This is a genomic window from Acidicapsa borealis (assembly GCF_059115245.1).
This window is the reverse complement of record NZ_JCACNY010000001.1, coordinates 3,224,172-3,339,514: the sequence shown is the minus strand read 5'-3', so window position 1 is coordinate 3,339,514 and position 115,343 is coordinate 3,224,172. Positions and strand designations below refer to the sequence as shown.

86 protein-coding genes and 1 tRNA gene (2 of these 87 cut by a window edge) are annotated in these 115,343 nt (G+C 58.0%); 46 read left to right on the top strand and 41 right to left on the bottom strand.

Annotated features, from left to right (window positions below; translation table 11 throughout):
• Positions 1 to 344, top strand: partial view of a hypothetical protein gene (locus AC5S27_RS13680; protein ID WP_493935117.1) — the 3' portion only. Its footprint begins 1,381 nt before the window's first position; 344 of the gene's 1,725 nt are visible here — the last part of the coding sequence; the start codon falls outside the window, past its left edge; it ends in the stop codon at positions 342 to 344.
• 117 nt (positions 345 to 461) lie between these two features.
• Here AC5S27_RS13680 and AC5S27_RS13675 read toward each other — a convergent pair whose 3' ends face one another.
• Positions 462 to 1,439, bottom strand: coding sequence for an ABC transporter substrate-binding protein (locus tag AC5S27_RS13675; RefSeq protein ID WP_493935116.1), 978 nt, complete (start codon positions 1,437 to 1,439; stop codon positions 462 to 464).
• 62 nt (positions 1,440 to 1,501) lie between these two features.
• The gene (locus AC5S27_RS13670; RefSeq protein ID WP_493935115.1) at positions 1,502 to 2,815 is read right to left on the bottom strand and encodes an amidase; all 1,314 of its coding nucleotides are present in this window, start codon (positions 2,813 to 2,815) and stop codon (positions 1,502 to 1,504) included.
• Positions 2,816 to 3,056: 241 nt separating this feature from the next.
• Between AC5S27_RS13670 and AC5S27_RS13665 the strand changes: the two genes are divergently transcribed.
• The 7 genes from AC5S27_RS13665 to AC5S27_RS13635 all read left to right on the top strand — a co-directional run bounded on the left by AC5S27_RS13665 (position 3,057) and on the right by AC5S27_RS13635 (position 10,096).
• Positions 3,057 to 3,635, top strand: a complete 579-nt coding sequence (locus AC5S27_RS13665; RefSeq protein WP_493935114.1) for a nucleoside deaminase — start codon at positions 3,057 to 3,059, stop codon at positions 3,633 to 3,635.
• Positions 3,636 to 3,692: 57 nt separating this feature from the next.
• Positions 3,693 to 5,054: an FAD-binding oxidoreductase gene (locus AC5S27_RS13660; protein WP_493935113.1), complete on the top strand. Its 1,362-nt coding sequence runs from the start codon at positions 3,693 to 3,695 to the stop codon at positions 5,052 to 5,054.
• Positions 5,051 to 5,845, top strand: coding sequence for a creatininase family protein (locus AC5S27_RS13655; protein ID WP_493935112.1), 795 nt, complete (start codon positions 5,051 to 5,053; stop codon positions 5,843 to 5,845). Before AC5S27_RS13660 ends, AC5S27_RS13655 begins: the two co-directional genes overlap by 4 nt.
• Complete coding sequence (locus AC5S27_RS13650) at positions 5,823 to 7,598, top strand: CocE/NonD family hydrolase (RefSeq protein ID WP_493935111.1); 1,776 nt, start codon at positions 5,823 to 5,825, stop codon at positions 7,596 to 7,598. Before AC5S27_RS13655 ends, AC5S27_RS13650 begins: the two co-directional genes overlap by 23 nt.
• Positions 7,592 to 8,389: an ABC transporter ATP-binding protein gene (locus AC5S27_RS13645; RefSeq protein WP_493935110.1), complete on the top strand. Its 798-nt coding sequence runs from the start codon at positions 7,592 to 7,594 to the stop codon at positions 8,387 to 8,389. The genes AC5S27_RS13650 and AC5S27_RS13645 overlap by 7 nt, the downstream gene beginning before the upstream one ends.
• Positions 8,386 to 9,177, top strand: coding sequence for an ABC transporter permease (locus AC5S27_RS13640; RefSeq protein WP_493935109.1), 792 nt, complete (start codon positions 8,386 to 8,388; stop codon positions 9,175 to 9,177). The genes AC5S27_RS13645 and AC5S27_RS13640 overlap by 4 nt, the downstream gene beginning before the upstream one ends.
• A gap of 106 nt (positions 9,178 to 9,283) precedes the next feature.
• Positions 9,284 to 10,096, top strand: a complete 813-nt coding sequence (locus tag AC5S27_RS13635) for a DUF3891 family protein (protein WP_493935108.1) — start codon at positions 9,284 to 9,286, stop codon at positions 10,094 to 10,096.
• Positions 10,097 to 10,210: 114 nt separating this feature from the next.
• On the opposite strand, the gene AC5S27_RS13630 is transcribed toward AC5S27_RS13635, so the two are convergent.
• The 4 genes from AC5S27_RS13630 to AC5S27_RS13615 form a co-directional block, all read right to left on the bottom strand.
• Positions 10,211 to 14,200 carry a carboxypeptidase-like regulatory domain-containing protein gene (locus AC5S27_RS13630; protein WP_493935107.1) on the bottom strand — a complete coding sequence of 1,330 codons (3,990 nt, stop codon included), beginning with the start codon at positions 14,198 to 14,200 and terminating at the stop codon, positions 10,211 to 10,213.
• A gap of 287 nt (positions 14,201 to 14,487) precedes the next feature.
• Positions 14,488 to 14,889, bottom strand: coding sequence for an oxalurate catabolism protein HpxZ (gene hpxZ / locus AC5S27_RS13625; RefSeq protein ID WP_493935106.1), 402 nt, complete (start codon positions 14,887 to 14,889; stop codon positions 14,488 to 14,490).
• 25 nt (positions 14,890 to 14,914) lie between these two features.
• Positions 14,915 to 15,862, bottom strand: a complete 948-nt coding sequence (locus AC5S27_RS13620) for an acetamidase/formamidase family protein (RefSeq protein WP_493935105.1) — start codon at positions 15,860 to 15,862, stop codon at positions 14,915 to 14,917.
• On the bottom strand, positions 15,859 to 16,338 hold the full coding sequence (locus AC5S27_RS13615) for a RidA family protein (protein WP_493935104.1): 480 nt from the start codon (positions 16,336 to 16,338) through the stop codon (positions 15,859 to 15,861). Before AC5S27_RS13615 ends, AC5S27_RS13620 begins: the two co-directional genes overlap by 4 nt.
• A gap of 115 nt (positions 16,339 to 16,453) precedes the next feature.
• Between AC5S27_RS13615 and AC5S27_RS13610 the strand changes: the two genes are divergently transcribed.
• Entirely contained in the window at positions 16,454 to 16,951 is a 498-nt protein-coding gene (locus AC5S27_RS13610; protein ID WP_493935103.1) for a DUF2165 family protein, read from the top strand.
• A 5-nt stretch (positions 16,952 to 16,956) separates the two neighbouring features.
• On the opposite strand, the gene AC5S27_RS13605 is transcribed toward AC5S27_RS13610, so the two are convergent.
• Positions 16,957 to 18,372, bottom strand: coding sequence for an APC family permease (locus AC5S27_RS13605; RefSeq protein WP_493935102.1), 1,416 nt, complete (start codon positions 18,370 to 18,372; stop codon positions 16,957 to 16,959).
• 187 nt (positions 18,373 to 18,559) lie between these two features.
• Between AC5S27_RS13605 and AC5S27_RS13600 the strand changes: the two genes are divergently transcribed.
• A complete protein-coding gene (locus tag AC5S27_RS13600) occupies positions 18,560 to 19,147 on the top strand; it encodes a nucleotidyltransferase family protein (protein ID WP_493935101.1) in 588 nt (195 codons plus the stop codon).
• Here the strand turns inward: AC5S27_RS13600 and AC5S27_RS13595 are convergent.
• The 4 genes from AC5S27_RS13595 to AC5S27_RS13580 form a co-directional block, all read right to left on the bottom strand.
• Complete coding sequence (locus tag AC5S27_RS13595; protein WP_493935100.1) at positions 19,142 to 22,300, bottom strand: DUF2339 domain-containing protein; 3,159 nt, start codon at positions 22,298 to 22,300, stop codon at positions 19,142 to 19,144. The two genes, AC5S27_RS13600 and AC5S27_RS13595, sit on opposite strands and share 6 nt — an antisense overlap.
• Positions 22,301 to 22,367: 67 nt before the next feature.
• Positions 22,368 to 25,112: a protein kinase domain-containing protein gene (locus AC5S27_RS13590; RefSeq protein ID WP_493935099.1), complete on the bottom strand. Its 2,745-nt coding sequence runs from the start codon at positions 25,110 to 25,112 to the stop codon at positions 22,368 to 22,370.
• A gap of 69 nt (positions 25,113 to 25,181) precedes the next feature.
• Positions 25,182 to 25,784, bottom strand: coding sequence for a sigma-70 family RNA polymerase sigma factor (locus AC5S27_RS13585; protein ID WP_493935098.1), 603 nt, complete (start codon positions 25,782 to 25,784; stop codon positions 25,182 to 25,184).
• 120 nt (positions 25,785 to 25,904) lie between these two features.
• Positions 25,905 to 27,776, bottom strand: coding sequence for an alpha-amylase family glycosyl hydrolase (locus tag AC5S27_RS13580; protein ID WP_493935097.1), 1,872 nt, complete (start codon positions 27,774 to 27,776; stop codon positions 25,905 to 25,907).
• A gap of 154 nt (positions 27,777 to 27,930) precedes the next feature.
• Here AC5S27_RS13580 and AC5S27_RS13575 point away from each other — a divergent pair, with 154 nt between their 5' ends.
• From AC5S27_RS13575 to AC5S27_RS13555, 5 genes are all read left to right on the top strand, one after another.
• Positions 27,931 to 28,956, top strand: a complete 1,026-nt coding sequence (locus AC5S27_RS13575) for an LLM class flavin-dependent oxidoreductase (RefSeq protein ID WP_493935096.1) — start codon at positions 27,931 to 27,933, stop codon at positions 28,954 to 28,956.
• Positions 28,957 to 29,261: 305 nt separating this feature from the next.
• On the top strand, positions 29,262 to 30,614 hold the full coding sequence (locus AC5S27_RS13570; RefSeq protein ID WP_493935095.1) for an APC family permease: 1,353 nt from the start codon (positions 29,262 to 29,264) through the stop codon (positions 30,612 to 30,614).
• Positions 30,611 to 31,723 (top strand): aminotransferase class I/II-fold pyridoxal phosphate-dependent enzyme, encoded by a 1,113-nt coding sequence (locus AC5S27_RS13565; protein ID WP_493935094.1) that lies wholly within the window; start codon positions 30,611 to 30,613, stop codon positions 31,721 to 31,723. Before AC5S27_RS13570 ends, AC5S27_RS13565 begins: the two co-directional genes overlap by 4 nt.
• Positions 31,724 to 31,783: 60 nt before the next feature.
• Positions 31,784 to 33,175, top strand: coding sequence for a multicopper oxidase family protein (locus AC5S27_RS13560; RefSeq protein ID WP_493935093.1), 1,392 nt, complete (start codon positions 31,784 to 31,786; stop codon positions 33,173 to 33,175).
• 25 nt (positions 33,176 to 33,200) lie between these two features.
• Positions 33,201 to 35,666 (top strand): c-type cytochrome, encoded by a 2,466-nt coding sequence (locus AC5S27_RS13555; RefSeq protein WP_493935092.1) that lies wholly within the window; start codon positions 33,201 to 33,203, stop codon positions 35,664 to 35,666.
• Between the two features lie 77 nt (positions 35,667 to 35,743).
• Here AC5S27_RS13555 and ligD read toward each other — a convergent pair whose 3' ends face one another.
• Together ligD and ku (AC5S27_RS13545) are read right to left on the bottom strand one after the other, a co-directional pair.
• Positions 35,744 to 38,461 carry a DNA ligase D gene (gene ligD / locus AC5S27_RS13550; protein WP_493935091.1) on the bottom strand — a complete coding sequence of 906 codons (2,718 nt, stop codon included), beginning with the start codon at positions 38,459 to 38,461 and terminating at the stop codon, positions 35,744 to 35,746.
• Positions 38,462 to 38,464: 3 nt separating this feature from the next.
• Positions 38,465 to 39,406 (bottom strand): non-homologous end joining protein Ku, encoded by a 942-nt coding sequence (gene ku, locus AC5S27_RS13545; RefSeq protein WP_493935090.1) that lies wholly within the window; start codon positions 39,404 to 39,406, stop codon positions 38,465 to 38,467.
• A gap of 198 nt (positions 39,407 to 39,604) precedes the next feature.
• Between ku (AC5S27_RS13545) and treY the strand changes: the two genes are divergently transcribed.
• Positions 39,605 to 42,256: a malto-oligosyltrehalose synthase gene (gene treY, locus AC5S27_RS13540; RefSeq protein ID WP_493935089.1), complete on the top strand. Its 2,652-nt coding sequence runs from the start codon at positions 39,605 to 39,607 to the stop codon at positions 42,254 to 42,256.
• Positions 42,256 to 44,004: a malto-oligosyltrehalose trehalohydrolase gene (gene treZ / locus AC5S27_RS13535; protein WP_493935088.1), complete on the top strand. Its 1,749-nt coding sequence runs from the start codon at positions 42,256 to 42,258 to the stop codon at positions 44,002 to 44,004. The genes treY and treZ overlap by 1 nt, the downstream gene beginning before the upstream one ends.
• Positions 44,005 to 44,139: 135 nt before the next feature.
• On the opposite strand, the gene AC5S27_RS13530 is transcribed toward treZ, so the two are convergent.
• The gene (locus AC5S27_RS13530; RefSeq protein WP_493935087.1) at positions 44,140 to 44,802 is read right to left on the bottom strand and encodes a TetR family transcriptional regulator; all 663 of its coding nucleotides are present in this window, start codon (positions 44,800 to 44,802) and stop codon (positions 44,140 to 44,142) included.
• Positions 44,803 to 44,867: 65 nt separating this feature from the next.
• Here AC5S27_RS13530 and AC5S27_RS13525 point away from each other — a divergent pair, with 65 nt between their 5' ends.
• The 4 genes from AC5S27_RS13525 to AC5S27_RS13510 all read left to right on the top strand — a co-directional run bounded on the left by AC5S27_RS13525 (position 44,868) and on the right by AC5S27_RS13510 (position 51,040).
• Complete coding sequence (locus tag AC5S27_RS13525; RefSeq protein ID WP_493935086.1) at positions 44,868 to 46,112, top strand: efflux RND transporter periplasmic adaptor subunit; 1,245 nt, start codon at positions 44,868 to 44,870, stop codon at positions 46,110 to 46,112.
• A gap of 2 nt (positions 46,113 to 46,114) precedes the next feature.
• Positions 46,115 to 49,336: an efflux RND transporter permease subunit gene (locus tag AC5S27_RS13520; RefSeq protein ID WP_493935085.1), complete on the top strand. Its 3,222-nt coding sequence runs from the start codon at positions 46,115 to 46,117 to the stop codon at positions 49,334 to 49,336.
• An 8-nt stretch (positions 49,337 to 49,344) separates the two neighbouring features.
• Positions 49,345 to 50,751: an efflux transporter outer membrane subunit gene (locus AC5S27_RS13515; RefSeq protein WP_493935084.1), complete on the top strand. Its 1,407-nt coding sequence runs from the start codon at positions 49,345 to 49,347 to the stop codon at positions 50,749 to 50,751.
• Positions 50,752 to 50,948: 197 nt separating this feature from the next.
• Positions 50,949 to 51,040: transfer RNA gene (locus AC5S27_RS13510), tRNA-Ser, on the top strand.
• 207 nt (positions 51,041 to 51,247) lie between these two features.
• Here AC5S27_RS13510 and AC5S27_RS13505 read toward each other — a convergent pair.
• Complete coding sequence (locus tag AC5S27_RS13505) at positions 51,248 to 51,427, bottom strand: hypothetical protein (RefSeq protein WP_493935083.1); 180 nt, start codon at positions 51,425 to 51,427, stop codon at positions 51,248 to 51,250.
• A 221-nt stretch (positions 51,428 to 51,648) separates the two neighbouring features.
• On the opposite strand from AC5S27_RS13505, the gene ku (AC5S27_RS13500) reads away from it, so the two are divergent.
• The gene (gene ku, locus AC5S27_RS13500; RefSeq protein ID WP_493935082.1) at positions 51,649 to 52,569 is read left to right on the top strand and encodes a non-homologous end joining protein Ku; all 921 of its coding nucleotides are present in this window, start codon (positions 51,649 to 51,651) and stop codon (positions 52,567 to 52,569) included.
• Positions 52,570 to 52,637: 68 nt separating this feature from the next.
• On the opposite strand, the gene glf is transcribed toward ku (AC5S27_RS13500), so the two are convergent.
• Positions 52,638 to 53,750, bottom strand: coding sequence for a UDP-galactopyranose mutase (glf, locus tag AC5S27_RS13495; RefSeq protein ID WP_493935081.1), 1,113 nt, complete (start codon positions 53,748 to 53,750; stop codon positions 52,638 to 52,640).
• A 116-nt stretch (positions 53,751 to 53,866) separates the two neighbouring features.
• A complete protein-coding gene (locus tag AC5S27_RS13490) occupies positions 53,867 to 55,165 on the bottom strand; it encodes a glycosyltransferase (protein ID WP_493935080.1) in 1,299 nt (432 codons plus the stop codon).
• A 35-nt stretch (positions 55,166 to 55,200) separates the two neighbouring features.
• Here AC5S27_RS13490 and AC5S27_RS13485 point away from each other — a divergent pair, with 35 nt between their 5' ends.
• Positions 55,201 to 56,202 carry a PIG-L family deacetylase gene (locus tag AC5S27_RS13485; RefSeq protein WP_493935079.1) on the top strand — a complete coding sequence of 334 codons (1,002 nt, stop codon included), beginning with the start codon at positions 55,201 to 55,203 and terminating at the stop codon, positions 56,200 to 56,202.
• Positions 56,199 to 57,413: a glycosyltransferase family 2 protein gene (locus AC5S27_RS13480; protein WP_493935078.1), complete on the top strand. Its 1,215-nt coding sequence runs from the start codon at positions 56,199 to 56,201 to the stop codon at positions 57,411 to 57,413. Before AC5S27_RS13485 ends, AC5S27_RS13480 begins: the two co-directional genes overlap by 4 nt.
• On the opposite strand, the gene AC5S27_RS13475 is transcribed toward AC5S27_RS13480, so the two are convergent.
• The 3 genes from AC5S27_RS13475 to AC5S27_RS13465 form a co-directional block, all read right to left on the bottom strand.
• On the bottom strand, positions 57,383 to 59,251 hold the full coding sequence (locus tag AC5S27_RS13475; protein ID WP_493935077.1) for an SAM-dependent methyltransferase: 1,869 nt from the start codon (positions 59,249 to 59,251) through the stop codon (positions 57,383 to 57,385). The genes AC5S27_RS13480 and AC5S27_RS13475 overlap by 31 nt on opposite strands.
• A gap of 83 nt (positions 59,252 to 59,334) precedes the next feature.
• On the bottom strand, positions 59,335 to 60,543 hold the full coding sequence (locus AC5S27_RS13470) for a glycoside hydrolase family 1 protein (RefSeq protein ID WP_493935076.1): 1,209 nt from the start codon (positions 60,541 to 60,543) through the stop codon (positions 59,335 to 59,337).
• A gap of 492 nt (positions 60,544 to 61,035) precedes the next feature.
• The gene (locus tag AC5S27_RS13465) at positions 61,036 to 61,758 is read right to left on the bottom strand and encodes a Crp/Fnr family transcriptional regulator (protein ID WP_493935075.1); all 723 of its coding nucleotides are present in this window, start codon (positions 61,756 to 61,758) and stop codon (positions 61,036 to 61,038) included.
• A 402-nt stretch (positions 61,759 to 62,160) separates the two neighbouring features.
• On the opposite strand from AC5S27_RS13465, the gene AC5S27_RS13460 reads away from it, so the two are divergent.
• The gene (locus AC5S27_RS13460; protein WP_493935074.1) at positions 62,161 to 62,613 is read left to right on the top strand and encodes a hypothetical protein; all 453 of its coding nucleotides are present in this window, start codon (positions 62,161 to 62,163) and stop codon (positions 62,611 to 62,613) included.
• A gap of 150 nt (positions 62,614 to 62,763) precedes the next feature.
• Positions 62,764 to 62,934, top strand: coding sequence for a hypothetical protein (locus tag AC5S27_RS13455; RefSeq protein WP_493935073.1), 171 nt, complete (start codon positions 62,764 to 62,766; stop codon positions 62,932 to 62,934).
• Between the two features lie 98 nt (positions 62,935 to 63,032).
• Here AC5S27_RS13455 and AC5S27_RS13450 read toward each other — a convergent pair whose 3' ends face one another.
• Positions 63,033 to 64,523, bottom strand: a complete 1,491-nt coding sequence (locus AC5S27_RS13450; protein ID WP_493935072.1) for a sialate O-acetylesterase — start codon at positions 64,521 to 64,523, stop codon at positions 63,033 to 63,035.
• A 286-nt stretch (positions 64,524 to 64,809) separates the two neighbouring features.
• Here AC5S27_RS13450 and AC5S27_RS13445 point away from each other — a divergent pair, with 286 nt between their 5' ends.
• Complete coding sequence (locus AC5S27_RS13445; protein ID WP_493935071.1) at positions 64,810 to 65,883, top strand: hypothetical protein; 1,074 nt, start codon at positions 64,810 to 64,812, stop codon at positions 65,881 to 65,883.
• Between the two features lie 56 nt (positions 65,884 to 65,939).
• Entirely contained in the window at positions 65,940 to 66,386 is a 447-nt protein-coding gene (locus tag AC5S27_RS13440) for a DUF6526 family protein (protein WP_493935070.1), read from the top strand.
• Positions 66,387 to 66,458: 72 nt separating this feature from the next.
• Here AC5S27_RS13440 and AC5S27_RS13435 read toward each other — a convergent pair whose 3' ends face one another.
• Positions 66,459 to 68,051: an ABC-F family ATP-binding cassette domain-containing protein gene (locus AC5S27_RS13435; RefSeq protein ID WP_493935069.1), complete on the bottom strand. Its 1,593-nt coding sequence runs from the start codon at positions 68,049 to 68,051 to the stop codon at positions 66,459 to 66,461.
• Positions 68,052 to 68,286: 235 nt separating this feature from the next.
• On the opposite strand from AC5S27_RS13435, the gene AC5S27_RS13430 reads away from it, so the two are divergent.
• From AC5S27_RS13430 to AC5S27_RS13420, 3 genes are all read left to right on the top strand, one after another.
• Entirely contained in the window at positions 68,287 to 69,642 is a 1,356-nt protein-coding gene (locus AC5S27_RS13430; RefSeq protein WP_493935068.1) for a multicopper oxidase family protein, read from the top strand.
• Positions 69,635 to 70,444: a hypothetical protein gene (locus AC5S27_RS13425; RefSeq protein WP_493935067.1), complete on the top strand. Its 810-nt coding sequence runs from the start codon at positions 69,635 to 69,637 to the stop codon at positions 70,442 to 70,444. The genes AC5S27_RS13430 and AC5S27_RS13425 overlap by 8 nt, the downstream gene beginning before the upstream one ends.
• Positions 70,445 to 70,909: 465 nt before the next feature.
• A complete protein-coding gene (locus AC5S27_RS13420) occupies positions 70,910 to 72,253 on the top strand; it encodes a hypothetical protein (protein WP_493935066.1) in 1,344 nt (447 codons plus the stop codon).
• A gap of 62 nt (positions 72,254 to 72,315) precedes the next feature.
• Here AC5S27_RS13420 and AC5S27_RS13415 read toward each other — a convergent pair whose 3' ends face one another.
• The 3 genes from AC5S27_RS13415 to AC5S27_RS13405 form a co-directional block, all read right to left on the bottom strand.
• Entirely contained in the window at positions 72,316 to 73,206 is an 891-nt protein-coding gene (locus AC5S27_RS13415; RefSeq protein ID WP_493935065.1) for an SGNH/GDSL hydrolase family protein, read from the bottom strand.
• A gap of 185 nt (positions 73,207 to 73,391) precedes the next feature.
• Positions 73,392 to 75,290, bottom strand: a complete 1,899-nt coding sequence (gene feoB, locus AC5S27_RS13410) for a ferrous iron transport protein B (RefSeq protein ID WP_493935064.1) — start codon at positions 75,288 to 75,290, stop codon at positions 73,392 to 73,394.
• Positions 75,287 to 75,613: a FeoA family protein gene (locus AC5S27_RS13405; protein WP_493935063.1), complete on the bottom strand. Its 327-nt coding sequence runs from the start codon at positions 75,611 to 75,613 to the stop codon at positions 75,287 to 75,289. The genes feoB and AC5S27_RS13405 overlap by 4 nt, the downstream gene beginning before the upstream one ends.
• 363 nt (positions 75,614 to 75,976) lie before the next feature.
• On the opposite strand from AC5S27_RS13405, the gene AC5S27_RS13400 reads away from it, so the two are divergent.
• Positions 75,977 to 76,270: a hypothetical protein gene (locus AC5S27_RS13400; protein ID WP_493935062.1), complete on the top strand. Its 294-nt coding sequence runs from the start codon at positions 75,977 to 75,979 to the stop codon at positions 76,268 to 76,270.
• Here AC5S27_RS13400 and AC5S27_RS13395 read toward each other — a convergent pair.
• The 7 genes from AC5S27_RS13395 to AC5S27_RS13365 all read right to left on the bottom strand — a co-directional run bounded on the left by AC5S27_RS13395 (position 76,267) and on the right by AC5S27_RS13365 (position 82,896).
• Positions 76,267 to 76,785 carry a GNAT family N-acetyltransferase gene (locus AC5S27_RS13395; protein ID WP_493935061.1) on the bottom strand — a complete coding sequence of 173 codons (519 nt, stop codon included), beginning with the start codon at positions 76,783 to 76,785 and terminating at the stop codon, positions 76,267 to 76,269. The two genes, AC5S27_RS13400 and AC5S27_RS13395, sit on opposite strands and share 4 nt — an antisense overlap.
• Positions 76,772 to 78,187, bottom strand: coding sequence for an argininosuccinate lyase (gene argH, locus AC5S27_RS13390; protein WP_493935060.1), 1,416 nt, complete (start codon positions 78,185 to 78,187; stop codon positions 76,772 to 76,774). Before argH ends, AC5S27_RS13395 begins: the two co-directional genes overlap by 14 nt.
• A gap of 96 nt (positions 78,188 to 78,283) precedes the next feature.
• Complete coding sequence (gene argF, locus AC5S27_RS13385) at positions 78,284 to 79,321, bottom strand: ornithine carbamoyltransferase (RefSeq protein ID WP_493935059.1); 1,038 nt, start codon at positions 79,319 to 79,321, stop codon at positions 78,284 to 78,286.
• Positions 79,314 to 80,567, bottom strand: coding sequence for an aspartate aminotransferase family protein (locus AC5S27_RS13380; RefSeq protein ID WP_493935058.1), 1,254 nt, complete (start codon positions 80,565 to 80,567; stop codon positions 79,314 to 79,316). The genes argF and AC5S27_RS13380 overlap by 8 nt, the downstream gene beginning before the upstream one ends.
• Before the next feature lie 27 nt (positions 80,568 to 80,594).
• Positions 80,595 to 81,377, bottom strand: coding sequence for an acetylglutamate kinase (gene argB / locus AC5S27_RS13375; RefSeq protein WP_493935057.1), 783 nt, complete (start codon positions 81,375 to 81,377; stop codon positions 80,595 to 80,597).
• Positions 81,374 to 82,441: an N-acetyl-gamma-glutamyl-phosphate reductase gene (gene argC, locus AC5S27_RS13370; RefSeq protein WP_493935056.1), complete on the bottom strand. Its 1,068-nt coding sequence runs from the start codon at positions 82,439 to 82,441 to the stop codon at positions 81,374 to 81,376. The genes argB and argC overlap by 4 nt, the downstream gene beginning before the upstream one ends.
• On the bottom strand, positions 82,438 to 82,896 hold the full coding sequence (locus tag AC5S27_RS13365; protein ID WP_493935055.1) for an arginine repressor: 459 nt from the start codon (positions 82,894 to 82,896) through the stop codon (positions 82,438 to 82,440). Before AC5S27_RS13365 ends, argC begins: the two co-directional genes overlap by 4 nt.
• A 260-nt stretch (positions 82,897 to 83,156) precedes the next feature.
• Between AC5S27_RS13365 and gltB the strand changes: the two genes are divergently transcribed.
• Together gltB and AC5S27_RS13355 are read left to right on the top strand one after the other, a co-directional pair.
• Positions 83,157 to 87,653, top strand: a complete 4,497-nt coding sequence (gene gltB, locus AC5S27_RS13360) for a glutamate synthase large subunit (protein WP_493935054.1) — start codon at positions 83,157 to 83,159, stop codon at positions 87,651 to 87,653.
• A 72-nt stretch (positions 87,654 to 87,725) separates the two neighbouring features.
• Positions 87,726 to 88,145 (top strand): DUF302 domain-containing protein, encoded by a 420-nt coding sequence (locus tag AC5S27_RS13355; protein ID WP_493935053.1) that lies wholly within the window; start codon positions 87,726 to 87,728, stop codon positions 88,143 to 88,145.
• A gap of 194 nt (positions 88,146 to 88,339) precedes the next feature.
• Here the strand turns inward: AC5S27_RS13355 and AC5S27_RS13350 are convergent, their stop codons facing one another.
• Both AC5S27_RS13350 and AC5S27_RS13345 read right to left on the bottom strand, forming a co-directional pair.
• The gene (locus tag AC5S27_RS13350; protein WP_493935052.1) at positions 88,340 to 90,805 is read right to left on the bottom strand and encodes a TonB-dependent receptor; all 2,466 of its coding nucleotides are present in this window, start codon (positions 90,803 to 90,805) and stop codon (positions 88,340 to 88,342) included.
• Between the two features lie 370 nt (positions 90,806 to 91,175).
• Positions 91,176 to 92,450, bottom strand: coding sequence for an MFS transporter (locus AC5S27_RS13345; protein ID WP_493935051.1), 1,275 nt, complete (start codon positions 92,448 to 92,450; stop codon positions 91,176 to 91,178).
• 309 nt (positions 92,451 to 92,759) lie between these two features.
• Between AC5S27_RS13345 and AC5S27_RS13340 the strand changes: the two genes are divergently transcribed.
• Together AC5S27_RS13340 and AC5S27_RS13335 are read left to right on the top strand one after the other, a co-directional pair.
• A complete protein-coding gene (locus AC5S27_RS13340) occupies positions 92,760 to 93,761 on the top strand; it encodes an MBL fold metallo-hydrolase (protein WP_493935050.1) in 1,002 nt (333 codons plus the stop codon).
• Positions 93,762 to 93,826: 65 nt separating this feature from the next.
• A complete protein-coding gene (locus AC5S27_RS13335; protein ID WP_493935049.1) occupies positions 93,827 to 95,668 on the top strand; it encodes an AMP-dependent synthetase/ligase in 1,842 nt (613 codons plus the stop codon).
• On the opposite strand, the gene AC5S27_RS13330 is transcribed toward AC5S27_RS13335, so the two are convergent.
• Both AC5S27_RS13330 and AC5S27_RS13325 read right to left on the bottom strand, forming a co-directional pair.
• Entirely contained in the window at positions 95,595 to 96,245 is a 651-nt protein-coding gene (locus tag AC5S27_RS13330) for a hypothetical protein (protein ID WP_493935048.1), read from the bottom strand. The genes AC5S27_RS13335 and AC5S27_RS13330 overlap by 74 nt on opposite strands.
• Positions 96,246 to 96,349: 104 nt before the next feature.
• Positions 96,350 to 96,778, bottom strand: a complete 429-nt coding sequence (locus AC5S27_RS13325) for a recombinase family protein (RefSeq protein WP_493935047.1) — start codon at positions 96,776 to 96,778, stop codon at positions 96,350 to 96,352.
• A gap of 283 nt (positions 96,779 to 97,061) precedes the next feature.
• Here AC5S27_RS13325 and AC5S27_RS13320 point away from each other — a divergent pair, with 283 nt between their 5' ends.
• The gene (locus tag AC5S27_RS13320) at positions 97,062 to 97,460 is read left to right on the top strand and encodes a hypothetical protein (RefSeq protein WP_493935046.1); all 399 of its coding nucleotides are present in this window, start codon (positions 97,062 to 97,064) and stop codon (positions 97,458 to 97,460) included.
• 199 nt (positions 97,461 to 97,659) lie between these two features.
• On the top strand, positions 97,660 to 98,694 hold the full coding sequence (locus AC5S27_RS13315; RefSeq protein ID WP_493935045.1) for an ATP-dependent 6-phosphofructokinase: 1,035 nt from the start codon (positions 97,660 to 97,662) through the stop codon (positions 98,692 to 98,694).
• Positions 98,695 to 98,810: 116 nt separating this feature from the next.
• Here the strand turns inward: AC5S27_RS13315 and cydB are convergent, their stop codons facing one another.
• Together cydB and AC5S27_RS13305 are read right to left on the bottom strand one after the other, a co-directional pair.
• Positions 98,811 to 99,857: a cytochrome d ubiquinol oxidase subunit II gene (gene cydB / locus AC5S27_RS13310; RefSeq protein ID WP_493935044.1), complete on the bottom strand. Its 1,047-nt coding sequence runs from the start codon at positions 99,855 to 99,857 to the stop codon at positions 98,811 to 98,813.
• A 9-nt stretch (positions 99,858 to 99,866) separates the two neighbouring features.
• Complete coding sequence (locus AC5S27_RS13305; RefSeq protein WP_493935043.1) at positions 99,867 to 101,222, bottom strand: cytochrome ubiquinol oxidase subunit I; 1,356 nt, start codon at positions 101,220 to 101,222, stop codon at positions 99,867 to 99,869.
• 312 nt (positions 101,223 to 101,534) lie between these two features.
• On the opposite strand from AC5S27_RS13305, the gene AC5S27_RS13300 reads away from it, so the two are divergent.
• Together AC5S27_RS13300 and AC5S27_RS13295 are read left to right on the top strand one after the other, a co-directional pair.
• Positions 101,535 to 102,185: a Crp/Fnr family transcriptional regulator gene (locus AC5S27_RS13300; RefSeq protein WP_493935042.1), complete on the top strand. Its 651-nt coding sequence runs from the start codon at positions 101,535 to 101,537 to the stop codon at positions 102,183 to 102,185.
• Between the two features lie 475 nt (positions 102,186 to 102,660).
• The gene (locus tag AC5S27_RS13295; RefSeq protein ID WP_493935041.1) at positions 102,661 to 103,137 is read left to right on the top strand and encodes a GNAT family N-acetyltransferase; all 477 of its coding nucleotides are present in this window, start codon (positions 102,661 to 102,663) and stop codon (positions 103,135 to 103,137) included.
• A 190-nt stretch (positions 103,138 to 103,327) separates the two neighbouring features.
• On the opposite strand, the gene AC5S27_RS13290 is transcribed toward AC5S27_RS13295, so the two are convergent.
• The 3 genes from AC5S27_RS13290 to AC5S27_RS13280 form a co-directional block, all read right to left on the bottom strand.
• Complete coding sequence (locus AC5S27_RS13290; RefSeq protein WP_493935040.1) at positions 103,328 to 105,025, bottom strand: amidohydrolase; 1,698 nt, start codon at positions 105,023 to 105,025, stop codon at positions 103,328 to 103,330.
• A 136-nt stretch (positions 105,026 to 105,161) separates the two neighbouring features.
• The gene (locus tag AC5S27_RS13285; RefSeq protein WP_493935039.1) at positions 105,162 to 106,454 is read right to left on the bottom strand and encodes a DUF1501 domain-containing protein; all 1,293 of its coding nucleotides are present in this window, start codon (positions 106,452 to 106,454) and stop codon (positions 105,162 to 105,164) included.
• A 28-nt stretch (positions 106,455 to 106,482) separates the two neighbouring features.
• Positions 106,483 to 108,588 (bottom strand): DUF1800 domain-containing protein, encoded by a 2,106-nt coding sequence (locus AC5S27_RS13280; RefSeq protein WP_493935038.1) that lies wholly within the window; start codon positions 108,586 to 108,588, stop codon positions 106,483 to 106,485.
• A gap of 456 nt (positions 108,589 to 109,044) precedes the next feature.
• Between AC5S27_RS13280 and AC5S27_RS13275 the strand changes: the two genes are divergently transcribed.
• The 6 genes from AC5S27_RS13275 to AC5S27_RS13250 all read left to right on the top strand — a co-directional run.
• On the top strand, positions 109,045 to 109,317 hold the full coding sequence (locus AC5S27_RS13275) for a helix-turn-helix domain-containing protein (protein WP_493935037.1): 273 nt from the start codon (positions 109,045 to 109,047) through the stop codon (positions 109,315 to 109,317).
• A gap of 662 nt (positions 109,318 to 109,979) precedes the next feature.
• Positions 109,980 to 111,092 carry a M24 family metallopeptidase gene (locus AC5S27_RS13270; RefSeq protein WP_493935036.1) on the top strand — a complete coding sequence of 371 codons (1,113 nt, stop codon included), beginning with the start codon at positions 109,980 to 109,982 and terminating at the stop codon, positions 111,090 to 111,092.
• Positions 111,093 to 111,242: 150 nt separating this feature from the next.
• Entirely contained in the window at positions 111,243 to 111,764 is a 522-nt protein-coding gene (gene accB, locus AC5S27_RS13265) for an acetyl-CoA carboxylase biotin carboxyl carrier protein (protein ID WP_493935035.1), read from the top strand.
• A 7-nt stretch (positions 111,765 to 111,771) separates the two neighbouring features.
• A complete protein-coding gene (gene accC, locus AC5S27_RS13260) occupies positions 111,772 to 113,121 on the top strand; it encodes an acetyl-CoA carboxylase biotin carboxylase subunit (RefSeq protein WP_493935034.1) in 1,350 nt (449 codons plus the stop codon).
• A 94-nt stretch (positions 113,122 to 113,215) separates the two neighbouring features.
• A complete protein-coding gene (gene thiE, locus AC5S27_RS13255; RefSeq protein ID WP_493935033.1) occupies positions 113,216 to 113,869 on the top strand; it encodes a thiamine phosphate synthase in 654 nt (217 codons plus the stop codon).
• Between the two features lie 131 nt (positions 113,870 to 114,000).
• Positions 114,001 to 115,343: the 5' portion of an APC family permease gene (locus AC5S27_RS13250; RefSeq protein WP_493937314.1), read on the top strand. It continues 163 nt past the right edge of the window; only the first 1,343 of its 1,506 coding nucleotides appear in the window; its start codon is at positions 114,001 to 114,003; the stop codon falls past the right edge of the window.

Genomic DNA, 115,343 nt, shown 5'->3' with positions numbered 1-115,343 from the left:
ACTGGAAGGAGCATTACGACATTGACGCCATCCTGCAGCGGGACTGGGCGAAGCTTGGGCCGGATCTAAGAGGGAAGCTGCATATCTATGTGGGCTCTGACGATAACTACATGCTCAATGATGCTGTGTATCTGCTGGAGGATTATTTGAAGACGACGAAGAATCCTCCGTATGAGGGCGAGGTGGCTTACGGGCCTCGGGCGGAGCATTGCTGGAATGGGGATCCTACGCTGGCGAATGCTTATTCACGGCTGCATTACGAGACGATGTATTTGCCGAAGATATTGGAGCGGATTGAGAAGACTGCGCCGGCTGGGGCGGATGTCAGTAGCTGGCGCTACTGAAGGGAACAGGGCTTAGGGAATAGGGAATAGAAGCAGATTCCCTTCGGGAATGACAAACAAGAAAGGCAACGGCAACAACAAGTACAACTACCAGAGCGACAACAACTACGCCATTGATTACGAAATGAACTTGAGTGAGTAGGCCTGGGTGGGGTCGATGGGGTTGGTGATTACGCCGAGGCTGGTTAGCTGCTGGTTTAGGGCTGTCCAGCGCTCGGCGTTCATTTTGCCGATGTCTGCGCCGGACTTGTCTGCGCCCGTGATGAAGTTGCCGTCTTTCATGGCCTGGATGGTGAACTTCATCTGGTCTGGGTTCTGGGCGGGGTTGAGCTTAAGGATAAAGGCGTTGGCGGGGGCTGGGTCTTGCAGGTATTCCTGCCAGCCCTTGATGCTGGCGCGGACGAATCTGGCTACGACTTCGGGGTTTTGTTCGATGAGGTCGCGACGGGTGAAGAAGACGCGGTAGGGGTCGTAGCCGGTCTGGCTGATGAGCAGAGTGCGGTAGGTGCCGCCGGCTCGGGTGACGAAGAATGGCTCGCTAGTGGCGAAGATCTGCTGGATGTAAGTGGGGTCGGCGAGGAAGTTGGCGACGGAGTGGGTGGCCGGGGTTTCGTGGACGTTTTTCAGCTTATATTTGCCTACGAGGTAGCGGAGCCAGGTGGCGCCGGGTTGTGCGGCCACGGAGCGATTTTCCAGGTCGGTAAAGTTGTGGACTGGTGACTCCGGGTGGACCATCAGAGCCTGGGGGTCGTGCTGCATGGTGGCTCCGACGGCGACGAGTGGGAGACCGTTGGAGACATACTGGAGCACAGCATCGGAGGAGCCAAGACCGAATTCGGCGTGACCGCTGGCGAGCAGTTGGACGGCGCTTCCGTAGGGGTTGAGGGGTATGATGCTGACGTCCAGGCCCTCTGCCTCATAGATACCTTTGACTATCCCTGTGTAGAAGCCGCCTTGCTCGGGCTGGGGGTACCAGTCGGCCTGAAGGCGGACGGGGATGAGGCCGTTGCGGCCGCGGGTGGGGTTGCTGCGGCAGCCGGTCAGGGTGGCCCCGGCAAAGGCGCATGCGGTCGTGAGGAAGGTCCGGCGGTTCAAGCTCTGCTCCTTGCCCTGGGCTGCTTTTCTTTCACGCTAACATGGGCGGTTCTTAGGAACGCTTACTGCTTGTTGGCTGCTCTGCGGTGCTGGCCGATTTTTGCGGCTAGTGCGAGGAGGCGAGCATCGTCTTCGTGGGCGGCGACCAGTTGCATGCCGCCTGCGGGCTTGCCGCCGTTTGTATAGGGCAGCGTGACGGCGGGCATCCCGGCGAGGCTTACGGGGGTGGTGTAGCGGAGCAGGCGGGTGCGGGTCTGGCTGTGATCAGCGCCGGCTGGAAGACGCGTTACCGGGGCGCAGGGCATGAGGAGAAGCTGATGGTTGGTGAGCAGCAGGTCCATGCGGTGGTTGAATTCGCTGTGGCGCTGGCGCAGGGCGGTAATTTCTCCGGTTGATAAGCTCTTGCCCCATTCGAGGCGCTCGCGGATAGATGGTTCGATACGGGCGAAGTGGCCGGCGTGGATTTTCGCGGCTTCGGATGCCTGTATGGGGGCGAAGATCTCGCGGGACTCTGACCACCATGAGACGTCGACGGTATTTGCGGTCAAGCCTAGGGCCTCGAGTTCTTCGATGGATTGGCGGTAGCTCTCGATAACGGCTGGTTCGCAGTCGTGGAGGAAGTCATCTTGAACGACGGCGAACGCGGTGGGAAGGCGCATGTTGCCGAAGACCTGAATGCCAAAGGTGGATGCGAGCAGCGGCGCGTCTTCGAGATGGCGGAAGAGCCAGCCCATGGTGTCGAAAGATTGGGCGAGGTGCGCGCCGCCCTGCCAGTCTCCGATACCGAGGGAGGAGCGGTAGCCGGCGATGCCGCAGAGTGCTGCTGGGACGCGGATGGAGCCGCCTGTGTCTGTGCCGATGGCGGCGAGAGCTGAGCCTTCGAGGATGCTGGCGGCTGCGCCCGAGGAGGAGCCTCCAGTGAGCGAGGTGGGGTCGCCGGGTTGGAGGCAGTCGCCGAAGTCGGGGTTTTCGCCGGTGATGCCGTAGGCGAGGGGGTGGAGGTGGGTCTTGCCGGTAATGATGGCGCCCTGTTGGCGGAGGCGGTGGACGAGCCATGAGTCGTGGCTGGAAATGCCGTTGAGTTCGCGGTAGTAATGCGTGCCGCAGCTTGTGGGTGAACCGGCGAGGTCGAAGCAGTCTTTAACGGAGATTGGGATGCCGTAGAGCAGGGCGTCGTGCGAGGGGTTAGCGAGAACTCGGGACTGTTCCCCGAGGGTCCACTCGGGGCTTTGCCAGAGGTAGGTGTTGCGGGACTGGTTCTGATTGCTGTTGGCGAGGGCTTCGCTGACAGCTTCTTCAATAATGGAGGCGCGCTCGCCTGCGTCTGCGGCGGTGCTGATGGACAGGCGGAGCTGAGTGATGGAGCTGGGGCTCATGTTGGCATTGTAGACAAAGGCAGGGAATAGGGATCAGGGATTAGGGAATAGCGGATTCCCTTCGGGAATTACAACTAGAAAGGCTAAAGCAGGAACAAGTGAAGATTTGCTGCTCACACTCTAGCCACAAGAACAAAGGGGTCGCCTGCGTGGGGTACTCGCATTGCTTCAACTCATTTGAAGGACAATGGATACGGTGAATGTTGCTGGCATTTTTGCGTAGCGGAGGGCTGGGGGCGTCGTGCTACGTTCGAGTATGAGTTCGAGTGCTGCTGCGGATCGGAAGTTGAAGAAGCGCGATGACGCGGATGCGGCGTGGATGGCGGATGTTGTGGCTTTTACTGCGCGTACGCTGGGGACGGACCGGCCAGTGCCCTTTGGGGCTTCGATTGTGCATACGAAGACCGGCGAACTGCTGCTGCGGGCTATCAACAAAGTGGCTCCCGAGTTTGATCCCAGTTCTCATGCTGAGGTGCGGGCTATACGGCTGGCTACGAAGCGGCTCAAGAATCTTTCACTTTCTGGATACACGCTGTATACGACTTGCGAGCCTTGTCCGATGTGCATGAGCGCGGCGCTTTGGGCGCGGGTGGATCGCGTCGTATTTGGCGCAACGATCGACGATGCGAGCAGGCACTGTAACCAGATTCATATTGCTGCTACGGAAGTGATGCAGCGGAGTGATATGCGCTGCGTAGTGGATGGTCCGGTACTGCGCGATGAGTGCTATGCTCTGTTTACTCACCCGAACATGCTGCGGGCTTTCGAGGCGTGGTCTACGAAGAAAACCTCGAAGAGAACAGAGAACAGCGGACAGTAAAAGTGTTTGCGATCGCTAAGATTTGCGACAGTGCAGTGCAGGGTTTGAGGGAGTTCCATGGTTGAAGAGTTATCTGCCGGGTTGATGAGTTTGATTGGGGATGCAGCGCGGGTGATTACTACGCCTGCTGTGGTTGAACGGCTTTCGAAGGATTTTTATTGGTATTCGCCGGTGCTGAAGCGGCAGTTGCAGGATAAGCATGGCGATGTTGTGGTGCAGCCGGTGAACGTCGATGAGGTGCTGGCCGTGGCGCGGTATGCGCGGGCGCATGATGTGCCGGTGACGGTGCGCGGCGCGGGAACAGGGAACTATGGACAGTGTATTCCGCTGCAGGGTGGGATTGTGCTGGATCTGCAGTTGATGGACAAGCTGGAAGAGATCACCGCGGACGGTGTCGCTGTTTGTCAGCCTGGGTTGCGGCTGGGTGCACTGGAGACGGAGGCGCGCAAGGAGGGGTGGGAGTTACGGATGTATCCATCGACCTTGGCGAAGGCATCTGTGGGCGGGTTTCTTTGCGGTGGGTCTGGTGGGATCGGTTCGATTTCGCACGGTGGATTGCGGGACTTCGATACGGTGCGGGCTTTTGAAGTGGTGACGTTGGAAGAGGAGCCGCGCGTGGTGCTGCATGAGGGCGCGGCGATCCACGAGATTCTGCATTGTTGGGGTACCAACGGGATCCTGACGCGGATATGGTTTGCGCTCACGCCTGCTGTGGAGTGGACGCAGTGTACGGTGGCCTTCGGTACGTTCGAGGATGGTGCGTTGTTCGCGAAGAAGTTCGCCGAAGATGCCGCGTTTCGCAAGCGGCTGGTGACTGTATTCGAGTGGCCTATTCCTTCGTTCTTTTCGCCGGTGAAGCAGGTGGTGAAAGCGGACTGCACTCTGCTGATGCTGATGGTGGCTTCGGATCAGTTGGACGCGCTGAAAGAGGCAGCTTTGGCTGCTGGCGGCGAGGTGACCTTCAGCGGCGCATATACCGGGCCGCGTACGCAACCTTTGTTGAGTGATTACACGTGGAACCATACGACGCTTTGGGCGATGAAGGCTGATCCTAAGTGGACGTATATTCAGGCTGGGTTTTCGGCGTCGAAGTGTATGGAGCAGTTTGCGCTGTTGCGGGAGAAGTTTGGCAAGGAGATTCTCTTTCATCTCGAGTTCATCAAGAATGGTGCGGGAGAGATCTTTCCGGCGGCGATTCCGCTGGTGTATTTCACGACGGAAGAGCGTTTGAATGAGCTGATTGCTTATTGCCGCGAGATCGGTGTAGGCATTGCGAATCCGCATGTGAATTATCTTGAGGACGGCGGGCGGTTTCGCACAGATAACATTCAGCTGGAGGCGAAGCGGAAGTATGATCCGCGGGGGCTGCTGAATCCTGGAAAGATGATGAGTTTCAAGCCGGAGGCGCAAGCGAAGTGAAGACGTGGATACCTGACAGCCGTAATTTTGCTTATAAGACGTGGAAAGAGATTGATGCATTGCCGCGCGAGTCTACGCTGCTAGTGTTGCCGACGGCGGCGATCGAGCAGCATGGGCATCATCTGCCTTTGGCTACCGACACGCTGATCAACAATCTGCTGCTGGGCAAGGCGTTGGAGTTGATTGCGGAGGACGTGCACATCTATGCTTTGCCGCCAGTTTGCTATGGGAAGAGCAATGAACACATCGGGTTTCCGGGGACGCTCTCGGTTTCGGCTTCTACGTTTATGGCGGTGGTGAGAGATCTTGGCGCTAGTGTGGCTGCTGGAGGATTTCAGAAGCTGACGCTGTTTAACACGCATGGCGGAAACACTTCGCTGGTGGATGTGATGGCGAGGGATCTGCGCGCTGAATTCGGGTTGCGGACGTTTACGTTGTTTGGGTCGGTGGGTGTGAAGTTTGAGTCTGTAAGTCTGCAGGAGCGGACGTATGGATTTCATGCGGGCGAGATCGAGACTGCGTTTCTGCTGCATGGTACGCCGGAGCTGGTGAAGACGGATCAGTACACTTCGAACTACATTGCGCGCGTCGATGCTCCGGGGCTGTTGAGGCCGGAGGGCTCTTCGGCGAATTTTGCATGGCTGACGCGGGATATTGCGCCGAGCGGGGTGATGGGTGATCCGGCGCTGGCGTCTGCTGAGAATGGCGAGAAGTGGGTGAATGAGGCTGCGGGGAAGATTGCCGCGGTGCTGATGGAGATGTATCACTTTGTGCCTCGGCACGACGCCTGACACGATGCCGGAAGGAGAGCCTGCATTGCCGGATGCCTACGTCGACTGCGGGAATGGGGTGCGGCTGGAGCGCGGCGTGCGCTGTTTGCTTTCGGATGGGGTGGGGCTGGTTTCGGATCACTACTATCCTTCGGCTACTGTGCATGGAGATGGGCCTTGGCCGACGTTGCTGATGCGGCAGCCTTACGGGCGGGATATTGCTTCGACGGTGGTGTATGCGCACCCGGTGTGGTTTGCGCGGTATGGGTACCATGTCGTGATTCAGGATGTGCGCGGACGTGGGGACTCTGGCGGCGAGTTCTATGCGTTCCGGCATGAGGCTAAGGATGGTGCCGAGACCATTGCGTGGCTTCTGAAGCACTGGGCCTGCAACGGGCGCGTTGGGATGTATGGGTTCTCGTACCAGGGGTCGACGCAGTTGCTTGCGGCTGTAGAGAAACCTGAAGGACTTGTGTGCATAGCTCCTCATATGACGGCGGCTGACTTATACCACGGCTGGTTTTATCACCAGGGTGCGCTGCGGCTTGCTTCTTCGCTGGGGTGGGGTGTGCAGATGCTGCGCGAGGATGCGCGGCGGCTAGGTTTGCGTGAGGCCAATGCAAAGCTTGAGGCGGCGTGGGCGAATATTCGTGCTCAGGCGGGCTTTGTGCCGTATGGGGCGCATCCGGCGATTGCTGATCCTGGGCTGCCTGGCTATGCGCGAGACTGGATGGTGCATCGACACTATGGCGAGTTCTGGAGTGAGCTGGACATTAGTGCTCGGTATGACCAGATCGAGGTTCCGGCACTGCATATTTCGGGTTGGTATGACACGTATCTGGCTGGATCGGTGGCGGGGTATGTGGCGCTGCGCGAAGGCGCTGGAACGGAGTTTGCGCGGGAGAATCAGTATCTGCTGGCGGGGCCGTGGGTGCATATTCCATGGGGTGATCGCGCGGGGGATGCGAACCTGGGTGAGGCTGCGAACTTCAATACGGATGAGCTTCTGCTGCGGTGGTTTAACCACTGGTTGAAGGATTCCGGGGAGTTTGCCGAAGAGCCTCGAGTGCGGCATTTTGCGCTGGGGGAAAATGCGTGGCATGCGGCGCAGGAGTGGCCTTCGGATTCTCCGTTGAGCTTGTATCTGCACAGCAAGGGCAATGCAAATTCGCGTAAGGGTGATGGGTGGTTGAGCGAGGATAAGCCTGCTAAGGATGAGCCGAGGGATGTCTTCAACTACGACCCTGAAGTGCCGGTGATGGCGCCGGGTGGGCCGCTGGCGATGAGCGGCCCTGCGGATCAGGCTGTGCTCGAGATGGGGAATAACCTGCTGGTGTATACGACTCGGCCTGTTAGCGAGCGGGTGCATATCTTTGGGCAGCCTCGCGTGACGTTGTATGCGGCTACTTCTGCTGCGTATGCGGACTTCACGGCGAAGCTGGTGCGGGTGACTGCGACGGGGCGGGCTGAGTTTATTTCGATTGGAGTCGCGAGATCTTCCTGGCTATTTCGGGATGAGCCGCATACCGCCGACGCTGTCCAGAAGTGGGAGTTAACTTTGGAACCTACTTCGGTGGTGCTAGCTGCTGGTGAGCGTGTCCGGCTGGAGATTGCGAGTTCGGCGTTTCCGCTGTATGACAGGAATCCTTCGACTACAGTGCTACCGCAGGAGGCGGATAACTGGAGTTGGGGACGTTCGACGCAGCAGGTGCTGCATACGGCTGCGTATCCTTCGGCGTTTCATCTCCCGGTGCGAGGAGCGTGTGCATGGTGAGTGCTGGTGTTGCTGAGGTGATGCTGAATGGTGTCAGCAAGCAGTTTCGCTCCGGTGCGCTGGCCTTGCGCAATGTTTCGCTGCGGGTGGATAAGGGTGAGTTCGTTTCGCTCCTGGGGCCTTCTGGTTGCGGGAAGTCTACGCTGCTCCGGCTGGTTTCTGGGCTTACTTCAGCCACATCGGGCTCGGTCGCAGTGAATGGGATGACTCCTGCGAATGCTCGTGAGTTGATGAGTTTTATCTTTCAGGATGCGACGCTGCTGCCCTGGCGGACAGTGGAGCAGAACGTGGGGCTGGGGCCGGAGCTTGAGCACGCGGCGCGGGCGGGGCGGCGCGAGAAGGTTGAGAAAATGCTGGAGCTGGTGGGGCTGACGCATGTGGCCGACAGGTATCCACGGCAGCTTTCGGGTGGGATGAAGATGCGGGTTTCGATTGCGCGGGCACTGGTGAGCAGACCGCGGATACTGCTGATGGATGAGCCTTTTGCGGCGCTCGATGAAATGAGCCGGGACAGGTTGAACGAGGAGTTGCTGCGACTCTATCTTGAGCATCAGTGGACAGTCTTGTTTGTGACGCATTCGGTGGCGGAAGCAGTGTTTCTATCGACGCGGATTGTGGTGCTGGCTCCGCACCCGGGGCGGGTAGCGCATGTTGTGCCGGTGGATTTGCCGTGGCCGCGGACGGCGGAGACGCGGCTGACGGTGGCGTATGAAGAAGAGGTGGCTCGGATTTCGCGGCTGCTGCGTGGGGTACAGGCTGAGACTGTGGTTACGCAGGGAGGTGCGGTTTGAAGCGGCATCTTGTCTTTGCGATGAATAGCTTGATTGTGCTGGTTTGCCTGCTCGCGGTCTGGCACTTTGCAGTGCTGCTGCTGAAGATTCCGTTTTACATTCTGCCGGGGCCGCTGGTGGTGGCTAAGGCAGTTGGTGCGAAGTTTCCGGCGTTGTCGCATTCGCTGCTGTTGACGAGCGAGGCAGCGGCGCTGGGGTTGAGTGCAAGCATTGTGGTTGGCGTGGCGGTTGCGCTGGTGTTTGCGCAGTGGCGTTGGCTGCGGCAACTGCTGTTTCCGTATACGATTCTGCTGCAGACGGTGCCGATCGTTGCTGTGGCTCCGCTGATCATCATGTGGGCGGGTACGGGGATTTATCCGGTCGCGATTATTGCGTTCATCGTTTGTCTGGCGCCGATCATCGCGAATACAACGCAAGGGTTGATCAGTGTGGATGCGAACATGATTGATCTCTTCCTGATGAACAAGGCTACCGCGGCGCAGGTATTGTTCAAGCTGCGGCTGCCGAACGCGATGCCCAGCTTGTTTGTGGGGATCCGGATTTCGGCGGGGATTGCTGTCATTGGCGCAATTATTGGGGAGTTGTTTGCCGGGTCGAGCCGGGTCGGTGAGGGTGGGCTGGGGTATTCGATTACTTATGCTATCTCTCAACTTGAGACGGACTATCTGTTTGCGCTGGTGTTTGCGGCTACTGTGCTGGGGTTTCTGTTCTTCTTTATCGGGATGTTTTTGGAGTGGTACTTTCTGCATAACTGGCATGAGTCGAGTAGGTCGGGTGCGAGGGAATAGAGGATAGGGAACAGGGAATAGGGAATAGGGAATTCGCGCTCGTACTTGGAATATGGTTGTATAGCGATAATGAGCCGTTTGTATGCGGGAGATTTGAATGCTTCGGATGGAATCTGACAATGGGTGGTGGTTGATTACGCATCCGGATCATGCGCGGCTGGCTGGGGCCTTTGCTGCTGCTTGGGGGAATGAACTATTTCGCAGGCCGGAGCCGCGGGATAGGGTGTTGTTCGGGATTGCTTCGCATGATGATGGATGGGCGGCTCGGGATGCGCATCCTAGCATTACTAAGGCGGGGAAACCTTCGGCTTTTTCTACGGAGCTGGTGGGGAAGTATTCAGCGTTTGAGGAGATTGATCTGGCAGACTATCTCGCCGTGCGGGAGCGGGCGGTGCGGATCATCGCTGAGAAGGATCCGTATGCCGGGTTGTTGATTGCTTTGCATACCTACAATTTGCTGACGGCGCATGCGGATCGTTCGACGATTGCTTCGGAGCAACTACCCCTGTTGGATGAGTTTCTGGAGAAGCAGAGGTCGAAGCAGGGGGAGATGCTGGATGCGATCCGGGCCGATGGGTTGTTAAGTGATTCGGAAAAGGATCGCGAGACGATTGAGGAGCATTTCCGGCTGTTGCAAGCGTGTGACAATCTTTCGCTTTTGACTTGTGTGGATTTTGGATTGCCTGCGGATCTATTGCATCCGTTGCCGTTGCATGATGGAGGGACTGCGGAGATTCAGGTGGAGTCGATTGGGTCGAGGCATTTCCGGCTGGAGCCGTGGCCTTTCGCCGAGCCCGAGGTTAGCTTTGATTTTCCCGCGCGGCATGTCGAAGGGAAGACATTTGCCTTATCCTCGCAGCTGGATGAGGCTTTTCATGTAGCACCGGTTGAGACGCTAACGGTAAGGTTTTCTCAGTGAGGCGCGGGTAAAGCAACGGCAAATTCTTTTCGGAATGACAGCAGACATGCCAAGGCAAGAATTGAAGGGCGTCCCAGATGGGACGCCCTTCAATTTTTGGAGTTGGAGACAGCCTCAGAAGGTCAGGTGCAAAGACATCTGGACCTGACGCGGGCTGCCAATGGTGTGGGTTACGATGCCCAGACCAGCGGGGCAATTGTAGAAGCTCCCTGAGACGGTTCCGTTGCCCTGGGCGTCGCAGGTGCCGGGCAGGACGGGGGTACCGGCGGTGGGAAATGCGTTGTAGTCCTGGTTCTGTGAGACTTCGTTGCCAGGCACATCGAAGCTGGTGGTGTTGGTTAGGTTGAAGACGTCAAAGGTGAACTTGAGGTCGTAGCGATCCTTGAAGTTGAGCGATTTGACGAGCGAAGCATCGGCGCGCTTTTGGAACGACTGACGGAAGATATTGCGCTGACCGGTAGTGAATCCGCTCTCGAAGGTATCGGAGCTGGGAATGGCGCCACCCAATCCGCCTGCGGGAAGCAGGGGCAGGGTGAAGCAGGCGGGGTCGAGTGCCGGTTTGCCTGTGCCGAGCGTGAACGCTCCGGAAGCGCCTGTCTTAGCGGATTTGGCGGTGCAGCCGGAGGCGAGCGGGACGATCGGGTTGGTGATGCCGTTGGCGGTGGAGTAGTAGATAGAACCTACTGCGCCGGTGAAGTCGATGACGCTGTAGGGCTGACCGCTCTGCAGGACGGTGAGGCCGATGAGCGACCAGCCGTCAACGACTTTGCCCGCCAGGGTGTGCTTGTTGGCCAGATCCGGCACCTGGAAGACGTAGTTGAAGTTGATGACGTGGGTGCGGTCGAAGTCAGCAGAACCGTAGCCGCTGCGGAGATTGAGGGCGTTGTTGCCGTTGTAGAAGAGGCCCAGACCGCTCTGTTCGTCAAGGGTGTGCGAGTAGGTGTAGGAGGCAGCGATGCGGAAGTTCTTGCTCATGCGCTTTTCAATGTGTGCCTGAAGAGCGTTGTAGGCATCGACGCCAGCGGCCTTGTAGCCGATGGACTCAGCCGCGTAGCCGATGTATGGAACGCGCAGGTCGACGTTGCCGCCTTCGTAGTTATAGAGGTACGGAGAGCCGTCGTCCAGGGTGGCCCCGCCAACGGTGTAGCCGTAGCTGTACTTCTGCGCGTAGGGTCCTTTGGCCAGGGCCGGGTTCGTCGGTGAGACGATGTTGGCCTGGTTGAGGGGCACGGGGATGACCTGATGACGGCCGAGATTACCGACATAGCCGAGCTCGATTGCAATGTCGTTTCGAGGCTGCCACTGCAGGTCGAGCGTGTAGTTGAAGGTGTAGGGAAGTGTGTTCTTGCGATCGTAGACACCGAGCGAGATGGGCTGGCCGTTGTTGATGACGTTAGACGCGCCCGAGCCCTGGTTGATGATGCTGTAGGCGTTGGGAAGATACTTGGCCAGATCAGAAGCCTTGGGGCTGGTCGGAGGAGGAAGAAGCGTAGTGCCGTAAGGATTTTCCAGGTTGCCGGTTTCTGCGGTCGGGGCGGCTCCGCCCTGTCCGCCGCAGGTGACGATGTAGCCCTCATAGAAAGACTGAGTTGCCGAAGGGCAGCTTGAAGCGTTCACGAACGGCAGCTGCTGGTTCACGCCGAAAGGACCGCCTGTGACGGTACCGATCGCGTATCCAGGCGAGAAATAGCTGAAGAGTTCGCCGCGGTCGTAGTAGATGCCGAAGCCAGAGCGGACGACCAACTTGTCATGGAAGATGGCCGGCTGCCAGGCGGCGCCAATGCGGGGAGCGATTCCCCATTGACGGCCTGTCAGGGTGGTGTTGCTCACTCCCTTGGTGCCGTTGGCGTTGTTGCCTGCGATGATGAGGCCGGGGTTTACGATCGTGTCGGTGCCCTGGTCGTAGCAATAGGCGTTGGGGTCAGTGGTGCTGCAGGTGCTGGGATCGGAATTCCCTTCAAAGTTGAAGAGCCGGCCATACTTCTCCGTAAGGCCGCCGTTCCAGTCATAACGGACGCCTGCGGTGAGCGAAAGCCGGGGACTGATCTGGTACTTGTCCTGAACGTACATGCCGACCTGGTTGGATCGGTAGTAGCGGCTTGCGTTGCCCTGGAGGAAGGAGCTGACATAGAAGCCGGTGGAGGAGCTGCCGGGGGTGACATAGCCCTGAATCATCTGGCTGAAGTCATCGGTGGCCACTGTGCCGGTGCCGGTCCGCTTGTCTATGGTGTTGAGCTGGGTGTAGCTGTAGGCGCCACCGAAGCTGACGGTGTGGCGGCCCAGGGTCCAGATTGCGTTTGCTGAGGGTGCAATGCGGTTCTGGAATACGCCCGTGTTGGGAGCCTGGCCTTCGGCGTTGGGGCCGATGTTCAGGATGCCGGTCGGAGTGTAGTTGCCATTGGGGTTATAGCCGTAAACGTTGTAGACCGAAACTCCGGGGAAGTAGTTGGACCCGAAGACGTTGATGGATCCGTTACCGGCGGCGCCACCCGGGATGGAAGAAGGACCGAAAGGCTGCTGGTTATCGCCCCAGATTTTCTCGCGCATGATGCCAATCGTCTCGGTGGTGCTGAGATTGGACTTGATCAGGTAGCTATTGATGATGGAAGCGACCTGAGCGCCGGCATCAAGGTGCTCGGTAAAGCCGGGCACGCTGGAGTAGGCGAAGGGCGAGACCGTTGGGTCGTGCTGATAGTAGTACTTGAGGGCGAGTGAGTCCTTGGCGTTGACGTTGTAGTCGAGGTTCGCGACGGCCTGATCAGCGGTGAAGCGTCCCGTGCCGGGGATGAAGGCATTGGTGGTGTGGGATGCGGTTGGCCAGCCAAACTGATCGTTCGGAATGAGCCACTTGCCGGGTTCGCCGGCAACGGACGGAGCGTTGAAGAGAGCCAGTGCTGTTCGGTCGATGTTGGCATTGTTGAGGCCGGTGCCGAAGTTGGTATTGGTGAGCGAGGCCAGCGTCGAGGCAGACCGGTCATCGCTGAGTCCTACGGGAACATCGAGGAAGGAGGAGCCTATTTCCTGGTCCGAGACGTGCAAATGCTGGTAGGCGAGGTAGATGAAGAGCTTGTCCTTGATGAGGGGAGCGCCCGCAGCTCCGCCGAGCGTGTAGCGATGAAGCTGCGGCACCTTCTGGACAACGTCGGGATCCTGATTGAAGAAGAATGGCGCGGCGTTGATCCAGTCGGTTCCGCGCAGGTAGTAGGCGGTGCCGTGGAGATTATTCGTGCCGCTTGAGGTGGCGAGGTCAATGTGCGCACCGGACGTAGAACCCTGGCTGGCGTCATACATGGAGGTGTTGACGCGGACCTCTTGAATGGTCTCAGGAGCCGGGGTTGGGATAGCGTTGCCGATGGAGAGGTAAATCGAAGCTTCGGAGTGGATCACGCCACCGGCTCCGGAGCTGGTGGAGGCGCCGGTCGAGTTGATGACGCGAGCCGAGCCTACCTGGCTGGTTGACTTGCCATTGAAGAGGTTGGTGGCATCGACGCCGTTCAAGGAAAAGCTGTTTGAGGTGTCGCGCTGACCGTTGGCCCAGATGGGCTGGTTGCCCAGGCCTGAAAGTGCGCCGGTTCCGCCGGGGAGTTCTGCATTGACGCCGGTCGACAGGATGGCGACGCCGGTAAAGCTGCCGGTGGGCAGGGGAATCGTTTCGATCTGCGCCTTGTCCAGGATGTAACCGTTGGTGGTGTCGACGGCGTTCAGCAGCGGAGATCCGGTGACTTCGACCGTGGTGGTGGTGGCGCCGGCTTTCAGGGAGGCGTTGAGGGTGGCGGTGCGGTCACCTTGAACGTTGATGTGCGGTGTGGTCTGGGTCTCGAACCCCTCCGCTTCGTACTTGATGGTGTAGGTGCCGATGGGAAGGTTGGTGAAGAGGTATTGGCCGGTACCGTTGGACTTTACGACGCGCGTGAGGCCTGTCTGCTCGCTGAGGATAGTGACGGTGGCGTTTGGAATGACTCCGCCGGTGCTGTCTGCGACCTCGCCGGTGACTCCGCCGAGAGTTTGCTGTGCCAGCAGGGGAGAAACACACAGCGCTGCGACTGCAACCAACATCAGCAGCCGGGACAACGACAGAACGTACTTACAGACAGATGATTTCAAGTGTGAAGCCTCGCAAAGTAGAGATATCCCAGGGCCTTGAATGCAGCTCAAGTCCTTAGGGTGGTGCAACGGCCTACCTGTTCCGGCAGGGCCAAAAAGTGAATGGATAAACGTAAACGGGTAATTTCGGGCGGTTGAACCGCTTGTCGGAAATCTCGGGGTTACCACTACAATACCCCACGCGTGGATGAAATCAACGAAAATTTACGGTGGGCGGAAGCGCGGTATGATCAGCAATTACAAAGGTTTATCCGCCAAATAAGTTAAACCAATCCGGTTGCCTGGTCCTAGTTCATGGGTAGCAGCGACACATGGGCGGAAACGATGCGCCAGCCCTGTGGAAAGCGGACCCAGACCTGACTTTGGCGGCCGCGGACTGTGCCTTTTGGAGTGTCCCGTTCGAATTCCAGGGTGATGCTGCCGAAGTCGTGACCGAAGCTGACGATTTCGAGGCGCTTGACGGTGCGGGCTAGGCCGGCGGAGGGGCGGGACTTGCGGAAGGCCTCCAGCTCGTCGTGGCCGTATAGATTTTCTGTGACGCCGAAACGCATGACTTCGGGCGAAGCCCAGAACATCGCGACCAGGGTGTCGACGTCGTTCTCGACGAGGGCTTTTTCGTAGCTCGGGTAAAGGGCAGCCAGCTCTGAGACGACTTCGGGGATGTTCACTTGCTCGGAGGCGATTGGCATGCGGACAGTCCTGGTTTCTTGCTGGCTATGACGTGGGAAAGAGTTCCCGGTCAGGGAGGATCTGTTTGCTGATGGCGCCGCTGACGGTGAAGACGGGCTCGTTGACGACCTGGCTTAAACGCAATTTGAGGGCAACGCTGCAGAGGATGTAGGCATGGACTTCGGTGAAGGCCCAGCGGCTTACGAGCAGGTCCACCATGCGGCTGGTGGCGGCGCGGGCGGCGGAGGCGATGTCTTCGCCGGACTCGACGACGACCCAGGCATTGGCGCTGGAGTCGGTGGTGACGGCCTCGCTGGCTTCGACGATGGGGCCGGAGAGCGGCTGGTTCTTATGCAGATGGAACCGGAGGGTGACGTCGAGAGGGCACTCGATGCCGTTGATGCAGACTTCGCCATCGCCTTGGGCGGCGTGGCCGTCTCCGCAACTGAAGAGCGCGCCGTGGTTGTAAACGGGAAGGTAGAGCTTGGAGCCGGCGCAGAGTTCGCGGACGTCGAGGTTACCGCCGAAGCTGCCGGGCGCGCGGGTGCGGAAGGAACCATCCTCGGCTCGCGCCACGCCCATGACGCCCAGAAACGGTCGAACGGGTACGACGGCGGGTCCGAGGGAGCGGGTTTCATTTCCGTCGAGGTGCCAATGGAAGAGGTAGGGATCGCGGAAGCGGTCTTTCAGGAAGCCGAGTCCTTCGATGACGCTGGACCATCCCCAGCCGCGGTGCTGGGTGGATAGGACGTCGACCTGGAGGACGTCGCCGGGCTCGGCGCCGTCGATGAAGACGGGTCCGGTGAGGGCGTGGATGCGGGTGCGGTCGACGGACTGAAATTCTTCGGCGGTCATGCCCGGGACGACCTGGCCGCCGCTGGCGTCCACGCATTCGAAGAGGACTTCATCGCCGGAGTTGATGATGAGGCGCGGCTTGAGCTCGCGGTTCCAGATGGAGTGGGTGGGTTCGGCGCTCAGGGTGTGCTGGGTCATGCTTCGATACTCGGCGGGGTAGCTCTGGCGGTCATCTGTATTTCTACGATGGCGTTTCTGGGCAGGGCGCTTACGCCCACGGCTGCTCGGACATGCTGGCCGGCGTCACCGAGGATTTGGACGAGCAGGTCAGAGGCGCCGTTGATGACTGCTGGGGAGTCTTCAAAGCCGGCGATGGCGTTGACATAACCGTTGACGGAGACGATTTCGGCGATGGATTCCAAGTCGCCTAGTTCGCGCTTGAGGACAGCAAGTTGGGTGAGGGCGCAGGCGCGGGCTGCGGCGTAGCCGTCCTGCACGGAGCGGTCGAGGCCGACGGTGCCGGTCATCACTCCGGCGGTGTTGGTGGAGATGACGCCGGAGAGGTAGACAAGGTTGCCGATGCGCTTGGCGGACACGTAGTTGCCGCCGGGCGCGGGCAGGTTGGGCAGCGCGAGGCCGAGTTCGTTGAGTTGTTCTTCCCGTGTCATTGACATGAATGTAGCACGGGGCAGGGTGTAGCCGGGAAGGGCTGACGGTTGGGATTTCGCTTGGGGATTTGGATGCTTCGGGCTAGGATGAGCCATACTTTGCAACGTTAAGGGATACTTCATGATGATTCGTTCGGCGAAGATTGCGCTGCTGGCTGCCGTGGCCTTGTTTTACACGCTGGTGGTGTTCAACAACACGACAGACTTCGATTCGAATTACCAGTTTGTGCGGCATGTGCTGATGATGGATTCTACGTTTCCGGGGAATCAGGGAATGTGGCGGGCAATCCCGGCGGTTTGGGTGCACAAGGCTTTTTACTTTTCGATCATCGGGTGGGAGATTGTGACCATGGTGCTTTGCTGGTGGGGCGCTGTGGGATTGCTGCGTAAGCTGCGTTCGCCTGCCGCGGAGTTTGAGGCAGCGAAGCGGGTGCCGGTAATCGCGCTGACGCTGAGCATGCTGATGTGGCTGGTGGCGTTTCTGGCCGTGGGTGCGGAGTGGTTTTTGATGTGGCAGTCGAAGACGTGGAACGGGCAGGAGGCTGCGTTCCGTATGTTTGTGACGGTTGGCGTGGTAATGCTGCTGATGGTGCAGCCCGAGCGCGAGGGGCAGGCTTAGTTCGTTCAGGCTGGATTTCTGCGCTCATGGATAGTTTTGCGGCGGACGACGAACCATGCCATGCCTAGCGCCATATAGATCAGATAGACGTATGGAAACCAGCGCGCCGGTGCGGGAGGGATTGGGTAGACGCTGCCGATCCCGACGCCCAGCAGCACCAACACCGTGAACCAACTGACGGCTGTCACCAGATGCGAATGCTGGCCGACGACCTTACGGGCGAAGGGCAGGGAGACGGCGACGAGCGCGTAGGCGGTCAGGAATCCGAAGACGGAGATGGAGCCCAGCCAGAGATACATGTCGAAGCCTTCGATACCGTTGAGGGCAAGAGCCGCGGTGGCTGCGAAGACGGCGGCACTGGAGAGGATGACGCCGGCGGTAGGTGTGCCGAATTTCTTGTGGGTGCGGCCGAAGGTGTCGGGGAGCAGGCCGCTGTGGCCCATGCGCAGCATGACGCGGGCTGCGGCGGTGGTGCAGGCGAGGGTGCAGGCGATCATGCTGACGAGCGCGCCGATGTCGATGGCAGTGCCGAGGACCGAGAGGCCAACTTTCCCGGCCAAAACGTGGAGCGGGCTGGTCGAGTCGCTGAGCTTTCCGTTTTCACCCTGAAAGCCGAGAACTTCAGAGTAGGCGCAGAGCATGAAGAAGATTCCGGCGAGAATGGCGACCTGGATGACGGCGCGTGGGATGGTCTTCAGTGGTTCGCGGGCTTCTTCGCCAAGGGTGGTGGCGCTTTCGAAGCCGACGAAGCTGAAGAGTGCGAAGACGAGTGCCGGACCGAGGCTTGAGAAATGTACGCCTTTGAGCTTCACCTGAGCGATGTCGATGTGGAAGCCCTGATGCGCCAGGAGCAGGACGAGGACGATAGCGATGAGCCCGACGGAGACGACTTCGATCCAAAGCATGAGCTCGGCGGAGAGCTTGACGTCACGGTAGGCGACCGCTCCGGTGAGGATGGCGACGGCGAGTAGGGTGACGAGTGTGGGCGGAGTGAAATGGAAGAACTGGGCGACGAGGAGGTTGGCGTAGTAGAGGGCGCCGCCCGCGACGGAGGCTCCGGTGGCGACGTAGGCGAGAAGCAAGGCCCATGCGGCGACGGCGCCGAGCGAGGGGCGGAGGGTGTCTGCAGTGTAGGAGTAGAGCGAGCCGGGCGAGGCGGACATTTTGGCGAATCGGCTGACGCAAAAGCCGATGAGCAGGACGGCGAGCGTGGCAAGAAGGTAGACGAACCAGGTGCCGTTGCCAGCAAGGCCGACGACGAGCGGAATGGTCAGCGACGGCGACGAGGATGGCGCCATGGCGGAGACGGACTGGGCGAGTGTCTCCATGGGGGAGAGAACGCCTTTGTGGAGGCCGTAGCCCTTGTCCAATAAGGATTCGCTGTCTGAATACACCTCTGCTGTCGCGCTGGTCTTGGTCACGCACACTCCTGGGCTAATAACTGTCTGGAATTTTTAGTCTGTGGCTTTGGCGGGGGTGAGTCAAGGGGAAAGGCGAAGTACAGGGAGCAGGGATAAGGGATAAGGGAATAGGGAATAGGGAATAGGGAATAGCCGACGTTCTGCTGGAACGCGGAATATGTTTTGTTACTGGGGATAGACTGGTTCGATGTTAGTACCTGCGATTGTGCTGGCTGCTGGGGCTAGCCGGCGGTTGGGTGAGTCGAAGCAACTGGTGATGGTGGATGGGGAGACGCTGCTGGGGCGGACGGTGCGTGTTGTGCGTGAGGCGGGTGTTGACGAAGTGCTTGTGGTGCTGGGGGCGAATGCTGAGCGAATTGAAGCGGCAGTTGATCTATCGAGCGTTTCCGTTGTCGTGAATCCGGATTGGGAGTCGGGGCTTGCGACGTCCATTCATGCCGGGGTTCAGGCGGCAGGTCCGGGAGCGGATGCGGTGATGCTGCTGGTTTGTGATCAGCCTCGGCTTTCGGCGGGATATCTGCGCCGGATGATCGAGGAGTTTGAACGGCAGAATGGCGCGGTGATTGTGGCTTCCGAGTATGCGGGGATGGTGGGGATTCCGGCGGTATTTCCTGCCGGATGGTTTCCGGCCTTGCTGTCGCTCGAGGGGGATTCGGGTGCCCGGAAGATTCTGCGTGAAGCTTCGGACTCTCTACTGACGGTAGAGTTCGACGGCGGCGAGGTGGATGTGGATACGCCTGCGGATGTCGAAGCTCTTAGGCTAGGGAAGTTATAGATATTTCTGGAAGATGCTGCGGAAGCGGGTGTAGAGGAACGAGACCAGCAGCAGGACACATCCCATGACGATCAGAGTGATGTAGCGGTCCGTGGGTGGAAGCGTCCAGACGTCCATGAGCAGGATCTTGGCTACGCTGAGCAGCAGCAGGGCGAGGCCGGCGAGACGGAAGCTGCGTTCGCCTACGATGAGGGCGAAGATGAAGCTGCCAAGGCCGAGGAGGCTCCAGCCGAGGGTGATGTTGCCGGAGCGGAGTTCGGAGGCCAGCGTGACGATCATGATGGCGAAGGGAACGAAGAAGAACCATTGCTCTGGGTGAAGCAGGAAGACGCTGCTGGCGGACCAGGGGTTATCGGTTGCGGGGTGATCCTTGGAGTTGAGGCGGCGCAGCGGGTATGCGAAGGCTAAGCCGCTTAACAGGATGGCAGAGGTGATTGCCATACGGGCCAGGTTGGTTTGCCACCATGGGAGAGCGCCTGATTGCGAGACGCCGCCCGTTGCGATGTACAGGCTGTAGAGGGACGGGAACAGTGTGACGAGTGTGCCGTGAATCTGGAAGACGCCGCGTTTGGTCAGTAGCGCGACGGCCAACAAAAAAGTGGCGAGGGTCGCCCATAGGATGGGCTCGGCTTCCGTTGCACCCCAGGAAGGAAGGATGAGGGGGAGCCAGAGTACAAGCGAGAGCGTTCCGGCTGCCCCTAGTATGTAACCTATGAAACGTTCGAATTGGCCGGATGTTGTAGCGCGGGCCGTTGTGCGTTCCTGTAGCCAGTAAGCCATTACCACTACACAGAGGAATGACAGCGGTTGCGGCCATGGGACCTGTAACCAGCCGTGAACGATCTGGTTCTTGGAGAGTTGCCCGATGCAAAGCAACTGCAGTGCGCCGACGGCTGCGATGGCAGAGGCGATGCCTTGCCAGCGCAGATAGCGCTTGCCCAAGCTGCGGCCCAGCTCAAAGAGAGCTAGCGAGATGCCAGTCCAGCAGAGAATGTGCCAAGGGTCGGGGACGACTTCTTCGATCCAGTAGAGGAGCAAAAGCGTGGCGATCCATGAATACGCTGGCGCGATGTACGCAGGGAAATCGGCGGGCTTGGTGCGGCGGCGCATGGCTGCATAGAAGAGGGCGATGGCTATTGCGGATGGAATTCTTTCGATTGTGGTTGTTGAGGAATCCCATACGGCGAAGTCCCAGACGATGAGGGCGGGGACGGCGATTGCTGCCAGAAGGTCGGCCTGCAGGGCGAGGGACACGATGGAGCGCCAATCGGCGACGAGGCCTAGCAGGAAGACGAGCGCGAGATAGCCGACGGGTATCCATGGGGTGGGCAGGACTACCCAGAGTGCTGCAGTGGCAGAGGCGAGGCCTAGCCAGCTGATCAGTTTGAAGCCGATGGCTTCGATTTCGAGAGCTTCCGTTTCTTTCAGCGTGGTGGCTATCGTGGGCCAGCGGCGGGGGTAGAGTTCGCCGTGGATCCAGAAGAGAGCTGCGGCAAGCGCCAGAGCAACAGACAGTGAGAGATGGTGACTGGTGTCGGGGTAGGAAAGGCGGAACTCTGCCAGCGGGAGGATGTCGTGGAAGAGCAGGACTAAGGCAGAGCCGATACCGGCGATCAGGCCGAGGCGGCGGAAGACGGGTTCGCCGAGGCGGATGCCGCAGAGGGCGAGGACGTGGGCTTCGACGAGCCAGAGGATGGGCCAGCTTACTCCGTGGAACTGGAAGGGGACGGCGGCCACCAGCAGGACGGTGCCGATGGTGGTGAGGACGATGAATGCTGATCGGCGGCGCGGGCGGGACCAGAAGGCGAGCAGGACTTCGATGCTGCCGAGGACGAGCAGGGCGCGGAAGGCCCATTCAGGGCGGGTGGATTGATATTTGAGCAGGCCGAGCAGACCGCCGGCGTTGAGGATGGCGGAGAGGCTGGAGATGCGATCTTCTTCGGCGTCGAGTGGCTGGCGGAGCAGGTAGGCAGCGCGGAAGAGAACCCAGTAGAAGATGATGAGTGCGGCGGAGGGCAGGAAGAGCGGGAAGGAATTGCCGTTGCGCGTGGCAGGGAGGATGAGTGAAAGCCACAGGAAGTGGTTCACGTAGACGGCGATCAGGCCGGTGAGTTCGAGCCAGGCCCAATGGCGGCGGGTGGTGACGATGACGAGGCCGATGGCGAGCACGGCAGAGGCGAGAAGGCTAAAAGCGATGGTGCCGCTGGCGGATTCGAAATGGCTGGTGGCGAGAGTTGCGTAGCCGAGGAGGAATGCCAGACCGGTCACGGTTTGGGATTTGTAGCGGAGTGAATGCAGGACCATGCCCGCAGCTACGACCAGCATCAGGATCAAATCCGTGATGAGGGAGTCGAGGATGTGGGCGGCATCGACATGATGCATGGCGTAGGTGGTAAAGAAGAGCAGAGCCCATCCGCCGCCGATGCCCAGGCGGGCGAAGATGCGATAGGGCTGCTTGCGTTCGAGCCACAAGCCGCCGCCGAGCAGGCCGAGGCTAATGGTGATGCCAGTCAGGACTTTGCCGCCGGGGCCCATGCTGCCGAGGTGGGTTGCGAGAAGGAAAGCAAGGCCGATGACGAGGCTGGCGATGCCGAGTTTACCGATCCAGTTGGTGCCTAGGCGCTCTTCGAGGGATGGGGTCGGCTTGGGTGTGGCCGGGCGCGGAGGTGGTACGTGCGCCGACGGTCCTGGCGCATGGACGACTGCTTTGGCTGCAGGCGGAGGCGTATGGGTCGTAGCCTGAATCGGGTCAGAGACGGCGGCAGGGACCACGGCAGGGACCACGGCAGGGACCACGGCCGGCTCAGCTACGGCGACGGTTGCGACCATTGGAATCGGCGGCGCAGATTGCAAGACTGGTGCTGGCTCGGTGACGGGTTCGGGGACGGGTTCATGGACAGGCTGGGGGATGGGTGCCTGTATTGGCTCGGGCTGCGCTACCGATGGGGCTGCAGGTGGCTGGGTGGCTGGCGCTTCGCGGAGTTGGGCTATCGCTTGATTCTGTAGGGCGGCGTTGGCTTCCAGCCTTTGAATTCGTTCGAGGAATATCCTCTGAAGCTCGGTGATCGACGACTTTAGCTCTCGGATGCGACTGAAGAGATGCCCGATGAGCAGAGCCGCGACGATGAACAGAACGACGGTTAAGAATCCCATGGCCGGAGTGCAATCAGTATGTCACGGTCGCCGGCCCGATCTACATGGGAAGTTCCCGTTACGGAAGTCAGCGAGTGGCTGCGAGCTCTTCTTCGAGCTGCTTGCGGATGCGGGGCTTGACTGTGCCGGGTTGCCATGGAGGCAGCAGTGCGAGTGCCTCGGCGGTAGTCGCATGGGCTTTAGCTCTCTGCCCGGCGGCGGCGTAGGTTTGGGCGAGAGTGAAGAGGCGAGATGGGGTCTTCGGTTGACTTTGCGCCACTTCCCGCTCGGCGAATTGCACGGCCAGCTGCGGATCGCGCAGGCTGGCGGGTTCCACCGTGATGAGGGCGATGGCGGCCTGATCGAGGATCTGTGGCGGAGCCTGGTCGACTTTCGCCACTTTCTTGAGCATTGCAATGCCCTTTTGGCCGATTGCAAGTGCATCTCCCGGTGAGTGCAGTGCTTGCTGCAGAGTGGACATCCGCCATTGTGCGTTAGCCAGATTCGCCTGCCAGTTCTCATTCGAGGGGTCGTGTTTGAGCAGCTCTTCCATATCGGCGATCATCTGGGCGAGGAGCGTACGTGCGGTTTCGAGGTTCTTGCGACGATCGGCTGCGGAGAGAGTTCCTGAGGTGTGGAGTTCGGGGTCGGCGGCGTTTTCGTAGCTCTGTTCGGCGTCGTCGAGGATGGTGGCGACGTCGAACAGAGCGCGGAGGTCGTCGTGATCCTGGTCGGCGAATTTCTGGTAGATCTTCGTGTCTTCGGTGTAGATGGGATTGGCCTCGCTGTAGCGTCCTAATTCGCTGAGAGCGTTGGCTTCCTTGCGGAGGAGGACGGCGCGGAGGCGCATGGTGGGGAAACTGCTCTGCTGAGCTGCCGGTAGAGCATCGGTGCGTTGGAGACCGATCTTGAATTCCTTCAGGGCCTGCTCGGGGTCTACATCCATGACGGCGCTGCCGATCTTGATCTGCATGATGGCGAGGCCGCGCTGCGGGCGGACGAAGCCCGGGTCAATGCTGAGGGCGCGATTGTCGATCTCGATGGCTTTGCGGTAGGCGGTAAGCGCCTGTCCACGGTCGCCAAGGCTGGGTGTGCCGGGTTGGCCGAACTCGTCACCGAGGCTTCCGTAGGCGCTGGCAGCGTCCCCGAGCAGAGCGACGGGTGTGTGCGGGTCGGCAATGAGGAGGTCGAAATTCCTGACTGCCTCCTGCATTGCGGCGACGGCTTCGCGGGTCTTGGCGGACTGGAAGAGGATTTCGCTTCGGGATTGCTCGACGAAGGCGAGGGCGTGGATGGCTTCGTGATCGTTCGAGTGTGCGGCGACGAGGGGCTGAGCGATGGCGAGAGCCTTGCCCAGGCTGACGAGTGCGCCGGTGGGGTCACCGAGGTTCTGATCGTAGGCGTTGCCCTGGATGTTGCCGAGGCGGGAGTAGGCGTCGATGAGGTCGAGTTGGGTCAGACGGTCGCCTTCGGCGTCCTGGGCCATGCGATCGAGGTGCTCGAGGACGCGGGTGACGAGGAGCTTCTGCACACCGGTGGAGCCGGGGAGTTGCTTGATGGCTTCGTCGAGTTCGGAGAGGAGACTATTGCTCAGCTGGCGGAGATCGGCGGAGCGGGCTTCGGCCTTGCGACGCTGCTGGTTGGCGATGCGTGCCTGCCAGAGGATGCCGGCGACGCCGATAACGAGGATCCCAGCGAGGAGGGCGACGGCAGCGAGGGCGAGGCGATTGCGGCGGGCGAACTTGGCGGCGCGATAGCGGAAGGTGCCTTTGCGAGCCGCGACAGGGCGGCCAGCGAGGTAGTCTTTTAAGTCTGCGGAGAGCTGTTCGGCGGTGCGGTAGCGTTCGGCGGGTTCCTTGCGCAGCGCTTTGTTGAGGACTGCCTGAAGGTCCGGGTCGAGATTGTCGGGTTTGCGGGGTGGATCCTGGCAGATGACCCGCATCATTTCCGTGAGGCTACCCTCCTTCAGCTGGTAGGGCAGATTGCCGGTGAGCAAGCGATAAAGAAGGACGCCGAGCGAATACGTGTCTGACGCGGTGGTGATGGGATTGCCCAGCACCTGTTCCGGGCTGGCGTACTGGGGAGTAAAGGACTGAAAACCCTGGCGGGTCATGTCGCCTTCGAGCTTTTCGTGCGAGGGGGAGACAAGCTTGGCTGTGCCGAAGTCGAGCAGGCGCGGCGTGCCGTCTTCCGCAACGAAGATGTTGTCAGGCTTGAGGTCGCGGTGGACGACGAGGTTCTGGTGGGCGAATTGGACCGCTTCGCAGACCTTGATGAAGAGGCTGATCCGGTCGTTGATGGAAAGCTCTTGCTGGTCACAGTAGCGGTTGATGGGCTCGCCATCGACATATTCCATGGCGAGGTACAGGTCGCCATCGGGGGTGACGCCGCCGTCGAGCAAGCGGGCGATATAGGGATGATGAAGTCCGGCGAGGATTTGGCGTTCCTGGCGGAAGCGTTCGCGGAAGAAGTCAGTGGCCAGTGGCAGGTCAATGAGCTTGATGGCGACCTGCTGCTCGAATTGACCGTCAGCGCGGTGAGCGAGATAGACGGCACCCATACCGCCCCGTCCGAGGAGGCTGTCGAGTTCGTATGGGCCGATACGGCGGCGGTCGGGGAGGGGATTGGGAGTGTCTTCTGTTTCCTGACGGCGTGAGGCGGTGACGAACTCAACTGATTCGTTGGCGCGAAGAAGGGCTTGAACTTCGGCGGTCATTTCTGCATCGTCGCCACAGAGATTGGCGAGCAACGCGGCTTGCGCTTCCGGCGGAGCGTCGAGCATTTCGTGAAAAATGGCTTCGATCCTCAGAAAGCTTTCGGTCGATGGATTCATGCCTGCAGCGACCCCTTCCGTGGCCCTTGGATTCTTATGAGAGACTGCGTCAAATGGAGCCGAAACGCCTCACGATTGCCCGGCATCTTCGCCGGTTTCGGGCAGGCCGTTGGGGTGAAGACGGCGAAAGAGCCAGCTTTTGATGAACTTGAGATCGCGGTCAACGGTGGCTTTGGAGACGCCCATGAGTGAGGCCGTTTCCTCGGAAGTGCAGCCGAGGAAGAAGCGCAGTTCGACGAGCTGGACTTTATAGGGGTCAATGGCGGCAAGAGATTCGAGGGCGCGGTTGAGATCGAGGAGTTCGGGGCTGCCGATGTTGACCCACGCGAGATCTTCGTTCAATGGGACGCGCTGCAGGCCTCCGCCGCGAATCTGGGCCTGGTTGCCGCGGGCATGGTCGATGAGGATCATGCGCATGACCTTGGCGGCAAAGGTGTAGAAGTGGCGGCGGTCGTCCCAGGCGGCCTGCTTCTGGTTAAGCAGACGGAGGTAGAGCTCGTTGACGAGGGAGGTGGCTTGCAGGACGTCCGGGTTGCGTTCGCGGCGGACGTAGGCGGCGGCAACTTCGCGCAGGTGAGGGTAGACGAGCGGCATGAGCTGCTCGAAGGCGGACGGTTCGCCCTCTTTCCATTTACCCAGAAGTACGGTGATCTCTCCCTTGCCTGGGGCCACTCCCGACTCCGTCAAAGCTCAAAGTATGCAATGGATGCCACTCGAAGCCTATCATTTCCTACGTTGAGGCACAGTATAGCCGGATACGCACGGTCAAGAAATTGCCGAGGTCAGTCCAATCTAGTCCTGTGAAAGCACGATGCAGGTGTAAGCTCCGATGCCGATGTACCCGCTGGCCGGCATGCCGTTGATTGGCGCGCTGCCTGCGTCGGTGTCGAAGCTGTTCCAGTTTTCGAAGTAGCCATCGTAGGAGCCGGAGTTGCTGTTGAAGCGAACGCGCCAGAGGCCGGTGCGCGGGAAGCCGATACTGTAGCTGGAGTATGGCTGGTTGGAGAAGTTGCAGACAACGATGACGTCGTCGCCGGGACCGCCCTGACTCCAGCGGTGATACACGAGGATGTTGTCGCAGATTGGGAGGACGTTGATGTTCGCGCCTTGCAGGCCGAGGGTGTTGTTGAACCAGTTACGGCGCAGGTGGATGAGGTCGCGATACAGGTTCCGGATACCGGAGTACTGATTGCGCAGGTTCCAGTCGATGGGGTTGGGGTAGGAGCCGCTGTTGGGGAAGGGCTGAGATTCGAGGAACTCCTGCCCTTGGAAAAGCATGGGTATCCCCGGAGCGGTGAGGACGACGGCTGCCGCGAGGGTAGAACGTTTTTTTGCGTAGAGGCTTTCTGGATTGGCGCCGTCGATCAGCACGGTCATGCGGCCACCAGATTGGTTGGGGTCGTCCTTGTCATGATTTTCGCTGTAAAGGACGGATTTGAATGCGTTCCAGCCATTCAGCGAGGAGAGTGCGCCGGCGAGTGCCGGGAGGTTGCGCCCGGCATCGTCTGAGGCAGTGACGGAGTTGCGCAGGATCCAGTAGAAGCTGTCACTCCACTGCGTGCCGAAGCCGTAGCCGCTGGGATCGTTGAGTGGAGCTGTAATTGAGGATTCGTTCTGGAGGTCTTCGGCGATGGTTAGCTTCCAACCCTGATTCGCTTGAATCTGGCTATTGATGCGGCGCAGGAGGGCTTTGCCGTCGGGAAGTTCAGCCTTGATCTGACCTTGGTCCTGCACCGCGCGGATGTTGACAACGGAATCGAAACGGAGACCGTCGACGTAACGGTCCTGGAGCCAGCGGAGGGCGTTGTCGACGATGTACTGGCAGACTTCGCTTCGGCCCATGTCGAATCGGGAGTGGCCGAAGTCGGTGTGGGCGCGGTAGTCGGTGTAAAAGTAAATGCCGCCATTGGTGGAATAGGAGTCGTAGGGGCAGTCGACGTTGCCGGGACTCCAGCCGTCAAATTGCCAGAGGTCCGTTTCGCCGAGGTGGTTGTAGACCACGTCCAGGATGACGGCGATGCCGTATGCATGGGCCTTGTTGACGAAGTCGCGGAACTGGTCGGGGCCCCCAAAGGTGTCTTCCACCGCAAATATGTAGCCCGGATTGTAGCCGGTCGACTGGATGCCGTTGAATTGGCCGAGGGGCATGATTTCGATGGCGTTGACGCCGAGGTCGGCGAGGTCGGGCAGCTTGACGGTTGCGCTGTCGAAGGTGCCTGGCTTACCGTCCGGCTGTGTGGTGAAGGTGGGAATGTGAAGTTCGTAGAGGACGGCTTCATTCCAATTGGGTGTGTTGTAGCCGCTGCTGTCATAGACTCCGTCGGATGACGCGACGAGGCTGTTCATGTTGCCGTTGCTGTCCTGCTGGATCGACCTGGCGTAGGGGTCCATCCGATACGGGGTTGCACTGTTGGCGATGTAGAACCTGTAGGTGTCACCGACTTTGGCACCGGGTACGTCGACAGACCAGTAGCCGCTTTCTCCTTCCTGAGCCAGAGGATTGGCGGTGGTGACCCAATTATTGAAACTGCCAACGACAGAAACCGAGGCTGCGAACTTGGCCCAAACGCGGAACATCACGCCGCCGTCGTAGGGCAACGCTCCCATGCCCAGCCGGGATGATGGGACGGGTGGGGTGGCAAGGGTGGCAGATGCGGTGCTCATTGGATGGCTCCTTGACTGAGAGTTGGTCAGGACCGCTGGCTACGCTGGTGGATTGCTTGTGGTCATGGTACGCGCTCTGTGTCTGCGGACTATGAAATTTCTTCAGCGGGTTTTCTCTCCGCATCCGTTGCAGGCTGGGAGCATCCAATGTTGTATGAGAGAGCGGCTGGCGTTTTCGGTGTTGGATCTGGTGGGGATGCGCGCGGAGGAGACTCCGAGTGCAGCGATTGCGCGGAGTGTGGACCTTGCGCGGCATGTGGAACGGTGGGGATACACCCGTTACTGGCTGGCGGAACATCATTCGATTGCAGGGCTGGCTTGTTCGGCAACCTCGGTGCTGATTGGCCATTTGGCTGGGGCGACGACCTCGATTCGTGTGGGCAGTGGCGGGGTGATGCTGCCGAACCATGCACCGCTGGTGGTTGCGGAACAGTTTGGAACTCTGGAGGCGCTGTATCCGGGGCGTATCGATCTTGGTTTAGGGCGGGCTCCGGGGGGCGACTTTGCGACGATGCAGGCGCTTCGCCGCGATCTTGCGCAGACCGGCGATGATTTCCCGGCGCTGCTGGAAGAGTTGCGGTCGTACCTTGGGCCGGGCAAGCCGGGGCAGCGGGTGCATGCGTTTCCGGGGCAGGGAAGCAATGTGCCGGTGACGCTGTTGGGGTCGAGCGGTTTCAGCGCACGGCTGGCGGGAATGCTGGGATTGCCGTTCGCCTTTGCGGCGCATTTTTCACCTGAATACCTCTACGCGGCAGCGCGGATTTATCGTGATAGCTTCCAGGCGGGCAAAGTACTGCAGAAGCCTTACCTGATGGTTGCGGTACAGGTGATTGCTGCGGAGACGGATCGTGCGGCGCAGCGCTTGTTTACGACGCCGCAACAGCGATTTCTGCGCTTGATACGCAATCAGCCGGTGGAGCTGTTGCCGCCGGTCGATAGCATGGATGGCCTGTGGAACGAGCAGGAGCGGGACGCTGTGGATAGCAAGCTAGGCGCTGCGATTGTCGGCTCTGAGAGGACCGTGCAAGCGGGTATTGAGCGGCTTGTGCGGGAGACCGGGGCGAGCGAGCTGATCGTGGTGACGGATACATACGAGCATGCCGACCGGCTGGATTCCTATCGACGTACGGCGGATGTGATCGCGAGTCTAGTCGAGGCACCTCGCGCTGTGTCTGCATGAGCTTTGCACTCTTGCTTTTGATTGTGGAGTGAACATTGCGCCTGTGGTTGCGATGTGCTTCAGCGACAGTTCCTCCTTTCCACGCTTGCACCGATCGTAAGCGGGGAAAGTGCTGGGTCGCGAGCAGCAGGAGCAATGTTGCTCCAGCGGCAGCCAAGCCGCTGCTGATTGACCCGCTCCCCCTGAACAAATCTGGACAAGCCTGAACAAGAGAAAGATCCTGAGAAGAGGCTCTTCAGCCCGGAATGTTAGCCTAACCCTGCCATGCATTGCACAAGAAATTTGCTGACACATGGCGGAGGCGGATGAGTCAGGCGCAGCCTAAGCTGGTACGACAGATCGGATTATTTGATGCCACCATGATCGTGATGGGCGGTGTCGTTGGTTCGGGCATCTTCATGAATCCATCGGTGGTTGCGGCGCGCGTTCATTCGCCGGTGCTGATGTTGTTTGTGTGGGTTGCAGGTGGCCTGATTGCGCTGATCGGCGCTTTCATTTATGCGGAACTTGGCGACCGGATGCCTGAGGTTGGCGGCCAGTATGTCTATTTGCGCCAGGCTTACCATCCGGTGGTTGGCTTCCTGTATGGATGGGTACTGTTGCTTGTGGTGCAGACCGGCGGTATGGCTGCGGTCACTGTTACGTTTGCGCGCTATTTTCTGGAGCTGACGGGATTGCCGTTCTCGGAGCGTTGGGTGGTCGTATTTACGCTCGGAATTCTGACGGCGATCAACTGCCTTGGGGTGAAGCCGGGAACGCGTGTGCAGAGCATCCTGATGATGCTGAAGATTGCCGCGATTGCCGGCCTGGTAAGTGGTGGACTGTTTTTTGTGCACAACCCGCAACCGGTTCTACACCCTGTCCTGGATGCTCCGTTATCGATGAATCTGCTGACGGTTGTTGGGATGGCGATGGTGCCTGTGCTGTTTGCCTATGGCGGGTGGCAGACCACCAACTTCATCGCCAGCGAGATCAAGAATCCCAGGAGGAATCTGGCACGCGCACTGATCATCGGAGTGTCGGCGGTGGTTGCGCTTTACCTTCTTGTGAATCTGGTCTGTATTCGGGTACTCGGTGTGACGGCGCTGGCACAGACCAGTGTTCCGGCAAGCGCAGTGATGCGAATCGTTGCAGGGGAACGGGGCGCCAAGCTCATTGCGCTGGGAATTGCAGTTTCGACTGTTGGCTTTCTGAGCCAGGCGATCCTCACTGCGCCGCGCGTCTACTTTGCCATGGCCGAGGACGGGCTCTTTTTCAAGAGCGTTGCCTATGTGACGCAGAAGACTCGAGTGCCCATTGTTGCAATCGTGCTGCAGAGTGCGTGGGCGGTGATCGTGGCCTTCACTGGCAAGTACGATGAGATCCTCAACTTCGTGATCCCCATGGATTTCTTCTTTATTGGTCTGAGCGCAAGCTGCCTGTTTATCTTTCGCCGCCGTGAACGGTCGCAGCCTCCGCTGCCGGCAGGTTTTCGCGTGCCGGGCCATCCCACCACAACAATCGTCTTCATCCTCGCGTGCTGGCTGGTGGTGGGAAATACGCTTTATAAGTATCCAAGCCAGAGTCTGGTGGGAGTGGGCATTTTGCTCGTTGGCTTGCCTGTGTACTGGTTCTGGTCATGGAAGCAAAAAGACTTACAACGGAGAACGGCAGCATGACTCTCGCAACACGCGCAATGGCATCCGTCTATCTGGAATGGGCCAAACTTCAATCCGCAGCTCCCTACAATCTGGCCACCAGTGGCATTGCCAGCTATCCTCTGTCCGCGCTGCCCATTACCATTCAGGACCTCGAAATCAACGGGCCCAACAGCTATGGCTACGTTCCATTGCTGGAGAGATTCGCAGAAAAGTGCGGCGTCGCTCCGGATCATGTCGTGACCACGAATGGAACGTCGATGGCAAATCATCTTGCCATGGCTGCGATTCTTTCGCCCGGCGACGAGGTGCTTGCGGAATTTCCTACGTACGGCCTTTTGCTGGAGGTTGCCTCGTATCTTGGGGCAAAGATCGAGCGGTTTGATCGCTCCCCGCAGAACGGCTACCAGATCGATGTTGAGGAAGTTCGGAGCAAGGTCACTCCGAAGACACGACTCATCATCCTGACCAACATGCACAATCCAAGCGGTGCTCTGACAGATCGCGAGACGCTGCTGGCTCTGGGTGAACTGGCGGTTCAGGTGGGAGCCCGAGTGCTCGTCGATGAGGTCTATCTCGCGATGCTTCCCGAGATGAACTTTGCTCTGCCGACGAGTTCAGCAGTGCATCTTGGCAACCAGTTTGTGGTTACGAACAGTCTCACCAAAGCCTTCGGCCTGAGCGGTATTCGCAGTGGATGGATTCTCGCCGAACCGGCGCTTGCCAAACGTATCTGGCGGCTGAACGACCTGTTTAATGCAACCCCTGTTTATCCAAGTGAGTTGATCAGCGTTGTAGCGCTCGATCATTTGGAGCAGATTGGCGATCGCGCGAGGAAGCTGCTCCAGACGAATCGTGCAGCACTGGATACTTTTCTCGCCGACCGTGATGATCTCGATGTATTTCTGCCGCCCGGGGGAACGGTAGTGTTCCCGCGACTACGGCATGGATCGGTGGATGATTTCTTCAAGCTATTGCGGAATGAATATCAAACGTCCGTCGTGCCCGGAGAGTTCTTCGAGATGCCGAGTCACTTCCGTATCGGCCTGGGCGGCGACCCGGAGATGACTGCCGAAGCGCTTAGCCGCCTTGGCACGGCCCTCGACGACTATGCCAATAGGATTGGCTGATTCGATGTGCTTTTGGGTACGATGGATGTCGTTTGAACGAGCGGGCAAAGGTGGCATCGTATGACGGATCGCCGAAGGTTTCTCAAGAATGTTTCGCTGATGGCTGCGGGTGCCTCTTTGCCTCCGCTGGCCGCATTCGCGAAATCAACTGCTGCGGGCCCGGACATTCGCTTGCGAATCGAGCCATGCAGCCTTGAGATTGGACCTGGAGTAAAGGTCGATACCGTTGCTTACAATGGGCAGGTTCCGGGGCCATTGTTACGTTTGAAGAAGGGCAAGCCGGTCAGTATCGACGTGACCAATGCAACCGGTTCTGCGGATATCGTGCATTGGCACGGCTTGACCACGGATTCACTCAACGATGGTGCGGTGGAGGAGGGTTCTCCGCTGATCAAGCCCGGTGAAACGCTGCGATACCATCTGACACCACGGCCTTCCGGCACTCGGTGGTATCACACGCATGCGATGGCCATGGGTGATCTATCTGTTGCTTCCTATACTGGCCAATTTGGCTTCCTGCTTGTGGATGGTGGTCCCGATCCAGGCCACTACGATCATGAGGTAAACCTGGCCATCCATCACTGGGGTCCCCATTTCGTGCCCATGGTGGAGACGATGCGGGAGCACTCACAGAATGCGCCGCAGACTACCGGTTCGGATGTCGGTTACAAGTACGCTACGATCAACGCGCACATGCTTGGAGCCGGGGAGCCGATTCGCGTCAAGAAGGGACAACGAGTTCTATTCCGTCTGCTGAACGCGAGCGCCACAGAGAATGTGGTTCTTGCGTTGCCGGGACATAGCTTTCGCGTGGTGGCTATGGATGGAAATCCGGTGCCGAACCCACGGACGGTGCCGGTGCTTTCTCTCGCTGTTGCGGAGCGCATTGATGCCATTGTTGAAATGAATTCTCCGGGTGTATGGATTCTTGGTTCAACGCTGAAGGAGGCGCGGGACATCGGGCTCGGGGTTGTCGTCGAGTATGCCGGACACAAGGGCGAGCCCCTGTGGAAAGATCCGGAGCCCGTTGAGTGGGACTACAGCCTCTTTGCGGCTTCCGTCGCCGTTCCGGATCCGGAAGAAACTTTCACGATGACGATTCGAGATGCGGGCGCACTCAATGGCGCGCAGTTTGACACATGGACCATCAATGGGGATGCGTGGCCCAATGTGAAGCCGATGATGGTGAAGCGCGGAAAGCGCTATCGTATGCTGTTTCGCAATGCCAGCGGTGATCAGCATCCAATGCATCTTCATCGTCATAGCTTTGAGGTGACGCAGATCGGCGATCGGCATCTTAGCGGGTTGATCAAGGATTGCATTAATGTGATGCCTCTCGATACGGTAGCCGTGGACTTTGTGGCGGACAATCCTGGGGATTCTCTTGTGCATTGTCATCAGCAATTGCATATGGATTATGGGTTTATGCAGATCATCAAGTACGTCAATTAGGTTTCAATCAGGGGAGTTTCAGGCGATGCATAGAGTGAAGGCGACGTTGGCTCGATATAGTGCGTTGACGCTGGTAGCAGGGACTCTTGCCGGCATCGCCGTTTCCTTCGAGGTTGGACATGTGCTCGCCGCTCAGCGGAAGGATCAGCCTGCGGTGCCAGCGCGTAAGGACTGGCCAGTCTATGGCGGGAGCAACGCAAGCGACCGTTATTCTCCCTTGCGGCAAATCAATCGAGACAATGTGAAGCTGCTGAAGCAGGCGTGGATATTCGATCTGCACGAAACAGGCGGGCTCCAGACCAATCCACTCGTCATCGGACGACTGTTGTTTGCTTACTCGCCAACGCAGAAGATCATCGCGCTCGATGCAGGCACAGGAAAGAAGATATGGCAGTTCGATCCGGGGGAGCCCGGACGGCAGCCTGCGCGTGGAATGTCCTACTGGACCGACGGGAAACGTAACATTCTGTTTGCCGGTGCGCTTACGAATCTGTATGCGCTCGACCCCGCAACGGGAAGGCCCATTGCCGAGTTCGGCGATGGCGGTCATATTGACCTGCGGAAGGATCTTACCGACGGCGATTACAGCAAGGGTTTTGTTGCGCTCACAACGCCAGGAATTATCTATAAAGACATGATCATTGTGGGCTTTCGTGCACCTGAGACACAGCCCGCACTGCATGGCGACATTCGTGCCTACGACGTCCATACCGGCAAGCTGCGGTGGATTTTTCATACGATCCCGCATCCGGGCCAGGAAGGCTATGAGAGTTGGTCCAAGGACGCGTGGAAGGTGACGGGCGCGGCCAATAATTGGACAGGGATGGCGCTGGATGAAAAGCGTGGGATTGTCTACGCGCCGACCGGCTCCGCAGTAAATGATTTCTATGGTGCGGACAGGGCGGGCGATGATCTCTATGCCAATACGTTGCTCGCTCTTGATGCCAACACGGGAAAGCGCCTTTGGCACTTTCAGGGTGTACATCACGATATCTGGGATCGCGACTTTCCTTCTCCTCCAACTCTGGTCACGATTCGATCCAACGGGAAGATGGTGGATGCAGTTGCGCAGACGACAAAGCAGGGATTCCTCTTTCTATTTGACCGCGTGACCGGTGCGCCACTATTCCCGATCAGTGAAAAGCCATTTCCAGCCTCAACAGTGCCGGGCGAGTACACCGCACCAACGCAGCCGATTCCGTCACTTCCCGCGCCATTTGCGCGGCAACTTCTCACCGCGGATATGTTGACGAACAGGACGCCGGAGGCACACGCGAATGCTGTGGCGCAATTCAAATCGATCCGCAGTGAAGGCCTCTTTATTCCATTCAGCGTTGGCAAACAGACGATCATCTTCCCAGGCTTCGACGGGGGCGCGGAATGGGGCGGCTCTGCATTCGATGCAAAGACTGGCGTCATCTACGTGAATGCAAACGATGTTCCGTGGACCGGCAGTTTGATGGAGACAAGGACTGGTGGGGGTGCGGGGTCGATCGTGTATCAAAGCCAGTGTGCCCTTTGCCACGGCTCAGACCGCACCGGCTCACCGCCTGCGTTTCCCTCGCTCATCGATGTGCAGAAACACATGACAGATGCGCAAATCATCGAGGTGATTCATGCGGGGAAAGGCCGTATGCCATCCTTTCCAAATGTGGAAGCTTCCGGGCTCAATGCGCTTCTCGATTATTTGAAAACGGGAGTGGAGGCGCCGGGCGCTGTGCGAGCGACTGTGGTGAAGTACGGAGATCGAACAGAGATTGGCGGCGCAAAGGTTTACGACCACAACTGTGCCCTTTGCCATGGGGAAGATATGCAGGGGGCTCCGTCGAATTACCCTGGGATCCTGGGAGTAAGGGACCGCCTCACGGACGATCAGATTCTCACGATCATTCACAATGGCAAGGGCCGCATGCCTGCGAACGCCAAACTCAGTCAGTCCGATACGGCTGCACTACTTCGTTTCCTTAATAAGAGTTCGGCGCCTTTATTGCCCACTCGAGCTACGATGACCTCCGACAAGACTGAGGCTGAATCGACAAAGGCTGATCCTGCGGAACAGCCTAAGTACCAGTTCACGGGGTACAAGAAATTCCAGGATCAGGATGGCTATCCTGCGGTCGTGCCGCCATGGGGCACACTCAATGCCATTGATCTGAATAGTGGAAAGTATCTATGGAAGATTCCTCTTGGTGAGTATCCCGAACTCGCTGCCAAGGGATTGGCAAACACGGGCAGCGAAAACTACGGCGGACCGGTAGTGACCGCAGGGGGCATTGTCGTCATTGGAGCAACGATCTTCGACAACAAGATTCGCGCCTTCGACAGCAAGACGGGGAAGCTTCTCTGGGTGGGAGACCTTCCCTATGCCGGGAATGCCACGCCTGCGACTTACATGGTGGATGGCAAGCAGTTCATCGTGATTGCTGCAAGTGGACAGCGCAATCCAAAAGGGCCGCAAGGTGCCGCGTACGTGGCGTTTGCACTGCCTTAGGGCATCAGAAAGGCTTGAGTTCGCTGACTATTCGGTTCCGAGGTCAGCTCCGCAAAAACTCGCCTTCACTGCCGCTGCTAGAGGAACTTGCCGGCTTTCTCAATATCGATAGATTGATTCATCGCAGGCAACCTGCGCCAGGGGTCACGCTTGAGCCGCTGCTTCCAAGTGTCGAAGTCGGCCACACGAAAGACTGGCCGCTCCTTTGCATCTAATTCGGACCAGTCCAACGGCATTGAGACACTCGCGCCGGCCCGGGCACGGGGTGAAAATGCGGCCACGGCGGTGGCTCCACGTTCGTTCCTGAGATAGTCGATATATATTCGCCCTTTGCGAGCGGCTTTGTTCATCTTAGTCAAATAGAGCTCGGGTGACTGGCGTTCCAACGCCAGTGCAACGGAATGTGCGTATTGCTTGATCGTGGCCCAGTCATGTTCCGGAGCGATTGGAACAACGATATGCAGGCCTTTGCCTCCCGTACTCTTCAAGAAGCTATCGAGGCCAAGCTTCTTCAGGAGCGCCCGCGTCTGCTTCGCGGCGCCGGCCAGTGTCTGCCACGAAATTGTTTCGTCGGGGTCGAGGTCAATCACGATCCGGTCAGGGTGCTCAAGATCATTGTTCTGCGAACCCCAAGGATGCAGTTCAAGCACTCCCATCTGCGCCAAGGTGGCGAGGGGTTCTCTCGTCGACAAAGTAATGTACGGCTCTTGCTTGCCGGTCTTCTTGTCCGGAACCTGAATCGTTTCGATGCCCGGCGGCAAGGTCGAATTAGTGTGCTTTTGAAAGAAGCATGGCTTGGTTGCGCCATCCGGGCAGCGTACAAGCGACAACGGCCGATTCGTAATCTGCGGAAGAATATAGTCGGCGATCGCCCAATAGTAGTCGGCGAGTTGCTGCTTGGTAAGGCCTGACTCCGAATCAAGGATCTTGTCGGGATGGGTGAGACGGACTGCGGCGTGAGCTGGTCCCGGACTCCCAGAAAAATCGTGCGTTTCGCCAGCGCTGGAACCCACTTTGGCCGCAGTTTTCGAGTGTGTCTTATGAGTGGCAGTCAGAGGCGAGTCGATTGCATCTTCTCGACGTACTTCCATGGGGGACTTGTCCTCTCTGAGAGCCTTGAAGGCTGCTTGTCGTACAAGCTTATCTGATGTCCATGTCGCGAAGCCCACCTCAGCCACCAACTCAGGCCGCACCCAGATCACTCCGCGGCGGAGCGCTGGCGAGATATCGGTAAACGCGGATTTGGTCACCCGCAATTTCTCAAGCCGGTCGCGGAGAGAGCGATGTGTCTTCTGAGTGAAGCCCGTGCCCGTGCGACCCGCATAGATCAGTCTTCCATGGTCATCGTAATAACCGAGCAATAGTGCTCCCACTCCGTGGATCCCATTGGAGGGTAGTGTGAATCCTCCGATGACAAATTCCTGCTCGTGTGAGCACTTCGTCTTGATCCAGCTGCTGCTTCTTCCAGACACGTACTTACCAGATGCGCGCTTTGAAATAATCCCTTCAGCGTGCAAGCCGCAGGCCTTTGCGAATACGATCGAGCCGTCCATATCCACGTCTTCGCTGAATCGCACGATGCTCTTCTCACCGCCGATGGGTACAATCAATTTGGATAGGATCTCTTTCCGCTTGATGAACTCCGCTCCACGAAGATTGTGACCCTCGAGGTGGAGCAGATCAAAGGCGAAATAGGTCAGTACATGCTGCTCTCCCTCGCGAAAAGAAGCCTGCAGATTGGCGAAGCTTGTTGTTCCGTCTGGGAGAAGCACGACAACCTCGCCGTCGAGGATTGCTTTTTCTGCTGGCAGCGTGGCGATCTCTGCTGCGATGTCCTTCATGCGATGTTTCCAGTCAAGGCCAGTCCGTGTGAGAAGACTCACCGTGTCGCCATTCTTGTGCGCTTGAATCCTATATCCGTCCAGCTTGATCTCATGAAGCCACCCCGGCTGGTCCGGCGGAGAGTTGGCCTGGACTGCAAGTTGCGGGGCAATGAACCCAGGCAATCGTTCCTTTGGGAAAGCAGTTAAGTCGAATGAGAGAGATTTGGCAGGCGTCTTCTTCGCATCACGCGGGGGCTTCGTACTTTTCGCTCGCTCTGCCGATAAGCCGTACTTCGCCCCTCCTTTGGAGTTCCAGACATGATCCTTCTGAGCAGCAATCTCTTCCATGCTTCTGCCCGTCAGGACACTCTCGGGAGCTTTCTCTGTGACCGCATCCTCATCTGCGGATTGCTCATAGGAATCATGTTCCTTGATGAGCAGCCAATTCGGCTTCTTCTCGTTGGCGGCCTTACCACCCATCCGCACCAGCGTCCACTTTCCTTTCATTTTGGTCCCATGCAGGATGAACTTGAGAGACCCATCTCGCAGGCCGGCATCGACGTCGGTGTGTCCCTCCTGTGGCTCCCAGGTGCCCGTATCCCACAGCAAGACGGTGCCGCCTCCGTACTGTCCTTGCGGAATGATGCCCTCGAAGCCGCCATATTCAATGGGATGATCTTCCACCTGTACTGCAAGGCGCTTGTCCGAGGTGACGTAGCTTGGTCCTTTCGCAACTGCCCAACTTTTCAGAACGCCATTCCATGCAAGCCGGAAATCATAGTGCAGGTGAGAGGCCGCGTGCTTCTGGATCACGAAGGGCAGGGAACTGGCCCTAGCTTTTGCTCCGGGCTTGCTCTTGACTGTGCCGGCCGGTTCTGCCGTCACTGAGAAGTCTCGCATGGACCGATACTTCTCGAGCTGCCTGTCCACAAGGTTCGATGACTGGTGCTGAGAGATCCGCTTCGTAACCATGGTCTATGCCAATCTGCGTTTTGAACTTGTCTTTGTGGACTTGGCCTTCGAAGCTCGACTCGAACCGGGCTTTGGTGGAGGGGGAAAATCAAGCTTCTTTCCAGGCGATTTGCTGCCACCGGCCTTAACACTCGGATCTTTTATTCCGGAGGGCTTTGAGTCTGCCTGAACTGACTTCCGCAGGGCGTCCATCAGGCTAACCACCTTTGTGGATTTCGGCGCAGTGGATCTTTCCTTCGGAGCAGGGGTGTGTTTGATCTTCGCTTCGACCATGGCTCTCAAGGCAGTTTCGTATTCATCGGAATATCTGGAAGCATCGAAGGACTTGGCTTTACGCCCGATAAGTTCTTTGGCAAGGGCCAGTTGGTCTTTGTCCACTGCGGTCTTTCGAATACTGCCAAAATACTCCGCGGCGTCGCGCAGCTCCTCGGCATATCGAAGCGTGTAGGCCATCATGCCAGCCTCGTCGTCTGTCGCCGGAGCGGAGATGGCGACCAAATGCTCGCGGCCACCGAAGGCGATCTTTCCAACGGCAATTTTGCCTGTCGACTGCATGGCCTTACGTACGACCGCGAAGGCCTCTGTCTGAGATGCACTGTCAGGCGTTACAAAGTATGGCTTTTCAAAATACTTGAGATCGAGTTCAGCCATATCGACAAACTGCTCGACGGTAAACGTCTGTCGCGAGGGAATTCGAAGTTGCTCGATATCTTCGGATTCGACCGTGACATACTCGCCCTTGCTGTATTCATAGCCCTTGACGATGTCATCCTTATCGACCGGCTGATCGTCCGCCGTCACATTCAGGTGCTTGATGCGCTCCCCTGTCTTGCGACTGAGTTGGTGGAAGTGAATCTCGCCCTTGGCTTCCGTTGCCGGAAATAACTGAATGCCGAAGGACACGAGCGATAGTTGGAATTGGCCTGACCAGAAGGGGCGCATCATGCATGAGACTCCGTAATTGCTTGGACGCATCCCACTGTTGCTGAGATGTATCAATAGTTTGCACTCAATCAATGAAATTCAGAAACGTCGAAGTTTTGTGCTGACCGGCAGACTGATCGACTCCCTTTAGCCCGCCGAACAACCTAACCGCCGATCTGAGTCTCCTAATAGAGTGAGATTGCAAATATGGAGACTTTCATGCGGAAGTGGCCATCTTCCACCTACCGAGTTCAACTGCATGGTGGTTTCAACTTTGAAGACGCAGCGGGCATCGCGGACTACCTGGCAAAGCTGGGGGTCACGCATCTCTACGCCTCACCCTATTTGCAGAGTGCACCGGGCAGCACGCACGGATACGATCTAGCTGACTTCGCAATCGTCAATCGTGAGTTGGGCGGAACACAAGCGCACGCAAAATTATGCCGGCAATTGCGCGAATGTGGCCTTGGACAGATTCTTGACATCGTACCGAATCATATGTCGCTCTCGCAAAATAACCCCTACTGGATGGATGTGCTCGAGAACGGCAAAAAGAGCCGCTATGCCAACTACTTCGACATCGATTGGCATTCGACTGAAGGACGTCTCCGCAACAAGATTCTGCTTCCGATCCTCGAAGACCAGTATGGCGTAGTTCTTGCTGGTGGAACGATTCGCTTGGTCCGCCATGAAGAGCGATTTGAAATCGAACTGAACGGCATGCTCATGCCGGTTGCATCCTCATCCATGTCTGTGTTCCTTGCACCTGCGGCACAGGCTCTGCGATCGGAGAAGCTCGCCTTCCTCGCGGACTCTTTCGGCCTCTTGGCGACTCCGCCTGATGAGGATCCTTCCACGGCATCCAAGGCACAGCGTGATTGCAGAGTACTTCTCGATACCTTACATGCATATCTTGCCGACAACGAGGAAACATTCAAGGCGATTGATGACGCGATCGCTGCAATCAACGCTGACATTGACGCGCTCGATGCTTTCTTGCAACTACAGCACTATCGCTTGGCGTACTGGAAAGCGGCAGATCAGGACCTTGGATACCGGCGCTTCTTCGATGTCAATTCACTGATCGGTATGCGTGTCGAAGATGAGAATGTATTCCTTGACACGCATAGACTCATCCTTCAATGGCTTGATTGTGGAGTGTTGGATGGAGTCCGGATCGACCATGTGGATGGACTCTTGGACCCGCAGCAATACCTACAGTGGCTGCGGGACGCTGCCCCGGGTGCGTGGATCGTCGTGGAGAAAATTCTGGCAAGAAATGAGGAATTGCCATCGTCGTGGCCGGTACAGGGCACCACAGGTTACGAATTTCTGAATCTCGTCAACGGTCTCCTCATATCTCCGGAAGGTCTGACGAGCCTCGATGAAAAGTACAGGGAAGATTTCGGGCAGAACATCGACTTCTCTGCTCTTGTTCATGACAAGAAAGTGGCCGTCACTGTTGAAGGATTAGGAAGCGACGTCAACCGTTTGACTTCTATCTTCCTGCGGATTTGTGAGTTGGATCGCAATCACCGGGACCATACCCGTGCCGAGATTCGCCACGCTATTCGTGAGATAGCAAGTTGCTTCCAAATCTACCGAACCTACGTTTCTCCGAGTCGTGATGAGATTTCGGAATTGGATGCTGCGGTTATCCAGAGTGCGATCGACGTTGCTGCAGGGTATCGACCCGATATTGACAGAAGTCTGTTCGATTTCATCGCGGACGTTTTGTTATTAAGACGTAAGGGCCAATTTGAGTCTGAGTTCCTTCAACGCTTCCAACAGTTCACGAGTCCGGTAATGGCTAAGGGGCTTGAGGACAGCGCATTATATTGCTACAACCGTCTGATCGGTTTGAATGACGTCGGATCAAATCTCGCCGATCCAATTGTATCGATGGATGACTTTCATCGAGCGAATTCGATGGCCCAGAAATCTCATCCGTACCGTATGATCACGCTGACCACCCATGATACGAAAAGAGGCGAGGACGTACGCGCAAGGCTGGCTGTTCTCACAGAAATTCCTCTCGATTTTAGGTCTGCGGTTCGACGATGGTCTCAGATGAATGCGGTTCATCGAACCAACGGTCAACCCGATCCGAATACGGAGTATCTGTACTACCAGACACTGATTGGCGCGTGGCCGATAGACGTGGATCGCGCAGCCGCTTACATGGAAAAGGCAACCCGCGAAGCCAAACAACAGACATCCTGGACCCAGAACAACAAGCAGTTCGAAGATAGTCTGCGGAACTTCATCCAGGCGACTCTGGCTAGCAGGAGTTTCTGTGAAGAGCTATCGCGTTTCGTCAAGAGAATCGATTATGCCGGTCGCGTCAACTCACTGACACAGACGCTCCTGAAGTACACGGTGCCAGGAGTGCCTGATCTCTACCAGGGCAGCGAGTTGTGGGATCATCGGCTCGTAGATCCGGACAATCGCAGTCCGGTAGACTTCCCGAAACGTCGCCAACTTCTGGATGATCTATCGACTCTTAGCGCTTCTCAGGTCATGCAGCGAATGGATGACGGAATGCCTAAGCTGTGGACGATCCATCGGGCACTGGCGACCCGGCGCAGATTTCCAGAATGCTTTGATGCTTCGGGCACCTACACGCAACTGAGTGTATCGGGCAAGCGATGCGAGAGCGTCGTCGCATTTAGCCGTGGAGACTCTGTTGCAACAGTTGTTCCCCGGTTAGCGATGAGCCTCAACAAAGAGTGGAAGGACACAACGGTCGTTCTTCCCGAGGGAACTTGGGCGAATGCCCTCACGAACGAGTTGATCGGTGGCGGCGCTGTTCGAATCGCTGAACTTCTCTCCGCATTCCCGGTAGCGCTACTCACAAAAGAGGAAGACTAATGCATCGATTCTCGGTTTGGGCGCCAAAAGCTGAATTCGTGGCTGTGCAGGTTGACGAGGAACTGATCCCGATGTCGAGCGATCCGCATGGTTATTGGTCCGTTGAAGTCGATCAGGCTCATCATGGATCAAATTATGCTTTTTTGTTGGACGAGGACGTACAGCCATACCCTGATCCTCGCTCCAACTGGCAACCTCAGGGCGTGCATGGGGCTTCTCGCGTTCTCGACCACGAGCGTTTCCGTTGGCATGACGAACGTTGGTCGGCCCTGCCATTGTCGGAGGCCGTGATTTATGAGCTTCATATTGGCACATTCACGCCTGAAGGAACCTTCGTAGCAGCGATAGGAAAGCTACCTTATCTGCGCGATCTTGGAATTACTCACGTTGAACTGATGCCGGTGAACTCGTTTCCGGGTAGGTGGGGATGGGGGTACGACGGAGTAGCACTCTTCGCACCCCAGGAAGAGTATGGCGGGCCGGATGGGCTCAAGCAGTTGGTTGATGCTTGTCATGAGGCTGGGCTCGCCGTCTTGCTGGATGTCGTCTACAACCACTTTGGACCTGATGGAAATTACACCGGAAAATTTGGTCCTTACATCACGGAGAATCATGGAACTCCGTGGGGTGGCGCGGTGAACTTCGAAGAGGACGGCAGTGCGGAAGTGAGGCGATTCTTCTGCGACAACGCGTTGATGTGGCTGCGTGACTATCACATCGATGGATTACGGCTGGATGCTGTGCACGCCTTCGTTGACCGCTCAGCCATCCATTTCCTAGAGCAGCTCTCAACCGAGGTTGCGGAACTCTCAAGTCAACTAGGCAGCTCTCTGGTGCTGATCGCAGAAAGCGATCTGAATGACCCTCGGATTGTCGCACCGCGAGAACCGGGCAGCAACGGATATGGCATTGATGCGCAGTGGAGCGATGACTTCCATCATGCGCTGTTCGCGCTGCTCACCGCAGAACGCCGTAGCTACTACAGCGACTTTGGCTCGCTTGCCCAACTTGCAAAATCGCTCAAAGATGTCTACGTCTTCGATGGTGGCTATTCCGAATACCGCGGACGTCATCATGGACGTCCCTTGCAGGACTTGAGCGCTCATCATTTCCTAGGTTATATCCAAAACCACGATCAGATCGGGAACCGCGCCTATGGGGACAGGCTGCATGCAATCGTCGGAATGCGCAAAGCGAAACTTGCTGCGGCGATGGTGATGACTGCGCCATTTGTCCCCATGATCTTTCAGGGGGAAGAGTTTGCAGCATCGTCACCCTTTCTGTACTTTGCCGATCACCAGGATCCTGACCTGGCCCGCGCAGTCTCTGAGGGGCGGCGGCGCGAACATGCTCCTGATGGCGCGTGGGACTCAATCCCAGACCCTGAGTCTGAAGAAACATTTGAGTTGTCGAAGTTGCATTGGAGCGAGGTAGCTGATGTTGACCACGCTGCAATGCTGGATTGGTATCGCGCTTTGATCAGCTTGCGCCAGAACAGCGAAGACCTGCGGGATGGCCGTCTCGAGAACGTCAAAGTGGACTTCGACGAGTCGAAGAACTGGCTCCGGTTGCAGCGCGGGCAGATGCAATTGTTCTTCCATTTCGGCAGTACTGAGCTCAACCTGCCTTTCGATGACAACGTCCGCTTGCTTCTCACTTCCGATCCAAATGTTCGCCATGAACAGGGAGAAGTCACGCTCGCAGCGGAGTGCTTCGCTGCATTTTCAATGGTACCGAACGTGATATAGACAGTTGCATGGGATCGAGTGAACGATCTTTCCGCTGGAGCAGATGATCGGGAACATATTGGATGTGCCGTGCCAGCGCAAAGCCATGCATGGCCGTCGGTCAGGACGGATCGTATTCTATCTCTTGCGCTTCAGTCAGAAACGATCGCGTACCGCGCGCTCTATTTTTTGGTGGATATCTTCGTCGGTTAGGCCTGCAGGGTCGAAAAAGTGGCTCAGAGCAAGACCGTCAAGCAAGGCTCCAAACGATGCAATCATCCGGCGGCGCTCAGTGGGATCTTCAATTGCGAGTTCGGGGACCAGCTCCAGTTTGCGCCTCGTGCCTTGATCGCACATCGCGGCACACAACTCGGCCAGCCTGCGCTGCTTGTGCGGCCTCCGTGCGGCATACAACTTGAACTCGACATAGAGCAATGCGCGCTGCCGGTCGTGAACAAGAGCCTCCAACTGTTCCGTCAGGACAGCTATGCGCTCCTCGGACGAGGAATCTGATCGCAGCTTTCGATGGTATGCGGCATCGTCCAGAACAAGATCCTGCGCGATGAGCGCGAAGAAGAGATCTTCTTTGTCTTCAAAGTGATCGTAGAGTGCGCCGCGAGTTTTACCAGCGGCCTCTGCAATATCCTGCAGGTGCGCTGCCTCGAAGCCATCTCTTGCAAACACGAGTCTGGCCGCCTGCAGCAGTTCCTGCCGCGTCCGAATTGCACGCTCCTGGGTAGGATTCCCGGCCGGACTTCTCGCAGGGGTACGCTTCGCATGCTGCTTTCGTGAATCCACCGCTGCCCGAGTCGCATCCATAGTACAAACATACATCCGTGTATGGTTTTCTGCACGCGACCGCGAGACAACAATCAAGGAGTTTTATGCGTTTTTATACGAGCCGCCCCGCCGCGCAAGCGAGCGTCAGCGACCGCAACATCCAGATGACCGCGGGCCTGGCGCTCTCCGCTGCAATGATTTTCATTCTGACAGGCTGTGAAAAGAAACAGGCGCCGCCAGCCATGGGCCCCATGCCAGTATCCGTAGTCACCGTTCAGGCAAGTGATGTGCCCTTGCGGAATGAGTGGGTTGGCACTATGGACGGCTATGTGAACGCCCAGATTCAGCCGCAGGTAAGCGGTTATCTCATCAAGCAGGACTACCGTGAAGGCTCCGTGGTCAGCAAGGGCCAGGTACTGTTCGAGATCGATCCGCGTCCGTTCCAGGCCGCTCTTGATCAAGCACAAGGGCAGGTCGGCCAGGCACAGGGTGCATTGGGACAGGCGAAGGCGCAACTAGAGCTTGCTGAGATCAACGTAAAACGTGATACGCCCCTGGCCGAACAGCATGCCATCGCGCAGAGCACGCTCGACAACGACAAGCAGACCGCCGCGCAGCAGGAGGCCAATGTCCACGCGGCTGAAGCGCAGATCGCCACTGCCCAGGCGGCCGTGGAAACCGCCAGGCTGAACCTTGGATTCACTCAGGTTCGTTCACTCATTTCAGGCGTGGCCGGCCAGGCAACGACTCAGGTTGGCAATCTTGTAAGCCAGCAATCGGTACTCACCTCGGTCTCGCAGATGGATCCTATCAAGGTGTACTTCTCCATCAGCGATAGTGAGTATTTGTCTTTGTCCAATCTCAGCGGTACTAAGAGCAGCGATCTGCTCAGCAGCTCCGCAAACCTGCCACTGACGCTCACGTTGTCGAACGGCGACAAGTATCCGAAGCAGGGTCATATCGTCTTCGTCGATCGCCAGTTGAACGCACAGACTGGCGCCATTCGAATCGCAGCGGCATTCCCAAACCCCGGCAATCTTCTCCGTCCCGGACAGTTTGGCCGCGTCTCGGCAGAGACCCACGTGCAGCATAATGTCATCCTTGTTCCGCAGGCTGCGATTCAGGAGCTGCAGGGTACGCAGCAGGCATTCATCGTCGGCCCGGACAACAAAGTGAAAGTCGTCAATGTAAAGCTCGGTGCACAGGTCGGAACCAACTGGGTCGTTGAAGGCGGACTGCCTGCGGGCTCACAGGTGATCGTCGACAACCTTCAGAAACTTCGTGAAGGTGTGCCTGTCTCTCCCCACGCCGCACAAGCACCCGCGGCGAACGATGCGGCCGGGAGGTAAGCATGTCGAAATTCTTTATTCGCAGGCCCATTGTGGCCATCGTCATCGCTATTCTCACTACGATCATCGGCGTTGTAGCCATGCTTACGCTGCCGACTGCGCAGTTTCCTGATATTGCGCCACCGGAAATTCAGATCCAGGCTAACTACGCAGGCGCTGATGCAAGAACCTTGCTCCAGTCTGTCTCCACGCCGCTCGAACAGCAGATCACCGGCGTCGACAACATGCTGTACATGTACTCGGTTAACGCCAATAACGGACAGTCACAGATCTTTGTCGACTTCGACGTTAAGACGAATCCGGACACAGACCAGATTCTGACGCAGCTCCGCGTATCGCAGGCACAGGCGCAGTTGCCTGTGCAGGCAACTGCGGGCGGCATTACGGTGCAGAAGTCGCTCACGTCACCACTGATGATCGTGGCTCTTTCATCGCCGAACAACCAATATGATGCGACGTTTCTTACCAACTATTCGATCATCAAACTGCAGGACGAAATTACGCGTGTACCCGGCGTGGCTCGCGTGCAGGTATTCGGCGGTCAATATGCACTGCGTGTGTGGGTTCAGCCAGACAAGCTGGCAAAGCTCGGCGTAACCGCGCCCGAAGTCATCGCTGCCCTGCAGACACAGAACAACGTGAATCCTGCCGGCCAGGTTGGCGGCGATCCTGCACCAAAAGGTCAGCAGTTCACCTACACTGTTCGTACCGAGGGCCGCCTCGTCACTCCCGAAGAATTTGGCAAGATCGTCATTCGTGCCAACGCAGACGGCTCGGTGCTTCATCTGAGTGACGTTGCCCGCATCGAACTGGGCCAGCAGTTTTATACGCTCAATGGGCGCTACAACAAGGCTCCAGCCGGCGTCTTTGGCGTCTATCAGCTTCCCGGTTCAAACGCCGTTCAAGTAGCCAAGCAGGTGACTGCGCGGATGGAAGAACTCTCGCACAGCTTCCCGTCCGGACTGAAGTACGATATCCCGCTCGATACTACAAAGGCCGTGACCGCCGGCTTGCGTGAAATCGTAATTACGCTCATCGAAGCGCTCGTGCTCGTTGTGGTGGTCGTATACATCTTCCTGCAGGGGTGGCGCGCAACGCTCATCCCACTGCTGGCCGTGCCGGTTTCCTTGATCGGTACCTTTATCATCTTTCCGTTGCTCGGCTTCTCGATCAATACGCTGTCACTCTTCGGATTAGTGCTGGCGATCGGACTTGTCGTCGATGACGCCATCATTGTTGTCGAAGCGGTCGAGCACCATATCGATGAAGGGATGGATCCGAAAGAAGCAACCATCAAGGCAATGGAAGAGGTCGGCGGTCCGGTAGTCGCCATCGCGCTCATTCTTGCCGCGGTGTTCATTCCGACAGCAGCAATTCCAGGCATCACCGGCCGACTGTATCAGCAGTTTGCCATCACCATTGCGATCTCGGTACTCATCTCTGCATTCAATGCGTTGACGCTCAGCCCGGCACTCGCCTCGCTGCTGCTCAAGCCCAAGGACAAGGAGAAGAAGAAGGGCCTTCTCGGACGTTTCTTCGGGTGGTTCAACCGCTTCTTTGGCAGAGCCACGGACAACTATGTATCCACGTCCAGTGTGCTGCTTCATAAGGCCGGTTTCTCAATGCTTGCACTCGTAGCTGTCGGCATCATTGCGGTGCTGCTGGGCTCACGCCTGCCCACGGGCTTCATCCCGACCGAGGATCAGGGCTACGCATTCGTTGCGTTGCAGCTTCCGGACGCCTCCTCTTTGCAACGGACCGATGAGGCTGCTCTTAAGGTGTCTGACGCTCTCTTGAAGACGCCAGGCATTCGCGGCGTCATTCAGGTCAACGGCTTCAGCCTGCTTACGCAGACACAGAGCACAAACACTGCATTCTTCTTCGTCGCGTTGAAGGACTGGGACGTGCGCAAGTCAAAGGAGGAGCAGTTCAAAGCGATTCAACTCAATATCGCCAAGCAACTGGCGATGAATCCGGATGGCATTGCCTTCAGCTTCCCGCCGCCGTCGATCCCTGGCGTTGGCACCTCCGGCGGCGTAACGTTTGTTCTCGAAGACCGCTCGGGCAACGACGATCCGATGTATCTCACGAAAAACCTTGGCGCGTTCCTTGGCGGCTTAAAGGGCCATCCTGAGATCGCTGCCGCCGTTCCCGCATACCTGCCCGCTGTGCCGCAGATTTATGCTGAGGTGGACAAGGACAAGGTTGTTCAGCAGCAGGTGCAACTCTCGGATGTCTACGCAACTATGCAGACATTCATGGGCGGCTACCTCGCAAACTACTTCAACCGCTTCGGCCGCCAATGGCAGACCTACGTTGAAGCAGAGTCAAATACTCGAAGCAAGATCGAGAATATCAACCAGTTCTATGTAAGAAGCGCCAACGGAGGACAAGTCCCTCTGGCATCGCTGGTCAACATCAAGAAGATCAACGGGCCGGAGTTCATTCTCCGCTTCAATGAATACAACGCTGTCCAGATCACCATCGTTGGCGCGCCCGGTTTCAGCTCCGGGCAGGTCATGAAGGCGCTCGAGGCGACGTTCCATCAGACGATGCCAGGCGATATGGGCTTCGATTACTCGGGCATGTCCTACCAGGAGGATAAAGCTGCCAAGGGACTGCCTTCCTGGGTTGTCTTCGCACTCTCGCTGCTGTTCGTGTTCCTGATTCTCGCAGCCCAATATGAGAGCTGGACGCTGCCGTTCAGCGTACTTCTCAGCACACCGGTTGCCATTCTCGGTGCATACGTTGCATTGAATGTCCGCGCTCTCGAGAACGACGTCTTTGCGACGATCGGTCTGATCATGTTGATCGGCTTGTCTGCAAAAAATGCCATCCTCATCGTCGAGTTTGCGAAAACGAACTATGAGAATGGACAGAGCATTGCCGATGCTGCGTTACACGCAGCACGGCTTCGTCTCAGGCCAATCATCATGACGGCACTGGCCTTCATCTTCGGCTGCTTGCCGCTATGGTTTGCCTCGGGTGCCGGTGGCGTCTCGCGGCAGATTCTCGGTACGGTTGTAGTCGGCGGCATGTTGCTTTCAACAGCGCTCGGCATCCTCTTCGTACCAGTAACCTTTGCGTTCGTCGAATACGTTTCGCATCGCTATGGCAGGGGAGGGAAGGGCACCACGATGGACTCCAAGCCCGACATCGATCCTGTCGAACTCGGCAGGCGGGCAGGCATCAACCAGCCGCCGACCAAGGGAGGCCACGCTTGAGCAACGTTATGAATAGGACAGCCGCACTACTGGCGTGCACCGTAGCTTTCACTCTGGCCGGTTGCAATGTTGGACCCAAATACTCGCGCCCGCAGGCTCCTGCGCTGCCGGCATATCGCGGCGCAGATGAAGCCGCCGTCTCCAGCGATCCTAAGGATTCGCTAGGCGACCAAAAATGGAGTGAGGTCTTCCGCGAGCCGGAGCTACAGGACCTCGTCCGCCAGGCACTGGTGAACAACTACGACCTGCGCGTGGCAGCTCAGCGCGTCCTCGAAGCGCAGTCGCAGGTCCGAATCACACGAGCGGGACAGTTCCCTACGCTCAGCGTGGGAGGTACCGGCATCGGCGCTGATCTGCCGGACTCGCTATCGAAGACACTCGGAAGTAATCCCCTGGCCGAAGGCAGCTTGAATCTTTCGGCGACATGGACTCCTGATTTTTGGGGCCTTTATCGCAAGCAAACTGAAGCCGCACGTGATCAGCTGCTCTCACAATCATGGGCGCAGCGTGCTGTGCGCGTGACGCTGGTCAGCGAGGTTGCTACATCTTACTTCACGCTTCGTTCGCTCGATCAGCAGCTTGAGGTAGCGAAGCAAACCCTCAAGGCCCGCCAGGACTCAGTCGACCTGACAAACCGGCTCGAGAAGGGCGGGTCCGCACCGCTTTCGGACGTCCGCCAGGCAGAGCAGTTGCTCTACACTGCTAGCGCACAGATCCCGCAGTTGGAAGAGCAGATCCAGCAGCAGGAAAACACGATGAGCCTCCTTCTGGGTAAAGTGCCGGGACCGGTTGCACACACCGACCCATCCGCGCTTTCTCCCGTTCCGCAGGACCTGCCAGTCGGCATTCCGTCGCAACTGCTTGAGCGGCGGCCCGACATTCAGGAGGCAGAGGCACAGCTGAAGGCATATAACGCGCAGGTTGGCGTTGCGAAGGCGCAATTCTTCCCGCAGCTCTCGATCAGCGCTTCGGCCGGCGTCGGTGGTGACAGCCTTTCCAGTATTTTCGATCCTGCAGGGAAAACCATCTACGGGCTCGGCAGTCTGGCGCAGCCGATCTTTGAAGGCGGCAAACTACGCGGCCAGTTAGAGCTCTCGAAGCAACAGAAAGAAGAGGCGATCCTCACTTACCAGAAGACTATCCTGACTGCTTTTCGCGACGTTTCGAACTCATTGATCGCCGTCAACAAGCAGCATTCCACACGCGCCGAACAGCAGAAACTGGTTGAAGCAGCACAGGATGCAACCCGTCTGGCCCGCATCCGCTATCAGGCCGGCTCCACGAGCTACCTGGAAGTGCTCACGACGGACACGAACCTCTATAACGCACGCCTCAACCTCATCAATGCGGAACAGAACGAAGCACTCGCCCTCGTCCAACTCTACCAGGCACTCGGCGGCGGCTGGCAAGAATAGTCCACTTCAAACTTCCCAGCGTACATCCAAGAGCGCAGGTTCGCCGGCAATGGCCGCCTGCGCTCTTTATCCCCTGAATGAATTCCATTCGCGCGAAAAATACCTGCCGCCATCGGGCGCAGCGCATTGGTCAGCGACGTTTGGCTTAATGCCGCTGCGATGGTAAACTCGTAGTTGGTAACTGCTTGCAGAGCCACGGAGAGTTGGCAGAGCCCGGTTGAATGCACCTGACTCGAAATCAGACGTAGTCGAAAGGCTACCGGGGGTTCGAATCCCTCACTCTCCGCCATTAATTTAAGTGATTGAAATTAGTGGTTTTATAAGAAACCTCGGTTTGCTCCCAGTATCGCTACCGATTATTTCTACCCATTGAGCGCCGTTCGCGGCCCCTCGCCGGTATTTGGCCTGTAGGCTCAGTACGATGCGAAGTCTTACCAAGCTATATCTGAGGGTCCGTTGCGCTTCCGGAGCTTGGATCTAGGCAAAACCAGCTCGATCATCCAATCACAAATTCAAGGCTCCGTATGGCGTCAGCAAGCCAACCAGAACCAAGGATACCGTTTATGCCTGAGTTCATCGCCAGCGGGATTGTTCCGCCATCCCCAACGTCATACGGCACCTGACCTGACGGATCAAGCGTGACCTCAAGTTGGCCGAAATACATATTGACGACCATAAGTTGATCGACTCCCTCATCGCGAGGAAACCAACGTTCTCCTTCGGGAAATTCATGAAGATTCTCCGGACGCCCCGCTCAGAGACAGTACCAAATAGACGTTTCCGGTTTCCAGATTCACGGAAGCCCTCTTCGGGGGCTTTCTTTTTTGCTAAATTGCTCAAAGCGCGATACATCCCCACCGAAATTACGAGAATCAGATCAGTTAACAGAGGTGCAGGATGGCGCGTCCCTATTGGTCTGGTCAGGTTCAGATTTCCCTCGTCTCCTTCGGTGTGAGCCTTTACGTAGCAACCGAGTCGAAGAGCAATATCAGCTTTCATCAGATCAGCCGTTCTACTGGTGAGCGTGTCCGGCATCAGAAAGTGCTCGAGAGCGCAGCCGAGAGCGGAACGCAAACACCTGGAGCGGTTGTCGAGAAAGACGAAATCGTCAAAGGTTACGAGTACAGCAAAGGCCAGTACGTCATCATCGAGCCGAGCGAACTAGAGAATCTTCGGGTTCCATCAAAGCACACGATCGCGGTGTCTCAGTTTATCGAGCAGAGCGAACTGAACCCGGAATACGTGGAGAAGCCCTACTTTGTCGTTCCCGAAAACGATGCTCAAACTGAGGCTTTTGCTGTGGTCCGGCAAGCATTGGTTAACTCCGGCAAAGTCGCTATCGGCAAGATTGCATTCTCTGGCAGAGAACACATCTTTGCTCTCACTCCAGCCGGAACGGATGGTCGGGGGATGATGGGCTATACGCTCCGCTACCAGAGCGAACTCAGAAATCAAAGGGACTACTTCCGCGACATAAGAGACACTGCGATCAGCGAGGACTCTCTGGAGATGGCTGAAGCACTCATTTCCAAGAAGTCGGCGAAATTCGACCTTGGTAAATTTGAGGACGGTTACGAAGTCGCTGTGAAAGAGCTGGTAGACGCGAAGGTCAATCACCTACCCATTCCGAGGGACGAAGCACTACATGTTGCCTCCGGTAAGATCGTGAGCTTGATGGATGCGCTGCGAAAGAGTTTAGGAGAGAAATCGGCGAGCGTACCCAAGAAGCCAGTCGTCAGCGAAAGGTCACCTGTCCGTAAAGGTATCGGGCTTGTGAAAACATCGGCGAAGTCGGCAACCAAGCGCAAGTCGGCATAAGAGAATCTGCTACGAAATCGTACTGTACGCTAAGCCAGCGAGTTGTTAGGCGCGCGATTGCTCCACTGTTATCTGCCGCCGGTCAGTTCCTGGCGTGCAGCGGCGAGCGCTCCCGCAATCACCTGGTGCATGTCGTAGTACTTATACCGCGCCAACCTGCCGCCGAAGATCACATTCGGCAACTCATTTTGCAGAGCCGCATACTTGGCGTACATCTCCCGGTCTCCATCAAAATTTACTGGATAGTAAGGCTGGTCAGCGTCGACGCAAGAAAATTCTTTTACGATTACCGTAGTGCCCTTATTCCACGGTCTTTCCAGGTGGAAGTGTTTTGGCTCATGGATGCGCGTCCACGGTGTGCTTTCGTCGGCATAATTCATCACTGAAATTCCCTGGTAATCCTCTACGTCCAACCGCTCCAACTCAAACCGCACGGAACGCCAGTTCAACCGCCCGTAGCAATAATCGAAGTAGCGATCGATCGGCCCTGTGTACACGACCTTGGTTGCTTTCTTTTCCCAGACCTCGCGGTCACTAAAGAAATCCACACCTAATGCGATGTCTACACCTTCCAGCATCCTTTGAAAGATAGGCGTATATCCCTCGAGGGGAATCCCTTGATACCGGTCATTGAAGTAGGCGTCGTGATAGGAATGACGAACCGGCAGACGGGTGATGATGCTGGCCGGCAAATCCTTTGGATCACACCCCCATTGCTTTCGCGTATAGCCGCGTATAAACGCTTCGTACAGCGGCTGCCCGATCAGGCTGATTGCCTGCTCCTCAAGATTCACTGCCCGACGCCCTGGCGTCCTCTGCGTATCCAGAAAGCCAGCAACCTCTTCTGGTTTCAGATTTGTACCAAAGAATGAGTTGATCGTTCCCAGATTGATGGGCATCGAATATACCTTGTGATTGTAGGTGCTTAGCACTCGATGCTGGTGTCGATTAAAAGCTGTGAAGCGGTTGATGTAGGTCCATGTCTCATGATCGTTGCAATGGAAAATGTGGCTACCGTACTTATGGATAGAAATGCCAGTGTCTTCAAAGTCATAGGTGTAACAATTGCCGCCGATGTGTTCCCGGCGTTCAATCATAAGCACGCTTTTACCATTTTCGCGGGCTTGTTGCGCGAAGACCGAGCCGAAAAATCCACTACCAACCACCAAATAGTCGTACACCACGGTCTAGCTCCTCACTGCTCTGAAAAAATTCGGTTGTACAGCAGGAGGCAAAGCCACCCGGGAAGGATTGAAGAACCTCACGAGTGGCGATACTCGTTACAGCTTGCACTGCTCTACAGAAGGTCAAAAGCGTTCATCTCAGGCAAAGAGATGGGGTTGATCATCGATCCTTCAGTCGGAGCCGGGCGCATCTCTCTGAAAGGACTGCGTGCCGCCTGCTTGGCATTTCTTTTGACCATCTGTGCGATCTGAATTTGTTCGCTCATGGATGACCATGTCGAGTCCCATGAGTGGCGTTCCAGGGTACGCGCCACACGTCGTATCCAGGAAGGTGTCGGTGAGCACAGAGCCGCATCCAGTGCCTTTGCAAATGCCTTCGCAGACTTTGCAATCGTTACCAGTCCTGAATCTCCGTAGTCTCGGACAACGTCATGGATAGGCGTAGACACGACCGGCTTTCCGGCAGCAAGATACTCCGGCGTCTTGGTAGGAGAGATGTAGCGGGTCGCATCATTCAAGGCAAAAGGCAGAATGGCCGCGTCCCAACCTGCTAAGTAACGCGGCAGATCGTCATAACTCTTTGACTCCAAGTAATGTATGTTGGAAGATAGCGGAAGTATCGAGCGATCGATCTTAACCACAGGGCCGAGCAAGACAAACTGCATTTCTGGCCGGAGCGTTGCCACTTGCGCCAACAGCGTGACATCCAAGCGCTCGTCGATCACTCCGTAAAAGCCAACGCGTGGATGAGGGATGCTCGACTGATCGGCAGGTTCCAACACGTCGGTACTTTTTGCCTTCGCAAAGTGTGAAACGTCGATTGAACTGCGATAGAGGTGCACGTTCTCGTGTCGGTTGCGTTTGGCCTCATATAAGCTCAAGCCACCGGTGAAGACGACATCGGCGATCTCAAGCAACTCCTTTTCACGCTGCAGTATCATTTTGGATGCACCCTGAAATGAGCTAAGTTCATCCATGCAGTCATAGACAGAGGCCTGCGGGTTCAGGTGCGCGGAAAACCCGACAGCCATTGGGGTGTAGTACCAACTTACGAAATCATTAATCGAAAAACGCAGCAGAAACTCATCGAGCAATTCACGCTGTCCCTCGTCACAGTCAATGCCCCAGGTTAAGTGAGGCCGTATTGTCCACAAGGTCGAAGATTCGTGCGAAACTTCCAGATGCTTTCCCAACCGTCCGTCGGGTAATACCGCTAACTCACCTGGTTGATGCCAAATAGGCTCTTCCCAGAAGAAGACGCGACGATCGACCGCTGCCCGCCGCAACAGATGCTGGGGCCTCTGGGTTACGAAGTCCCAACGAAGGTGGCTGAAGCATAGGATGTCTGCACGATCTGGCCGGATCTGCTCACTCTGCATGGCAAGTGATGGTTCGACGGATTGACCTAACAAGATGGAACCTCAGGGACAATAGGATGAAAAGAAAAATGGTTCGCAGTCGCTACCCATCTTTAGGGGTAGATGTAACTGGAAGAGTGCGAGTTGGACGCGCAAGAGAAATATCGACCAATAAGTTTGATATCAAAAAAAACTATCATACCCTGCATCCTTATGAGTCGCAGAGCGCATCTACGTACAGGTGTGACGCGGTGATTGCGCGGCCAACGAAGTACCTGACGCGAGGTTCTTTCGTTTTGAATATTGTGATTGTGTCTCCGCACCGGGACGATGCAGCTTTATCGTTAGGTCTAGCTGTGCAACATTGGTTGGCGCAAGGAGATGCTGTTGAAATCCTCAACTGTTTCACGCGCAGTGAATATGCTCCACTGGCACAGGGGATTTTCCTCGCTTCTCACGATCGTTGCACCACCGTTTCTGCACTAAGGGCAAACGAGGACGAGGCATGGTTGCGATTACATCCAGATGCACATCGATTACGTATCGTCGATCTGAACCTTGATGATGCGCCAATCCGCTTGCAGATACGCGATGATGAAGTTTGCTCGCAGACGGTCGCTGATCGTAGCTCTGAACAGTTGGTGCGTTCTGTGATCCTCCGTGCGGTTGAGAGTAGAAATCCGGATGCTCTCCTTCTACCTTTGGCGTTGGGGAATCATATTGACCACCTCGCCGCAAGGGACGCCGTATTACGCTCCGGTATATGCGCCTCACGTCCCTGTGCCTTCTATGAAGACCTGCCTTATGCCTCTCGTCCGGGGGTTGATGGACAAATTGAACAGGCAGCACAATCACTTGGATTACATTTAGTGGAAGCATTCGCTGGCCGGCAGCGCGACAGTGCCTCAGCTGTCGAGAGCAAGCGTCGATCAGCAATGTCCTACTCGTCTCAACTAGAAGCTTGCATTGTAAAGGACGTTGCTGAGTTCTGTGTCCGCTATGGCGGCAGGGAGCGCATTTGGGTTAACCACCTCTGGAGCAAGTCCCCACTGATGGATGTTGAGGAGCAAGTGGGCGGTCGCGTCGCATGATGACCGAAGCGCATTTTCAACCGGTTTCCCCCATCCTCGAAGGTAGAGCTCATCCTAACTGCAGGGCCTCGGTAATCATCCCCGCACGGAATGAGGAGCAGTCCATCCCGTCGGCCCTAGACGCGCTTGCGAACCAAGTCGATACGTCAGGACTACCCATGGAAAATACCAGCTATGAAGTGTTGCTTCTCCTCAACAACTGCACAGATGCATCGTTAGAGGTTGCAGCCCATTGGCGATGCGCACATCCCTCCCTGACCCTCCACATCGTCGAATGCGAATTGGAGCCAGAAGCTGCACACGTGGGGACGGCGCGGCGTATGTTGATGGACACGGCATGGCATCGGTTGAAGGATCAGCCACATCCACATTCCGGAATTCTCTCTACCGATTCCGACACGGTGGTAGCACCTGATTGGATCGCGCAAAATATGAAGGCTTTGGAGCAGGGAGCGCATGCCGTCGGCGGCGCAATCCAATTGAAGCCGGGAGAAATCGAAGCACTGCCACAAGGCGCCCGACGCGCCTATATCAACGATCGTCAGTATCAAAGGCTTGTTGCCGAGTTAGAGGATCTCCTGGACCCACAACCGGGCGACCCATGGCCGCGCCATCTGGAACACTTCGGAGCTTCCTTATCCTGTACGCCTAATGCCTATGAAGCAGCCGGCGGAATGCCGCCGGTGAAGCCTTTGGAAGATGTTGCGTTTGTTAACGCACTGCGGGCATCAGACGCACGGTTGCGTCATGATCCGAGCGTCATTGTCTACACCTCATCAAGGTTTGACGGGCGAGCGGAGATTGGGCTTTCGTTTCAACTGAGAGAGTGGCAACGTATGAGCGTGGAAAACGAACAACATGTCGTACCCACGACGGAGTGGCTAGCTCATCGTTTTCGATCGCTGTTCCAACTGCGCCGATTTTATCGCGAGGGTGAGTCTAAGCATGCCCGGTTGTATCCGAAGCACGTGCTGGCAGAGATGCGGGCTGTGCGAGAGGTCACTTCTTCTCTGGCCCAATTTCTAGGAGCAATCAACTGCGATCAGTTTATCGAGAACACGTTCAAGGGCGAACGTCACGGGCTTGTTTCAGACGTGAATGAGACCTTGTCTCAAGAGATTGAAATCCTTAGATCTGAGTCATTCAACGCATGTTGCGATGGCGCGACTGGCGAGCGATCTCAGCGACGCTCGAAAACGTCGATTCGATAACGTGGGTATCGCGACTGCCTGAGGAGCCGCCATTCAGGGCGCTGGATCCACGCCTCGTGCACCTCATCTCCTGTAAGCGGATAATCCTCTACCGGCGTCGTAAGATGCACGAGGATCGTATGATCACCTGACTTCTGATGCGATGCGATTTGTGTAGCAGCAAGTTCGAGCACCTCCCGGCTCCAGTAGTATGCAATCTCGCTGATAAGGACAAGCTGGAAGCACCCTGCCGGCATCTCGTGTGGCAACTGTGCGCGAATGAAGCGCACGTTGCTACTGCCCGCGCACCGGCGTCGGGCCAGTTCCAATGCTCGCTCTGATACGTCGATGCCTAACAGTTCATCGCAGCGTCGAGCGAGCTGTTGGGTAAGGACTCCAATGGAACATCCGATCTCAAGAGCGTTGATGTAATGATCAAGAGGAAGACTCTCCAGCGTATTGCGGTATTTGTCGGCTTCGTACTCACTGGCCTCAAAGTTCCATGGGTCCGGTGATCGATTGTAAATATCTTCGAAATAGGTTGGTGGAAGGGAACCATCTCTGAGGAAGTTCATCCACAAGCCGCTCTCTGTGCCACCCAGTCGTAGTCTGTTCCTGCGTAGAGATGCCCGGCCTACATCAGCCAGCGCTCGATCAGGCGATGGCTGCCTGAGATACATGGTCAAGTCTCGTATGATTCTTTCCAGCTTGCCGGGTCGAAGCAGACCGTGGGCGCCCATCCCCTGAATCACTTGCTGCATAACTGAAGTTGCTATGCGCTCGATCGCAAGGCGAGTCATGTTGGCACAGTCCACCATTTGCTCGGAAGCTACCTTATCAGCGCGAGTAGTGAAACATTCCTCGGCTATGTTTGCCGCTCGCTCAATCCACAAGACCACTTCCTGGACACAGATTGCCACCTGGCCTAGTCGCGCAACTTGGTAGGGATCATCTCCTCTTGCTGTCGCCAACAGCCAGTCTGCGAAGATCCGTTGCAACCGGATCACTGCCCCTCCCTGGACAGCCGCAAACCGAATAGCACCACCCCTGAAGAGAGGGTCAGCATAGAAGTCACCGGGATTGCCAATGAGATCTTCAGCGTCGATGGTTGCGCCTGAAAAATCGATGCTGAAACTCTCCGAAGCCTCCATGCCAAGGGGATTCCAAGAATCAGGGTCGAGCTTTATATCACTTTGTATATCGACAGACTCCATCCGTGGCAAAGTCATCTGCCAACCCCGTCCCTCCAACTCTGCAGTCACGATTGGCCGCTTTACAAACGCAGCACCGGACGCGAAAGTCTTGCCTCCTAAGAAGGAAAATCTTTCGCAATTCGGAATGAGTCGAAGAGGTTCTTTGCCACCCGTGTTCCATACGCCGAAAAGAAGTCCGCTCCCAGCATCTTCCGCAACACGCTTGAGTTGCGTATCGGTCCCGAAAGCTGCAAGGAGAATCAATGCATTGACGTGGCCTTCATAGAGCCGTCCGAGAGCGAGGTCAGCTCCTCCGATCAAGGACATCAACCTCATCAACGGAAGATGACCACCTGCCTCTGTGCCAAGGCCCAGCCCGAAAAAACGCTCAGGCAAAGGTGCCGTCAACAAACCCAGTTCCGCCATTTGTTTCAGGTCTGAAAGAGGAGCCCCGTTGGCTCCCACGTTGGGGCGCGCAGCAATTGAATTCGCAAAATCCTGAGCAGCCGAAAGCAGGTCTGCAGTCTTGCGATCCCGGCTGATAAAGCTCGGCGGCGGGGAATCCGGGTGGCCATTGCGGCGTGCCAGGCGAGGCTCTGCTGAAACCACGAGGGACTGGCCCATTTCAGCCTCATGCGCAGTTGCGGCATCAAAACCAGAATGCATCAAGTGGCTCCGTGGATATACCGGTTGAGGTGAGCTCAGATTTCAACACCGCTTGCGCAGCAAGGCGAATCACGGTGGTGTACTCAATTGGAAATTACAGACGAAAGCTCATCCGCTGTAAAACCTTGATGCGGAAAGTGCGACGCATGTAATGCGGACAATGAAGCTTGCAAGGAATGCTCCTGGATCGATACTTCCGTCACCAGATCAGTTCTAAGAGTTCGTGTTGTCCAATCAGATGAAACCTCAATCAGTCCACAGGAGCAATGTCTATCATCGTCCCAACCTGGATAGTCCATCACTGGGTACAGACAGATACCCAGGACGGGAACTCCAAGCCGATGAGCTTGCCGGACTTCTGCTGAGATATATCCAAGCCATCCATATTCTGCTCCAGCTTCCGTACCTGTTTCAGAGATCAGGAGAGGTCGGCGGTACCGGTCCCAAAGCTGCTTCAGCATGCGATGAAGTGGCACATGCAGTTCGTGCCCCGGGGGAGTTCTATCGCCTTCGTGAATCCACTGGTTGTTCCAGTAGTAGTTCACGCCAATCACGTCGAGCATGTCAGCGTTTCCGCCAAGCTCCCGCGCTTTAGCGCCAAGTAACATATCCCACACTTCAAACTGCGACTCTGTATGTTGCAGAGCGCTGGCTGTATCCTCTTCTTCGTTAGCGGAGATGTGGATAATCGGCTCTACCTGGATGAATCTGGCAGTGGGATCGATTTCACGGATTGCCTGAGTGGCCAGCAGGGTGGCCGACGCTAGTTGTCGCTTGAGTATTGGCCCCATGCTCTGCGTGTAGGGATCGAAATGCCCTTCGTCGCCGCCAACCCAAGACCAAAATGAAATTTCGTTGATAGGGCAATACAGGGGAGCCTCTTGATTGGGCGATGTTTTGTTGAAGTCGCGAACAACCAGAGCCGCAGCCTTCGCGAAGTTGGCGAAGTGCTGCGGGAAGTCTTCGGAGTATAAGTCGACGTGTGCAGGGACGCCCCAGTGACATAGGTCCCAAATCACCTGTACGCCGGCTCTTGCCGCGCTTTCCACCATGATCTTGAAGGAAGACCAATCATAGCGTCCAGGCGCGTACTCGATGACATGCCAGCGTGCTCCATCACGTACTGTTCTTATTCCGGCTTCTTTCAGCAGGGAGTAGTCAACCTCCGCAAATGCGTCGTGTTTCGTAGCTGCAATCACGTCGATTCTGGTCCGATCGCGCCGCCGATGAGTTGCGCATTCAAACCCACCTAGAAAAAATCCTTTGAAATCAAGCCATGGATTGGAGTGCAATTAAGGTCTCCGGAGACAAATCTACGTCTGCACAGATGCCAACTTTATCGCTACTTGCACCTTTATGTCGTTCTGAATGGAACAAACCTAATTGCAATCTGGCGATAATGCGAATCCGAGCTTTCCTCGGTGGTCCTGACGACTTGCTTCGATTCCTCGCGAAATGCAGCAGCACAAGAGCGAAGCCCGGACCGCATACCGCATGCGCCTTCAGCTCGGATGGAATTAATCTCACTGAGACGACGACCGGCGCATCCGTCATGCATGCCTGCTCAGGCAACATCGCACCGGCTATGGGAAGACCCACAGCATATGCAGGCTTCATCGCCGGTGCCGTAGCGCTCAACGCTGTTCAGAACATTCTGTCCTGGACGTTCACTGGAGGCAAGGAATCAGGGGTGCGAATCAGCTCGAAACAACCAACACGACTGGAGATATCTTCCGGGGATGCGATAAAAACAATCGCATTCCGAAGCTATTGGTTAGAATCACTCAGAGTCCCGGACGCAGCTTTCCCTTGGGCAGGAGAGACGCATTGAGCCGATTGTGGTCTTCCGCTTGATCGTGCAGCAGAATGTTCAGCAAGGATTTGTGCACACGAATGCGGCCGTTGTATTCGATGAACCCAAGACTCCGAAATCGATTCATAAAGAAGCTGACCCGCGATCGAGTAGTGCCAATCATCTCTGCAAGAGTTTCCTGGGTGATGCGCGGAATCAGTGTCTCTTCCTGTCCAGGCTGACCGAATTCAGCCATCAGCAAGAGAATTCGAGCCAGTCGCTTTTCACTGGAATTGAAGAGTTGATCCACCAGGTCCGCTTGAGTCCGCATGCTGCGTTCGAGGAGAAAGGCTACAAACAAGTCGGAGAACGAGTGTTGTTCATGCAACACCCGAATCATTTCGAGCCGGTCGATCTTCAGAGCAGTGCAGGCGGTGATCGCAGTGGCAGTTGCAAGGCGTAAACCGTTGACACCGGCTACGGCTTCCTCTCCGACGAAGGCTCCTGGTCCAATCAAAGTTATTGTAGCTTCTTTACCAGTCATCGAAACGACGGTCAGCTTTGCCCGGCCCTTCTGAATATAGAAAACAGAATCGGCCTGGCTGCCTTGTGAAAAAAATGCTCCTTTTGCTTTCAAATGGACGACCCTGCGCCCCAGTCCAGCCTGGGTTAAAAAGGTTGCGACATCAAAACTCTCTCTTTTAAATTCCGTCATTAAGGGGCCCGTCTTTCTATTTCGTAACGAGTGTCTTGCGGTTTTATCGCGATTAGCCCGGATAGATTGCATCACTCGTCAACATTCACAGGCCTGCACAATTGCTTGAAAGGATTACACCCGAAGGTGCCCTTTCCTGCGCTTAAAAACTGTTCAATTTTGACCACTTTCGTAACGTTACAGTTTAGTCCGAAATGAGTCCGTGTGCGAGTTTCACCGGAATGATCTGCAATCGTTGACGAATGAAGAAGGTTGCCTCGACCCACTCGGTGCCCAAAACATCGATAATGTTACGTCGATTCAGTGTTCACTATTGACCATATTTCTAGAAGAACGATGTGGCATACATCGGATGAGATAACTCGTTGGTGACTCTAGTATGAGGCTGACTAAGGAGAGTCTATGGCACAATTTCAGACGGTGCTTCAAGCTTTGAACCAGGGCCAGAGCGTTCGACGCGATGAGTGGGAGCCAGTTATCCGAATGTTCGTAATCAGAGATTTGCTCATGTGTCAGTGCGGCACATCGAAGCCGTGGAACCATGCATTAGGCTGGGACGAGATTACTGCAAACGACTGGCATTTAGCCGAAGATGCAACTGGATCGAGCAACATAGAAAGCTCTTTCCTTGATCATTCTGTGACCTTACAGGCAGAGATTCATGGCAGTACCGTCACAACGACGTGGACGATCGAACGTAACAATGGCTCAAGGGCCACTCTGGCATCGATGAAGCAGCGGAAAGAAATCAAACGTCCGAAACGCATGACCAGGCGGGGTTTCCTCTGCCTGCTGACTCCGGGGACAGAGATTGACGCAAAAGCATTGAGTACTCTATTTCGATTGTGGCTTTGAATACGTGCTAATTTGAACCAGAGTCTTGTGGGTAGTCTTCTTCGCACGGCAGTTATCAAGTGATTGCCAATAGTACTAAGACCATCGCGGGAAGAAATCGTCGAAACGAGAGCAACGGCGCTTCGGATAAGTTACTTAAATGAGGGCCTTATGAAGATTGATCTTACGGTTCAACAATTGGAAGAACTGAAAATGCTGGTGCTTGAAAAAGTTGGGAGCGGCACCTCGCGTATCCCCCATCAATTCTGGGAATCTCTTGCCATCCGGCTGCACGCAAGTATTGAAGAAGAGTCTTCTCGTCGCCGCTATTGGATTCACTAGCTAGGCGCCCACTCGAATAGCTGTTTCAGCAGCGTTCAATTGCATGACTTGAGAGTAAGCGCGACAAGCAGCGAGTCAAAGTCCTAGCTTCAGTAGAGCTACGGAAGGGAATTGAATGGCGATGCTGGCAACCCTTCGCCGTTGTATAAATGGCATTCCGGGCTGTTTGTCCACCCGTAACGCGCCGCCACGGGCAGCGCTACAGAAGAACTGGTCAGCACAACCGTTTCCCCGTCGATCCTGGTCTCAGCCGTAGCATATTTCCCGTCAGCTCCCGCAACTTCAAAGCCGGTAAGCGCACCGCCCATCGATTTCAACCCTTGAGCGTGATCGAACCACACTCGCAGGCTTGCGCCCTCTGGCGTCACCTGCCGGTACAGCGGGCCGGAATACTCCTGCTTCCCGCCGTACGCAACCGCCAGCCCAGCCAACGCCAGCCGATGCCCCACTGTCAGCTTGTCGGTAGGATGGACGTCTTCTGGATTGCCCACATCGATCGTCACCGCCATTGCCGTATTTCGCAGCTCCAGCGAACGCCGCTGAGCCTCACGAATCTGGAAATATTCCTCCGTTGGGTTTGACTTGAAATTTGCCAACTGCACGAACAGGAAAGGGAAGTCGCCGACCTTCCACTGGTGCCGCCAATCCTCAATCATTGTGCGGAAAAGCCGCTCGTACGTCGGATAGCGCTCCAGCGGGCTATTGCTCTCGCCCTGGTACCAGATCACGCCCTTGATCGGAAACGGCGTCAGGGGCGCAATCATCCCGTTGTAAAGCGCGGAGGGCGCCCACATCGTCAGAAGCGGGTGCCACGGATAGGTAGGCGCAGGCTTACCGGAAGCCTTGGCCTCCGTCAGCGCCTTCTGCCGAACATCATCCTGCAACAGCGCTGACGCCTCTTTCTCCGTCATGTGTCCGCGCGCCGTAAAGATGGGCGCCAGCCCCGGATCGGCGCCCAGCGCGGTCAATGAAGTCCACGATTCCGCCAGAGTGCCGCCCCAGGTCGAATCAATCACTCCGATCGGAACATGCTCTTTCTCTTCAATCTCCCTCGCAAAATACCACGCCACCGCGGAGAAATCCTTTGCCGACTCGGGCGTAGAAGCCTTCCAGCCATATCCGTTGCCTTTCGGATCCGAGTTCACATCCGTCAACGGATACTCCGAGGCTGTCCGGCTCACAATCATCAATCGAATGCGTGGATTCCCGGCCTTCGGCAAGTCCGCCGCCGCCGTAGCCGCCTTGCGCATCTCGAATTCCATGTTCGACTGCCCGCCTGCCACCCAGACATCGCCCACCAGAACGTCCTCAAGAGTGACGGAGTTCGCAGCTTTCACCGTCAGCGAGAACGGCCCGCCCGCAGCTCCAGGCGGCAGGTAGATGCTCCATTGGCCCAGCTCGTCAGCCTGCGTAGTGCGGCTCGCTCCGCGAAAACTCGCAGTCACAGCTTCCCCGGCCTTTGCCCAACCCCACACATGCACCGGCAAATCCCGCTGCAACACCATATGGCTGGATAGCACTCTGGGCAGCGTTACGTCGCCGTACAGGCGGACTCCACCTGCGGTGCCCACCAAAGCAAAAGCAATCAAAAGTCTTTCCAAGAAAGGAGTGTGCAGTTTCACTTCAGCCTCGCGAAGTTCTTATCAGGTTGAAAGGGTGCAAAGAAATCGTATCGAACTGGTGCAAGAGAACCATATCTTCCCAGCTCCGCCAACTGCAACTGTTCCGCATCCTGATCTGGAGAATCGATCACCAGGCAACTAATCCCCGGATTTTGGGTTCTTTCTATCGGAGGGTCTGAGCACCAAACGCTTTCTTTCCGTCTTAATTTCGTCTTCCTGGCGGCGCACGGCTCTCCTCGCGAAAGGAAACTGCATGGTGAAGTCACCAGGCGCAAGCAGCCTTAAGTTCCGCCTTCTTGTTGCATCAATTCTGTTTCTGTCCGGCCCCCTGCTCCGCTCACAGGCAGCACTTCTCCTTGAGCAGCCCTACGGCGTCTTCGGCACCGTGAACCCAACCGGTCACGCCGCCATCTATCTTGCACGCGTCTGCGCGGATACTCCCGTACATCTTCGTCTCTGCGGCCCCGGCGAAAATGGCGTCGTCATTAGCCGCTACAAAGGCATGGGCGGCTATGACTGGGTCGCTGTTCCGCTCATTCCCTATCTCTACGCCGTCGATGACCCCGCCCAGGTTCCAGCTCAGGTCGATGAGGCTTTAGTCGATCGCATGCGCAACCGCTACCGCGAAACCCGATTAGGCGCCTTCGGCGAAAATCTGCCACCCGGCAACTTCATGAATGGCGGATGGACGCAGCTCGTCGGCACCGCCTACGATCGCCGCACCTACGCATTCCGTTTCGCAACCACAGTCGCCCAGGATGAGCGGCTGATCGCCGTGCTCAACGCCCGCCCCAACGTGTCGCATTTCAACCTGCTGTATAACAACTGCGCTGACTTCGACCGCCTTGTTCTGAATACCTATTTTCCGAAGTCCTTCCGGCGCGCAATCTTCCCCGACGCCGGAATCACCACGCCAAAACATCTCACTTACCAGCTGCTCAAATACTCCAAAAATCATCCTGAAAGCGATCTCTCCGTGCTTGCTATCCCCCAGGTTCCGGGCTTCCGCCGTAAGAGCCGCAACATCCACGGCGTTGCCGAATCTCTTTTTGCCAACGGCTATGTCATCCCCATCGTCTTCATCAATCCCTACGTCGCAGGCGGCCTTCTCGCGGACTATCTGGTTCGTGGACGCTATCCGGTCGTTCCGAGGAATCTGGATGAGATTGAACCTGAGCATATGGAAGCCCTTACCCAGCCAATTGCGCCCGGATTGGGACAGCCCGCAGCGATCTCAGACAATCAGCAGGAAGCAGAGAAAGCCGGGGAAAAGCCCGCTGAACTGCCGGTCTCGGCTACACTGGTCTCACAGCCTGGTAGCCCCTAAGCGCTCGGTTGTCCCGGTTGTCCCAAAAATCGATATCGGCAACAAGAACGGCACCTATGACTCCACCGAAGCAACAGAATCTCAAGAATCACGCCAGCTTTGACCCCTCGTATCACGCCGTCGCATCCATTGCCCTACTGGGTAACCTGATCATTGGAATCATCTTTGTCGTACTGAGTCTGCACACCCAGTTGCTCCTTTCCATCTGGATACTGGTTCTTTCCGTCACGTTGCTAATTGTCTTCATCAAGCTGCGCACCTACCCCCTCAAGATCCAGGACCGCATCATCCGCCTCGAAGAGCGCCTCCGCCTCGATGCGCTGCTGCCAGAGTCGACGCGCCGCCGCATACCCGAACTCACCGAAGACCAACTCATCGGGCTCCGCTTCGCCTCGGATGAAGAGATCCCCGCGCTCGTTCTCACCACGCTCGATCACAACCTCACCCGCAAGCAGATCAAAGAGAAAATCCAGAATTGGCGCCCCGACCACTTCCGGATCTGAACCTCGCCGCATCGGACCAAACGCCAAAAGGCCGCCAATCTCTTGGCGGCCTTTGTCGTTGCTCTCGTCCGGCTACTTCTTCAACCACTCTTCGTAAGGACCCTTGTGGTCTTCAATCGTGCCATTCTCAAAGTTCCAGATCCGTGTCCCCACCTCTTCCAGCAGATCCTGATCGTGTGTGACCAGGAATACTGTGCCCTCGAACCGCTGCAGAGCAATGTTCAGCGCGTTGATCGATTCAAGATCGAGATGGTTGGTAGGCTCATCGAAAATCAAGATATTCGGCTTCAGCAGCATCAACCGGCAGAAGAGCAACCGCGCCGTCTCACCGCCCGAGAGCGCCTTGGTCGGCTTCAATCCTTCCTCACCGCTGAACAGCATCTGCCCCAGCAGTCCGCGAATCTCTTCGCGAGTCACCCGCGGATCTACTTCATGCAGCCAGTCCGACACGGTCATTCCGTGCTTGATCATGCCGGTTACGTCCTGCGGAAAATACCCGATCTGCGCTTCGTGGCCCCACTTCACCACGCCGCTATCGAGCGTAAAGTCCTTATCCGCTACATCGGAAACCTGGGCCAGAATCGACTTCAGCAAGGTCGTTTTGCCAACGCCGTTACGCCCCATCAGGCAGACCTTTTCACCTCGCATCACAGCCGCGCTGAAGCCGTTGATGACCTTCTGGTCACCGTAAGCCTTGGTGAGCCCTTCAAACTCCAGCGTGTGCTTACCGCTCGGCCGAATCTGCTCAAACTTGATAAATGGCCGCTGAATGTTGGACCGTGAAAGCTCAGCCGACTGCAGCCGTTCCACTTCCTTCTTACGGCTTGTCACCTGCGTGGAACGAGTACCTGCACCAAACCGCGCAATAAACTCGTTCAGCTGTGCGACCTTCTTCTCTCGCTGCTCATTCTGTGACTCAAGCTGCGAACGAATCTGCGTCTTCGCCACTACCATGTCGTCATACCCACCGGTGTAGGTAATGATCGTCTGGTAGTCGATGTCCGCAGTGTGCGTCGTCACAGCGTTCAGGAAGTGCCGGTCATGCGAGATCGTGATCACAGTGCCCTGGAAACCCATCAGAAACTGCTCCAGCCAGTGAATCGACTCAAGATCCAGATGGTTCGTAGGCTCGTCCAGCATCAGCGCGTCCGGCTTGCCAAAGAGCGCCTGCGCCAGCAGCACGCGAACCTTCTGCCCGCCCTGCAACTCGCCCATTTTGCGCTCATGCAACTCGTCGGGGATATCCAGCCCCTGCAGTAGGACAGCCGCATCGCTCTCCGCAGTGTAGCCGTCTTCGTCGCCCACAATGCCTTCCAGCTCGCCCAGCCGCATGCCGTCTTCGTCGGTCAGTTCGGCCTTCTCGTAGATGCGATCCCGCTCCTCAAGTGCCTTCCACAAAGGAGCATTGCCCATGATCACCGTATCGATCACTCGATAGGCGTCAAACGCAAACTGGTCCTGGCGCAGAATGCCCAGCTTGCGAGGCCGCACGATCGTACCCTTCTGTGCCTCCAGCTCGCCGGTCAAAATCTTCATAAACGTAGACTTACCCGCGCCATTCGGCCCCGTCAGGCCATACCGCCGCCCCGGCGTAAAGCTCACGCTTACGTCTTCAAACAGGACCTTCGAGCCGTAGCGCATCGTTACATTGCTGACACTGATCATTCGCCTTCTATTCCTTTACGCAGTCCACACCTGGGCGCCGTCTTCGGCGGACGATGGGCAAACCTGCATGGGTGTCCAATTTGGGTTTGGAGGAACTTCGCGCCGCGCACAAAACCGCAGCTGCCGCAAAATTATTCTTCTCTACCAGTTTCTCACAGGATAGGAATTTCTACCGCGTCGCACGGCCCCGTCCCCAACCATTGCCCTGGATCCATTCCGCTGCTAACGTCAAATTGTGCTCAACCGGCGCAACTTCCTAAAAATCGGCAGTTTCACCGCAGCCTCCGTCACCCTCGCGCCGAGTGTAGTGGCCCAAAGCCTCGCCCCCGCAGATTATGCAATCGACATCGCCGCTTACACCCTTGAACTCTCCCCGAAACATCACATCAAAACCATCGCTTATAACCAGCAGGTTCCCGGGCCGCTTCTGCGCTTCACCGAAGGTAAACCTGTCACCATCGACGTCACCAACAACACCACCAGCGAAGAAGTTGTCCACTGGCACGGCCTCTTCCTTCCGCCCGACGTCGACGGTGCCATGGAAGAGGGAACTCCCATGATCCATGCCGGCGGCAAGGCACGCTACACCTTCACGCCGCGCCCCTCAGGCTTCCGCTGGTTTCACACCCACACCATGGCCGGTACAGACCTGAAAAAGGGCCAATACACCGGCCAGCATGGCTTTCTCTTCATCGAGCCCCGCACCAACCCCGCTCCTTACGACCAGGAAGTCTTTCTTGCCCTTCACGACTGGGAGGGCGAAATGGCCGCCAACAGCGACGGCTCCATGAACCCGACGTACCAATTCAGCGCCATCAACGGCCGACTCCTCGGCTTCGCCGTTCCGATCCAAGTCAAATCCGGCCAGCGCGTCCTCTTCCACATCCTCAATTCCAGCCCGACCGAGCCGCACTGGATAGCCCTGGCCGGCCACCAGTTCCGTGTCGTCGCCCTCGACGGCAACCCCGTTCCCACCCCTCGCTCTGTGCCAATGCTCCGCCTCGCACCCGCTGAACGCATCTCGGCCGTCGTCGAAATGAACAACCCAGGCGTCTGGATCCTCGGCGAAGTCCGCAAGCACCTCCAGGCCGCCGGTATGGGCATCGTGGTGGAATACGCCAACCGGTCCAACAAGCCGCAATGGCAGCAGCCCGATTCGCTCGTCTGGAACTACCAGCAGTTCGCCGCAACCGCCCCGACACCTCCAGCTTCCGGCGAAGTCCATGAAATTCCGCTCGTCTTTGAATCCAAGTTCGCAGGCCACGGCGCTCCCGACCACTGGCGGATCAACGGCAAATCCTGGCCGAACACCGAAGCCCCACCGCTCACGGAAGGTCAGCGTTATCGTCTCAAATTCATCAATAAGAGCGCAGACGATCACCCCGTCCATCTCCACCGCCATACGTTTGAACTGCGCAGCCTTCCCGGCAGCCCGGAAACGCATGGCATGATGAAAGACGTAGTCCTCGTCGAGGCCAACACTCAGCTGGACGTCGAATTCACCGCCAATCACCCCGGCCCGACTCTGTTTCATTGCCACCAGCAAAATCACATGGACGAAGGATTCATGCTGCTCTTTCACTATGCCTAGACTGCTACCCAAATTCGCAAAGTTCCTGTTGCTGGCTTTCGCCGTACTTTTCCTCCGGGCCGCCCATGCTCAGGGCAACTACGAAATTCAGGTATACGGCGCCGACACCATCGCTCCCAAATCCCTCATGGTCGAGTTGCATTCCAATTTCACCTCAGCTGGCCAGAAAAAGCTCATCGACGGTATCTATCCCACGAATCATCAGCAGCACGAAACCCTCGAACTCACAGCTGGAGTCAACAACTGGTCCGAAGTCGGCTTCTACGTCTTTACCAGTGAACAGGATGGTCACGGCGTCCAATGGGTCGGCGACCACATCCGCCCACGCGTTCGCGTGCCTGACTCCTGGCACTGGCCCGTCGGCGTGAGCCTCTCGACCGAAGTCGGCTACCAGCGCGCCGTTTACTCGCAGGACACCTGGACCTGGGAACTCCGTCCCATCGTCGACAAGACCATCGGCCGTTGGTACTTTGCCGTCAACCCCGCCCTCGAACGCACCTGGCACGGCCCCGACACCCGCGGAGGCGTTGGTTTCGCTCCCGGAGCCAAGATCGGCTACGACTTCACCAAGGTCATCAGCGGCGGCGTCGAATACTACGCCGACTACGGCCGCATCACAGCCGTTTCAGCGCTTCACGATCAGCAACAGCAGATCTTCCTAGTGAGCGACCTTAACGTCTCCCCCAAGTGGGAAATCAATATCGGTGTCGGAATCGGCGCAACCGCCGCCACGGACCATTGGATCGTCAAAGGCATCCTAGGCCGGCACTTCTCCTGGGGACACCAGAGCGCCACCGACTAATCTCATTCCACCGGTAACGTCGCATCAGCGTCAAGCGTCCTATACTTCAGATATGCAGCAAGCATGGCGGATCTTCGGAGTGGTAGCAGTCTTCGTCGTGATGCTTGTTCCAAATTTTGCCTTCTGCCTCGCTCCAAACCATCCCGATCACGCCTGCTGCGCCAACCAGACACAGATGTCCGCGCACCCCTGCTGCCCGAACCTCTTACCGCAACCCGCGGCCGCGACCTCTCCACTTGTCAACTGGGCCGGCGAACTCCACTTCGCGTCAGCGATCGTCGCTTTCACAAGAGTCAATCCGCTGACCATCCGCCCCACTACTCACGTCTTAGCGTTACCTAACCAGCCTCGCGACACTATTCTTAGAACCTGATTTCTCTCGCCTCACTCTGACAAATGAGCACACATCGGCGCACCCTCGCGCCCGCATATGTCGTTTCAGGCCAGCAAATCAGGAGAATTCCCGTGTCTTCATACAAACATGCATCACGCTTCTGGAGCTTTATCTTCCTTCTGATCAACGCTCCGTCGCTTCGCGCCCAGATGGACCCCAAGATGAAGATGCCTCAAGAGGACGCCAAGCCCATGGAAACGCATATGCACATGGACATGCCCATGGGCGGTCCCGCAGCAGACTTGCGCGACAACGTCCTCCGCCACTCCACCTCCGGCACCAGCCTTGAGCCAAACTCCGTGGATCCGCCCATGCTGATGAAGATGGATGGTAGCTGGATGTTCATGGTCCACGGCCAGGTCTCCGTTGCTGATCAGCAGCAGACAGGCCCGCGTGCTCACGACAAATTTTTCTCCGACAACTGGTTCATGCCTATGGCCATGCACTCCGACCCGCATGGCCAGCTAACCCTACGGATGATGCTGAGCCTCGAGCCCGCCACCATCTCGGGCCGCTACTTTCCCGAACTTTTTCAGCAAGGAGAAACTGCCTTTGGCGTGCCTATCGTCGACGGTCAACATCCGCATAACCTATTCATGGAAATAGGCGCCCTCTACGACCTCAAGCTTAGTAGGCACTCGCTTCTCACCTTCTATGTCGCTCCCGTCGGAGATCCCTCTCTCGGCCCCGTAGCCTATCCGCATCGAGCCTCAGCCGCGGAAAATCCGATAGCCCCCCTCGGACACCACCTCGAAGACTCCACCCACATTGCCGACGAGGTCGTGACCACGGGCCTCACCTGGGGAAAGATTCACCTTGAAGCCTCCGGCTTCCACGGGCGCGAGCCAGACGAAAATCGCTGGCACATCGAAGTAGGCGGCCTCGACTCCTGGTCCACACGTCTCACCGTCGCCCCGGCCAAAGACTGGGCAGGGCAGTACTCCATCGGCCATCTCCACTCTCCCGAAGGCCTTCACTCCGAAGAAAGCGTCCTTCGCCAGACGGCCTCCATCAGCTATCACCACACCTGGGAACCGGCCGCCAAACCAGTCTCGTTGGACGCACTAGTCGTCTGGGGCCGCAACCACACCATCGCTTCCCCGGAGAACTCCAACGGCTACCTGCTCGAAGCTACCGCGCACATCCACCAGCGGCATTCCCTCTGGACAAGAATCGAAAACGTAGACCGCACCACTGACCTGTTGGGCGCGCAAGCCCCACCCGAAGAGTCGGTCATCGGCAGAGTCCAGGCCTACACCGGCGGCTATGCCCACCATGTCTACAGCACCAGTTGGGCTACAGCAGAGCTAGGCGCCCAGGTCACCCTCTACAACACGCCCACCCCGCTCAAGACACAATACGGCGACCACCCGGTAGGCGTAGCTACCGTTCTCAATATTCACCTTGGTCACTAGTTTTTGCTGGAAATATCGGGCGGAGCCAGACAGAGCCAGCTCCGCCCTGATGCGGACCAATGTCACTGGCTTTGCGCCGACAACACAGTCTCCGTTGTCACCGCGAAAAAGGCATGGCCAAATTCCGTCGGATGCTCCACATCCCAGAAGAAAGTATGGTCCGGATCGCTGCATACCGTTCCCGTGACCGGGTTCAAGCAGGGCGACGTAATGTTGGTAAAACCGAAGTGGAAAGGATCGGTCTTCACCGCACTCAGCAAGCTGAAAACGTCCACCCGCAGAATCCGGATCCCCTCCAGGAAGCTCTCAAGACCAAGCAGTTTGGTGAGCCAGCTGTTCGTCGCATTGCTCGCAGCCGTGGCAAAGGCGGCATTGGCCGCCGCCGCAGGAAGCGCCCCTACGTTGAAGAGATTCGGAATCAGGAAATTGTGCGCACCTGCCCGCCGTAGCAACAATTCACTCTCCGCGATGCCGGTTGCGATCTTGAATCCCAGTGCGTCCGCTGAGCCGCTCGTTGTCCCAAGAATGTCGTTTCCGCCTCCTTCAATCACATACAAAGCCTTGGGATCGGCCTTCCCTCCATGCAGACTCAGATACAAAGCCACCTGCTGCGGAACACTCGGAATCGTCCCCTCGGGTGTGACTTGTGGAGCGGTCATCCACGCCCCGCCAAAGGCATAATCCGTGCCTCCAGCCAGATACGGTTTCATCGGCAGGCCAAGATAACCAGCCACATGTTCCACCCAGATAGGTCCATTCGAAAAGTGTCCCTGGAAGTAAGGGGGAGAACTGGGGATCGCACCCGATGTAGCCAGGTAGACGTTCCCAACATCACAATAACTATCGCCAAACACATAGATAGCGTCGTAAGCCGGGGCACTCGCATACGCCATCAGAGGCGTTGCCAGCAGCAGGGCCAAGAGCGGCCGCAACCAGGAAAATTTGCGGATCATCGACAGGTCTCCTTTTCGCTGAAATGATCGATCGATTTTTCAGTGTGGGAGCATCCTATTGGCGAACGGAGTCAAAGTAAATAGATTCGCGTATAAATTTCGGCATCTGAAACTGTCATCCAGCGCGTCCACTGTCCAAATCTCACATTGGGACGAAAGAAGCCCAACACTCTGCCGTGGCGCAGCTATCCCCAGATCGCAGTCACAATATAGTTCGTTGCAAACGCCGCACAATACGCTAGCGTCAGCATATAAACAAACTGCACAGCCGGCCACTTCCAGCTATTCGTCTCCCGCCGCACCACTGCAATCGTCGAAGTACACTGCAGTGCAAATGCAAAGAAGACCATCAGCGCCACCGCACCACCCAGTGGCAGATCATGGTGAAGCGCCGTTTGCAAACTGAGCGACTGCGTCTCCGGATCAGCCCCGTAGAGCGTCCCCATCGTTCCCACCATCACTTCGCGCGCCAGCACGCTCGTCAGCAGACCAATCCCAATTTTCCAGTTGAACCCAAGCGGCGCAATCACCGGCTCAATAAAGTGCCCCAGCCGCCCAATCACGCTCTCCGCCAACTCCGGCGGCTGCCCGTTGTGAACCGGCACATTCGCCAGCACCCAGAGCCCCAGCGTTACGCACAAAATCACCGTTCCCGCCTGCTTCAGAAACACCATTCCACGATCCGCCAGTCGCAGCGCCAGCGAACGCAGCGTAGGAGCCCGGTACTGCGGCAACTCCAGGATGAAAGGCGTCTCGCTCGACTTCAGAATCGAACTCTTCAACAGCCTCGCGGTCACCAGCGCCGCCAGAAACCCGATCGCATACAGGCTCAGCATCACAATCGTCTTCAGCCCGATCAGCCCGCCAAGAAACGTCTTCGAAGGAATAAACGCAGCAATAAACAGCAGATACACCGGCAGTCGCGCCGAACAGGTCATGAACGGCGTCACCAGGATAGTCGCCAGCCGGTCGCGCTTGTTTTCAATCGTGCGCGTCGCCATGATAGCCGGTACCGCGCAGGCATAGGCCGAAAGCAGCGGAATAAACGCCTTGCCGTTCAATCCGATCGACCGCATCACGCGGTCCGCAATCAGCGCCGCACGAGCCAGATAGCCCGTATCTTCAAGAATTCCGATGAACAAAAATAGCAACAAAATCTGCGGCACAAACACCAGCACGGAAGTGACGCCATTCCAGGCTCCGTCCAGCACCAGCGACCGAATCCATCCCGCAGGCAAAAATCCCGCGCCCCATTTACCAAAGTGCGCCAGCACATCCTGCATCGCGTTGCTTACAGGCAGACCAACGGAGAACACCACCTGGAAGACTCCAAACACAACCACCAGAAACAGCAAGGGTCCCCAGAATCGATGCAGCAGCACCGCATCTACCTTCTGCGTAGCCTTCGCCGAGAGCGGTGCGCGATACCCCGTCTTCGAGCTCACCTGAGCGGCCCACCGATGCGTGCTCATCGCATTCCCCAGCACCGGCAGCATCAGTTTCTGCTGCTCTCCGCCGCTCTGGCGATTGAGAAAAAGCTGAATCGCCCCGAGGCCCGTCCCCTTGCTTCCGCTGATCAGCGCCACCGGCGCGCCCAACTCCCGGGCCATCAGCAGCGGATCAACGACACCACCGCGAGTCTCCATCAGGTCGCTCATGTTCAGCAGCACCATCGTCGGCAAACCCAGCGCCAGGATCGGAGCCGCCAGCATCAGCTGCCGTGTCAGGTGCAGGGAATCGAGCACCAGCAGCACCGCGTCCGGCTTCGGTGTCCCAGGCATATGCCCGGAAAGCACCTCGACAGAAACGCGAGCATCCTCGGAATACGCATCGAGCGAATAAATCCCCGGCAAATCGATCAGCGTAAGATCATCGCGGCCAATGCCCGCCATCCGCCCCATGCGCTGTTCCACCGTCACGCCGGGATAATTGGCAACCTTCTGCCGTAACCCGGTCAGCCGATTGAATAAAGTAGACTTTCCAGAGTTAGGAGGTCCAATCAGCGCAATCGTCCGCAGCTCACCAGCAGACTTCGGCGGAAGAGCTGGAGCCACAAATGCCGGCGTTTCGCAGCAGTCATTCATCGCCCCGCCTCAACCAGTTCCTCTTCCGGCAACCTGGGAAACTTCGCTGCGTTCGCAGCCGCCTGAACAGGGTCAGGAATCGGCCCAACGCGAATCATCCGGGCAGTCTCACGCCGCAGCGCAATCTCGATTCCATCCACCGCGTACACCGTAGGATCGCCAGCCGGCGCGCAGTGCAGCGCCTTCACATGAGCATCCGGCACAAACCCCATGTACATCAGGTGGTTCTGCACACCAGGCGGCAGATCCAGCGCCACCAGGACGCCGCTTTCGCCTACTTCGAGATCGCTCAGCACTCGCAACTGCCATACCCCAGAGTTCAACCCGGTCTGTTCCAATCAGCAGAAGCGGGCATAAGTGCGACTAGATCAGTCGTACTTCAGTATACGACCGATTCGGTCTGCATTGCAAAGGTTGCACACCACACGAACCCTGCGCGGCACCTCAGCACCTCTGCTTGGCTCTGAAACCGCTCTCCGTTGTTGGTTGGTAGCTTGATAGTAGGTCGTTTCCCATCCAGACAAACTTCCTCAGGCGAGCCAGCTTGCTACAACTTCCCGGCAATATCTATTTCCTGAACACACAAAGGGCTCCGTGAGTGTCGGGCCGGAACTTGCACTCTTTCAAACGGCACGTCTTCAGCCAGCACACCTTCCAGCGGTACATTGGAAGCTGAGAGCGCACCAATGCATATTGAAGCTTTCCGTCAATCCGCCAAGACCGACACGCCGCCCGAGAACCTATCCGCCCCGCTGGAAGCTCTCTGGTGGGACGCAAAAGGGAATTGGTCCAGAGCCCACGAGCTGGTCGATCACCTTGAGTCGCCAGAAGGCATGGCCGTCCACGCTTACCTCCACCGCAAGGAAGGCGAACAATGGAACGCAGATTACTGGTACCGCCGCGCCGGTCGCCAATATCGTCGCAACGACTTAGGTGACGAATGGCAAGCCCTGGTAGAAGGCCTGCTCAAGGGCGATTAGCCCAAATGCACCAGTTCGCGTGCCTGCTCCCGCTGCCCCAGGATCGACATCCGCGGAATCTTCCCGCGCACCATGGCCACCTCATCGCAGCGATGCAGCCGCGGGCAGCTCTGACAATCCTTGAAAACTTTATCCGGCAGGTCAGCCTTATCTTCGACGATGCGAAACCCATACTTGAAGAAGAAGTCCGGAATGCGCGTAAACAGGCACACCGAATGGATCCCGTGCTCTTCCGCTTCGTCGATCAGCGCATTGAGCACACGCCCGCCAGCGCCCTTGCCCTTCGCTCCCGGAGACATCACAATTGACCGCACCTCAGCCAGATGCGGCCCATACAAATGCAGCGCCCCGCAGCCGAGAAAGACACCGGTATCGGACTCGGCAATCGTGAAATCGCGCACGTTCTCGCAGATCTCCGCGAACTGCCGCTTCAGCAGCGTCCCATCCCCGCTCAGACTGTTCACCAGTTCAAAGATGTTCGAAGCATCCTGAAGGCGCGCCTTACGCACCAACATGCGCAACCTCCAAATGCAACAGCTCAGCGAGCCGTTGCTCTACCACCGCCAGCGCCTCGCGAACCTGCGTCCGCGCCGTTCCACCAATCACATCATGGCAGTCGAGCGTGGCTTCCAGCGAAACAGCCTCGTAGAAATCCGGTCCAAACTCCTCACCAAACTGCTGCAGTTCATCCAGCGTCAGCCCGTTCAACTCGACATGCTTTTCCAGCGCAAACCGCACCGCATTGCCGATCTTCTCATGCGCCTTGCGGAAGGGAACTCCCTTATGCACGAGATAGGTCGCAGCCGCCATCGCATTCAGGAAGCCATTCTCGGCAGCCTCCTGCATGCGCCCGGTGCTGAACTCCAGCGCCGTCGTAAACCGCGCCAGCAGCCCCAGCATCTGCGTCGTTCCACGCACAGCAAACGTTGGCTCCTGAGTCTCCTGCATATCCTTATTGTAGGCCAAAGGCAAACCCTTCAACTGCAACGTGACCGCCGCCGCAGCCCCATGAATCCGCCCCACCTTCGCGCGCACCAGTTCGGTCAGATCAGGATTTTTCTTCTGCGGCATCGCACTCGATCCTGTAGAAAAAGCCTCCGGCAACTGCACAAAGCCAAACTCCGCCGTCGCAAACAAAGTGATCTCTTCCGCAAACCGGCTCGCATGAAGCCCGACAAAGGTAAGCGCCTGCAAGTATTCCAGCACAAAATCACGATCGCTCGTAGCATCCATGCTGTTCGCCGTCGGCGCCGTAAACCCAAGCTCCTTCGCGGCAATCCAGCGGTCCAGCTTGAGGGTAGCTCCAGCAATCGCCCCTGAACCCAGCGGACAATAGTTCAATCGTGCAGCGCAATCCTGCAGACGCGAAATATCCCGCAACAGCATCTGCGCATACGCCAGCAACCAATGCGCAATCAGCACCGGCTCAGCCCTCTGCAAGTGCGTATAGCTCGGCATCACCGCGTCGCCCGCAGCCTTCGCCTTCTCGACGAGTGCCACAGCCCACGCACCCAGCGCATCGATGGTGAGGCCAATCTGCTTACGCACATACAACCGCAGATCGGTAGCAATCTGCTCATTGCGGCTGCGTCCCGTATGCAGCTTCAGCGCCAGCGCACCAAGCCTCTCCGTCAACGCCAGCTCAACGAAATGATGAATGTCCTCGGCCACCGGATGCTCACGCACCGCAGCCTCACCCTCGCCATCCGCATGATCGCGCTGCACGGAGTCAAGCGCCGCACGCAGTTGCGTCAGCTCGTCGGCAGTGATGATGCCAGCAGCCGCAATCGCCGATGCATGAGCCTTGCTCGCTGCTACTTCTTCCTCAAGCAGTTGCCAGTCAAACACGATCGATCGTTGCCATGCTTCAAACTCCGCATCGAGTGGCTCTCGAAAACGGCCAGACCACATCTTCACAACAAAACCTCTTTCATCATTCGCGCTCACTCACGCGGTTCAAAGCAAAATCCGGCGCAGCAGATACTGCGCCGGATTGGCGTTCATCATGGATGCCTAAACACTCTGCGTAAAGCTAGCCGTATTCGAAAGCCCGCCCAGCAGCAACAGCAGAAGCGCTTTCTGCGCATGCATGCGATTCTCCGCCTGGTCGAAGACAATCGACTGCGGCCCATCCAGGACCGCATCGGTTACCTCAGCATTGCGATGCGCCGGCAGACAATGCATAAACACCGCATCTTTCGAAGCTACTGCCATCAAATTCTCATTTACCTGAAAAGGCCGGAAAATCGGTGCGCGCTTGGTCGACTCATGCTCAAAGCCCATGCTCACGCATACATCCGTGTACACCGCATCGGCATTCTCAACACCCGCCTGCGGGTCCTGCGTCAGCTTGATCTCGCAGCCGTTCTGCTCAGCTTTCTCTCGCGCTAGCGTCACAATCTCGATGTCTGGCGAATACCCACGCGGCGTCGCAACAGTGACATTGGCGCCGAGCTGCGCACCCGTCAGCATCAGCGAATGGCAGACATTGTTGCCGTCGCCAACATACGTAAAGTTCAATCCGCGCACCGAACCGAAATGCTCTTCCAGCGTCATAAAATCCGCCAGTGCCTGGCAGGGATGCTCGAAGTCCGACAGTGCATTGATCACCGGCACGCGCGAATGCGCCGCCATCTCCGTGATCGTGTCATGCGCATAGGTACGCAACACAATCACATCCACCCAACGCTCCACATTACGCGCCACATCCGCAATCGACTCACGCTCACCCAGCGGTGAATTCGTCTGATCGAAGAAAATGGCATTGCCGCCCAGCGTGCTGAAGCCAGCCTCAAAGCTAAGCCGTGTACGCAGGCTCGCCTTCTCAAACATCAGCACCATCTGCTTCGCGTCCAGCGCATAGCGGTATTCACGCGGATTGCGCTTTACATCATGCGCCAGCTTCAGAATCGCGCGCACCTCGGCACTCGAAAGATCGCTGATCGAGCACATATCCTCGCCAGCCAACCGCGCTGCGGCCTCCAGCACATCCGCATCCTGCTGCACCGGCGTTGCAGCCACGAACTTCTCTTCAAAAACTTTGCTAACCACGGACCTCTCCCTCACTAGCTGCCCCTACGGCATTGTTGTTCGTGTACTCGGTGAAGATCGCATCCAGGGCCGCAATCGCCACATCCACATGTTCCTTCTGCAAAATATACGGAGGCAGAAAACGCAGCGCCGTATCGCTCGTGCAGTTGATCAGTATCTTCTTCGCCAGCATCTCGCGTACGACATGCTTACCCAGCTCCGCCGACTCTACTTCCGCAGCAACCATCAAACCCTTACCGCGCACATCCACAATCGAGTCATGCTTCGCAGCAAGTCCACGCAACTGCTCCTGGAAGTAGTCGCCAACCTCAGTCGCATGATCCAGCAAACCGTCGCGCTCAATCGTGTCCACCACTGCAATCGCCACAGCGCAAGCCAGCGGCCCACCACCAAACGTAGTCCCATGCATGCCCGGATGAATCGCGCGCGCTACCTCATCCGTACAAAGCACAGCACCCAGTGGAATACCACCAGCCAGCGGCTTAGCAAGCGTAGTAATATCCGGCAGAATCCCATAGTGCTGATACCCGCACCACTTGCCAGTACGCCCCATGCCCGCCTGAATCTCATCGACAACAAGCAGAGCACCCGTCGAAAGCGTCAACTCGCGAGCCGCGTTAAAGAACTCCTGCGACAGCGGACGAATCCCACCCTCCCCCTGAATCGACTCAACAAGAATCGCGCAGACCTCGTTCGAGAACTTGGCCTTCAAGTCCGCAACATCGTTGAAGCGAACAAACTCTACACCCGGCACCACCGGCCCAAACGGCTCGCGATACTTCGCCTTCGCCGTCGTCGAAACTGAGCCATACGTGCGGCCATGGAAGCTGCTATCCAACGCCAGGAACTTCGTCCCGATCTCCTTGCCTTCCGCGCGCAACAGGCCGGCATGAGCCCGCGCCAGCTTCATAGCGCCTTCCCAGGCCTCCGTGCCAGTGTTCGCAAAGAACACGCGGTCCAGCCCAGTGTGCTGCGTCAAGCGCAACGCCAACTCCGCCTGCCCCTCATGAAAGTAGAGGTTCGAAGTATGGATCAGCTTACGGCTCTGGCGCAGGATTGCCTCTTCAATCGCAGCATGGCTATAGCCCAGCGCATTCACGCCAATCCCACTCAACAGATCGAGATAGCGGTCGCCGTTCTCATCAATCAAATAAACCCCTTCGCCGTGCTCAAACAGCAGGGGATTCCGTTCATACGTCTCCAGCAAAAGCCGCGCTTCCGCAGCACGAACAGCTTCCAGTTTCATCGCGCGTTCCTTCCTTCAAACACCAACTTAGGCCACCATCACTTCTGTACCCTCTGCCACTCGCGAAGTGCAAAGGTCCGGCAACACATTCGCAGCCTCGGCAGGCAGTATGCGAACACGCTTCACGCCATGCAACAGTGCCTCGCGGCAAGCACTCAGCTTCGGCAACATCCCACCGGAGATCACCGCACTCTTGGCCATCTCCGCAATCTGATCGATGCTCAGCCAACGCATCACTTCACCATTCGCTCCACGCACTCCGGGCACGTCCGTCAAGAACACGAGCGCATCCGCGTGACAGGCCCGAGCACACGCCGAAGCCATTTCATCGGCATTGATATTGTAGTATTCCCCATCAAAGCCAAGCGCCATCGAACAGATCACCGGCACACCCTGCAACTGCCAGATTGCCTCAATCCATCGCGGATCGCTCGCAGCAATCTCGCCTACAAATCCGAGATCAGGAGCAGTCCTCTTCTTGCGCGCGCGAAACATTAATCCATCCCCGCCCGACATACCAATCGCTGGCTGTCCCACCGCACCAAGTGCAGCGACGAGGCCTTTGTTCACGCGCCCGCCAAACACCATCAACGCCACATCACGCGTCTCAGCATCCGTTACGCGCAGGCCATTGATAAACTCGCTCTTCTTTCCCAAGGCCTCCAGTGTCTTCGTCAACTGGATCCCGCCGCCATGCACCACAGCCACTTGGTTGCCGTCACGCACCAGGTCTGCAATCGCGCGCACGCAGCCCTGCAACAGCGTAGGGTTTTCCAGGCCCGCTCCACCTAACTTGATTACATACTTCATTCCAAACCCTCCGCTTCGCTCCAGCCCTGCATCACATTCAAATTCTGCACAGCCTGGCCAGCCGCGCCCTTCAGCAAGTTATCCAGGCAGCTAACAATCACCGCCCGCTTTCCATCCTTCGCAACGTTGAACCCGATATCCGCGTAGTTCGTCTTCACCGAATACTGAATCTGCGGCAACGCAGTTCCATACAACCGCACCATCGGACTGCCTGCATAAAACTTCGCATAGCAATCCTCGATCGCGGCCGCCGTCTGCTTCTCGCGAAACCGCACATAGATCGTAGAAAGAATTCCGCGCGGTATAGGCAGTAGATGCGGCGTAAACGTAATTGCTTCCGAATCAATCCCTAACTGTTCAACTAACTCCCCCGTATGCCGGTGCGAAAACACACCATACGCCGAAAGATTATCCGCCGCATACATATAGTGCGTCTTCGCCGTAGGCGACTTACCAGCACCGCTCACACCGCTCTTCGAATCGCTGATAATGCCATGCTCAACATCAACGAGACCAGCCGCAATCAGAGGCTTCAACGCAAGGATGACCGAAGTCGCATAGCATCCAGGATTCGCCACCAGCCCAGCCCCGCGAATGGCATCCCGATGCAGCTCCGGCATCCCATACACAGCCTCAGCCTGCATCGCCAGCGCACTCGCCGAATCCTCATCCTCAAATGCATACACGGCACGATTCGTCGCCTCTTCAAGCCGCCACGCACCGCTCAGATCAATCACCCGAATGCCACGCTTGCGGGCCTCAGGAACAGCCTCACGCGACATCTCGTGCGGCGTCGCCAGAAACACAACCTCAACGCCAAGATCCTCAAGCCGCTCCCACGAGAACTGCTGCACGCGAAGCGCCCCAGTCCCGCGGCTATCCCTCAACTCCGGATGTATCTCACCCAGCGGCATGCCGCCACGCGCCTCATCCTTTGCATCAATTCTTCCAGCAAAAATCGGCGCCTTACCCGCCAGCCGCGGATGATGCACCAGCAGCCGCGCCAGCTCCGCGCCGGAATATCCAGTCACCCCAACAACAGCAGTCTGCAACCCTTCGCTCATGACTCCAGAATCTTCCTCAGCTTCGCCTGCACTTCAGCGGCCCGCCGTATATCTGGGCAAATCACCAATACCGTGTCATCGCCAGCGATGGTGCCCACCACCTCCGGCCACTCTTCGTAGTCCATAGCTGCCGCCACCGGCTGCGCTCCGCCCATCACCGTCGAAATCACAACCTGGTTCATTGCCTGCCGGCTGCGCATGCCAAACGTTTCCAGCACTTCAGCCACACCCGGCGGACTGTCATCCTCTTCTTCGACGGCTACCGCACTGCTTCCGTTCGGTACGCCATAACCCGTAGGCCCTTTGAATAGATGCAGCTCATGTAGATCGCGCGATAGCGTAGCTTGCGTCACAGCAAACCCACGACGCCGCAGCTTGCGCCGCAGCTCGTCCTGGCTGCTGATCGGCGAACTTCCGACCAGATCCCGTATCGCATTGTGACGTTCCAGTTTCATCGTTCCAATCCAGCGCCCGGCTTTCGGCAAATCGAAAGCGCGGCCCCGAAATCAGGACCGCGCTTGCATAAATATACGCCACCTTGTATAAATATGCAAAGCTGTTCCGTGTTTTTTCGGCCCTGCTCCGCGTTTTATCGGAAAGCCCGTCATCCCCGCCACGACACAGCCTGTTTCGCCTGCGCCAGTCAAGCAATATTGCTGCTGCGCGGGCTCTTCGCATTGTGGATTTTCTATTTCCAGAGGTCGTATAGTTACGTATGGATCGCCATCGTCTTTTTTCCGGCTCTCGTAGTCAGCGCCCCGCTGTCAGTGATTCCAGCTTTACTGCGGCACTCACCCTCGCATCCATTCCGTCTTTAGTTGACCCGCGTTTCGACCAGGATTCATGCGGCGTCGGTTTCGTCGCGCACCTCTCCGGCGAACCGAAACACGCCATCTTGAATCACGCCCTCACCGCCCTCGCCCGCCTCGAACATCGCGGCGCAGTCGCGGCAGACGGTAAGTCCAGCGACGGCGTCGGCGTTATGACCGCCATTCCGCGTGACATTCTCCTCGGACCCCTCGGCATTACGCTCGACCGAAGTAAGCCGCTCGGCGTCGCCGTCGTCTTCCTCGACGGAGAATCGCTCGAATCCCGCGCAGAGCTCGAAGCCGCCCTCGCCGCGCAGCAGATCACCCTGCTCGCCTGGCGTCCCGTGCCCATCTGTCCCCAGATCCTTGGCTCCATCGCCGCGTCCACTCTGCCCAATATCTGGCACCTGCTCGTTACCACTGAAGACGGCTCAGATTTCGACCGCCGCCTCTACCTCGCCCGCAAGCAGTTCGAACGCTCCGCCCTCCCCGGTTACATCGCGTCGATCTCGTCCAGCACCATCATTTACAAGGCCCTTTGCGCCGGCCGCCTCCTGCCGCAGTTCTATCCAGACCTCGCTGACCCAGCCTTCGAAACGCCGTTCGCCGTCTTCCATCAGCGCTACGCCACCAACGTCCTCCCGAGTTGGGATCGCGCACAGCCCTGCCGTACCCTCGGTCACAACGGCGAAATCAACACCATCTGGGGCAACCGCTCCCGCATGCAGGCCCGTGCCGCAACACTCTCGCTCGACCTGCACCCCATCCTCAGCGTCGGCGGGTCAGACTCGTCTTCTCTCGACGAAGTCGTGGAACTCCTCGCAATGAACGGCCGCACGGTAGCCGAAGCTCTTCGGATGCTCGTGCCACCAGCCAACCACGGCAACAAGTCCTCCTTCCTCCAGTACACCGGCGACTGTGTTGAGCCGTGGGACGGCCCCGCCGCCCTCGCCTTCGCCGACGGCCGCCAGGTCGGAGCGATCCTCGACCGCAACGGCCTCCGCCCTTGTCGTTACGCTGTCAGCGAAGACGGTCTCGTTGTAGCCGGCTCCGAAGCGGGCCTTGTCGACATGGACCCCGAGCACGTTCTGCACTCAGGCCGTCTCGGCCCGGGCCAGATGATTATGGTCGATCTTGAGACACACGAGTTCCTTGAAAACGACGAGCTCCTCGCCCGCTTCGACCAGAACAACCGCTACCAGGACCTGGTGCAGGCAGATGCGCCGCTCGTCGGCCTCGAAAACAGCGCAGCCACTCTCGATCCATCCGAACTAAACCGCCTGCAGCACCGCTTTGGCTATAGCCGCGAAGAAGTCCGCATGATCCTCGCGCCCATGGCCGCTGAAGGCAAGGACGCCGTGTGGTCCATGGGCGACGACACGCCGCTCGCTCCGCTCGCCCGCGCTCCGCGCCCCGTCTATTCCTTCTTCCGCCAGCGCTTCGCCCAGGTGACCAATCCGCCGATCGACCCATTGCGCGAGACCGTCGTTCTGCAGATGCACACGCGTCTCGGGCCCTGGCCGCATATCTTTGAGCCCCGCGAACCGCTGCCAGGCCTTTCCCTTCGCTCTCCCTTGCTTTCGCTCGACCAGATGGAAGCCCTGCGTAAGCGTCAATACCCGCATGCCGAAGCGCTCCCGCTCGAGACGCTCGACTGCCTCTTCTCGCCCGATGAAACCATGGAGGACGCTCTCGACCGCATCACCGCGCGCGCCGTCGAACTCGTCGCCGATCACGCCATGATCCTCCTGCTTACCGATCGCGCGGCCTCGCCCAACGCACTGCCGATCCCGATGGCCATCGCGCTCGGCGCCGTCCATCGTACGCTGACCACCGAGGGCGTCCGCACCGAAGTCGGACTTGCCGTAGAGGCAGCCGACTGCCGTGACATCCACCACGTCGCCGTCCTGCTCGGCATGGGCGCCGGAGCCGTCTGTCCCTGGCTTGCTCTCGAAACCGCCCGCGCTCTCACCCCGGAAAAGGGCGAATACAACACCCTCAAGTCGCTCGAACTCGGCCTCGCCAAAGTCATGTCGAAGATGGGCATCAGCGTCGTCGACAGCTATCGCGGCGCACATCTGTTCGACGCCATCGGCCTTGGGGAAGAAGTCATCGCCAAGTGCTTCTGCGGCACCCCCTCGCCCCTCTCCGGGATCGGCTTTGCGGAAATCGAAAAGACCGTCCGCCAGTCGTGGCATGAACAACCAGTTTTGGCAGAGTCCTCCAACGGCGAAGGCGGCACACTCGTAGCCGCAGCCACGATCGCCCCTGCAATCAAGGATCTCCCGGACTACGGCTTCGTCCGCTTCCGTAAAGCTGAAGACGCCGAATTCCACGCCTGGCAGCCCACGACCGTACGCGCTCTCCAGGCTGCTATGGGATCGACCAAACAAGGCGCGGCGCTGGCGCTCACGCCGTGGTCCAGCTTCGCCACCCAGGCCGCCGATCTGCAGCCGGCCAACCTGCGTGATCTCCTGGAAATTCGCCCAGCCGGCCCTGAACTCGCCGTAGAAACTGTCGAAGGCCCCGGAACTCTCGTCAAGAAGTTCATCGCCTCCGCCATGTCCTTCGGCTCGCTCTCGCCGGAAGCCCACCAGACCATTACCCAGGGCATGAACCTGCTCGGCGCCCGCTCGAACACCGGCGAAGGCGGCGAAGACCCCGCAGTGTATGCCGACATCAACGGTGCACCGTCCCTGCTCAACAACAAGATCAAGCAGGTCGCCAGCGGCCGCTTCGGCGTCACCGCCGAATATCTCATCCACGCCGAAGAGCTCGAAATCAAAGTTGCCCAGGGCGCAAAGCCAGGAGAGGGCGGCCAGCTCCCCGCCTACAAGGTCACCGAACTCATCGCCCGTCTGCGTCACGCGCAGCCCGGCATGCAGCTCATCAGCCCGCCGCCGCACCACGACATCTACTCGATCGAAGATCTCGCCCAGCTCATATACGACCTCAAGCGCGTCAATCCCCGCGCCACCGTCGGCGTCAAGCTCGTCTCCGAGTGCGGCGTCGGCACGGTCGCTGCAGGCGTCGCGAAAGCCTACGCTGACTACATCGTCATCGCCGGTCATGGCGGCGGCACCGGCGCGGCGGCGATTTCCAGCATCAAGTACGCCGGCGATCCCTGGGAACTCGGCCTCGCGGAAGCCCAGCAGGTCCTCATCCTCAACGGTCTTCGCGGTCGCGTCCGTCTGCGTACCGACGGCGGCCTGCGCACCGCCCGCGACATCCTGATCGCCGCTCTCCTAGGCGCCGACGAGTTCGCCTTCGGCACCTCGGTTCTCGTAGCCCTCGGCTGCGATATGGCTCGTCAGTGCCACCTCAACACCTGCCCAACCGGCATCGCCACGCAGAAGCCTGAGCTTCGCGCCAAGTTCCGCGGCAAGCCGGAGCACGTTGTCCGCTACTTCGAAGAGCTGGCCATCGAGCTCCAGCAGTTGCTCGCCTCGCTCGGCCTGCCTTCGCTCGCCGCGGCAACGGGACGAACCGACCTGCTCGAGCAAGTCCGCTACGACGGTCATCTCAATCTCGAACCTATCCTCGCTGCAGGCAAACTGGTCGAAGACCCGAACATCGCCATCCGCTGGCAAGGCAAGCGCAACGACCGTCCGGAATCGCATCCTGCGCTCGACGATGCCTGGACCGAACCAGCTTTCGAAGCCTTCAAGTCCAACCAGCCGTTCTCCGTCACCTCGCGCATCACCAACGAGCACCGCACCGTCGGCGCGCGCCTTTCCGGCGAAATCGCAGCCTTCCGAACCCAGAACCCGACAGCCTCTGGCTCCGCCATTCAATATGACCTGAAGGGCGTCGCCGGTCAATCCTTCGGGGCCTTTGCAGTCGCAGGATTAACGCTGAAACTGGAAGGCTTAGCCAACGACTTCGTCGGCAAAGGCCTCTGCGGCGGCGAACTCATCATCCGCGCGGAAGGCCGCGCCGCCCGCGAATCCACCAAGCACACCATCCTTGGCAATGTTGCTCTCTACGGCGCCACCTCCGGCTCACTCTACGCCGCAGGCCGCGCAGGCGAACGCTTCGCCGTTCGCAACTCCGGCGCTCTGGCTATCGTGGAAGGCGTCGGCGACCATGGCTGCGAATACATGACCGGCGGCCTGGCGGTCGTTCTCGGCGACACTGGTATCAACTTTGGTGCTGGTATGACCGGCGGTCTCGCCTGGGTCTACGACGACAAGGCTGCTTTCATTGAGAACAAGATGTACCACGATGAATTCCTGTTAGCGGAGCGCTTCAACGACCTGGACTTCACCGCGCAGAGCTCGATCTACGAACTGGTCGAGCTGCATGTTGCCAAGACTGCAAGTTCCTGCGGCGTTGTTTTGCTCACACAATGGGATAAGCTCGCGAAGAACCTCATCCGGCTCACGCCTCGCGCGCAGGTGTAACCTGATCAGGCCTGATGCAGCGCAGCGGTCAAGCGAAACAGTCAACTTGATGAAACTGCAACCGAGGTTCGTATGACAGATTCACCCGCAAGCTTTGATCCAAAGGGAATAGTTCATCGCCTAAGTCCGTACTCTGTCGATGAAACGCTGGAGCGGCTGGGCAACATCCTCCAGACCCTCGGCATTCCGATTCTTGCCACCATCGATCACAGCGGCGGCGCGGCGGCAATGGGTCTCTCTATGCGGCCGACCAAGCTACTGATATTTGGCAATGCCAAATCTGGCACGCCGCTGATGCTGGCTGCGCCTACCTTGGCGCTAGATTTGCCGTTGAAGGCTCTGGTCTGGGAAGACGCCGATGGCCAGGTGAACGTGAGCTACAACACTCCGGAATACCTGCGCGAGCGCCACGGATTTCCGGAAGAGCTGCTCAAGAATATTGCGGGCATCCGTCTGATCGTGGACGAAGCTGTCCGTCCGGCAGCCGTTTAGTCTCTCTTCGGTGGGGCGAAGATTTGGCACAGGGGAATTGGGGGAGGGGTATGATTTTCTTCCCGAATGCTCTTGGAACTGTGAAGTGGACGATTGACTCACACCATACGCTTTTCTGCTTAATGTAACGCAACAGCCAAACGGGGTCCCGAAAACTCTCTTCTGAGGATTCGGAACCCCGTTTTCTCTTGATGTTAGAACTTCAGTGAAAAGGTACCCACCACTGTTCGCGGCGCACCTACCTGTAGCGTGTTATTGCTGACCGACGTCGGATCGCTGGCGATGAAGCCGTTGGTGCCGACGGTGGAGTAGTACTTGGCGCTCATCAGGTTGTAGATGTTGAGCTGTAGCTTGAGCGCGCTGAAGATGCCGAGCTGCTCACGCGTATAGCTGGTGCCGAAGTCGGCGAGGAAGCGGCCATCGACACTGTTGTCATCCGTGTATGTGAAGTAGCGGCGGCCCATGTAGTCCGCGCCAATGTGGGCGTTGAAGCCGTGGGTGTTGTATTCGAACTCATCCTTGTAGAGGAACTGAGGCGAATCGACGGTGACTTTGCCCTTGGTCAGGATGGTCGAAGTGACGCCGGAGCTGTTGGTGGTGACGACGTCCGAATCATAGGTGGACTTGCTCCAGGTCACAGCGTTGTAGAGCGAGAACTGCGGCGAGAGCTGGATGGTGCCGGAGGCGTCGAAGCCGTTGGTGGTCACGCCGCCTACGTTCGAGAGCAGCGAGGCCGCGCCGGCAATGGACGGACCCTGCTGAATTGCCAGCAGCCGGTCGTTGAAGTTGACGTGGAAGTAATTGGCCTGTGCAATACCTTTCGAGCCGAGGATGCGGTAGCCCACTTCTTCGCTCCACGAAGTTTCAGGTTTGAGGGTCTTCTTCAGATACTCGAAACCCGCCTGGCTGGTGCCCCACGGCGAGTTGCCGAAGCCTGGGCCGCCGGCCTGGTAGGCGCGGACGTTGTACGCTACATCGGCGAAGATTTCGTTCGACTTGTTGATCTTCCAGTTGGCGCCAAACTGCGGCAGGAAGGGCTTGCCGGATTCGAGCGAGCCCTGGGAATAGTTGGACGCCGATGCCGTAGGAGCAAGGAGTGGCAGGCCGGTGTTGAAGGAGTTCAGCTTGCCGTCGGTGTTGGTTTCCTGGGTCTTGAAGCCGGCGGAAACAGTGACTGCGTTATTGATCTTGAAGGCGTCCTGCACGTGGAGTTGATAGACGGTTGTCTTGAAGGTGAAAGCCCACTGCGTATAGAAGGGGTTGCTGGGGAAGTCGTACAGGGAGTGGAGCGGGCTGGCGAGGCTGGTGGCATAGAACTTGCGGGCCAGATCAAAGGTTTCGTCTTCAAACCATGCTCCACCCTCCACCTTGTTGCGGCCGCTCTCGTAGGCGAGCGAGGTAACGAACCCACCGCGCTCGATGCCATACTCCGAGGTGCGCAGGGAGATGGGCGAAACCGGCGTGTATGAGGCGTCGTAGGTGGCGAGATACGGGGTAAACCAGAGGCCGCGGCCATTGTTGGTGTGGCCGTAGGCGGTGGTTTTCCAGATGAGGTGATCGGTGATGGCGGTCTTGTAGCTGACGTAGGTGAGGAAGTCGCGGCGCAGTCCACCGCCGCCGTAATAGGCAGCATCCTCCGGGTCGTTGGAGAGGTCGCCGAAGCCGCTCTGGAGCTTGGTTACGGGGTAGGGAAAGTCGGTTGAGATACCGGCAAAGACCGGTCCGCCGCCGCCCTGAGCGTTATAGGCATTGGCGGCCTGGATGGCCTGGCCCCAGTTGCCGAAGTTGTCCCAGTTATAGCCGAGGGTCTTGGTCCAGACCTTGTTGAGGTCCTGGTAGTCCACTTCGCGGCGGTTGGAGTAGTCGGCGAAGAAGGTGAAGAGGCCCTTGCTGCCGACCTGGCTGGTGAGCTTGGTGTTGAACTGGTAGTAGTTCTGGCCGATGTCTCCGTGGCCTTTCCACTTGTCGGCACGCTGGTAGACGCCGTCGATGAAGAAGCGGGTGCGTCCGCCGAGTGTGCCACTGTCAAAACGGCCGAAAGTGCGCAGGCCGTTGAAGCTGCCGAAGGTCTGGTGGACATCGAAGCCGCGCTTGTCGAGCGGGTCTGCCGAGTAGAACTGGACGGTGCCGCCGAGGTTGCTGTTCGAGGCGGTTTCGAGCGCTCCGGTGCCTTGCGAGAGAACAGTGCGGCCCATGTTTTCGTTGACCAGGGCGCGGCTGATGTGGAGACCGTTCAGGTTGCCATAGGACATGTCTCCGAGCGGCACATCATCGAGCGTAAAGCCGAGCTGGTTCTGATTGAAGCCGCGAACCGAGATGCGCAGCGCCCACTCGTAGGTGCCGTAAGGATCGGCCGTGGTCACGCTAACGCTGGGCAGCCGCGAGAGCACTTCGATGGGGCTGGTGCCGGGAGCGGCCTCAAGCATGCTGGTCGAGTCGATGGACTGCTCGCTGCGGTCTTCGCCGGGAGCGGTGACGGTGATGCTTTCGACGTTGGTGATCTTGACCTGCGGCGTAGCCTGGTCGTCGGCCTTCTGGGCTTCTGCCTGTGTTGCTGTGGGTTTGCTATCGGCCGCAGTAAAGGCTGCCTGCTGCGCCGTGGCGGATAGTGTGCTGATGAGAGCGAGAGCTAACGCTCCTGCGAGATGATGACGGTTCATTGCCTCTCCATAGGAATTTCCTGCACGGCCTGCCGATCAGCATCGATGTGGCGATACGGGCAGGACGGTATTGCGCCTCTACGGGCGCGAGGGTTCAAGATGACGCTTTCGTCTGGACAGTGCTCCGCGCAGACGGGACGATGGCAAGAAGAATGCCAATCTCGAACTTAGAGGGCTTGATCTTTCTGGGGGTGAAAAGGGCGTAAAGATTGGGTGAAGGTTCGAGGCACGATGCACAGGGCTAAATTGCAGTATTACTCAAGCGAAACAGCAGATTCCCTTCGGGAATGACAAAAGGAAAGCCAGAATATAAATCCTGCCCATGGATCTGCGTGGCGGAACTCTAGTTGTCGAAGAAATTATTTCTAGATCATGCAGCAGCAGGTTCCCTGGGCTCCATGAAGAGCTTGCCGGCAAGAGTCAGCAGGACGAGCACTCCAGCGCACAATGCGAAGACTTCGCGGACGCCGGTAACTTTGGCGAGTGCGCCGCTGAGCAGCAGGCCCAAAATCTGCGCGGTGAATACGCAGGACATGAAGGTGCTGCCGACGCGGCCCATCAGGGCAGGGGGAGTCTCCTGCTGCATCAGCGTCTGCGCGGGGATGATGATGCAGGCAACGGCAGCGCCAATGACGAAGTCGCCAAGCAGTGTGCTCCAGATGAAGGTGAGTGCGGTGAGAACTACGAGCCCGGCTGCAATGCCGAGCAGGCCGGTGTAAACGAGGATGGTGTTCTTGACCTTGGCTGCAAACTTATTGAGCGAGGCGACACCGACGAACATGCCGACGCCGATCATGGCCGAGGCGATGCCATAGATCTTGGTTTCCGCGTGGACTGAGTCTCGCACGTAAACGGCGATGAGCGGACCGAAGCAGCCGATGATGAACATACCTGCTGACATGGCCAGGACGACGAATAGCAGCGCAGCATGATGGACGATGAAGGAGATGCCCTGCTGCATGTCGTGCCAGACTTTGGCGACAGCGCCCTTGTCTTCGGCCACGGTGTGTTTGTGGACCGTTTCGCGGGGCTTGATGGCGACCGAGGCGATGAAACTGGCGGAGGCGAAGAAGCTGACGGCATCAATCCAGTAGCAGGGGTTGGGTCCAAAGGATCCAACCAGGATGCCGGCGGCAGATGGGCCGACGATGCGCATCATGAACATCACCTGCTGCATCAGCGCGTTCGAGGAGCGGAGGCCGTGGAAAGGCACAGCTTCGCGGATGACCACGCCCTGCGCCGGGCCGAAGAAGCTCGAGACAACACTGATGGCCGCGAGGATGAGGTAATAGTGCCAGACCTGGTTGGCGAACAGGAGACCGAGGCACAGGAAACCGCGGATGATGTCGCTTGAGACCAGCGTGCGCTTGAGCGGCCAGCGGTCGACGAAGACTCCGGCAAGGATGCCGAGGATGGCAATGGGCACCTGGTAAGCGATCTGAACGCCCGTGATCTGCTGGGGATTGCCCTTGAGCTTGAACGTCAGCACGCCGATGACGGCGAAGAGCGCCAGAAAGTCGCCAAAATTCGACACGATCTGGGCGTACCAGAGGCGGCGCATCGTTGTGATGCGGAGGACCTCGCGCATCGACAATGGCGTTGGCGGCGCTTGCGTGGACGCGGGTTGTGCGGGTGCTGTGCTCATGCCGGTCCTTTCATCTTAGCCCAGGAGCGATTTCCCAGTTAGGATGCAACACCGGCGTATACGGATGATCTATTTGCGCGCTGGAGTGCGAGTGCGTGCGTCATCTAGAGTGGTGGTTGCCTGTTGGACCACCTACGGCGGCAGCTTTATCCGTGAGAATGGATGCGCAGATACTTGATTTTCCTGCATCTTATTGGTTTGAAAGAATCTTGTGCCTGGCTGGCTCATCGAAAATCTGTATATGCGGGTCAGTGGTTCGAGTGTTACGAGGAAATCGAGGGTTGATATGGATCGGAGCCTGAGTTCGGAATGACGACATTGCAGCGGGCGTTGAAGGTGGAGGGAAAGTTTCAAAATGCCGTGCCAACCAGCGTAGGCGACTGGAAGATGATGTTCCGGGTACTGAAGCAGTACCTTACGAACAAGGAAGAGCGGACGCCTCGCGCGCCTCTCGGGCCCTTTCGCACGGACGCATCGGTATTTGCAAAAGCTCCGGACAGTGGCTTGCGGGTAACCTGGATGGGCCATTCCGTGATGCTGGTGGAGATCGACGGTGCGAGGGTGCTGATCGATCCGGTGTGGGATCAACGAGCCGCCCCCGTGCAGTGGGCGGGGCCGAAGCGTTTTTTCCCCGCACCTCTCCGGCTGGAAGATTTGCCGGAGATCGACGTGGTCCTGGTTTCCCACGATCACTACGACCACCTCGGTGCTGGCACGATCCGAAAATTGGCAAGATTGGCCGCTGTCGCCGGGGCAAGGTGGATCACCCCGCTCGGAGTTGGCGCAGAACTGACGACGCTGGGTCTGGCGGCGGATCGCATCACTGAAGTTGATTGGACCGATTCTGTTCGCGTCGGCGACATCACAATTACCGCGTTGCCGTCCCGGCATTTTTCGGGGCGGAGTCTGTTGAATCGGTTCGAGACGCTGTGGGCTTCCTTCGTACTAACTGGCCCGCGCAACCGTGTTTATTACGGCGCAGATTCAGGCGAATGGCCCGGATTTGCCGAGATTGGCGCTGCGTATGGCCCGTTCGATCTGACGATGCTGGAGATTGGCGCCTTCAACCAACTCTGGGCAGATATTCACATGGGTCCGGAGGGAGCGATTCGCACCTTCGCGGCGCTCGGTGGGAAGGGTCTGCTCATGCCGATCCATTGGGGACTGTTCGATCTTGCCCTGCATGCCTGGCGGGAGCCGATTACGCGAATGTTCGCGGAGGAGGGGCTCAGGCTCTGGTCTCCGGAACCCGGGCGGCCGACGGAGGTGGTGCCGGGTGTTGAGCTGCGGTCGGAATGGTGGCGGTACTAGAGCATGCCACGCTGGTACACTTGCTCGTTGGTGCAAGCGGCAAGCATTGTCCGCGGTGAGGGCTTATGAGTGATGTAAACGGCAAGATCGCGGCTGGCGGAGCGCCGGAGATTCTGACGGTCAATGAGCTTTTTCTTCGCGTGGCTGGGAGCAAGCGTTCAGATGTCATGTTGTGGCAGAATGACGCCGGCGAGTGGAAGGGAATTTCTTCCGCTGAGGTCTACCAGCGGGTGCGGGCGCTGGCGCGGGCTTTGCAGAGCTGGGGAATTCAGCGCGGAGACCGCATTGCGCTGCTGAGCGAGAATCGCTGGGAATGGGCGGTCACCGACTTTGCCGTGCTGGCCATTGGCGCCGTGGACGTGCCCATCTATCCCACGCTGACGCCGGAGCAGATTGCAGAGCTTCTCCGGGACGCCGGTACGCGGGTGATCGTGGTGTCCACACGGGCACTCTATGACAAGGTGCAATCGGTGCGCGCGCAGACACCGCTGGAGCACGTGGTGATGATGGATTCCACCAACGTGCCTGCAGACGCTGTGATGTTTGCGACGCTGCTGCGTGAGGCTGAGGGCAGAGGCAATGAACGCGACGCGGAGTTCGATGCTGAGGTGATGTCGGCAAAGCCGGAGGAACTGGCAACGCTGATCTACACTTCGGGTACCACGGGCGAGCCGAAGGGCGTAATGCTGACGCATGGCAATCTGGCCTCGAATACGAGCTACTGCACGCGTGACTTTGGCTTTGACGCCAGCGACTGCTCCGTTTCCTACCTGCCGCTGTCGCACATTACGGCGCGGGCGCTCGACTACGCGATGTACTTCAACGGCGCGCAGGTGGCGTACTGTCCTCTCTTCGACAAGCTGATTACGACGCTCAAAGAAGTGCGGCCCACGGTGTTCGTTGGCGTGCCGCGCGTGTACGAAAAGATTCGCCATGGAGTCCAGCAGAAGTCAGCTGCAGCATCGCCGATGAAGGCCAAGATCCTGAACTGGGCAGTGAAGACAGGCGGCGAACACAAGGAAGAGATTCACGATGGCCACAAGCCCGGATCTCTCGGCTGGAAGCTGGCCAAGACGCTGGTCTACGGCAAGATCCAGGAAGCCTTTGGCGGGCGGGTCAAGCGGTTCATCTCGGGCGGCGCGCCGCTCGGCACGGACACTGGCGACTGGTTCGCTTCGGTCGGAATCTCTGTGCTCGAGGGCTACGGGCTGACGGAGACTTCGCCGGTCATCGCGATCAATACACCGGGCGTCCACAAGATGGGCTCGGTGGGCAAGCCGCTGCCGAATGTTGAGTGCAAACTGGCTCCCGATGACGAACTGCTGGTACGCGGGCCGGGGGTCTTCAAAGGCTACTGGCAGAAGCTCACCGCGACAGCAGAGTGCATCGATGCCGATGGATGGTTCGCAACAGGCGATATTGCGAAGATCGACGGCGACGGTTTCCTCTTCATCACCGACCGTAAGAAAGAGTTGCTGAAGACTTCCGGAGGCAAACTCATCGCCCCGCAACCGATCGAAGGCAAGCTGAAGACCAACATGCTCGTGGCGCAGGCCGCGCTGGTAGGCGATCGTCACAAATTCGCCAGTGTGCTCATCTCCCCCAACTTCACCGCTCTAGAAGACTGGGCGCAGAAGCAGGGAATCACCGCTCTCACGCGCCGCGATCTCGTAGCTGACGGCAAAGTGATTGCGCTCTATGGCGATATCGTTGCAGGCGTCAACAGTGGCCTTGCGAACTTCGAAACCATGAAGCGTTTCAGAGTCGTTGCCGAGGACTGGACGATTGAAACGGGCGAGTTGACACCAAGCATGAAGCTGAAGCGGCGTGTGCTTACGGAGCGATACGCGGAGTTGATCGCGGACCTTTATGCCGACGAGGCCACCTCACGCGGCGAATCGGCTTGAACATGCGATGGCGGAGTCTGCCGCCTTTGCTCCACAGTCGCTGTAAGGATTGAAAGAACGGCGCGCCCCATGCGCCGATCATCAGCAGCGAGCCGAAGAGCACGACAGCGTCGATGCTGAGGCGGCCGCCGGTCTTGAGCCAGTAAACGTCTGGATCGAGATTCAGCCAAAGTGTGAACTCATCGAGCGTAAGCGCTGCGCCCGCGCCATACGCAATGCACATGATGCGGCTGAAGAGAATCGACAGCGGGGAACTAGCGCGGCCAAGGTCGAGCAGCCATCCGTAACCCACGAAGAGCAGGATGAGAATTCCCCACACAAGATGGTGAATATGCTTACCGCCCATCGTCACCCAATGGAACGGACCCGTGCCTTGCACCACCAGGTAGACCGCCAGGCGGCAGCCGAGAAATGTCACAAAAAAAGCAACCGAGGCCAGGAACATGCGACGTCGCGGGCGGTCGACGATCGAGGTCCGCATGAGATAACCGAGCCGCGTAAGCTGCAGAACCACAAGCAGGACAGCGGCGACCGTGAGAACAAAGACGAGCAGGACGATGGTGCCAGTTTGCGGCATATCGTCCTATTGAAACATTCCTGGCGACTATCGCCAAAAGAGCAATACCCTCGCGGCGGCCTTCCGGTCGTACCTGATGCGCTCCGATCCGACCGGACGGGCTTTCACCGGCTGTGCTGCTGAGCTTTCCACTCTTCCGAAGCGAAGAGGCGCGGGCCGACTTCGATCAGGCGCGGCATCATGTTGAAAACAGCGACCCGGCTCCACGGCAGACCGGACCGTGTGCGAAAGCCCTTCTCGTTCAGGTCGCTCACGATCGACGAGTAGGAGAAGTCCTGTCCGAGCAGCTCCATCATGAGCATGAGGGCGCGGTTTTCGGTAGGGTGCACTTCCAGGCGGAGGCCATCGTCCGAAATGCGAAGGCCGTAGGGGATGTCTTCGCCATAAGCGCCTTCCGAGGGTGTTTCAGAATCAGGTAGCTCGCGTCGCCACTCGAGCGAGACGAGTTGCCAGCCGGCTAAGGTGCGCTGCTGGATGATCTCCGGGCTTGCTGGTCCGGAAACGATGTCGCGGATGCGTTCGAAGTGTGGCATAGGAGCCTCCCTGCGCTACGGGACAACTTGGCGCATCGTGTGACATGCAATTTGCAAACCACATAGGCGTTTCTGGAAACGCTTTGTGATGTGGAGGATGCAGTCGCTTCGGGGTAAGCGCCCTGTCCGAATTTGGAAAGCAGTGTTCAGCAATGGACGGACCTAAATCGACGTAAAAGAATGGACGGCATATGTGTCAAACGGCACAGGTAACATCGCCAAGTTTGTTGACCGCACACAACCATTCTTTGATCGGACGACTCCAACGCTGTGAGGTGAAACAATGAGTTCAAATATTCGTACCTTGAAGTACTTGGCACTCACGAGTGCCGCTGCCGCCCTGTTGTTCGTCTCAGGACCGAAGTCTCAGGCTCAAATCTCCGTTCAGATTGGCGCTCCGCCGGCTTGTCCCTACGGCTATTACGAGGTTCCCCCGTACAACTGCGCGCCGGACGGCTACTACGGACCTGAGTGGTTTAACGGTGGCCTCTTCATCGGAGCGGGCCCATGGTTTCACGGCCCGGAACACTTCTACGGCCACGTAGACCATCACTATGACTACCGGCATGGCTACCACGGACCGATGCCTCAGCGTGGAGAGCGCCCCGGCGACCACCGCGCAGAGTTTCATGGCCAGGCAATGCATGACCCGCACGGCCATGAAGGACCGCACCGCCGCTAACCCGCGCTTGTCCCTACTTGGCTCGGGCACATCACAATTCAGCATTCAGGCTCTCTTCGGAGAGCCTTTTTGTTTTCGTGGTTCCTTTATGCAGTAGCCGGGAGTCCAGGTCGAGTGGCGGCGGTACACTGTCTGTGGTTTGCTTTGCCCGTTTTGCCGTGGCGAAGTTGGAATATCCATACTCTCTAGGAGAATTGCGATGCGGATTGGTTTGTTGACCGGCGGCGGAGATTGCCCTGGGTTGAATGCGGTCATTTATGCCGCTGTGAAGAAGGGAATCAACAAGTACGGCGACGAGTTTGTCGGCTTCCTGAACGGCTGGCGCGGTGTGCTGGATAACAAGTGGATTCCGTTGACCCTGGAGCGGGTAGATGGGATTCAGTTGCTGGGCGGCACGATCCTGCACTCCTCGCGCACCAACGTGAAGAAGATTCCCGGTGGCATCGAGCAGGTGGAGGCCGTGCTGAAGGCTAACGGAATCGATGCGCTGATCGCCCTCGGTGGCGACGACACGCAATCAGTAACGCTGGCTCTCACCGATGCCGGCATCCCCGGCGTTGGTGTGCCGAAGACGATCGACAACGATATCAACGGCACGGACGCCACGTTCGGCTTTGATACAGCAGTGGCCATCGCCACTGAAGCTGTCGACCGCATTCGCACCACGGCAGATTCTCACAATCGCGTGGTTGTCATCGAAGTAATGGGCCGCGACGCAGGCTGGATCGCTTATGCCGCCGGAGTGGCAGGCGGTGCGGACGTCGTGCTTGTGCCGGAAAAGGAGATCGACATCGATCACGTGGCCAAGCTGCTCAAGTACAACTACGACAAGGGCAAGACCTACGGCCTCGTCGTTGTCGCCGAAGGCTGCCATCTCCCCGAAGTCGGGCAAGTCATCGGCTCAGCGGAAGTCGATTCGTTCGGCCACGCGCGCCTTTCCGGCATTGGCGAAAAGCTGGCTGACCTGATCGAAAAGAAGACCGGCTTTGAGACGCGTTCCGTGAACCTGGGCCATACGCAGCGCGGCGGTTCACCGACTGCTTATGACCGTCTGCTCGGCCAGCGCTACGGCCTGCACGCCATCGACATGGTGCATCAGCAGAAGTGGGGACGCATCGCGGTGCTGAAAGGAACCGATATCACGGACATCACGATTGCCGAGGCCGTAGCGACCAACCGTCGCCTCGATCAGCGTTTCTTCGATGTCATCACGGATCTCGAAGCGAACGTCTAGAGACAGTGTGAGTGTGAAGTGTGAGTGTGAGGGGCTCTGGCTCCTCACACTTTTTTGGCTAGAGATATAGCAATGTCTTTGCTTTTCACACTCACACTGCCCACTCACACTCGCTCTCAGTGTCCATAGCCTTCCGCAGATTTCGACACTTTGCCGCGGAAGAGATAGAAGACAGTGGCTGAATAGAAAACGGCGAGCAGCATCCCGATCGACCACCACACCAAACCAACCTGCAGCGTATGCGGTCCCGCGATAGCGTTCGCGATCGTGATATCGCGGCCGTGTCCGCCAACCGATGGTAGTAGCACTGGGAAAAGCCCTGCTGCCGCTCCGGACAGCATCGCAGCGAGATAAGCGCAGGAGCTGAGGAAGGCCACGAGTGGCGCTCTCCGCCGAATTCCGATCAGGATCGAGATGAGGCTGGCGAGGACCACACCGGGTGCCAGGAATGCCAGGCTGTGCGCCTCGTAGTTATGGAGCGAATCAGGCCGCGCAAGGATCGTCGCGGGAATGCTGATCGCAGTCAGCAAGAGCACGGCAACCAGCAGTTTGCCGGCGAGACTTCGGGCACGCTGTTCCAGTGCACCTTCGGTCTTGAGTGCGAGATACAAAGCGCCGTGAAGCGCGAGCGCTGCGAGCGCCAGCACACCGCCCAGCACCGTATACCAGTCAAGAATGCCGGGGCTCGGTCCGGGGCGCCAGTTCGTCCATAACGGCAGGAAGAAGTAGTCGTCCGGACCAATAGGCACGCCGCGGACGACATTGGCCAGCGCCGCACCAAAGAAGATGGCCAGCAACGTGCTGGCAACGGCAAACATTGCGTCAAAGAAGGTGCGCCACAGCGGATCCGGCGAATGATGCCGCAGCTCGATGCTGAGCCCGCGCAGAATGAGCAGCCAAAGCACGATCATCAGCGGCAGATAGAAGCCGCTGAAGGACGATGCGTACAGCAGCGGAAAGGCAAAGAAAAGTGTGCCCCCAGCGGCCAGCAGCCACACCTCATTGCCATCCCACACCGGCCCGATGGCCCGCATGGATTGCTGCCGTTCTTCTTCCGTGCGAGCGACAAAAAGATAAACGATGCCCACGCCGAGGTCGAAGCCATCGAGCACCACGTAGCCAACGAGCATGAGTGCGACGATCCAGAACCAGAGGGTTGCCATGCGTATCTCCTAAGCCGCGGTGAGCGAGGTTGGATTGGGTGCGTGAGCTGGAGCCGAGGGACCCTTTTCAATGAAGCGATAGACCAGCACAATCCACAGGATGGAGATGACGGTGTACATGCCAAGGAAGCCCAGCAGCGTGAAGAGGCTGGTGCCTGCCCCGATGTGTGTTGACGAGCCCTGAGCGGTGCGGATCAGTCCATAGACCAGCCATGGCTGCCTGCCAATTTCGGCAGTCATCCAGCCCGCCGTGGTGGCGATGTAGGGCAGCGGAAAGCTGAGCATGATCGGCCACAGCAGCCATCGCTCATGGAACAGCTTGCCGCGCCACAGCAGCAGCGCAGACAGTCCCATGAGCGCGAAGAAGTACGTTCCGAGGCCGGCCATGATGTGGTAGCTGTAGAAGAGCAGCGGCAACGTGCTTGGCCACTGGTCTTTCGGGATGGAGTTAAGCCCCTGGACCTCGCCGCTGGTCGTGCCGTAGATGAGAAAGCTGAGAACGCTGTTCACCACGAGCGGATTGTCAATCTTCTGGTGTTCCACATCCGGCTGGCCCATTAGAACCATGGGTGCGTCTTTCTCTGAGTTGAAGACACCTTCCATGCCGGCCATGGCGGCGGGCTGATGCTTCGCAACATATTTGCCCTGCAGGTCGCCGGTGGGGAAGACCATCAGGATGCAGGAGATGCATCCGGTGATCACGCCGAGCTTCAGGAAAGTCCGGCCGTATTGTTCGTCGCGCTTCTGCAGCAGGTAAAGCGCGCCAACAGCGGCCATCACAAAGCTGGCGGTCACGACGGCTCCGCACATGTTGTGCACATATTCCAGTAACGCCCATGGGTTGCTGAGAAGTCCCCAGAAGCTGCTCACTTCGAAATTGCCGTTGGGCAGCAGATGATACGCAACGGGATGCTGCATCCAGGCATTGGTCACGATGATGAAGAAGCCGGAAATCCACGAGCCTACGAAGACCATGAACGCAGCGGCCCAGTGCCCCCACTTGGGCAAGCGCTTTTCACCAAAGAGAAATAAGCCAAGGAAGGCTGATTCGAGGAAGAAAGAGAAGACGCCCTCCATCGCAAGTGGCATGCCGATCACGCCGCCGGTGCGTCGCGAAAATTCAGACCAGTTGGTCCCGAACTGAAACTCCATCGGAATGCCGGTCACCACGCCAAGCAGAAAATTAACGGCGAAGATCTGAGCCCAGAACCGGGAAGAGATGGCGTATCGCTCATCACCGGTTTTGAGCGCGAGTGTCTTGAGGATCACGATCAGCAGGGCGAGGCCCATCGTCAGTTGCGGGAAGAGATAGTGATAAGTGATGGTGAAGGCGAAGTGGATCCGGTGGAGCGAGAGAGCGTCCATGCTTGTCCTCAGTTAGATCTGCAGCAGCTGGTTGTCTTGTGACCGGTTGTCTCGTCATGATGGTCGCAGACCCAGCGAGGACAAAGCTGTGACTGTTATCACGGACATTCCACCGGATGTGTGCTACCATTCGGCTGAACCCGCATGGATTGCCGCCCCCACCGGGTCCAGTGTGGTGTTGTCACGCAAGATTGCTCCGTACAGTTCGCGGGATGAAAGTGTGAATTTCCCCAGATGTCCCCAGCCTCGGCAGTGCGAACCCTTTTGGATTGCTTGCATTGCGAGCACCGCTCCATGCGGCAGTTCTGCAACATGGACACGGCAGCACTCGAAGACTTTGATGGGCTGGGGACGCAGCTCTCTGTTGCTCCGGAGACCATCATTTTTGAAGAAGATTCGCCGACGCGCGGCGTGTTTGTGATCTGCACCGGGCAGGTGAAGCTCTCCTGTGTCTCCAAGCAGGGGAAGACGCTCATTCTCAAGATTGCCGGGCCTGGAGATGTGCTGGGCCTTGGTGCGGCGCTGTCGGGCGCGGCCAACGAAGTCACCGCTGAGGCCATCGAGCCGGTGGAGATGAAGCGGATTGCGCGGCCTGAGTTTATGGCGTTCCTGGCGCGGCATGGCGAGGCAAGTATGCACGCAGCGCAGGCGCTCTCGAACGAATACAGGGCAGCATTTTTCGATGTGCGGCGGCTGGCGCTTTCTTCCTCCGCGGCGGCGCGGCTGGCTGGCGTCCTGCTCGACTGGGGCAAGGCAGCCTCGTGCGGCAAGCCGGAGATGCGTTCGGCGGAGATGCGCTTTACGATGGCCATGACCCATGAGGAACTGGCGGGCTTGATTGGCAGTTCGCGCGAGACGGTTACGCGCATGCTGGGCAAGTTCAAGAAGGAAAACCTGATCCAGGTGCGCGGGGCAACCGTCCGGATCATGTCTCCGGAGAAGCTTGAGCAATTGGCAGTTTGAGTTGCGGGTCTTTGCGCATGGTTGTGACGCCGGTCACATCTTTTTAAGGGTTAAGCCCTGACGATGGAAGCAGAGGCAAATCCCATGTCAGCCAATGCATCCTACGATTCCAATTCCTACAAAAATGAACCGTGCCGTGGCGATTGTTCCGGATATGGGACGCGCTGCTCCTGTCCTCCGCTGATTGTGCTGGCTATGCATTCGCAGCGGCAGTCTCAGGCCGACTCCGAAGCTCACTGCATGCACCACAGGCATTCTTCTGACCCTCAGCCTGAGTCGCGGCGGACGGGCTATTTCAGCAGCGAACTGGCGTCGCCTGACTTTTGTGGTTGCCTGTTCTCCTATCACGAGCAGCAGGCCGGCGCAAAGACGGAGATGTAGCCGCTCTTCGGCGGATTGGAATGTCCTCCCCCAGGACTTTCTCCGCGCGCGCCTGGATTTGAATCTGTCCGGCCGTTCAACCATCCAAGAGACAGTGAACGAATCCACCACAATCCCGAGTTCGCGGCTCTTTGAGGCCGGCGACCTGCGCGCTCTGTACGCGATCGAAGAGGCCTGCTTTGCCCCCGAAGTGCGCTTCAGCCGCGCTCTGATGCGTTCGCTGGCCACGGATGAAAATTCGCGTACCTGGCTGGGGATGCTGGACGGTGTGCGCGCGGGCTTTGCCATCCTCGGACTGCGTGCTGACGAAGACTCGACTGCAGCCTATATCTGGACCATCGAGGTACTACCGGGGTTTCGACGCATGGGTGTCGCCCGGGAACTGCTGGCGCGCGTCGAGCAGAGCGCGCGAGAGGCGGAGTGTTCCGCGGTGGAATTACATGTCTCCGAGCGCAACCTGCATGCGCTGGCGCTCTACGTAGCTGCCGGGTATGAACGAGTCGGGGTCGAGCCGGGATACTACGGCCGCGACGAGGATGGTTTCCGGTACCGGAAAGTCCTCGCCGGGTAAGCTCTCTCACCCAGCTAAGGATGAGCCGCGATTGCCCCGGTTGCGATGCACATTTCGCGACGAGGATTGCGCAACGTCTCACACGGATTGCGCAACGTTACAACGCGGATTGCGCATCGTGACACACGATTTGCGCAATCACGGAAGCGGATTGCGCAAATCTTTACGCCGCTTAAGAGAGTGAAATTACTCATTTTGCGGCTGCACGGTAGACGAAAGCCCCATTGGCCATGGTCCATACAACCTTCGTTTCGCGCGCTTCCTCCGGGGAAACAGTGAGTACATCGCGGTCGACTAGCGTCAGATCCGCCAGCTTGCCCGGCTCGATCGAGCCGATCGTCTTTTCCTGATTCATAGCGCGTGCGGCATTGATGGTGTAAGCGTAGAGCATCGCCTCGCGGGGCATGTCCTGACTGGCGTCCAGCACACCTTTCGGACCTTTGCGAGTTTCCGCGTTATAGATTGCAAGGAAAGGGTTTGCAGTCGAAACAGGCCAGTCGCTGGCGCCTGAAATCGTTGCGCCTGCGTCGAGCATAGAGCGGGCAGGGTACTGCCATTTGTAGATTTCGGGATCGACATACGGTTGCAGAATGTCGATGGTGTCTGTTCCGGCGACGGCCCAGTAGAGCTGATAGGCAGCGATGACGCCGAGCTCGTGGAATCGATCGATATCGGTGGGTTTGACGAACTGAAGATGCGTGATGGTGTGCGGCAATCCGCTGCTTCCATTGGCTTTGCGCGCAGCCTCAATGCCATTGAGAGCCTCGGTCACGGCGCGGTCGCCGATGGCGTGGACGTGGATGATGAGCCCTTCCTTGTCGGCCTGAATGCACATTTTCTGGAAGTTTGCGGGCTCGAACAGCAACTCGCCGGTCTTGCCTGTGACGCGATATGGGGCGGCCATGGCGGCGGTTTGCGAGGGAAATTCTGCGACGCCGTCGGCGAAGACTTTGAGGCCGGGAACGGTCAGATTTGGGACGTCCGCGAACTGTTTGCGAAAGGCGCGGACCTGCACGAGAGCATCCGGGTCGTTGGGATGGACGACGGGGAATGCGGCTACATGTGCGGTAAGTCCTTTTTCCTGAGCCAAATCGGCATAGGCGGTAAGGATGGCTTCGCTCGCGGCGGGATCGACCCAGGAGGTGATGCCGAGAGAGTGGAGAGAATCGACGGCGGCGTGAGCGGCCTCCAGCATGCGCTTGCGGTCCGGCTGCGGGACCTGCTTTTCCAGGACTTCTTTGCCAGCGTCGACTACAAAACCATTTGGAGTCAGGTCCTTATCAAGGCCGTAATAGGCCTGCTCAGGCTTGCTGAGCTTGGCGATGAAGGCTTGGTCGAGGCCGGCTTTTTTGCGCAGGGCGAGGTTGGCCCAGCCGGTGTGGCCGTCCATGCCTTCGAGCATGACGGGCTGATCGGAGAACTGCCCGGTGTTGAAGTGGCTATTAAGTTCCTCATTCTTTGACCAGATAGCCAAAGGGATGCCGGAGACGACCAGCACATTCCCGAACATGCCTTTGCCGGATGACTTTGCGGCTGCGGCGATGGTGGCGAGTTCGTCGACAGTGGCGAGGGTTTCCGGTGCATCAACGGTGATGAGGGTGACGCCGCCGTCGATGGCGTGGTTGTGGCTGTCGATGAGGCCGGGAAGGAGTGTCCTGCCAGCTAAGTCAATGATTTCAGGCGACGCGCCGAGGCTGGCTGCGGCTTCGGCGCGGCTGCCTACGGCGACAATCTTGTTGTCGCGGAGAGCGACAGCTTCGGCGTAAGGGTGCAGCGGGTTGGCGGTGAAGACTTTGGCGTTGACGAGGAGGCGCTCCTGGGCGGCGAGCAGGGACGGGGTAAGGAAGATGAGGAGGGCGGCAAACTTCAGGATCGGTCGACTGGGCATCGTGGGCTTAGGTTACGGCCAAGATGCTGAATCGGCAAGGATTGATTACGGGGCTCGTGCTGTGCGGGACTGTAGATCGCGCCTTTAACCCGGTGAAGCTGTGTTGAAGGCGGGGCATCTGAATCTCCTGCCTTGCTTAGACAAGGCCAAGGAATTGATTTTGGTTGATTCTGGCGGTGGGGAAGATGGTGGCGAGGTTGGTGTTCGGTAGAGTCTTGGAGAGGACTTCGCCCAAAACTGCGCGGTAGTCGGTGGTGATGGTGAGGTCGCGGCCTTCATTGAGCTGATGGTCTGCAAGGCCGGGCCATTTGCCGTAGACTTTGCCGCCTTTGACCTGGCCGCCAAGGACGAACATGGCATTGGCGTGGCCGTGGTCGGTGCCGCCGGTGCCGTTCTGGTGCGCGGTGCGACCGAATTCGGACATGGTGACGAGGGTGATCGACTCGGCGTCGTGGCCCATGTCGCGCCAGAAGGCGGCGATCGAGTCCGAAAAGTCGCGGAGGCGGTTGGCGAGCTGGCCGTCGGTGCTGCCCTGGTTCTGGTGGGTGTCCCAGCCGGTGATGTCGGTGAAGGCGGCTTCTACGCCCAGGTCTGCTTTGAGAAGCTGGGCGATCTGCTTCATGTTCTTGGCGAAGGAACTGTCGGGGTAGTTGGCGTCTGCGCTGGGCGTGTAGTGGCCGGGATCGGTGGCGCGGAGCATCTTGATGGCTTCGAAGGTGCTGTCTCCGGCGCTGTGGAGCAGGTTATCGCCAGACTGGCCGTACATGGATTCGAAGGCGTTGCTTACGGGGGCGGGTTTGGGGCCGCGGCCGCCTACGGCGAAGTCCTGCACGTTGCTGATGGCGAGGGCCGGGATGCGTCCGGCGAGGGTGCGCGGGACGTCTGGCGTTAGTGACACTGCGCGGAAGGCGGTGTGTGGCTGAGGGGTGTGGAGTGTTGCCTGGTGGAGCGGGGATGGTGCGTCTTCGGCTTGAAGGGCGCGGTTGAGCCAGCCGTCGCGGGTGCTCTTGAGGCCGGGGGTGCCGGATTCCATGTAGTCCTGGGCGTCGAAATGGGAGCGGGTGGTGTCGGGCGAGCCGGTGGCGTGGACGATGGCGAGGTGGCCCTGCCGGAAAAGCGGCTGGAGCGAGGCCATGGCGGGGTGCAGGCCGAAGAAGCCGTCCAGGTCGAGGACCTGCTTCTGCGGGATGGCGATGGTGGGACGCATGGCGTAGTAGTTCGGCTCGCGCCAGGGAACGACGATGTTGAGGCCGTCGGCGGCTCCGCGCTGGAAGATGACGACGAGGCGCTTGCCGTTGGCTTTGGCTTCAGCGGTCGCGGCCATGACGGCGCGGGTGAGGAAGGCGGGCATGGCTGCGGTGCCGGCGAGAGCGAGTGCGCCGTTGCGAAGGAAGAATCGTCTTGAGCTGTTTATGGCCTGCTTATTCATGGTCTGCTCCTGCATGGGTGACGCACCGCTAGCGGCGTTGAAATTCTGGTGAGCCGAGAAGAAGCCCGGCGAGTTGCGAATCCTGGCGGGCGAGTGCGGCCTGTCGCGCAGCTGCGGCTTTTTGCGGGTCTTTTTGCGTGTCGGCCGGCTTGGGTGGCGGAGTGGCGCTGGCTGGCTTTGCAGCTGCAGTGGCCGGTTGCGCGGTCTGCTGCGGTGTGGTCTGGCTCAGGACGGCGGTTCTTGTCTGATCGCTGATGCCGGTGGGGATGAGGCGGGCTTCGAGGCGTTGCTCGGCGTCGGCTGGGGTGTCCTCCGTTTTGCTGGCTGGCTCCTGCGGGAGTTCCCAGTTGGTGCTGATGTCGGGGTAGTGATTGGTGGCGAGCGAAAGGCCAAAGTTCATGCGGGTTACTAGCGCGCCGGTGCTGACCCACTCGTCCGACTTGGCGGAATAGCCGGTGGGCGGGACGCAGGCGTAGAGGGGCATGCCCATCTGGTTGAGGGCGTTGATGAGCGGCTGCGGGTTGGTTACGTCGGTGCCGCTGGCACGGGCTGCGGAGACGACGTATTCGAGCGGCGTCTTGACCTTGGCCTGGTAGATGGCGGGTGACCAGAATTCCGGGGAGTGGAGCATGGTTTTGAGGACCGACGGGATGTCGCCGTGGGTGCTGAGGAAGGTGTGGGCCATACGGCTTACGAGCGCGGGCGGAGGATTGTCGCTGACGAAGGCGATGGCCAGCTCCTGGGAAATGAAGTGCGCTGTGGCCGGGCTGGTCGCGAGCATGTGCAGGAGCTGGAGGCCTTCTTTCTGGCCGTTTTCCTTGATCTTTTTGCCGAGCACCAGCTTCTTGCCGGGCTCATGGCGGGATTCGTCGAACTTGAAGCCGCCGCCTTGTTGGGGCTTGCCAACGGTCCAGCCGGTGAAGACTTTGGCTACTTCGGTAACGTCCTTTTGCGTGTAGCCGCCGTTGACGCCGAGGGTATGGAGTTCCATTAACTCGCGGGCGTAGTTTTCATTCAGGCCGGGCGAGGTGGCTTTGGTGTCTTTGCCCTTGGCGGCGCGCTGCTTCTGCTTTTCTGCTGCCTGCGAGTCGGGGCCGGTGCTCTGGGAGTTATCGAGATAGAGGAGCATTGCCGGGCTTTCGGCGGTGGCGACTAACAGGTCTTCAAAGTTGCCGAGAGCCAGCGGGCGGATTACATCGCGCTCATAACTGACTAGGTAATATGGCTCTTCGTCGTTCTTGTGGAGATAGACGTTGAAGTGGTTGAGCCAGAAGGTGGTCATCACCTCCTGTAACTGGCGTGAGGAGTAGATATCGCGGAGGAGTTTCTGGGACTGAAGCTCTTCGACTACGGTACGGGTGGGGTTTTCGTAGCTGTGGAGATACTCCTGCTGCTCGGGGAGCAGGCCCTGAAGGAGCTGGGATTTCTGGGGGCCTTTGAGGCTGCTGCGGAACTGTTCGTACTCGTCCGGGCGCATGGAGACGATGCGGGTGATGCGCTGATCGGGTGGGAGGGCGAGGACGGACTTGACCAGGAGGTCGGTGAAGCTGGGACGGGCTGGAGCTTCGGGCTTGGGGGCGGCGACGGGCGTTGCAGGAGCGGGCGCAGCCATTGCGGTTGGCTGCATGGCCTGAGTTTGCATGGAGGGCTGCTTGTCTGACTTTGCCGCCTGCTTCTTTTCCTGCTTGTCTTGATAAAGGGCTATGTGGCGGCGGTAGACGGCGGCCAGCCAGGGGTCGGTGGGCATGGGGAGCTTGCCATTTTCCGTTTGGCGGATGATGCCGTTGCTGGGGTAGCGGTAGAGGAGTTCGCTGACGGGGAGAGCCAGGGAGGGGAACTGGGCAAGGCGGGCTTTGACTTCAGGGTCACGGATGTTGCCGGGGTGGAGCTGCTGGTCAAACCACTTGTCGACGCCGAGCTTCTGGACGGCGGCGATGTCCTGCGGGGTTGGACCAAAGGTGAAGCGATTGAGGAGATGGAGGGTGCGCTGGTCTTCGGTGAGCGCCGCCGAAGGCTGTGGGGTCTGCGGGGTCTGCGGCGACAGAGACTGGGCGGGCAGAATCTGAGCGGGGAGGAGCAGGGACAGAACCAGAGCGGAGATGGTACGAAGGCCGGTGGGCAAAGACTGGGACATACGGATTTCTCCTCGCGATGAGTTACTCAAGCAAATGTGGCTTAAGCAAACCTGGCGGAAAATGACGAGAGAACCAAAGGAGGCACTTGATACAGGGAGAGCATGTGCGGGTCAGCCGAGCGTTTCTGGCCGGACCCTGTGTTGTGGTAAACACTGGGGTGTCCGGGAAGTTGCTTCCTGCGGTGGAATTTTGTCGTGCGGTGATCGATCTGCACCATCTGCCGCAATGACCCTATGGGTTGCGGTGGGTTCGCACGTGGGCGCTATGGGCAGGGGACGAGGGCTTTCGGCCCGGTTAAATGATGCGGAGGAAAATCGGAGGAGAACCGGAACAGGCGGACGAAACGCGGAAAAGCCTTGAATCTACCGGTGATTCCGGGGTATACACAGGATACGAGTTGTCCGGTCCCCCAGACCTTTCCTGCAATGAAACATGGTTTGAATTCAGGAGTTCTTATGCGCAGTGCTGTGAAGAGCAATTTGCTGGTGCCGGAAATTCGCGAAGTGATGGATATTCGCCAGGCTTCGGATTATTTAGGGATTTCGCCGGACACGCTCTATAAATATGCTTCGGAGGCGTTTGTGCCGGCGTTCAAGTTGGGGAATCGATGGCGTTTCAAGCGTTCCCGATTGGATGAGTGGATGGACCGGCAGTCGGACCAGATGACGGCGATGCCTGAACCTGAGGTGGGTGGGAAGACTCGGAAGCCGGTTAAGGCTGCTTATTAGCTATTGATCGACTTTCTAGTAGGCCTTTGCTGGAATCGCAAGTCTCCTCGTAACACTCCTTGCTATCGGCGTGAAACTTTGGGTTGGCGGAGGGCTCATTTCTGCCGATCTTGCTACCTGGTTGTTTCCTGCCTTGAGCTTTCCGATATTTCTCTTTTCGTTGCGGTTTCGCCTTACGGGCTTGCTCGTATCTACGCTGATCCTGCTCGGAACTTTCTGTGCTACCTCCACTGCGAGAATCGAGGCTTGTCAAATCGGCGGCTGCGCGACGACTAACAAGCTGCTGATTATATTTGGTACATTGACCGGACTATTTAAGATGTGGACTGTGCTTTCAGTTTTACCTATCTGTCTTTACTTCGTTTGCCTGCTTCGAAAGCCCTCGGTGGGAGTGGCATCATAGGCTAAGTCTGCGCTCAGCGGCAGGAACTTGCGTAAATGCCGGTTCTCCTGCGGCCTTGGAATCGAACAGCAGATTCCCTCCGGAATGACAACCAGAAAGGCAAGAGCAAGTGCGAAGGCAGAGCCCTGAGCGGAAGCGGATTTGCGAGTTGACCACGGGCTGAGAGACCACCGCTTGGCGGTGGTGCGTTGGTTGGCGCGATTTCGAGCTTGGGAATGGTTCTGTTGGGCGTGATATATCTATCCGGATGAATGGGCGGATGAATTATTCGAAGCGGGTTGGATTGTTGCGGCGGCGAATGGCGGTGGAGAAGCTGGCCGGGTTGCTGGTGACGCATTTGCCGGATGTGCGGTGGCTTTGCGGGTTTACTGGGTCGAATGCGGCGCTGGCGGTGACGCGGCGCGGGGTCCGGTTGTTTACGGATGGGCGGTATATTGCTCAGGCTGCTGAGGAAGTCCAGGGCGGCAATTCTGGCGCGAAGGTAGAGATCGTGCCTTCTGCGGCTTCTTCGGCGGCGGTGCTTTGGCTGGCGGTACAGATTTCGGAGTCCGGCGCGGAGGGATCCGTCGGGATCGATGCTGCGCATACTACGGTTTCGGAGCTGGAGCGGTGGCGGGCGGCTTTGCCGGCGAAGCTGCGGCGGAAGCTGCTGGTGCCGGTGGGGTCGCTGGTGGAGCGGCTGCGGTGGCTGAAGGACGAGAATGAACTGGCGATTATGACCGAGGCTGCTGCCCTTGGCGACGATCTGTTTACGCACATGCTGGGGTTTATCCGGCCGGGGCAGACGGAGGTGGCGGTGGCTGCCGAGCTGGAGTACCAGGCGCGGGTGCGTGGGGCGGAGGGGATGTCGTTTGAGAGCATTGTGGCTGCTGGGGCCCGGTCGGCTCTGCCGCACGGCCGGGCGAGCATGGCGAAGCTGCCCCGGCGTGGATTTTTGACGCTCGACTTCGGTGTTATTCTTAAGGGTTATTGCTCGGATATGACCCGGACTGTGTGCCTGGGCAAACCGAGTGGTCGCGAGCGACAGGTGTATGAGACGGTGCTGGCGGCGCAGGAGTCCGCGGTAGCCTCTGTGATTGCCGGGGCCTCATGCGGTAGTGTGGATGAGGCGGCGCGGTCGATTTTGCGGGATGCCGGGATGGCTGAGGCGTTTTCACACTCGACCGGGCATGGCGTGGGGATTGAGATACACGAGGGTCCTCGCATCGGGGCCGGGCAGGAAGAGAAGCTGGCACCTGGCATGGTGATTACGATTGAGCCGGGTGTGTACTTTGCCGGTGAGTTTGGATTGCGGATTGAAGATATGGTGGCGGTGACGCGGACGGGTGGAACGGTATTGACGCGGTCGCCGAAGGCTTTGATTGAGCTTTGAGAAGCAGGGAATAGGGAACAGGAAATGCAACCGCAGATCCTTCGCTGCGCTCAGGATGACAACCAATTCATTTAGGATGACAACGAATTGGTTCGGAATGTTGGGACTTTTGTTGCTTTGGAATTGTTTGGGGAGTAAGAGCTAAACACTATGAAATCAGACGATATTGAACAGCTGAAAGAGCTGGTTGCGTTTTTGAAAGAGAACGAGATTGCCGAGTTCGATCTGGACCGGGGCGATCTCAAGGTGCGGTTGAAGTTTGCTTCCGCGATTGTCCCTCCGCCGCCTGCGCCTTCGTCGCAGCTGGATTTGGCTTCGCTGGCTCGGTTGATGGGTTCCGGGGCTGCTGCTCCGGTGGCGCATCTGCCGGCGGTGGCTGCGACTCCAGGTGCGCCTGCTGCTCCGGCTGCGCCTGCGGTTGAAGAAGAGGTGCTGCACATCATCAAGTCGCCGATTGTGGGCACCTTCTATGAGTCGCCTTCGCCGGGTTCTTCTGCGTTCGTCACGAGTGGCGACCGCATTGAGAAGGGCCAGGTGGTGTGCATTGTGGAAGCGATGAAGCTGATGAACGAGATCGAAGCCGACGCTGCCGGCGAGATTGTGAAGCGCCTGGTGACGAACGGCCAGCCCGTCGAGTACGGCCAACCCCTATTTGCGATTCGGACGACATAAATTGCCCATGTTGCGTAAAGTTTTGATTGCCAATCGCGGCGAAATTGCGCTGCGCGTGATTAGTGCCTGCAAAGAGCTGGGCATAAAGACGGTTGCTGTGTACAGCGAGGCGGATCGCAATTCGCTGCATGTGCGGTTTGCGGATGAGGCTATCTGCATTGGGCCGCCGCGACCGGGGGACAGCTATCTCAACGTGCCGGCAGTGATTTCGGCGGCTGAGATTGCGAATGTGGACGCGATTCACCCGGGGTACGGGTTGTTGAGCGAAAATGCCAACTTTGCCGAGGTTTGCCGGGTTTCGAATATCAAGTTCATTGGGCCTCCGCCGGAAGTGACTCGCCTGATGGGTGAGAAGGAAAAGGCGCGGCAGGCAATGAAGAAGGCCAATGTGCCGATTCTGCCTGGTTCTGACGGCGTGGTAGCCGATGCGGAGGAGGCGCTCAAGGTGGCGGAGGAAGTTGGGTATCCCGTCATTCTGAAGGCCAAGGCTGGTGGCGGCGGGCGTGGCATGCGCATCGTGCGGACTGCTGAGGAGTTGCCGAATCTGTATGCAGCGGCTTCGCAGGAGGCTGCCAATGCGTTTGGCAACGGCGAGATGTACATGGAAAAGTTCATCGAGCGGCCGCGGCATATCGAGTTCCAGGTGCTGGCCGATGAGCATGGGAATGTTGAGGTGCTGTTTGAGCGCGAGTGCTCGATTCAGCGGCGGCACCAGAAGCTGATCGAGGAGGCTCCGAGTCTGCAGGTCACGCCGCAGATCCGTGCCGAGATTACGGCAACGCTGAAGCGCTGCCTGACGGAGATTGGCTACCAGAACGCCGGGACGATCGAGTTCCTGATGGATGAGGATGGGTCGATCTACTTCATCGAAATGAATACGCGTATCCAGGTGGAGCACCCGGTGACGGAGGCGATTACTGGAGTCGATCTGGTCAAGGCGCAGTTGCGGATTGCTTCGGGCGAGCGGCTGGATGAGATCTTACCCAAGGATATACAGATTCGCGGACATGCCATCGAGTGCCGTATTAATGCGGAGCATCCGGTGAAGTTTACGCCGAGTGCGGGCAAGATTACGGTCTTCAACCTGCCCGGCGGGAATGGTGTTCGCGTGGATACGGCGCAGTATGCGGAAGGCGTGGTGCCGCCGTATTACGATTCGCTGATTGCCAAGCTGATTGTGCATGGCAAGGACCGCGAAGAGGCCATTGCGCGGATGGAGCGGGCGCTGGAGATGTTTGTGGTGCAGGGGATTGAGACTTCGATTCCGCTGCATCGGGAGATCTTCCAGGATCCGGACTTCCGGGCGGGGAATTTCGATACGAAGTTTATGGAGCGGTTCCTAGCCAATCGCGGTTGAGCCTTGTTCGGACGTATTTTGCAACAGCCTTCTCCTTGGAGAGGGCTGTTGTGTTTTTGCCGCCGTGTGAGACGCGGAGGAGGCATGGTTCGGTATGCTTTTTTTCATGGCGATCGTGATTCCGAAGGTTTATCCAATTCTTGATTCGTCCGTCATTCCCGGGAATGGCAGAGAGGCTTTTCTTGAGCGTTTGGGGAGAGCTTTAGCCGATGCTGGTGTGAAGCTTCTGGAGTACCGGAACAAGCCAGGGACGGATGCTGAAGTGCTGGCGGATGCGCTCGTGCTTCGCGCGGCACTGCCGGCTGGGCGGGTACGGCTGGTGATGGATGATCGGGTGGATGTGGCGCTGGCGGCGGGGTTTGACGGGGTGCATGTGGATGCGGGGGATTTGCCGGTGCCGGATGCGCGGCGCCTGCTGGGAGTTGAGCGCATTGTCGGGACCTCGGCGGGGGATGAGGCTCAGTTGATAGCGGCGTTAGTGACTCCGGTCGACTACGTGGCGTTCGGGCCGGTGTTTCCTACGACGACGAAGCAGACTTCGGCTTTGCCGATTGGGGTGGAGGGGGTGCGGCGGTTACGAGCGGCGGTTGGGCCGCAGGCGGTGCTGGTGGCTGCCGCTGGGATCACGTTGGAGACGGCACCGGAGATTTTAGCGGGGGGCGCAAACACGGTTGCTGTGGCTGCGGCGATCTTCCGCAGCGCTGATCCTGCGGCAGAATTTCGGCGGTGGGTTGCTGCGTTAGAGTAGGGCTTGAAGAATCCACAAGACTTTTTTGTTTCATTCGGGTAGAAACTAAACTAGTGACGATCCCGACTGAATCCCTGAAAAATCAAGTTGCTGCCGACGGCAGTGTGCGTTCCGCTGAGAGTGGTCCCCAGATGGTGCAGTCGCTCGGGCTTTTCAGCTCGACTGCGATTGTGATCGGGTCGATGATCGGTTCGGGCATTTTTCTGGTAAATGCAGAGATTGCGCGAACGACGGACTCGCCGGCGCTTTTTATCGGCGCGTGGGTAATCACAGCGGTGATGACGATCATTGGTGCGCTGAGCTATGGCGAGCTCGCGGCGATGATGCCGACGGCTGGTGGGCAGTATGTCTATCTGCGCGAATCGCTGGGGCCGCTGTGCGGCTTCTTGTATGGGTGGACGCTATTTCTGGTGATCCAGACGGGGACGATTGCTGCGGTGGCAGTCGGTTTTGGGAAGTTCCTCGGGGTTTTCTTTCCTTCGATTTCGAGTACGCATTGGCTTTGGCATATTGCGCATGTGCCGACGGTCCAGATTGGGCCGATGGCGCTGGGGAATATGGAGATCGGGATCAGCACCGCGAATCTGACGGGAATCGTCGTGGTTCTGTTGCTGGCGTTTGTAAATGTGTTTGGCGTGAAGCTTGGTTCGTTGATCCAGAATGTTTTCACTACGGCGAAGGGGCTTTCGCTGGCAGCCTTGATCGCGTTGGGATTTACCGTTGGACGGAATGCGATTGCATGGAGAGCAAATTTCGGCGACGGGCTGAGCGCGTTCTGGCGAAATGCGAGTTGGGAGGCGCTGCATCCGGTGCAGGTGGGCGCGGGTGGGCCCACTGTGATGGTGAACCTCCTCATCGTGCTGGCGGTGGTGCAGGTGGGGTCGCTTTTTTCGGCGGATGCGTGGAACAACATCACGTTTACGGCGGGCGAGGTCAAGAATCCGAAGCGCAATATTCCGCTTTCGCTGGTGCTGGGGACGGGGTTTGTGCTGACGGCGTTCCTGCTGGCTTCCCTGGCTTACCTGCTGGTGCTGCCGTTGCATGGAGACCCGCACGGGACGACAGTGCTGGCGCGCGGGATTCAGTATGCGTCCGAGGACCGGGTCGGAACGGCGACGCTGGAGCAGATATTTGGGTCGGCTGGTGCGTTCCTGATGGCTGGAGCGATCCTGGTTTCGACGTTTGGCTGCGCCAACGGGCTGACCATGGCCGGGGCTCGGGTGTACTACGCGATGAGCAGGGATGGATTGTTCTTCAAGTCGGTGGGCAAGCTCAGTCCGAAATACAAGACTCCGGTGGCCGGTCTGGTGGTACAGGCGGTGTGGGCTTCGGTGCTTTGCATTTCTGGTTCGTATGGGCAACTGCTTGATTACATTGTATTTGCTGTGCTTCTGTTCTATATTCTTACTATCGTGGGGCTGTTTGTCTTACGGGTAAAGAAGCCCCGCGAGCCGCGACCCTACAAGGCGCTGGG

Bases quoted from the DNA above. Each gene is read 5' to 3' on its own strand.
- AC5S27_RS13645 (WP_493935110.1), top strand. From the start codon at position 7,592: ATGGTGAGTGCTGGTGTTGCTGAGGTGATGCTGAATGGTGTCAGCAAG.
- AC5S27_RS13305 (WP_493935043.1), bottom strand. From the start codon at position 101,222: ATGGACGCTCTCTCGCTCCACCGGATCCACTTCGCCTTCACCATCACT.
- treZ (WP_493935088.1), top strand. From the start codon at position 42,256: ATGCATCGATTCTCGGTTTGGGCGCCAAAAGCTGAATTCGTGGCTGTG.
- AC5S27_RS13475 (WP_493935077.1), bottom strand. From the start codon at position 59,251: ATGCATTCTGGTTTTGATGCCGCAACTGCGCATGAGGCTGAAATGGGC.
- AC5S27_RS13280 (WP_493935038.1), bottom strand. From the start codon at position 108,588: ATGTCCCAGTCTTTGCCCACCGGCCTTCGTACCATCTCCGCTCTGGTT.
- ku (WP_493935082.1), top strand. From the start codon at position 51,649: ATGGCGCGTCCCTATTGGTCTGGTCAGGTTCAGATTTCCCTCGTCTCC.
- cydB (WP_493935044.1), bottom strand. From the start codon at position 99,857: ATGGCAACCCTCTGGTTCTGGATCGTCGCACTCATGCTCGTTGGCTAC.
- AC5S27_RS13485 (WP_493935079.1), top strand. From the start codon at position 55,201: ATGGTTCGCAGTCGCTACCCATCTTTAGGGGTAGATGTAACTGGAAGA.
- AC5S27_RS13570 (WP_493935095.1), top strand. From the start codon at position 29,262: ATGAGTCAGGCGCAGCCTAAGCTGGTACGACAGATCGGATTATTTGAT.
- AC5S27_RS13525 (WP_493935086.1), top strand. From the start codon at position 44,868: ATGCGTTTTTATACGAGCCGCCCCGCCGCGCAAGCGAGCGTCAGCGAC.
- accC (WP_493935034.1), top strand. From the start codon at position 111,772: ATGTTGCGTAAAGTTTTGATTGCCAATCGCGGCGAAATTGCGCTGCGC.
- AC5S27_RS13660 (WP_493935113.1), top strand. From the start codon at position 3,693: ATGGTTGAAGAGTTATCTGCCGGGTTGATGAGTTTGATTGGGGATGCA.
- AC5S27_RS13345 (WP_493935051.1), bottom strand. From the start codon at position 92,450: ATGAGCACAGCACCCGCACAACCCGCGTCCACGCAAGCGCCGCCAACG.
- AC5S27_RS13600 (WP_493935101.1), top strand. From the start codon at position 18,560: ATGTTAGTACCTGCGATTGTGCTGGCTGCTGGGGCTAGCCGGCGGTTG.
- AC5S27_RS13615 (WP_493935104.1), bottom strand. From the start codon at position 16,338: ATGTCAATGACACGGGAAGAACAACTCAACGAACTCGGCCTCGCGCTG.
- AC5S27_RS13460 (WP_493935074.1), top strand. From the start codon at position 62,161: ATGGCACAATTTCAGACGGTGCTTCAAGCTTTGAACCAGGGCCAGAGC.
- AC5S27_RS13285 (WP_493935039.1), bottom strand. From the start codon at position 106,454: ATGAATAAGCAGGCCATAAACAGCTCAAGACGATTCTTCCTTCGCAAC.
- AC5S27_RS13465 (WP_493935075.1), bottom strand. From the start codon at position 61,758: ATGACGGAATTTAAAAGAGAGAGTTTTGATGTCGCAACCTTTTTAACC.
- AC5S27_RS13395 (WP_493935061.1), bottom strand. From the start codon at position 76,785: ATGTTGGTGCGTAAGGCGCGCCTTCAGGATGCTTCGAACATCTTTGAA.
- AC5S27_RS13350 (WP_493935052.1), bottom strand. From the start codon at position 90,805: ATGAACCGTCATCATCTCGCAGGAGCGTTAGCTCTCGCTCTCATCAGC.
- AC5S27_RS13270 (WP_493935036.1), top strand. From the start codon at position 109,980: ATGAATTATTCGAAGCGGGTTGGATTGTTGCGGCGGCGAATGGCGGTG.
- AC5S27_RS13325 (WP_493935047.1), bottom strand. From the start codon at position 96,778: ATGCCACACTTCGAACGCATCCGCGACATCGTTTCCGGACCAGCAAGC.
- AC5S27_RS13610 (WP_493935103.1), top strand. From the start codon at position 16,454: ATGATGATTCGTTCGGCGAAGATTGCGCTGCTGGCTGCCGTGGCCTTG.
- AC5S27_RS13530 (WP_493935087.1), bottom strand. From the start codon at position 44,802: ATGGATGCGACTCGGGCAGCGGTGGATTCACGAAAGCAGCATGCGAAG.
- AC5S27_RS13445 (WP_493935071.1), top strand. From the start codon at position 64,810: ATGGTGAAGTCACCAGGCGCAAGCAGCCTTAAGTTCCGCCTTCTTGTT.
- AC5S27_RS13290 (WP_493935040.1), bottom strand. From the start codon at position 105,025: ATGCCCAGTCGACCGATCCTGAAGTTTGCCGCCCTCCTCATCTTCCTT.
- AC5S27_RS13365 (WP_493935055.1), bottom strand. From the start codon at position 82,896: ATGAAACTGGAACGTCACAATGCGATACGGGATCTGGTCGGAAGTTCG.
- thiE (WP_493935033.1), top strand. From the start codon at position 113,216: ATGCTTTTTTTCATGGCGATCGTGATTCCGAAGGTTTATCCAATTCTT.
- feoB (WP_493935064.1), bottom strand. From the start codon at position 75,290: ATGAATGACTGCTGCGAAACGCCGGCATTTGTGGCTCCAGCTCTTCCG.
- AC5S27_RS13565 (WP_493935094.1), top strand. From the start codon at position 30,611: ATGACTCTCGCAACACGCGCAATGGCATCCGTCTATCTGGAATGGGCC.
- AC5S27_RS13355 (WP_493935053.1), top strand. From the start codon at position 87,726: ATGACAGATTCACCCGCAAGCTTTGATCCAAAGGGAATAGTTCATCGC.
- ligD (WP_493935091.1), bottom strand. From the start codon at position 38,461: ATGGTTACGAAGCGGATCTCTCAGCACCAGTCATCGAACCTTGTGGAC.
- AC5S27_RS13335 (WP_493935049.1), top strand. From the start codon at position 93,827: ATGAGTGATGTAAACGGCAAGATCGCGGCTGGCGGAGCGCCGGAGATT.
- accB (WP_493935035.1), top strand. From the start codon at position 111,243: ATGAAATCAGACGATATTGAACAGCTGAAAGAGCTGGTTGCGTTTTTG.
- AC5S27_RS13505 (WP_493935083.1), bottom strand. From the start codon at position 51,427: ATGGTCGTCAATATGTATTTCGGCCAACTTGAGGTCACGCTTGATCCG.
- AC5S27_RS13480 (WP_493935078.1), top strand. From the start codon at position 56,199: ATGATGACCGAAGCGCATTTTCAACCGGTTTCCCCCATCCTCGAAGGT.
- AC5S27_RS13340 (WP_493935050.1), top strand. From the start codon at position 92,760: ATGACGACATTGCAGCGGGCGTTGAAGGTGGAGGGAAAGTTTCAAAAT.
- AC5S27_RS13330 (WP_493935048.1), bottom strand. From the start codon at position 96,245: ATGCCGCAAACTGGCACCATCGTCCTGCTCGTCTTTGTTCTCACGGTC.
- AC5S27_RS13590 (WP_493935099.1), bottom strand. From the start codon at position 25,112: ATGAATCCATCGACCGAAAGCTTTCTGAGGATCGAAGCCATTTTTCAC.
- AC5S27_RS13560 (WP_493935093.1), top strand. From the start codon at position 31,784: ATGACGGATCGCCGAAGGTTTCTCAAGAATGTTTCGCTGATGGCTGCG.
- AC5S27_RS13275 (WP_493935037.1), top strand. From the start codon at position 109,045: ATGCGCAGTGCTGTGAAGAGCAATTTGCTGGTGCCGGAAATTCGCGAA.
- AC5S27_RS13320 (WP_493935046.1), top strand. From the start codon at position 97,062: ATGAGTTCAAATATTCGTACCTTGAAGTACTTGGCACTCACGAGTGCC.
- AC5S27_RS13425 (WP_493935067.1), top strand. From the start codon at position 69,635: ATGCCTAGACTGCTACCCAAATTCGCAAAGTTCCTGTTGCTGGCTTTC.
- AC5S27_RS13595 (WP_493935100.1), bottom strand. From the start codon at position 22,300: ATGGGATTCTTAACCGTCGTTCTGTTCATCGTCGCGGCTCTGCTCATC.
- AC5S27_RS13315 (WP_493935045.1), top strand. From the start codon at position 97,660: ATGCGGATTGGTTTGTTGACCGGCGGCGGAGATTGCCCTGGGTTGAAT.
- gltB (WP_493935054.1), top strand. From the start codon at position 83,157: ATGGATCGCCATCGTCTTTTTTCCGGCTCTCGTAGTCAGCGCCCCGCT.
- AC5S27_RS13440 (WP_493935070.1), top strand. From the start codon at position 65,940: ATGACTCCACCGAAGCAACAGAATCTCAAGAATCACGCCAGCTTTGAC.
- AC5S27_RS13555 (WP_493935092.1), top strand. From the start codon at position 33,201: ATGCATAGAGTGAAGGCGACGTTGGCTCGATATAGTGCGTTGACGCTG.
- treY (WP_493935089.1), top strand. From the start codon at position 39,605: ATGCGGAAGTGGCCATCTTCCACCTACCGAGTTCAACTGCATGGTGGT.
- AC5S27_RS13380 (WP_493935058.1), bottom strand. From the start codon at position 80,567: ATGAAACTGGAAGCTGTTCGTGCTGCGGAAGCGCGGCTTTTGCTGGAG.
- AC5S27_RS13435 (WP_493935069.1), bottom strand. From the start codon at position 68,051: ATGATCAGTGTCAGCAATGTAACGATGCGCTACGGCTCGAAGGTCCTG.
- argB (WP_493935057.1), bottom strand. From the start codon at position 81,377: ATGAAGTATGTAATCAAGTTAGGTGGAGCGGGCCTGGAAAACCCTACG.
- hpxZ (WP_493935106.1), bottom strand. From the start codon at position 14,889: ATGCCAATCGCCTCCGAGCAAGTGAACATCCCCGAAGTCGTCTCAGAG.
- AC5S27_RS13515 (WP_493935084.1), top strand. From the start codon at position 49,345: ATGAATAGGACAGCCGCACTACTGGCGTGCACCGTAGCTTTCACTCTG.
- AC5S27_RS13670 (WP_493935115.1), bottom strand. From the start codon at position 2,815: ATGAGCCCCAGCTCCATCACTCAGCTCCGCCTGTCCATCAGCACCGCC.
- AC5S27_RS13415 (WP_493935065.1), bottom strand. From the start codon at position 73,206: ATGATCCGCAAATTTTCCTGGTTGCGGCCGCTCTTGGCCCTGCTGCTG.
- argC (WP_493935056.1), bottom strand. From the start codon at position 82,441: ATGAGCGAAGGGTTGCAGACTGCTGTTGTTGGGGTGACTGGATATTCC.
- AC5S27_RS13455 (WP_493935073.1), top strand. From the start codon at position 62,764: ATGAAGATTGATCTTACGGTTCAACAATTGGAAGAACTGAAAATGCTG.
- AC5S27_RS13400 (WP_493935062.1), top strand. From the start codon at position 75,977: ATGCATATTGAAGCTTTCCGTCAATCCGCCAAGACCGACACGCCGCCC.
- AC5S27_RS13635 (WP_493935108.1), top strand. From the start codon at position 9,284: ATGGAATCTGACAATGGGTGGTGGTTGATTACGCATCCGGATCATGCG.
- ku (WP_493935090.1), bottom strand. From the start codon at position 39,406: ATGATGCGCCCCTTCTGGTCAGGCCAATTCCAACTATCGCTCGTGTCC.
- AC5S27_RS13300 (WP_493935042.1), top strand. From the start codon at position 101,535: ATGGACACGGCAGCACTCGAAGACTTTGATGGGCTGGGGACGCAGCTC.
- AC5S27_RS13520 (WP_493935085.1), top strand. From the start codon at position 46,115: ATGTCGAAATTCTTTATTCGCAGGCCCATTGTGGCCATCGTCATCGCT.
- AC5S27_RS13580 (WP_493935097.1), bottom strand. From the start codon at position 27,776: ATGAGCACCGCATCTGCCACCCTTGCCACCCCACCCGTCCCATCATCC.
- AC5S27_RS13620 (WP_493935105.1), bottom strand. From the start codon at position 15,862: ATGACCCAGCACACCCTGAGCGCCGAACCCACCCACTCCATCTGGAAC.
- AC5S27_RS13575 (WP_493935096.1), top strand. From the start codon at position 27,931: ATGAGAGAGCGGCTGGCGTTTTCGGTGTTGGATCTGGTGGGGATGCGC.